The sequence below is a fragment of the Prochlorococcus marinus str. MIT 0917 genome (genome assembly GCF_027359575.1).
Classification (GTDB): Bacteria; Cyanobacteriota; Cyanobacteriia; order PCC-6307; family Cyanobiaceae; genus Prochlorococcus_B; species Prochlorococcus_B marinus_D.
In genome coordinates this window covers 1,238,308-1,353,650 of sequence record NZ_CP114784.1, presented here as the reverse complement: position 1 = coordinate 1,353,650, position 115,343 = coordinate 1,238,308, and the positions used below count along the sequence as shown (strand labels likewise).

The 115,343-nt window shown below is 34.5% G+C and carries 107 protein-coding genes and 1 tRNA gene (1 of these 108 running past the window's edge); 42 read left to right on the top strand and 66 right to left on the bottom strand.

Going from position 1 to position 115,343, the window contains the following annotated elements:
• Window positions 1-144 precede the first annotated feature (144 nt).
• The 4 genes from O5637_RS07635 (at window position 145) to pdxA (ending at window position 3,434) form a co-directional block, all read left to right on the top strand.
• Window positions 145-567 carry a DUF6554 family protein gene (locus O5637_RS07635; RefSeq protein WP_269603923.1) on the top strand — a complete coding sequence of 141 codons (423 nt, stop codon included), beginning with the start codon at window positions 145-147 and terminating at the stop codon, window positions 565-567.
• Between the two features lie 146 nt (window positions 568-713).
• Complete coding sequence (locus tag O5637_RS07630; RefSeq protein WP_269603921.1) at window positions 714-1,124, top strand: HNH endonuclease; 411 nt, start codon at window positions 714-716, stop codon at window positions 1,122-1,124.
• Between the two features lie 261 nt (window positions 1,125-1,385).
• Window positions 1,386-2,282: an SDR family NAD(P)-dependent oxidoreductase gene (locus tag O5637_RS07625; protein WP_269603919.1), complete on the top strand. Its 897-nt coding sequence runs from the start codon at window positions 1,386-1,388 to the stop codon at window positions 2,280-2,282.
• Between the two features lie 126 nt (window positions 2,283-2,408).
• On the top strand, window positions 2,409-3,434 hold the full coding sequence (gene pdxA, locus O5637_RS07620; protein WP_269603917.1) for a 4-hydroxythreonine-4-phosphate dehydrogenase PdxA: 1,026 nt from the start codon (window positions 2,409-2,411) through the stop codon (window positions 3,432-3,434).
• Between the two features lie 9 nt (window positions 3,435-3,443).
• Here pdxA and accB read toward each other — a convergent pair whose 3' ends face one another.
• Complete coding sequence (accB, locus tag O5637_RS07615) at window positions 3,444-3,953, bottom strand: acetyl-CoA carboxylase biotin carboxyl carrier protein (protein WP_269603915.1); 510 nt, start codon at window positions 3,951-3,953, stop codon at window positions 3,444-3,446.
• Window positions 3,950-4,513 carry an elongation factor P gene (gene efp / locus O5637_RS07610; RefSeq protein ID WP_269603913.1) on the bottom strand — a complete coding sequence of 188 codons (564 nt, stop codon included), beginning with the start codon at window positions 4,511-4,513 and terminating at the stop codon, window positions 3,950-3,952. Before efp ends, accB begins: the two co-directional genes overlap by 4 nt.
• Before the next feature lie 63 nt (window positions 4,514-4,576).
• On the opposite strand from efp, the gene O5637_RS07605 reads away from it, so the two are divergent.
• Together O5637_RS07605 and thiL are read left to right on the top strand one after the other, a co-directional pair.
• On the top strand, window positions 4,577-5,653 hold the full coding sequence (locus O5637_RS07605) for a peptidylprolyl isomerase (RefSeq protein WP_269603911.1): 1,077 nt from the start codon (window positions 4,577-4,579) through the stop codon (window positions 5,651-5,653).
• Window positions 5,654-5,665: 12 nt separating this feature from the next.
• Complete coding sequence (gene thiL / locus O5637_RS07600) at window positions 5,666-6,649, top strand: thiamine-phosphate kinase (RefSeq protein ID WP_269603909.1); 984 nt, start codon at window positions 5,666-5,668, stop codon at window positions 6,647-6,649.
• 15 nt (window positions 6,650-6,664) lie between these two features.
• Here thiL and gap read toward each other — a convergent pair whose 3' ends face one another.
• On the bottom strand, window positions 6,665-7,687 hold the full coding sequence (gene gap, locus O5637_RS07595) for a type I glyceraldehyde-3-phosphate dehydrogenase (RefSeq protein ID WP_269603907.1): 1,023 nt from the start codon (window positions 7,685-7,687) through the stop codon (window positions 6,665-6,667).
• 149 nt (window positions 7,688-7,836) lie between these two features.
• Here gap and murC point away from each other — a divergent pair, with 149 nt between their 5' ends.
• From murC to O5637_RS07580, 3 genes are read left to right on the top strand one after another with little or no spacing between them, the layout of a single operon-like run.
• Window positions 7,837-9,321 carry a UDP-N-acetylmuramate--L-alanine ligase gene (murC, locus tag O5637_RS07590; protein ID WP_269603905.1) on the top strand — a complete coding sequence of 495 codons (1,485 nt, stop codon included), beginning with the start codon at window positions 7,837-7,839 and terminating at the stop codon, window positions 9,319-9,321.
• A 4-nt stretch (window positions 9,322-9,325) separates the two neighbouring features.
• The gene (gene murB / locus O5637_RS07585; RefSeq protein WP_269603903.1) at window positions 9,326-10,201 is read left to right on the top strand and encodes a UDP-N-acetylmuramate dehydrogenase; all 876 of its coding nucleotides are present in this window, start codon (window positions 9,326-9,328) and stop codon (window positions 10,199-10,201) included.
• Between the two features lie 37 nt (window positions 10,202-10,238).
• Window positions 10,239-10,586 (top strand): YbaB/EbfC family nucleoid-associated protein, encoded by a 348-nt coding sequence (locus tag O5637_RS07580; protein WP_269603901.1) that lies wholly within the window; start codon window positions 10,239-10,241, stop codon window positions 10,584-10,586.
• On the opposite strand, the gene rsgA is transcribed toward O5637_RS07580, so the two are convergent.
• The 5 genes from rsgA to msrB all read right to left on the bottom strand — a co-directional run bounded on the left by rsgA (window position 10,555) and on the right by msrB (window position 14,233).
• A complete protein-coding gene (gene rsgA, locus O5637_RS07575) occupies window positions 10,555-11,484 on the bottom strand; it encodes a ribosome small subunit-dependent GTPase A (RefSeq protein WP_269603899.1) in 930 nt (309 codons plus the stop codon). The genes O5637_RS07580 and rsgA overlap by 32 nt on opposite strands.
• Window positions 11,477-11,716: a sulfurtransferase TusA family protein gene (locus O5637_RS07570; protein ID WP_269603897.1), complete on the bottom strand. Its 240-nt coding sequence runs from the start codon at window positions 11,714-11,716 to the stop codon at window positions 11,477-11,479. The genes rsgA and O5637_RS07570 overlap by 8 nt, the downstream gene beginning before the upstream one ends.
• Complete coding sequence (gene dnaJ / locus O5637_RS07565; RefSeq protein WP_269603895.1) at window positions 11,716-12,849, bottom strand: molecular chaperone DnaJ; 1,134 nt, start codon at window positions 12,847-12,849, stop codon at window positions 11,716-11,718. Before dnaJ ends, O5637_RS07570 begins: the two co-directional genes overlap by 1 nt.
• A gap of 44 nt (window positions 12,850-12,893) precedes the next feature.
• Window positions 12,894-13,673, bottom strand: coding sequence for a nucleotide exchange factor GrpE (gene grpE / locus O5637_RS07560; protein ID WP_269603893.1), 780 nt, complete (start codon window positions 13,671-13,673; stop codon window positions 12,894-12,896).
• A 92-nt stretch (window positions 13,674-13,765) separates the two neighbouring features.
• Entirely contained in the window at window positions 13,766-14,233 is a 468-nt protein-coding gene (gene msrB, locus O5637_RS07555) for a peptide-methionine (R)-S-oxide reductase MsrB (RefSeq protein WP_269606951.1), read from the bottom strand.
• A gap of 89 nt (window positions 14,234-14,322) precedes the next feature.
• Here msrB and dusA point away from each other — a divergent pair, with 89 nt between their 5' ends.
• Entirely contained in the window at window positions 14,323-15,330 is a 1,008-nt protein-coding gene (dusA, locus tag O5637_RS07550; RefSeq protein ID WP_269603891.1) for a tRNA dihydrouridine(20/20a) synthase DusA, read from the top strand.
• A gap of 18 nt (window positions 15,331-15,348) precedes the next feature.
• Here dusA and O5637_RS07545 read toward each other — a convergent pair whose 3' ends face one another.
• The 6 genes from O5637_RS07545 to O5637_RS07520 form a co-directional block, all read right to left on the bottom strand.
• On the bottom strand, window positions 15,349-16,086 hold the full coding sequence (locus O5637_RS07545) for an RNA recognition motif domain-containing protein (RefSeq protein ID WP_269603890.1): 738 nt from the start codon (window positions 16,084-16,086) through the stop codon (window positions 15,349-15,351).
• A 126-nt stretch (window positions 16,087-16,212) separates the two neighbouring features.
• The gene (gene argH, locus O5637_RS07540) at window positions 16,213-17,604 is read right to left on the bottom strand and encodes an argininosuccinate lyase (protein ID WP_269603888.1); all 1,392 of its coding nucleotides are present in this window, start codon (window positions 17,602-17,604) and stop codon (window positions 16,213-16,215) included.
• Window positions 17,605-17,661: 57 nt separating this feature from the next.
• On the bottom strand, window positions 17,662-19,053 hold the full coding sequence (locus tag O5637_RS07535; protein ID WP_269606949.1) for a PP2C family protein-serine/threonine phosphatase: 1,392 nt from the start codon (window positions 19,051-19,053) through the stop codon (window positions 17,662-17,664).
• Between the two features lie 58 nt (window positions 19,054-19,111).
• A complete protein-coding gene (ftsY, locus tag O5637_RS07530; protein WP_269603886.1) occupies window positions 19,112-20,413 on the bottom strand; it encodes a signal recognition particle-docking protein FtsY in 1,302 nt (433 codons plus the stop codon).
• Window positions 20,410-21,036 (bottom strand): transcription antitermination factor NusB, encoded by a 627-nt coding sequence (gene nusB / locus O5637_RS07525; RefSeq protein WP_269603884.1) that lies wholly within the window; start codon window positions 21,034-21,036, stop codon window positions 20,410-20,412. The genes ftsY and nusB overlap by 4 nt, the downstream gene beginning before the upstream one ends.
• Window positions 21,037-21,056: 20 nt before the next feature.
• Window positions 21,057-21,782, bottom strand: coding sequence for a DUF502 domain-containing protein (locus O5637_RS07520; RefSeq protein WP_036906069.1), 726 nt, complete (start codon window positions 21,780-21,782; stop codon window positions 21,057-21,059).
• A gap of 189 nt (window positions 21,783-21,971) precedes the next feature.
• Here O5637_RS07520 and queG point away from each other — a divergent pair, with 189 nt between their 5' ends.
• The 3 genes from queG (at window position 21,972) to O5637_RS07505 (ending at window position 26,343) form a co-directional block, all read left to right on the top strand.
• A complete protein-coding gene (gene queG, locus O5637_RS07515) occupies window positions 21,972-22,907 on the top strand; it encodes a tRNA epoxyqueuosine(34) reductase QueG (protein ID WP_269603882.1) in 936 nt (311 codons plus the stop codon).
• A gap of 5 nt (window positions 22,908-22,912) precedes the next feature.
• Entirely contained in the window at window positions 22,913-23,776 is an 864-nt protein-coding gene (locus O5637_RS07510; RefSeq protein WP_269603880.1) for a tetratricopeptide repeat protein, read from the top strand.
• An 83-nt stretch (window positions 23,777-23,859) separates the two neighbouring features.
• Window positions 23,860-26,343 carry a DNA gyrase/topoisomerase IV subunit A gene (locus tag O5637_RS07505; RefSeq protein WP_269603878.1) on the top strand — a complete coding sequence of 828 codons (2,484 nt, stop codon included), beginning with the start codon at window positions 23,860-23,862 and terminating at the stop codon, window positions 26,341-26,343.
• On the opposite strand, the gene purF is transcribed toward O5637_RS07505, so the two are convergent.
• The 7 genes from purF to O5637_RS07470 all read right to left on the bottom strand — a co-directional run bounded on the left by purF (window position 26,340) and on the right by O5637_RS07470 (window position 36,147).
• Complete coding sequence (gene purF / locus O5637_RS07500) at window positions 26,340-27,797, bottom strand: amidophosphoribosyltransferase (RefSeq protein WP_269603877.1); 1,458 nt, start codon at window positions 27,795-27,797, stop codon at window positions 26,340-26,342. The two genes, O5637_RS07505 and purF, sit on opposite strands and share 4 nt — an antisense overlap.
• A gap of 58 nt (window positions 27,798-27,855) precedes the next feature.
• Complete coding sequence (gene purL / locus O5637_RS07495) at window positions 27,856-30,267, bottom strand: phosphoribosylformylglycinamidine synthase subunit PurL (protein ID WP_269603874.1); 2,412 nt, start codon at window positions 30,265-30,267, stop codon at window positions 27,856-27,858.
• A gap of 3 nt (window positions 30,268-30,270) precedes the next feature.
• Window positions 30,271-31,053, bottom strand: coding sequence for a PRC-barrel domain-containing protein (locus O5637_RS07490; RefSeq protein ID WP_269603872.1), 783 nt, complete (start codon window positions 31,051-31,053; stop codon window positions 30,271-30,273).
• 2 nt (window positions 31,054-31,055) lie between these two features.
• Entirely contained in the window at window positions 31,056-32,216 is a 1,161-nt protein-coding gene (gene dnaN, locus O5637_RS07485; protein ID WP_269603870.1) for a DNA polymerase III subunit beta, read from the bottom strand.
• A gap of 376 nt (window positions 32,217-32,592) precedes the next feature.
• A complete protein-coding gene (gene thrC / locus O5637_RS07480) occupies window positions 32,593-33,699 on the bottom strand; it encodes a threonine synthase (protein ID WP_269603868.1) in 1,107 nt (368 codons plus the stop codon).
• Between the two features lie 27 nt (window positions 33,700-33,726).
• Window positions 33,727-34,287, bottom strand: coding sequence for an alpha/beta hydrolase (locus O5637_RS07475; RefSeq protein WP_269603866.1), 561 nt, complete (start codon window positions 34,285-34,287; stop codon window positions 33,727-33,729).
• On the bottom strand, window positions 34,288-36,147 hold the full coding sequence (locus O5637_RS07470) for an ABC1 kinase family protein (protein ID WP_269603865.1): 1,860 nt from the start codon (window positions 36,145-36,147) through the stop codon (window positions 34,288-34,290).
• A 75-nt stretch (window positions 36,148-36,222) separates the two neighbouring features.
• Here O5637_RS07470 and O5637_RS07465 point away from each other — a divergent pair, with 75 nt between their 5' ends.
• From O5637_RS07465 to O5637_RS07455, 3 genes are all read left to right on the top strand, one after another.
• The gene (locus O5637_RS07465) at window positions 36,223-37,908 is read left to right on the top strand and encodes a DNA repair protein RecN (protein WP_269603863.1); all 1,686 of its coding nucleotides are present in this window, start codon (window positions 36,223-36,225) and stop codon (window positions 37,906-37,908) included.
• A gap of 44 nt (window positions 37,909-37,952) precedes the next feature.
• Window positions 37,953-40,901, top strand: coding sequence for an excinuclease ABC subunit UvrA (gene uvrA, locus O5637_RS07460; RefSeq protein WP_269603862.1), 2,949 nt, complete (start codon window positions 37,953-37,955; stop codon window positions 40,899-40,901).
• A gap of 198 nt (window positions 40,902-41,099) precedes the next feature.
• Window positions 41,100-43,226 (top strand): HAD family hydrolase, encoded by a 2,127-nt coding sequence (locus tag O5637_RS07455; protein WP_269603860.1) that lies wholly within the window; start codon window positions 41,100-41,102, stop codon window positions 43,224-43,226.
• Window positions 43,227-43,278: 52 nt separating this feature from the next.
• Here O5637_RS07455 and O5637_RS07450 read toward each other — a convergent pair whose 3' ends face one another.
• The 3 genes from O5637_RS07450 to O5637_RS07440 are packed head-to-tail and all read right to left on the bottom strand — an operon-like array spanning window position 43,279 to window position 44,954.
• Window positions 43,279-43,530, bottom strand: a complete 252-nt coding sequence (locus O5637_RS07450) for a hypothetical protein (RefSeq protein WP_269603859.1) — start codon at window positions 43,528-43,530, stop codon at window positions 43,279-43,281.
• 4 nt (window positions 43,531-43,534) lie between these two features.
• The gene (mraY, locus tag O5637_RS07445; protein ID WP_269603857.1) at window positions 43,535-44,662 is read right to left on the bottom strand and encodes a phospho-N-acetylmuramoyl-pentapeptide-transferase; all 1,128 of its coding nucleotides are present in this window, start codon (window positions 44,660-44,662) and stop codon (window positions 43,535-43,537) included.
• Window positions 44,663-44,678: 16 nt separating this feature from the next.
• Entirely contained in the window at window positions 44,679-44,954 is a 276-nt protein-coding gene (locus O5637_RS07440; protein ID WP_269603855.1) for a DUF3134 domain-containing protein, read from the bottom strand.
• A 278-nt stretch (window positions 44,955-45,232) separates the two neighbouring features.
• On the opposite strand from O5637_RS07440, the gene O5637_RS07435 reads away from it, so the two are divergent.
• Together O5637_RS07435 and O5637_RS07430 are read left to right on the top strand one after the other, a co-directional pair.
• Window positions 45,233-45,442, top strand: a complete 210-nt coding sequence (locus O5637_RS07435; protein ID WP_269603853.1) for a cytochrome B6 — start codon at window positions 45,233-45,235, stop codon at window positions 45,440-45,442.
• 135 nt (window positions 45,443-45,577) lie between these two features.
• A complete protein-coding gene (locus O5637_RS07430) occupies window positions 45,578-46,780 on the top strand; it encodes an argininosuccinate synthase (RefSeq protein WP_269603851.1) in 1,203 nt (400 codons plus the stop codon).
• 38 nt (window positions 46,781-46,818) lie between these two features.
• Here the strand turns inward: O5637_RS07430 and rpsF are convergent, their stop codons facing one another.
• From rpsF to O5637_RS07415, 3 genes are all read right to left on the bottom strand, one after another.
• A complete protein-coding gene (rpsF, locus tag O5637_RS07425) occupies window positions 46,819-47,253 on the bottom strand; it encodes a 30S ribosomal protein S6 (RefSeq protein ID WP_269603849.1) in 435 nt (144 codons plus the stop codon).
• Between the two features lie 75 nt (window positions 47,254-47,328).
• Window positions 47,329-47,787, bottom strand: a complete 459-nt coding sequence (locus O5637_RS07420) for a Tic20 family protein (protein ID WP_269603848.1) — start codon at window positions 47,785-47,787, stop codon at window positions 47,329-47,331.
• 23 nt (window positions 47,788-47,810) lie between these two features.
• On the bottom strand, window positions 47,811-48,746 hold the full coding sequence (locus O5637_RS07415; protein WP_269603846.1) for a shikimate dehydrogenase: 936 nt from the start codon (window positions 48,744-48,746) through the stop codon (window positions 47,811-47,813).
• 70 nt (window positions 48,747-48,816) lie between these two features.
• On the opposite strand from O5637_RS07415, the gene dnaK reads away from it, so the two are divergent.
• A complete protein-coding gene (gene dnaK / locus O5637_RS07410; protein WP_269603844.1) occupies window positions 48,817-50,709 on the top strand; it encodes a molecular chaperone DnaK in 1,893 nt (630 codons plus the stop codon).
• 8 nt (window positions 50,710-50,717) lie between these two features.
• On the opposite strand, the gene O5637_RS07405 is transcribed toward dnaK, so the two are convergent.
• The gene (locus tag O5637_RS07405) at window positions 50,718-51,839 is read right to left on the bottom strand and encodes an NAD(P)/FAD-dependent oxidoreductase (protein ID WP_269603842.1); all 1,122 of its coding nucleotides are present in this window, start codon (window positions 51,837-51,839) and stop codon (window positions 50,718-50,720) included.
• 80 nt (window positions 51,840-51,919) lie between these two features.
• Between O5637_RS07405 and purU the strand changes: the two genes are divergently transcribed.
• A complete protein-coding gene (purU, locus tag O5637_RS07400) occupies window positions 51,920-52,774 on the top strand; it encodes a formyltetrahydrofolate deformylase (RefSeq protein ID WP_269603840.1) in 855 nt (284 codons plus the stop codon).
• A complete protein-coding gene (locus O5637_RS07395) occupies window positions 52,771-53,742 on the top strand; it encodes an O-antigen ligase family protein (RefSeq protein WP_332299744.1) in 972 nt (323 codons plus the stop codon). Before purU ends, O5637_RS07395 begins: the two co-directional genes overlap by 4 nt.
• Before the next feature lie 338 nt (window positions 53,743-54,080).
• Here the strand turns inward: O5637_RS07395 and O5637_RS07390 are convergent, their stop codons facing one another.
• Complete coding sequence (locus O5637_RS07390) at window positions 54,081-55,439, bottom strand: ClC family H(+)/Cl(-) exchange transporter (RefSeq protein ID WP_269603838.1); 1,359 nt, start codon at window positions 55,437-55,439, stop codon at window positions 54,081-54,083.
• A gap of 10 nt (window positions 55,440-55,449) precedes the next feature.
• Entirely contained in the window at window positions 55,450-58,050 is a 2,601-nt protein-coding gene (gene acnB, locus O5637_RS07385) for a bifunctional aconitate hydratase 2/2-methylisocitrate dehydratase (protein WP_269603836.1), read from the bottom strand.
• Between the two features lie 153 nt (window positions 58,051-58,203).
• Here acnB and O5637_RS07380 point away from each other — a divergent pair, with 153 nt between their 5' ends.
• Window positions 58,204-59,274, top strand: coding sequence for a 3-deoxy-7-phosphoheptulonate synthase (locus O5637_RS07380; protein WP_269603834.1), 1,071 nt, complete (start codon window positions 58,204-58,206; stop codon window positions 59,272-59,274).
• A gap of 14 nt (window positions 59,275-59,288) precedes the next feature.
• Here O5637_RS07380 and O5637_RS07375 read toward each other — a convergent pair whose 3' ends face one another.
• The 4 genes from O5637_RS07375 to O5637_RS07360 all read right to left on the bottom strand — a co-directional run bounded on the left by O5637_RS07375 (window position 59,289) and on the right by O5637_RS07360 (window position 64,561).
• On the bottom strand, window positions 59,289-59,942 hold the full coding sequence (locus O5637_RS07375; RefSeq protein WP_269603832.1) for a diacylglycerol/polyprenol kinase family protein: 654 nt from the start codon (window positions 59,940-59,942) through the stop codon (window positions 59,289-59,291).
• Between the two features lie 3 nt (window positions 59,943-59,945).
• On the bottom strand, window positions 59,946-60,968 hold the full coding sequence (locus O5637_RS07370; RefSeq protein ID WP_269603830.1) for an RpoD/SigA family RNA polymerase sigma factor: 1,023 nt from the start codon (window positions 60,966-60,968) through the stop codon (window positions 59,946-59,948).
• 155 nt (window positions 60,969-61,123) lie between these two features.
• Window positions 61,124-63,253, bottom strand: a complete 2,130-nt coding sequence (gene ppk1, locus O5637_RS07365) for a polyphosphate kinase 1 (RefSeq protein ID WP_269603828.1) — start codon at window positions 63,251-63,253, stop codon at window positions 61,124-61,126.
• 63 nt (window positions 63,254-63,316) lie between these two features.
• On the bottom strand, window positions 63,317-64,561 hold the full coding sequence (locus O5637_RS07360; RefSeq protein WP_269603826.1) for an MFS transporter: 1,245 nt from the start codon (window positions 64,559-64,561) through the stop codon (window positions 63,317-63,319).
• 109 nt (window positions 64,562-64,670) lie between these two features.
• Between O5637_RS07360 and O5637_RS07355 the strand changes: the two genes are divergently transcribed.
• Window positions 64,671-65,102, top strand: a complete 432-nt coding sequence (locus tag O5637_RS07355) for a GNAT family N-acetyltransferase (protein ID WP_420063732.1) — start codon at window positions 64,671-64,673, stop codon at window positions 65,100-65,102.
• A 19-nt stretch (window positions 65,103-65,121) separates the two neighbouring features.
• Here O5637_RS07355 and O5637_RS07350 read toward each other — a convergent pair whose 3' ends face one another.
• From O5637_RS07350 to O5637_RS07320, 7 genes are all read right to left on the bottom strand, one after another.
• A complete protein-coding gene (locus O5637_RS07350; protein ID WP_269603822.1) occupies window positions 65,122-66,180 on the bottom strand; it encodes an anthranilate phosphoribosyltransferase family protein in 1,059 nt (352 codons plus the stop codon).
• 40 nt (window positions 66,181-66,220) lie between these two features.
• Entirely contained in the window at window positions 66,221-68,446 is a 2,226-nt protein-coding gene (locus O5637_RS07345) for a molybdopterin oxidoreductase family protein (protein ID WP_269603820.1), read from the bottom strand.
• A gap of 77 nt (window positions 68,447-68,523) precedes the next feature.
• Window positions 68,524-70,065 carry a NarK family nitrate/nitrite MFS transporter gene (locus tag O5637_RS07340; RefSeq protein ID WP_269603819.1) on the bottom strand — a complete coding sequence of 514 codons (1,542 nt, stop codon included), beginning with the start codon at window positions 70,063-70,065 and terminating at the stop codon, window positions 68,524-68,526.
• 343 nt (window positions 70,066-70,408) lie between these two features.
• Complete coding sequence (locus O5637_RS07335) at window positions 70,409-70,723, bottom strand: hypothetical protein (RefSeq protein ID WP_269603817.1); 315 nt, start codon at window positions 70,721-70,723, stop codon at window positions 70,409-70,411.
• Window positions 70,724-71,597: 874 nt separating this feature from the next.
• Window positions 71,598-72,644 carry a GTP 3',8-cyclase MoaA gene (moaA, locus tag O5637_RS07330; RefSeq protein ID WP_269603815.1) on the bottom strand — a complete coding sequence of 349 codons (1,047 nt, stop codon included), beginning with the start codon at window positions 72,642-72,644 and terminating at the stop codon, window positions 71,598-71,600.
• A gap of 4 nt (window positions 72,645-72,648) precedes the next feature.
• Window positions 72,649-73,218: a molybdenum cofactor guanylyltransferase gene (locus tag O5637_RS07325; RefSeq protein ID WP_269606948.1), complete on the bottom strand. Its 570-nt coding sequence runs from the start codon at window positions 73,216-73,218 to the stop codon at window positions 72,649-72,651.
• 169 nt (window positions 73,219-73,387) lie between these two features.
• Entirely contained in the window at window positions 73,388-73,855 is a 468-nt protein-coding gene (locus O5637_RS07320) for a nitrate reductase associated protein (RefSeq protein WP_269603813.1), read from the bottom strand.
• A gap of 120 nt (window positions 73,856-73,975) precedes the next feature.
• Between O5637_RS07320 and moaC the strand changes: the two genes are divergently transcribed.
• Window positions 73,976-74,461, top strand: coding sequence for a cyclic pyranopterin monophosphate synthase MoaC (moaC, locus tag O5637_RS07315; RefSeq protein WP_269603811.1), 486 nt, complete (start codon window positions 73,976-73,978; stop codon window positions 74,459-74,461).
• Window positions 74,462-74,468: 7 nt separating this feature from the next.
• Window positions 74,469-75,746 carry a molybdopterin molybdotransferase MoeA gene (locus O5637_RS07310; protein WP_269603809.1) on the top strand — a complete coding sequence of 426 codons (1,278 nt, stop codon included), beginning with the start codon at window positions 74,469-74,471 and terminating at the stop codon, window positions 75,744-75,746.
• 1 nt (window position 75,747) lies between these two features.
• Here O5637_RS07310 and O5637_RS07305 read toward each other — a convergent pair whose 3' ends face one another.
• Together O5637_RS07305 and O5637_RS07300 are read right to left on the bottom strand one after the other, a co-directional pair.
• Entirely contained in the window at window positions 75,748-76,194 is a 447-nt protein-coding gene (locus O5637_RS07305; protein WP_269603808.1) for a molybdenum cofactor biosynthesis protein MoaE, read from the bottom strand.
• Window positions 76,187-76,438 carry a MoaD/ThiS family protein gene (locus tag O5637_RS07300; RefSeq protein ID WP_269603806.1) on the bottom strand — a complete coding sequence of 84 codons (252 nt, stop codon included), beginning with the start codon at window positions 76,436-76,438 and terminating at the stop codon, window positions 76,187-76,189. The genes O5637_RS07305 and O5637_RS07300 overlap by 8 nt, the downstream gene beginning before the upstream one ends.
• 38 nt (window positions 76,439-76,476) lie before the next feature.
• Between O5637_RS07300 and moaB the strand changes: the two genes are divergently transcribed.
• Both moaB and O5637_RS07290 read left to right on the top strand, forming a co-directional pair.
• The gene (moaB, locus tag O5637_RS07295; protein ID WP_269603804.1) at window positions 76,477-76,971 is read left to right on the top strand and encodes a molybdenum cofactor biosynthesis protein B; all 495 of its coding nucleotides are present in this window, start codon (window positions 76,477-76,479) and stop codon (window positions 76,969-76,971) included.
• Window positions 76,972-76,996: 25 nt separating this feature from the next.
• The gene (locus O5637_RS07290; RefSeq protein WP_269603802.1) at window positions 76,997-77,752 is read left to right on the top strand and encodes a sulfite exporter TauE/SafE family protein; all 756 of its coding nucleotides are present in this window, start codon (window positions 76,997-76,999) and stop codon (window positions 77,750-77,752) included.
• A 3-nt stretch (window positions 77,753-77,755) separates the two neighbouring features.
• On the opposite strand, the gene O5637_RS07285 is transcribed toward O5637_RS07290, so the two are convergent.
• On the bottom strand, window positions 77,756-78,490 hold the full coding sequence (locus tag O5637_RS07285) for a HEAT repeat domain-containing protein (protein WP_269603800.1): 735 nt from the start codon (window positions 78,488-78,490) through the stop codon (window positions 77,756-77,758).
• A gap of 1 nt (window position 78,491) precedes the next feature.
• Window positions 78,492-80,036 carry a ferredoxin--nitrite reductase gene (locus O5637_RS07280; RefSeq protein WP_420063731.1) on the bottom strand — a complete coding sequence of 515 codons (1,545 nt, stop codon included), beginning with the start codon at window positions 80,034-80,036 and terminating at the stop codon, window positions 78,492-78,494.
• Between the two features lie 285 nt (window positions 80,037-80,321).
• Between O5637_RS07280 and O5637_RS07275 the strand changes: the two genes are divergently transcribed.
• Both O5637_RS07275 and cobA read left to right on the top strand, forming a co-directional pair.
• Entirely contained in the window at window positions 80,322-81,011 is a 690-nt protein-coding gene (locus O5637_RS07275) for a CbiX/SirB N-terminal domain-containing protein (protein WP_269603796.1), read from the top strand.
• A gap of 190 nt (window positions 81,012-81,201) precedes the next feature.
• On the top strand, window positions 81,202-81,987 hold the full coding sequence (gene cobA, locus O5637_RS07270; RefSeq protein WP_269603794.1) for a uroporphyrinogen-III C-methyltransferase: 786 nt from the start codon (window positions 81,202-81,204) through the stop codon (window positions 81,985-81,987).
• Between the two features lie 22 nt (window positions 81,988-82,009).
• Here the strand turns inward: cobA and O5637_RS07265 are convergent, their stop codons facing one another.
• The 7 genes from O5637_RS07265 to gcvT form a co-directional block, all read right to left on the bottom strand.
• A complete protein-coding gene (locus O5637_RS07265; protein ID WP_269603792.1) occupies window positions 82,010-82,837 on the bottom strand; it encodes an aminotransferase class IV in 828 nt (275 codons plus the stop codon).
• A complete protein-coding gene (locus tag O5637_RS07260; RefSeq protein WP_269603791.1) occupies window positions 82,834-84,174 on the bottom strand; it encodes an anthranilate synthase component I family protein in 1,341 nt (446 codons plus the stop codon). Before O5637_RS07260 ends, O5637_RS07265 begins: the two co-directional genes overlap by 4 nt.
• Window positions 84,174-84,851 carry a 7-cyano-7-deazaguanine synthase QueC gene (gene queC / locus O5637_RS07255; RefSeq protein WP_269603789.1) on the bottom strand — a complete coding sequence of 226 codons (678 nt, stop codon included), beginning with the start codon at window positions 84,849-84,851 and terminating at the stop codon, window positions 84,174-84,176. The genes O5637_RS07260 and queC overlap by 1 nt, the downstream gene beginning before the upstream one ends.
• A 46-nt stretch (window positions 84,852-84,897) precedes the next feature.
• A complete protein-coding gene (locus O5637_RS07250; protein ID WP_269603787.1) occupies window positions 84,898-85,539 on the bottom strand; it encodes a 7-carboxy-7-deazaguanine synthase QueE in 642 nt (213 codons plus the stop codon).
• On the bottom strand, window positions 85,540-87,207 hold the full coding sequence (locus tag O5637_RS07245) for a CTP synthase (RefSeq protein ID WP_269603785.1): 1,668 nt from the start codon (window positions 87,205-87,207) through the stop codon (window positions 85,540-85,542).
• A 103-nt stretch (window positions 87,208-87,310) separates the two neighbouring features.
• The gene (gene aspS, locus O5637_RS07240) at window positions 87,311-89,131 is read right to left on the bottom strand and encodes an aspartate--tRNA ligase (RefSeq protein WP_269603784.1); all 1,821 of its coding nucleotides are present in this window, start codon (window positions 89,129-89,131) and stop codon (window positions 87,311-87,313) included.
• Window positions 89,132-89,205: 74 nt separating this feature from the next.
• Window positions 89,206-90,324 carry a glycine cleavage system aminomethyltransferase GcvT gene (gene gcvT / locus O5637_RS07235; RefSeq protein WP_269603783.1) on the bottom strand — a complete coding sequence of 373 codons (1,119 nt, stop codon included), beginning with the start codon at window positions 90,322-90,324 and terminating at the stop codon, window positions 89,206-89,208.
• A 151-nt stretch (window positions 90,325-90,475) separates the two neighbouring features.
• On the opposite strand from gcvT, the gene O5637_RS07230 reads away from it, so the two are divergent.
• Window positions 90,476-90,679: a metal-binding protein gene (locus O5637_RS07230; RefSeq protein WP_269603782.1), complete on the top strand. Its 204-nt coding sequence runs from the start codon at window positions 90,476-90,478 to the stop codon at window positions 90,677-90,679.
• An 18-nt stretch (window positions 90,680-90,697) separates the two neighbouring features.
• Here the strand turns inward: O5637_RS07230 and speB are convergent, their stop codons facing one another.
• From speB to mazG, 3 genes are read right to left on the bottom strand one after another with little or no spacing between them, the layout of a single operon-like run.
• Window positions 90,698-91,591 carry an agmatinase gene (gene speB / locus O5637_RS07225; protein WP_269603781.1) on the bottom strand — a complete coding sequence of 298 codons (894 nt, stop codon included), beginning with the start codon at window positions 91,589-91,591 and terminating at the stop codon, window positions 90,698-90,700.
• Window positions 91,588-92,454 (bottom strand): polyamine aminopropyltransferase, encoded by an 867-nt coding sequence (gene speE, locus O5637_RS07220; protein WP_269603779.1) that lies wholly within the window; start codon window positions 92,452-92,454, stop codon window positions 91,588-91,590. Before speE ends, speB begins: the two co-directional genes overlap by 4 nt.
• A gap of 10 nt (window positions 92,455-92,464) precedes the next feature.
• Window positions 92,465-93,277: a nucleoside triphosphate pyrophosphohydrolase gene (gene mazG, locus O5637_RS07215; protein ID WP_269603777.1), complete on the bottom strand. Its 813-nt coding sequence runs from the start codon at window positions 93,275-93,277 to the stop codon at window positions 92,465-92,467.
• A 141-nt stretch (window positions 93,278-93,418) separates the two neighbouring features.
• Here mazG and O5637_RS07210 point away from each other — a divergent pair.
• A tRNA-Val gene (locus tag O5637_RS07210) sits at window positions 93,419-93,490 on the top strand.
• Between the two features lie 20 nt (window positions 93,491-93,510).
• A complete protein-coding gene (locus O5637_RS07205; RefSeq protein WP_269603776.1) occupies window positions 93,511-93,861 on the top strand; it encodes an AIR synthase in 351 nt (116 codons plus the stop codon).
• Window positions 93,862-93,888: 27 nt separating this feature from the next.
• Here O5637_RS07205 and O5637_RS07200 read toward each other — a convergent pair whose 3' ends face one another.
• Window positions 93,889-94,140, bottom strand: a complete 252-nt coding sequence (locus tag O5637_RS07200; protein ID WP_269603774.1) for a hypothetical protein — start codon at window positions 94,138-94,140, stop codon at window positions 93,889-93,891.
• Between the two features lie 63 nt (window positions 94,141-94,203).
• Here O5637_RS07200 and O5637_RS07195 point away from each other — a divergent pair, with 63 nt between their 5' ends.
• The 3 genes from O5637_RS07195 (at window position 94,204) to O5637_RS07185 (ending at window position 98,165) form a co-directional block, all read left to right on the top strand.
• Entirely contained in the window at window positions 94,204-94,659 is a 456-nt protein-coding gene (locus O5637_RS07195; protein ID WP_269603772.1) for a protein phosphatase, read from the top strand.
• Between the two features lie 73 nt (window positions 94,660-94,732).
• Window positions 94,733-97,534 (top strand): valine--tRNA ligase, encoded by a 2,802-nt coding sequence (locus O5637_RS07190; protein ID WP_269603770.1) that lies wholly within the window; start codon window positions 94,733-94,735, stop codon window positions 97,532-97,534.
• A gap of 16 nt (window positions 97,535-97,550) precedes the next feature.
• Window positions 97,551-98,165, top strand: coding sequence for a TVP38/TMEM64 family protein (locus O5637_RS07185; RefSeq protein ID WP_269603769.1), 615 nt, complete (start codon window positions 97,551-97,553; stop codon window positions 98,163-98,165).
• Between the two features lie 5 nt (window positions 98,166-98,170).
• Here the strand turns inward: O5637_RS07185 and O5637_RS07180 are convergent, their stop codons facing one another.
• Genes O5637_RS07180 through O5637_RS07170 form a run of 3 tightly spaced genes read right to left on the bottom strand, consistent with a single transcriptional unit; the run spans window position 98,171 to window position 100,862 of the window.
• On the bottom strand, window positions 98,171-98,329 hold the full coding sequence (locus O5637_RS07180; protein WP_269603767.1) for a hypothetical protein: 159 nt from the start codon (window positions 98,327-98,329) through the stop codon (window positions 98,171-98,173).
• 19 nt (window positions 98,330-98,348) lie between these two features.
• On the bottom strand, window positions 98,349-100,421 hold the full coding sequence (gene ligA / locus O5637_RS07175; protein ID WP_269603765.1) for an NAD-dependent DNA ligase LigA: 2,073 nt from the start codon (window positions 100,419-100,421) through the stop codon (window positions 98,349-98,351).
• A gap of 18 nt (window positions 100,422-100,439) precedes the next feature.
• Window positions 100,440-100,862, bottom strand: a complete 423-nt coding sequence (locus O5637_RS07170; RefSeq protein WP_269603763.1) for a hypothetical protein — start codon at window positions 100,860-100,862, stop codon at window positions 100,440-100,442.
• Between the two features lie 118 nt (window positions 100,863-100,980).
• Between O5637_RS07170 and O5637_RS07165 the strand changes: the two genes are divergently transcribed.
• The gene (locus O5637_RS07165; RefSeq protein WP_269603761.1) at window positions 100,981-101,532 is read left to right on the top strand and encodes a SprT family zinc-dependent metalloprotease; all 552 of its coding nucleotides are present in this window, start codon (window positions 100,981-100,983) and stop codon (window positions 101,530-101,532) included.
• A gap of 64 nt (window positions 101,533-101,596) precedes the next feature.
• Window positions 101,597-102,130: an RNA helicase gene (locus tag O5637_RS07160; protein ID WP_269603760.1), complete on the top strand. Its 534-nt coding sequence runs from the start codon at window positions 101,597-101,599 to the stop codon at window positions 102,128-102,130.
• A 6-nt stretch (window positions 102,131-102,136) separates the two neighbouring features.
• On the opposite strand, the gene O5637_RS07155 is transcribed toward O5637_RS07160, so the two are convergent.
• Genes O5637_RS07155 through O5637_RS07135 form a run of 5 tightly spaced genes read right to left on the bottom strand, consistent with a single transcriptional unit; the run spans window position 102,137 to window position 107,642 of the window.
• Window positions 102,137-102,724, bottom strand: a complete 588-nt coding sequence (locus O5637_RS07155; RefSeq protein WP_269603758.1) for a chorismate lyase — start codon at window positions 102,722-102,724, stop codon at window positions 102,137-102,139.
• A gap of 5 nt (window positions 102,725-102,729) precedes the next feature.
• On the bottom strand, window positions 102,730-104,700 hold the full coding sequence (mnmG, locus tag O5637_RS07150) for a tRNA uridine-5-carboxymethylaminomethyl(34) synthesis enzyme MnmG (protein ID WP_269603756.1): 1,971 nt from the start codon (window positions 104,698-104,700) through the stop codon (window positions 102,730-102,732).
• A gap of 34 nt (window positions 104,701-104,734) precedes the next feature.
• Window positions 104,735-106,153 carry a replicative DNA helicase gene (gene dnaB, locus O5637_RS07145; RefSeq protein ID WP_269603754.1) on the bottom strand — a complete coding sequence of 473 codons (1,419 nt, stop codon included), beginning with the start codon at window positions 106,151-106,153 and terminating at the stop codon, window positions 104,735-104,737.
• A 57-nt stretch (window positions 106,154-106,210) separates the two neighbouring features.
• The gene (gene rplI, locus O5637_RS07140) at window positions 106,211-106,669 is read right to left on the bottom strand and encodes a 50S ribosomal protein L9 (RefSeq protein ID WP_269603752.1); all 459 of its coding nucleotides are present in this window, start codon (window positions 106,667-106,669) and stop codon (window positions 106,211-106,213) included.
• A 43-nt stretch (window positions 106,670-106,712) separates the two neighbouring features.
• On the bottom strand, window positions 106,713-107,642 hold the full coding sequence (locus O5637_RS07135; RefSeq protein ID WP_269603750.1) for an acyl-CoA desaturase: 930 nt from the start codon (window positions 107,640-107,642) through the stop codon (window positions 106,713-106,715).
• 79 nt (window positions 107,643-107,721) lie between these two features.
• On the opposite strand from O5637_RS07135, the gene O5637_RS07130 reads away from it, so the two are divergent.
• From O5637_RS07130 to O5637_RS07110, 5 genes are all read left to right on the top strand, one after another.
• Window positions 107,722-108,456 (top strand): hypothetical protein, encoded by a 735-nt coding sequence (locus tag O5637_RS07130; protein ID WP_269603748.1) that lies wholly within the window; start codon window positions 107,722-107,724, stop codon window positions 108,454-108,456.
• 36 nt (window positions 108,457-108,492) lie between these two features.
• Window positions 108,493-109,758 (top strand): aminotransferase class I/II-fold pyridoxal phosphate-dependent enzyme, encoded by a 1,266-nt coding sequence (locus O5637_RS07125; RefSeq protein WP_269603747.1) that lies wholly within the window; start codon window positions 108,493-108,495, stop codon window positions 109,756-109,758.
• A 20-nt stretch (window positions 109,759-109,778) separates the two neighbouring features.
• On the top strand, window positions 109,779-110,165 hold the full coding sequence (gcvH, locus tag O5637_RS07120) for a glycine cleavage system protein GcvH (protein ID WP_269603746.1): 387 nt from the start codon (window positions 109,779-109,781) through the stop codon (window positions 110,163-110,165).
• Between the two features lie 101 nt (window positions 110,166-110,266).
• Window positions 110,267-113,173 carry an aminomethyl-transferring glycine dehydrogenase gene (gene gcvP / locus O5637_RS07115; protein ID WP_269603745.1) on the top strand — a complete coding sequence of 969 codons (2,907 nt, stop codon included), beginning with the start codon at window positions 110,267-110,269 and terminating at the stop codon, window positions 113,171-113,173.
• A gap of 123 nt (window positions 113,174-113,296) precedes the next feature.
• A complete protein-coding gene (locus tag O5637_RS07110; protein WP_269603743.1) occupies window positions 113,297-113,557 on the top strand; it encodes a hypothetical protein in 261 nt (86 codons plus the stop codon).
• Between the two features lie 3 nt (window positions 113,558-113,560).
• On the opposite strand, the gene O5637_RS07105 is transcribed toward O5637_RS07110, so the two are convergent.
• Entirely contained in the window at window positions 113,561-114,709 is a 1,149-nt protein-coding gene (locus tag O5637_RS07105; RefSeq protein ID WP_269603741.1) for a glycosyltransferase family 4 protein, read from the bottom strand.
• Window positions 114,710-114,745: 36 nt separating this feature from the next.
• Window positions 114,746-115,343 carry the 3' portion of an NAD-dependent epimerase/dehydratase family protein gene (locus O5637_RS07100; protein ID WP_269603739.1) on the bottom strand. 596 nt of this gene lie beyond the right edge of the window, so 598 of the gene's 1,194 nt are visible here — the last part of the coding sequence; its start codon lies beyond the right edge, outside the window — the gene reads right to left on this strand; the stop codon is at window positions 114,746-114,748.

Below are 115,343 nucleotides of genomic sequence, written 5' to 3'. Positions count from 1 at the left end.
ATTTAATTAGCGAGTATTTAAATGCGATCTTTTTCAAATCAAGATCATAAAAGTTAGGTAATAAAATGGAAACGCTAATACAAGCTAAAGCTAGACAGAAGAAAGAAAAATAGATAATTTAAGATTGATAATTCTCTTAAAATCATGCCAATTGGGATAAAGCGAAACTTCTTACCAATTTCAATAATTTGTTTAGTCTGCAGCTCAACTTTAGGCTTAAAAATTAATGCAGCTGTGACAAACGGAGCAGATATATATTGCTTTATGAGAAATGGGGGCAACTCTCATGAACCCAGTTGGGAAGCAGCCTATCAATTTATAAAAAATAAAAAACAAGGTTTATTTAAAACATCTCCGAAACAAGCTGCTTCTTTCATTGTTGAAGAAGTGGTTCAAGATCCTACTAAATATGAAGATTGCATCAATTATTTAGGTGATCTATATACGGGTGACTCAAGCTCAATAGGATCTAGTAGTGATAAAGAATTGGAAAATGAAGTAAATACATTAAACGAGAATACAGAAAAAAGTCCTAAAGGCAAATACATTGATCGTTATGATTATTGATTAAATAAAATTTATGTAAATACAAGCAGTTGCGAGCTTTTTCTAAGTCAATTTAAAAAATAATCTTATAAAATCTAAAAATGCAATTTTCGATACATTGACTTATGGTCCTATCAAGGCAGAATTCATTTAATTAATTAATACGTATGCACAATAGGGACGCGGTTTTCTTAGAGGATCTCTGCCCAAAGCTACGTGACCGAAGATGGCGCAGATCATTACATGAATACACCGGTAAAAGCTGTATATATTGTGGGAAAAGCTCAGAATCAATTGATCATGTCTTACCACGAAGCAAAGGTGGATTAAGCATCACTGAAAATTGTGTGCCTGCCTGCCTCTCATGCAATGGAAGAAAAACAGACAATGATGCTTTTGAATGGTATAGAAAACAACGTTTTTACGACCCAAGACGTTCTATGGCTATTAAAGCCTGGACGGAAGGAGACATTCGTTTAGCTCTAAGACTTCTAAAATGGGCTCAACCTAAAAATAGCGAAAGTTGTAAGAGCTCAAAATCTCAATTGAATGAAGATTATTCTTGGCAAGCAGCTTAAAATACTACCAAACTTGACAAGCAACAGAAGAATTATATTTTTCACATATGGAAGCTAAATTAGAAGGCTTTTCGGGCACAATACTGATACACAGAAGAAAGATAATTGAAGCAAAAAAAGGTTTTATTAAGTTTTGATTTTTCTTTTGGAGAGGTAATCTTTTATGGTTAGTAAATTTACTAACACTATTAATGGAATTCAGGCTAGGCTTTAAATAAGAAGCAATCATGGCTAAATAATCAACATAATACATTTGTACTAATGATTGAAGATATTGTCAAGCGATTAGATCCTCTACCGCCAAAATCAAAATTCATCATTTTTGGCGGGGGATTTAGTGGGCAAAGAATAGCAAGTGTAGGAAGAAGTTTAGGAACAAAAGTTTTGTGCAGCAGAAGAAAAGAAAATAGCAAAGGAGCTGATTTCATATTTAACACCGATAAAGAAATCTCTAATGAAATTTTCGACGGGACAACTCATGTTTTAAGTTGTATACCTCCTTTATCAAACGGAGAAGACCCAGTACTAAATAAACTCAAAGCTAAATTACTGAATTCAAAAAAATTAAAGTGGGTGGGTTACTTATCTACTACTGGTGTCTATGGAGATACAAAAGGAGATTGGGTAAATGAAAATACATCTCCAAACCCTAAACAAGAAAGAAGTATTCGCAGATTTTCCTGCGAAAAAAAATGGTTAGAAACAAAGCTTCCTGTCCAAATAATTAGATTGCCAGGTATTTATGGACCTGGCAGATCTGCATTTGAAAGCCTGCTGAAAGGAACAACAAAAATGGTCGATAAGCCTGGTCAAGTGTTTTCAAGAGTGCATGTCGATGATATTGCTGGGGCTGTCTTATTTTTAATTAATCTCTATGCAGCAGGAAAGAATCCCTCTGTAGTAAACGTAGCTGATAACTTACCAACAAATAATCTTGAAGTTATTGCATTCGCAGCAAAAATAGCTAAAAAATCTATACCATCAAAGGTACCTTTTGAAATTGCAAAAGAAACAATGAGCCCAATGGCGCTATCTTTTTGGGAAGAAAATCGAAAAGTTGATAACAAGTTATTATGCAAAATACTTGGTTATCCTCTAATTTATCCTAGTTTTAAATCTGGATTAAAAAATTGTTTCTCACAATTAAAAATGAATTAATATTCTTTATTTTTAATATTATCTTTATTCACTATTTTTTACAAAACTTCCTCAAATTTATTAGTTTAAACCTTACTAAAAGCTTTTCTTAAGCTAAAAAATTTCAATCAAAAAAACTTATTGCAAATGAAAGATTTTAAAAAATTAACAAAAAATAAAAACAAACTTATTATTTCATTAGGAGATCCTGCAGGAATAGGAACTGAAATAACATTAAAAGCTCTTGGATCTAAGAACTTAAATAAAAATATAGAGCCTTTACTTGTAGGTTGCAAAAATAATATTTTTAAAACTTGTTCAAAGTTAATTAAACATGGATTCAATAATATCCCTGATCCACATAAGCTTGATATTATTGATATTCCATTAACAAAGAAAGTTATTCCAGGAATAGTCGATGCATATTCTGGGTCAGCTAGCTTTCAATGGCTTTGTAATGCAACTAATATACTTTTAGAAGGGAAAGCTAATGCTCTAGTTACAGCTCCTATTTCAAAAATTGCCTGGTATAAAGCTGGTCATGACTTTGCAGGGCAAACTGAATTATTAGGTAAGTTAACTAATAAAAGAACTTCTATGCTTTTTACAGCAAGATCACCAAACAATGGGTGGAGATTTAATACTTTATTGGCTACAACACATATACCTCTTAACAAAATCAATGATAGTTTAACAAAAGAATTAATTAGATTTAAGTTAGATGCCTTATTGCATTTCTGTCTTAAGTTCAAAGAAAAACCATTAATACATATAGCGGGCTTAAATCCACATGCTGGAGAAGACGGAAAAATTGGAACCGAAGAAAAAAACTTAATTATTCCTACTATAAATGAATGGAAATTAGATAATCCAGCTATCAAAATTAGTGGGCCTATCCCTCCAGATAGCTGCTGGATTTCATCAGCAAAAGCATGGCATGACACCTCCTTTGAAAATAATGCACCTGACGGAATACTCGCTTTCTATCACGATCAAGCTCTTATACCGGTCAAGCTGATCGCCTTTGATGAGGCTGTTAACACAACGCTTGGGCTTCCTTTTGTAAGAACATCACCTGATCACGGAACTGCACTTGATATCGCAGGTAAGTTCAAGGCAAGAGAAAAAAGTATGCTTGCTGCAATAAATAACGCTTGGCTTCTTTCTCAATAAGTAAAACTTTTAGACAGGTTTTAATCTCATTAAAACTTGACCAAACTCCACTGGAGTTCCATTCTCAACAAGAATTTCAATTACTTCACCACTTACTTCTGACTCTAATTCATTCATTAATTTCATTGCCTCAAGAATACAAACTGCTTGACCCACACTGATTCTCGATCCAATATCCACGAAAGGGGGCTCTTCTGGGCCTGGTGCGCGATAGAAGGTACCAACCATAGGAGCAGTTACTTCGACCAAATCAGAGCGTGACCCTGGCACTGAAGGAGGAGGTGTGCTTGGTGCTGGAGAAGCCTCTATTTTACGTTGAGATGGTGGATCAATCTCTTCTGAAATAATCTCTTCTGAAATAATTTTCTTTTGAGAAGCAATTGAATCCGAGGAAGTCCCTAGATTACGTTTAACTTCCAAGGAAAAGTCCTCTCCCTCAAGTCGAAACTCTTGAATATCGCTCTCAGCTAAAGTTGCCAACAAGCGATGAAGCTCTTCATGATCAAGATTCATAGTCATTGTGTTTCTCGGCCTAGATAACTGTCATTTCGAGTATCTACTCGGATTTTCTCACCAATTGAAATAAATAATGGGACCATTACTTGAGCTCCTGTTTCCAAGATTGCAGGCTTTGTCCCTCCCGAAGCTGTGTCACCTTTGACGCCAGGATCAGTTTCTTTTATTTCTAAAACAACTGAGTTGGGCAATTCAACTTCAAGAGGTTTTTCATTCCAAGACAATACATTAACCTCCATACCTTCCTTTAGATATTTCCTACTTTCACCAATTTGTTTAGCTGTTAGGCGTGTTTCTTCATAAGAAGTCATATCCATAAATACAAAATCATCTCCTTCCATGTATGTATGTTGCAACTTTGATTTCTCCAAAAGAGCTTGTGGAACCATTTCCCCAGCTCTAAAAGTCTTTTCGACAACACTACCGCTCACTACCGCCTTTAATTTAGTCCTGACAAATGCAGAACCCTTGCCAGGCTTGACATGTAGAAATTCAATAACACGCCAAACTGCACCGTCTAACTCGATCGTAGTGCCAGTGCGAAAGTCGTTACTTGAAATCATTCACACAAAAGATACCAATCGATCATAAGTCTGTGCCAAAGTCATGCAAAACATAGATTCAATATGGCAAAAAAGATTTGCATTCTTGCCCTGCTAACAATCCTATTTTCGTTGAGCTCTCCATGGATTGACCCTGCTGTTGCAAGCCTTCCAAATGGTAATCGACTAAAAGATCCATATGCAATATTAAGAAATTCTTTACCGATTGAGCAAAAAGAATTACGTGAATTACAAAACAAACTTGAAGATACTAGCGACGATCTTCGAGGAAGTAGATGGTCAGCTGTTAGCAAAGCCACCTCAAGAAGTCAATTCTTAGCAAGCAATAGAAAAAATCAAATTCTTGACTCCATACCAGAGGAAAATAAAGAAAAAGCAGTTAATCTTCTTTATGATTTAAATGAAGAACTTGATGAATTAAGACAAATAGCAAACGAAAAAAATAAAGTATCATTTCTTGACATCAGACGTAAAAGTTTAAAAACAATTGATGATCTAGAGTCTCTTTTAATCACTAATGATTTTCCATATAAAATACCCAGTGAATATGACAATTTACCAAGACTTTTAGGTAGAGCAAATGTAGAAATAAAAACATCCCAAGGAAATATGAGCGCAATTATTGATGGTTATAATGCTCCTCTAACGGCTGGTGCATTTATCGATCTTTCATTAAAAGGTTTTTACGATGGTTTACCAATTAATAGAGCTGAAGAATTTTTTATTCTTCAAACTGGGGATCCTAAAGGAGAAGCAAATGGATATGTAGACACTGAGAATAATGAGTTGAGAAAAGTTCCATTAGAAATAAGAACTCCTAATTTAGAAGATACGCTTTATGGAGAAACCTTTGAGGAAGTTGGTCTTTACACAGAAACACCAACCCTTCCTTTTGCAACTCTAGGAACACTTGGCTGGGCTCACTCTGAAGAAGATTTAAATGATGGTTCATCTCAATTTTTCTTCTTCTTATATGAAGCTGAATTAAATCCAGCTGGACGTAATCTTATTGATGGAAGAAACGCAGCTTTTGGATATGTAATAGAAGGTTCTGAAATATTAAATAAACTTGGAGTAGATGATAAAATTATCTCAATTAAAGTATTAAATGGTTCAGAAAATCTTAAACTTCAAGCTTAAATTTCAAATAAAGTGACAACTACAATTAAAGATTTAGGTGAAATAGAATTACTGAATCGTTTAAAAAAATTTATGCGATATGGACAGATAGATGATGATCTGGCAGAAATAAATACAACCAATAAAACCTTATTGATTAATACTGATTTACTAGTAGAAAAAATTCATTTTTCTGAAAAAATATCTAATGCAAAAGATATAGGCTGGAAATGTATTACCACAAATATTTCTGATCTTATTTGCAGCGGCTCAGAAAATATAATTTCTTTTACTGTTGGACTTGTTTTACCACCAAACACACATTGGAAATGGGTAGAAAACCTATATGAAGGGATGTGGGAAGCGATGCAAGAATTTGGAGGAGAAATAATTGGTGGAGATTGCTCTTGTGGAGAAACAAAGATGATTTCAATTACAGCAATTGGAGAAATGAAACGACCCAGACTCCATAGAGGAAACGCTTTACCAGGAGATTATATTGTTAGCACTGGATTCCATGGATTAAGTAGATTAGGTTTAGCGCTATTAACATCCGAGCAACTACCAAGTGAAGTCCAAATAAGTCGTGAACTTACTAATAGAGCTATAAGCGCACATAAACGTCCCTATCCAGCCATAAAGGCACTGAAGGCATTAAGAAAGTGCAAGCCTGAATCAACAAGTTGGAGAGCCGCAGGAACTGATAGCAGTGATGGAATGCTTGAATCAATTAGAGGAATTTGCCAAAGCAGTAACTGCCAAGCAGTTTTGTCAAAAACTTCTATTCTTAAAGACCCTGAATGGCCAGAAGATTCAATTTTGGATAATTGGATCCTAAATGGTGGAGAGGACTATAAATTGATACTTACTCTTCCTAAAAAATGGGCAGAGGCTTTCTCAAAAGAATTTAAACCCGCAAACATTATTGGGTTTATAAAAGAAGGTAAACCCAATATTTTTTGGGATAGCTCAGAACCAATTAATCTTGAACAATCAAGTCTATTTCAACATTTTTAAGGATAAATTTAAAATTTATTTCCATTTTTGAGCAACAATTTCAGCCAAGTCAACAACCCTTTGGCTATAGCCCCACTCATTGTCATACCAGGCTAAAACTTTCACCATATTGTCATCTATACACATTGTTAAAGCTTCATCAACAATAGTTGATTCATTAGTTCCTGCATAATCAGTAGAGACTAGAGGCAGGTCACCATATTTGATGATTCCTTTCATTTCTCCCTGTGAAGCAGTTTTCAATAATGAATTCACCTCTTCAGCACTAGTTTTACGACTTGATTCAAAAACTAAATCAACTGCAGAAACATTAGGAGTAGGGACTCGCATCGCAATACCAGTTAATTTGCCTTTCATTGCTGGATAAACAAGAGCAACTGCTTTAGCCGCTCCAGTTGAAGTAGGGACCAAATTCATTGCAGCCGCTCTTGCACGACGTAAATCACGATGAGCATTATCTAAGATTCTTTGATCTCCCGTATAACTATGAATCGTGGTCATTAGACCTTTATTAATGCCTAACTGTTGATCTAAAACTTTTACTATTGGAGCTAAACAATTAGTGGTGCAACTTGCATTGCTGAGGATATCAAAATCTTCATGAGAATAAGTATCGGCATTAACGCCAACGACATAAGTACCTACACCATCACCCTTACCAGGTGCAGTGAGAATTACCTTCTTAGCTCCAACTTGTAAATGCTTACTAGCACCAACATCAGTATTAAATACACCTGTAGACTCAATTACTAAATCAATTCCCCACTCTTTCCAAGGGAGATTTAATGGATTTCTATCTGAATAACATTTTATAGTTTTGCCATTAATTTGAAATGTATCGTCTGTGTGTGAAATTTCGGCATCTTTTATAGCACCCAGAATAGAGTCATACTTAAGCAAATGGGCACAAGTTTTTGGGTCAGAAGTGACGTTAATACCGACCACCTCAATATTTGTATTTGTACCTCTACTGAGCCAACAACGCATAAAATTGCGTCCAATTCTTCCGAATCCATTAATCGCTACACGCAAAGTCATTTAAATAACGGTAAAACCGCACAAGCTACTGGCCGCTGATCATACAGAACGATGATCATTTTCTGTGCATTTTGAAAAATAATTGAAGTGTTAAGGACATAAAAAGTACAAAAACTGTCTAATTCTTTAAAAAATGTGCCTTTAGATGGATGAAGAGTTATGTTTCACTCGACACTGAAGCGAAATTGAAGAATACACAAGAGCAATCACCTCATATTCACTTTATTGGAATCGGAGGTATTGGCATGTCTGCTCTAGCAGTGATTCTAGCCAAAAAAGGATATTCAATATCTGGCTCTGACCAAAAAAAAAGCCTAACTCTAAAAGAATTAGCTGAAAATCAAATCCATATCTTTCCTACTCAAGCAGAATCAAATATTGACAAAATTTTTAAAGTTCATGGAAAAAATATATTAATTGTTAGAAGCTCAGCAATACATGAAGATAATTTAGAATTATGTAAAGCGAAAAAATATAATTTAAGAATCACTCATCGTTCTGAAATATTAGCCTTTTTAATTGAACAAAAGCAATCAATAATTGTCTCGGGATCTCATGGCAAAACAACAACAAGTACTTACATTACAACATTATTTTCTTATGCAAATAAGAATCCAACAGCTATCATAGGAGGAATTGTGCCTCTCTACAAAAGAAACCACAATTTTAGTGATGGTGAGTTTCTAATCGCAGAAGCAGACGAATCAGATGGATCATTAGTACAATTTAATCCAAATATTGGAGTAATAACTAATTTAGAGCTTGAACACGTTGATCATTATAAAAATCTAGAAGATCTAATCAAAACCATGCAACAGTTTGCTCAAAAATGTGAATACTTGATTACCAATTTTGACTGTGAGAATCTTAAAGATAATATACAAAATACTAAATGGTTTTCTATTCAAAAAATAAGTAATATAGATTTTGCATTAATTCCAAAAGAGTCTAATGGATGTGAAATTATTGCTGATTATTATGAACAAGAAAAATTTATTGACACCATAAAAATACCTATTCCTGGAATACATAATTTAAGCAATACTATCGCTGCTATCGCTGCGTGTAGATTATCTGGAATTCTTTTTAAAGATATAAAAAAAGGAATTGATAATTTACAGCTCCCTCTAAGAAGATTTGAATATAAAGGATTATGGAAAAAAAGATTAATAGTTGAAGATTATGCTCATCATCCCAGCGAAATTGATGCTGCAATATCAATTGCCTCATCGATAATTAAAACAAAACAAAACCTTTCAAAAATATCACCTAAGAGATTAGTTACGATATTTCAACCGCATCGCTATAGCAGAACTAATACATTTCAAAAAGAATTTGCAAAAAGTCTAAGTAAATCTGATTTAGTATTCATAACTCCTATTTACTCTGCTGGAGAAGCGGAAATCAAAGGAATAAATCATAAGACTATTGGATATGAATTGAAAAAATTAAAACCTAAATTAGAAATATATACTCCAGATAACAATAAAAATTTAATAAAGCTAATCAAAGAACATACTATTGAAAAGGACTTGATTTTAATTATGGGCGCAGGTGATATTAATATCATATGTGCAAATCTATTTTTAAAATTAATTAATAACAAATCGATAAGAAATAATTTGGCGGCTTAATTTAATGCATTCAATTCAATTAGAAAAAAATATTTCCTTATCAAATTTTACTACTTGGAGAATAGGTGGTCCTGCAGAATGGATTGCTCAACCGACAAATATTGAAGAAATTAAATATTTAGTTAATTGGTCAAATAAAGAAAAAATCCCCTGCAATATTATTGGTGCCGGATCAAATCTTTTAATCAATGACAAAGGAATTAAAGGTTTAATACTATGTATGCGTAATTTCAAGGGAATTCAAATTGATACAAGTAGTGGAATAATCGAAGTCCTTAGCGGTGAAATGCTTCCGACTTTAGCTAGAAAAGCTGCTGCAAGTGGACTTCAAGGACTCGAATGGGCTGTAGGAATACCAGGAACAATTGGAGGAGCAGTGGCCATGAATGCAGGAGCACAAGAACATTGCATATCTAGCTATCTCGAAAGTATTACAACACTATCTTTGACAGGTGAATACAAAATGATCAAAGGGAAAGATCTCAATTTTGGATACCGATACAGTCTTCTTCAGAATGAGAATTTAATTGTCTTATCTGCTCGACTCAAGCTGGTATCAGGTCATGCAGAAAAAATTAGACAGGTCACAAACCAAAACCTAAATCATCGATTAAAAACTCAACCTTATCAAGCCCAAACCTGCGGTAGTGTTTTTCGTAATCCTGAACCTTTGAAAGCTGCAAAATTAATTGAAGAGCTTGGTTTAAAAGGATTTCGTTTTGGCGGAGCTGAAATATCCAAAATACATTCAAATTTTATAATTAACGCAAACAAAGCATCCTCTTATGACGTTAGAGAGTTGATTAAATATATCCAAAAAAAAGTTTTTAATTCTTATGGAATCTTGTTAGAAACAGAAGTCAAACAATGTGGCTTTTAAAATTAACCCCTAAGATCAACAACAATAGGAAATTCTCATGGCTGGATTCGGACTACCAAATTTCGGACAACTCACTGAAGCTTTTAAAAAAGCACAACAAATTCAGCAGAATGCTCAAAAACTACAAGAAGAGCTTGAGGTTATGGAGATAGAGGGAACAAGTAATGACAATCGTGCAAAAATATGGATGTCAGGAAATCAAAAGCCTTTACGAGTAGAAATTGATCCATCACTTCTATCCGAAGAAAAAGCAATAATTGAAGACGCAATACTAGATGCTATGAAATCTGCCCACGAAGTTTCAACTTCGACGATGAAAGAGAGAATGGAAGATTTAACAGGTGGGTTCAAGCTTAACCTGCCTGGTATGGGAGAGGAGAATTAATCATTTCCTCAAGGTTCTCACGATAAAAAGGATATCTTTCAAAATCTTTATTAATTACACAACCAGGCTCATCTTTATGCAAGCAATTACGGAACTTGCATTGTGAATTAGTTAATTGCGTTCGAAACTCTGGGAACAAAGAAGCAAAAGAAGATGGCTTACATACTATTTCTGGACGATTAAAACCTGGTGTATCAGCAAGAAGCGAACCTTCTCCAATTGCAAAAAGTTCGACGTGTCTGGTCGTGTGTGTACCTCTCTTTAATTTTTTTGAAACAGATGAAGTAGCAAGGGAAACGGTTGGGATTAAGCTATTAATTAAACTTGTCTTTCCTACTCCAGAAGGACCAGCAAGTACAGTTAATTTTGTTTTTCTAAATCGTTCTATTAATGAATCAATACCTTTAGAATTCTTTATAGATACTGGTATACAATCATAACCCCAACATTTTAATTTATTTACGTATAAGTTCAAATCATTCTTTGTAATTAAATCTATTTTAGTTAAAACTATCAACGGTTTTATGTTTGAACATTCTGCTGTTAATAAAAAACGACTAGCTTGTGCTAGATCAAATAAAGGCTCATCAACTGATATACAAATAGAAACTAATGTAACATTTGCCACCGCTGGACGTTTTAAAAAACTTATTCGAGGCTCAACTTCACAAATTACAGCTCGTTTATTTTTATAATCTATCGACTCAACACAAACTATATCACCTACATCTATAAATAAACCTTGATAGTCTAACTTTCTTCTCCGTGTGCAAAGCAATCTAATTTTCTGAAAAAATTGATTCAATGACTCATTTGTATAATCAATCTCAACAATTAAAAAATTCGCCTTAAGTGCAACAACTATACCTTTTAAATTCTTAGATTTATTTTTATTCACTCGATATTATCAAAGTTACTTTTTTAGAATCTTTATTTATTATTTTTACTGTATAGCCCTTCTCTTGCAAGCCATCAATAAGGCTTGTTTCGGCTTCTCCTGCATCCAAATCTACTTTTAAAATATCTTTTAAGGATAAGCCTTCCAAAGCCAAACAACACTTAACAAAATTAATTGGGCAAGTCAAACCGCACAAATCTAAATAATGATCAGTTAATGTATTTTTCTTCACTATTTATTTCCAAACAACTGACTAAATAAGCCACTTTTATGGTAATGATGTTGAGGTCCGCGTGCAGAATAATGTCCTGCTAATTCTTCTAATAAATTTCTTTCAGAGTCTGATAATTTTGTAGGTAATTTGACCTTTACTGAGACTTGATGATTTCCTCTGGCAACAGGATTACCTAATTTCGGAACTCCTTTATTTTCTAAATTCAAAATAGAATTAGGTTGTGTACCTACTGGAATTTGTAATTTAGTAGGACCATCTACAGTATCTATTTCAATAGTATCTCCCAATATTGCCTGAAGATAGCTGATATTTACCTCAGATAAAATAGTCAATCCATCTCTCTTTAAATTAGAATGATTTTTAACTTTTAAGAAAACATACAAATCTCCAGAGGGACCACCCTTTAATCCAGCATTACCCTCTCCTGAAACTCTTAATCGTGTCCCGCTATCAACTCCAGCAGGAATATTAATTTTTAATTTTTTTCTTACTTGTTTAACACCTTTTCCCCCACACGAATTACAAGGATCCTTAATAGTTTGTCCAGTACCGCCACAAGTTGGACATTCAGCTACTTGAGTAAAACTTCCGAAAGGTGTACGCGTAGCTCTTCTCACTTGACCTGCCCCGCCACATGTAGGGCAAGTAACAGGACCAGTACCTTTCTTAGCACCACTCCCTCTACAAACATCACAAGTTTCTAAATGAGGAACCGTAATCTCTTTTTCTTGTCCAAAAATTGCTTTATCAAAATCAATTGTAAGGTCGTAACGTAAATCATCACCTTGCTGAGGTCCTCGCCTTTGAGGACGAGAACCTCCAGATGAATTAGAGCCACCAAAGCCATTAAAAAAAGTATCAAACAAATCTGCAAAACCGCCCATATCTCCCATGTCTGGCATTCCAGCTGCCCCGCCTAATCCGGCTTCTCCAAATTGATCGTAACGAGATCGCTTTTGAGAATCACTTAACACTTCATATGCCTTACCTATTTCTTTAAACTTGTCTTCTGCACCTGGTTCCTTATTGACGTCAGGATGATATTTCCGAGCTTGCTGTCTATAAGCTCTTTTTAAAGCGTCAGCATCAGCATCTCTGCTGACACCCAATAGTTCGTAAAAATCAGCCATTAGTCCATTTAAACAAATTCATCTCCGTTTCGTTCACTATTTCGTTAATTCTCATCTTTATTTGAACTATCTGAAGACTCACTTTGTTCTTGATTAGAAGTATTCTGATCAGAAATATCATCATTAGCAGCTTTTGGTCCTGGTCCCATAGAAACTTTGACCAAAGCATGCCTTAAAACACGACCATTTAAGTGATAACCCCGTTGTAATTCTTCAATCACAATATCCTCGGCCTTTTCATCACTAGGCTCTCTCATAACCGCTTCATGCAAAGAGGGATCAAAGGCTTGATCAACTACTCGCATTGGAGCGACGCCTAAATTCTTAAGAACTTCAACTAATTGCTTATAAAGTCCTTGGTAGCTTCGATGTAAGGCTTGAGCTTCTTCGCCCTCAGGATTTAATTGCTGTCTTGCTCTTTCAAAATTATCTACAACCGGAAGTATTTCACTAAGCGTTGTGCAAGTCAGTTGAATTTTTAGATCATCCTGATCACGCGTCTGACGCTTACGGAAATTATCAAAGTCAGCAGCTATTCTCATATATTGGCTGTTTAGAGTTTCATGCTCTTTTTCTAATTGCTGTAACCTTGCTTCAGTATCTGGTACTTTAATATTTGGCTCAGAGCTAGTTGATGATTGATCGTTGGCTTTATCTACAGAATCATCGATTGGTTGGGGCGCTACTTCGGGAGTATCAGAAATCTGAGCGTGATTGGATGATTCATCATTTTTATGAGAACTTACAGAGTTTTCATCGGAATCATTTTGTGATGAACCATCCTGAGATAATTCATGTTCTGAGGAGGGAACGTCTGAATTCATATAGTTAAATTGGCTATTAGTACATGTTGATAGCAAAGGGTTTTTTATACAAGCTACGGAAGCCCACACCTACTTAAATAGTAAAAAAACATTTACGCATCAGCTGCGAAAACAAGAGCGACACCATTATTGCAATACCTTTTACCAGTTGGCCTTGGTCCATCATTAAAAACATGCCCCTGATGCCCGCCACAACGCCGGCAATGATATTCAGTTCTAGGAACAATTAACTTAAAATCTGTTTTTGTCTCGATTGCATCAGGCAAATGATCGAAAAAACTTGGCCAGCCTGTTCCACTGTCAAACTTGGTTTTTGAGGAAAATAGTGCAAGCCCGCATCCTGCACAGCTAAAAATGCCTTTCCTTTTTTCATTATTCAAGGCACTTGAAAAAGGCCTCTCTGTTCCTTCCTTTCTTAAAACGTAAAAAGCATCTTTAGGTAAGCGATTTTCCCATTCTGCATCAGTTAAAGCTTTATAGTTATCCATAGTTTTTGATACAGCAAAAGTACTTTTTGGTTTGATAATAAAACCAAAAAGAGTATTCAAGAATCCAATCATTAAAAATCTACGGTTCAAAGGTGTTTTTCAATTGGATTAATATTAATAAAATTTATTCCTTAAAAGTCGAAAAAATTAATTGATAAAAAATGATTTCCAACTCTTTAAAAACAGATGAATTAGCTGATTACCGATTAAGTATTGCTCCAATGATGGATTGCACAGACAGACATTTTCGTGTCCTTATGCGCCAAATCACAAAAAGGTCAATGCTTTACACAGAAATGATTGTGGCCCAAGCACTTCATTACAGCCAAAACAGGAATAAATTATTAGATTTTGATGAGATTGAACATCCGATTTCCATACAACTCGGAGGAGATAATCCAAATCTTTTAGCTGAAGCAGCTCAAATGGCTGAAGATTGGGGATATGACGAAATTAATTTAAATATTGGCTGCCCTAGTCCAAAAGTAAAATCTGGCAACTTTGGAGCTTGTCTGATGGGAAAGCCAAAAATAGTGGCCAGTTGTATAGAGAAAATGAAAAAATCATGCAATATCCCAATAACAGTCAAACAGAGACTTGGTATTGATAATCTCGATAGCGATGATTACCTTTTGCAATTTGTTGATCATTGTTCAATTGCAGGAGCAGACAGATTTATAATTCACGCAAGAAAAGCCTGGTTAAATGGATTAAACCCAAAAGAAAATCGATCCATTCCACCCCTTCAATATGAAAGAGTTGAAAAATTAAAAAACAAAAGATCGGAATTAATTATCGAACTTAATGGTGGAATAAATACAATAAATGATTGTATTAGAGCTCTCAAAGTCTTTGATGGAGCAATGGTAGGAAGAGCGGCATACTCACATCCTTTTAGCTGGACAAAAATAGATTCAATGATTTACGGACAAAAAGAAGAATATCTTTCTAGATCAAAAATAATAAAAAAAATGATTCCTTTTGCTCAAAAGCACATAGAAAATAATGGACGTCTTTGGCAAATTTCTAGACACATTATAAATCTGATAGAAAATATTCCTAATGCAAAAATATTGAGAAAAGAATTAAGTGAAAAATGTCAAAAGCCGAAAGCTGACGTTTCAATTTTAAAAAAAATTGCCCAACAACTCGAAGATGCTGGGCAATAAAAATAAGAAGCAAAATCTTTAAGATTCTGCGCCGCCATAATCTGCAGTAGAGTCGTCTCCCCCTTCAGGCGAAGCACCTCTTCTTCTTCTACTACGACCTTGATCAAAGCCATTTGAATCTTGAGAAGCATTGCCATGACTACGGTCTTCCCAGCCTTTAGCTCCAGAAGGTCTATCTTGAGCTGATTGATCACCTTGACCGCCACCGCCGTAACCGCCTTGGCCACCACCGCCATAGCCGCCACCGCCATAGCCGCCTTGGCCACCACCGCCATAGCTGCCTTGGCCGCCACCGCCGTAACCGCCTTGGCCACCACCGCCATAGCCGCCTTGGCCGCCACCGCCGTAACCGCCTTGGCCACCACCGCCATAGCCGCCTTGGCCGCCACCGCCGTAACCGCCTTGGCCACCACCGCCGTAACCGCCTTGGCCACCACCGCCATAGCCGCCACCGCCGTAACCGCCTTGGCCGCCACCGCCATAGCCGCCACCGCCACCTCGTCTGGGAGCACTCCCTCTAGGTTCAGCTTTATTGATTCTTAATGGACGACCCATAAGCTCAGCACCTTGAAGAGATTCAATTGCTGAAGCTTCAACTGCTTCATCAGCCATCTCAACAAAAGCAAAACCTCTTTTGCGTCCTGTATCTCGTTCTAAAGGTAAAGAACAATTTGACACCTCCCCAAAGGGAGTAAACAATTCCATGACATCTTCCTGCTCAGCGCGGAAGGGCAAGTTGCCGACAAAAATACTCACTTGAAAATTGACTTAAAATGAAATGTAACTAATCGGCTATAAATAGCCAAAATTAATAACTCTAAATTGAGTTATCACTAAACACTTTAATACCGAAAGCCCTAAAATTGATTGAAAACAATTTTTTTAATTAAATAATTTTTCGCGCCAAGAATCAAGCTGTTCTTGGACTCTCTCAAAGCCAGTTCCACCAGCACTCAAACGAGACTTAACAACACTGGATGGTAAAAGCTTATGATAAATATCTTTTTCAAAAAATTTATGAAATGTTTTCCATCTTTCTAAAGGAATATCTTTTAATAAAATCCCCTCCTCCAAAGAAGATTTTACAATTCGCCCAACTAATTGATAAGCCTCTCGGAATGGAATGTCCTTAGCCACTAAATAATCAGCAACGTCAGTGGCATTTGAAAAATCCGATGAAACAGAATTATTAAGTCTTTCTTTTCTAAAAATTAAACCTTCTTCAAACAATATTGATATAGCAATCAAGGAATTCTTAACTGTTTTTACACTATCAAATATGGCTTCTTTATCTTCTTGAAAATCTTTATTGTAAGCTAAAGGTAATCCTTTAATCATAGTAAGCATAGCTTGTAAATGTCCAAAGACTCTCCCAGATTTACCTCGAACAAGCTCTGGTACATCAGGATTCTTTTTTTGAGGCATAAGACTACTTCCGGTAGCACAACGGTCGGTTAATTGAATAAACGCAAATTCTTCCGATGCCCACAAAATAACTTCTTCAGATAATCTACTTAAATGAGCCATAATCAAGGAAGAAGCTCCTAAAAATTCTACGACAAAGTCTCTATCACTTACAGCATCTAAACTATTAGAATAAATATCTTGAAAGTCCAATTCTGAAGAAGTAATTTTTCTACTTATAGAAATAGATGTTCCAGCTAAAGCAGCTGCTCCTAGTGGGGAAATATTCACTCTTTTTCTTACATCTTTTAATCTATTTCTATCCCTTTGTGCCATCTCAACATATGCCAATAAATGATGAGCTAAGGACAAAGGTTGTGCTCTTTGTAAATGCGTATAACCAGGAATAAGCGTATAAAGATTTTCTTCTGCTAATAAAAAAAGAGATTTCTGAAGACGCTCCAAATCCATATCAATTTCATCAATACGCTTTCTTAGCCATAATCTAAGATCTGTTCCAACTTGATCATTACGACTACGACCAGTATGTAGCTTTTTCCCTAACGGCCCTATCAAATCTATTAATTTTTTTTCTACTGCAAAATGCACGTCTTCATCTGCAATGACAGGCTGGAATAAGCCATCTGAGGCCTCTTTCCTAATCTGTTGAAGACCATTTTCTAATCTAATAGCCTCTTCCTTAGTAATAATCCCTTGAATTCCAAGCATACGTGCATGAGCAATTGATCCATCCAAATCTTCTTCTAATAAACAAATATCAAACTCGATTGAAGCATTAAATTTTTCTATAAAGGGATTAAGTCCTTTATCAAATCTCTCGCTCCAAGTTGTGCTCAATGCTTTTTCCAAGTTACTAATACAAATAAAGCAAGAGTATTAACAATTGTCAGGCGATTAATAAGTTAATTAAGGAACCATTGATTCTTCATTAACTTTTAAAACCACCATTGATGCATCATCTTCAAGATGATGGTCACTAACACCAACAAAACCATCTAATCTTTCAAAAAGTTTATTTAGTATTTGTTTAGCCCCCAAGCCTTCCCTAGCAAATTTATTTAAATAAGTTATTAAACGATTCTCATCAAAACGTTCGCCTGATACACCAGGTGCCTCAGTAACTCCATCGGTATAGTAGAGAAGGACATCACCCGGCTGCAGAAATATCTCCCCACATCCATATTCAGCTTCAGGTTGAAGACCTATCAATAAACCGGGAGCATCTAATCTTTTAATTGATTTTGACTTAGCGCTCCACAGCAACGGAGGATTATGAGCGGCATTAGCAAAACGTAATTTTCTTGATTGCGGATCAAAGTCCGAATAAAACAAAGTTACAAACCGATGTGACTGAGTCAAATCTTCCAGAGCTAATTGATTTAAGTCATGCAAAATAGAATCAGGGGATAATCCTGTTAAAACTTCCGCTCTAAGCATTCCTCGTAACATAGTCATCAACAATCCAGCAGGAACACCTTTACCCATAACATCACCAATCACAAAAGCCCAACGGCCAGTTGCTTTGGCTGTTTCATTCAAATCTGAGCGAGTGGGCATAAAATCGTAATAATCACCACCTACTTGAAAAGCCGGCCTACAGCAAGCAGCTAATTCAACCCCTTCAATTACTGGACATTGATCAGGTAATAATTGTGATTGGATTTCAGCGCCAATACTTATTTGTCTATCAACTTTCTCATGATTACGAATGACCTGAAATATGGCATCGTTTTCTATAGCTACTCCTGTCAGATCAGCAACTATTTGAATATGTTTTCGATGAACATTACTACCAAAAACAATCTCTTTTTTATCAAATGCATATAACCTACCCCGCGGTCTTCCTCGAGAAACTATCGATGTGGCAATTACATTAGAAGAATCAAAATGTCTTTGAACTAAACGATCTAACATTGCAATATTATTTTCCTGCATCCCAAAACCCGTTTTCTTACCTTCTTCTAAAAGAAATAATTTTCTAAAAAGTTCCTGATCTTCATCGATAGGAACCATTCGTAATTGTTCGCGCCAAAGACTTCCATCATCTTGAAATGGAATTAACAATGATCCTCTAACACCAACTAATTGCGTTACAAGAAGTGGAATAAGTTCAAAAAAACGCTGTAAATTAGTAAAGCTTCGCAGAGCAAAGCTTAATGAAAGCAATAAATCTTGATTAACAATTTGCTCTTGAGAAAGACTATGAACCAAATCGCTTAGAGACTTGGAAGCAGCACTTGATAAGAGGTTAGTTGGAGGTTGACTTTGTTGTTCTGAAATTGGAGAATTTTCTTTCACCATTCTCCAGCAATAAAGAAATTAAAACCTAGCAACATATACAAAAAATATCTAAAGATCATCTCACAGTTAAAAGTGCCTCAATAAATTCAAAACTATTAAATGGTCGCAAGTCCCTAATTTTCTCACCAGCCCCGATAAATCTGACAGGAAGTTTTGCTTCTGATGCAACAGCCATCGCAACACCTCCTCTAGAAGATCCATCAAGTTTGGTGAGTATTACCCCTGTCAATTCTGCTGAATCAGCAAATGCTAAAGCCTGCCTTAGACCATTTTGACCTTGACTAGAATCAAGCACTAGTAAAGATTCAACGTTTGCATTAGGAGCAAGTTTATCGATAATTTTTCTAATTTTTTTTAATTCCTCCATCAAATTATTTTTCGTTTGTAATCTTCCAGCAGTATCTACTAATAATAAATCTATATTTTTTGATTTACTTGCACCAATAGCATCAAAAACTATCGATGCTGGATCGGCATTCTTAGATTCATTTGCAATAACTTCAACACCTGTTCTGTCTCCCCATACCTTTACTTGTTGAACTGCTGCTGCTCTAAAAGTATCTGCAGCAGCAATCATTGCTGAAAAACCACTTCTTTTTGCAACACTTGCCAATTTACCTAGAGTTGTCGTTTTTCCAACTCCATTAACACCTACTAACATCCAAATATTTAAACAACCTTTTTGTGGAGAAAGTAAATCAATGCCACTATCTTTTATTGGCTTTTCTAAAATATTCACTAATTGTTCTTTTAAAAAACGCAAACCCTCAGAAGATTCAACAACTTCCTCATTGAGCTTCGTTCTTAGCGATTCTAGAATTTGATCAGTGGCAGAAACTCCAGCATCTGCTCTAAGTAAAAGGGTCTCTAGATCATCAAGAACTTCAGGAGTAAGTGGATCGTCACCTAATTTATCTAATAAATCAGTAACAAATCCTTTACGAGTTTTTTCTAATCCTTGCTTTAGCCTGCTTAACCAATCGATTTCATCTAATGAAAATTGATCAATTTTTTTACCTTGGGCAGCTAAAACTTCTGCTGACCATGTAAAAGTATCATCAAAATCCCCAAGTTGAGGCTGATCTTCTCCTTCTGAATCTTGACTAATTTGTTGTGTATTTTCAACTTCAATATTTGATTTGAAATCTTCGTTGACATTAATTTTAGTTTTAGTTTTAAATATCTCTTTTTCTTCAATTTCTTTTTGACGTAACTCTTTTTGCTCTTTTTGCTTATATTTTAATTGCAAATAAGCTTGTTTTGCCCAGTCTAAAGATTCGTCTTTAACAGATGAGGAATTCTCACTTTGCTTCATATTAGAAGCATTCTTTTCCTCCTGAGAAAAATCGTCTTTCATTTCAAATTTAGTATTAAAGCAGAATTTTGAAGTTTCCTTAAAACTCCATTAATCATTCTCCGTCCTTGTTCATCGCTATAACGATTAGCCAGGTTTACGGCTTCATTACAAGTAACAGCAATAGGAGTATTAAAATCGATCAAATCAATCCATGCCAATCTCAAAATGTCTCTATCAATTCTGGGTAATCTTTTTAAACGCCAACCTTCCATAACGCTATCAAGCTTATGATCAATCTCATCTTGCTTGTCAATGATTAAGTGAACTCTCTTAATAGCTAGCTCACGTATTTCATTTTGATCAACTAACGCTAGTAATCTTGGTAATTCGATACTTTCAGACAAACAGTTAAGTATGTTCTCTGAGTCGATTAAACAAGTTTCTAAATGATTTCGAGATTTAATTAACAATCCAGCATCTGCTTTAAATTCACTATCCAATAATGCCTGATTTGCTTTTTCTAATTGTGATGCACATGAATCTAATTGATCGCGCCAATGTTGGGTTAAAGATTCAATTGCTCTACTAAGTAAACTTTCAATATTTAATTTATTAATATCTTTTTTTTTAATTTGTCCTAAAAGTAAAAGAGCTAACTCTCTGGAAATTGATTTTAATTGCATAACTATGACTAAAAATTACTTTACGAAGATGATGCTCTTAACTGAGAAAACAAACTAGAAAAAGACGTATTTGTAGAGTTACTCCTATCATCAGGATTTACAATTCCAGCAGAAATAATGGTTCTAAAAGCATCTTCAACAGATATATCTAAATCTTTAACAGAGTCTTCTGGCACTAATGTGTACCAACCAGTTGTAGGGTTTGGTGCAGTAGGTATAAAAACACTTAATAAAGGTTGATTTGGTTCAGTTTGTAGAGATGGTCCAACAATACCAGTCACAAAACCAACGCTGAATAAACCTTCTCGGGGATATTCAACTAACACAACTCTTCTAAATCTAGTTGAATTATCTCTCAAAAAAGTTTCTAAAAGTTGTTTAAGGGTTTTATACACTGAACCCGCAAGTGGTATTCGAGACAGAGTTCCTTCCCCAAATTCGAGCAACCATCTCCCCACAAAATTTCTGGCCATGAGACCTATCAACAAAATCCCGAGTAGTGGGACGGTTAAACCCAAAGCAAGATTGATAAGGTCTTGCAATAAAGGATTGAGAGTAATGAAGGGATTTAATTGTTTTGGTATTGAAGTTAATATTGCCAGAACAAAGCGGCTGACAATTGTAGACAACCAAATAGTGGTAGCTAACGGAATAACCACCAATAGACCAGCTATTAGGTCATTTTTAAGATCCTGCTGAAGCCTTGAGCCAAGAGTCAGATCTTCCTTAGGAGAGGACTGCACCAAATAAAGAGAGTCCGAAAAATATATATATACACAATCTAACCAAATTAAGTGCATTAATTAAATAATTTAAGCTATTAATAGAAATAAAACATCAAAAAAAGTATTTGAAGCTCCTAATAAAGTGCGAATTGACTGAAGAACCTTTTAATTAAAGGCAAAAACATTATTAATGAAAAGCTAACTCCGATCTTGAAAAATTCTATTGCTCTCACAAAAAAAATTAAAGAAAAAGCTTTTGAAGAAGGCTTTGATGCAGTAGGTATTGCAAAGGTTCCAGGATCTTCAAGAATCAAACTTCGAACTGCTTCCTTAGAGAGATGGCTCCAAGCTGGACATCAAGCAAAAATGGAATGGATGAAAAGCGCAAGAAGAAAAAATATAGAAAACTTGCTTCAAGGCGTTCAAAGTGTTCTTGCCGTTGGACTTAATTACTATGTAGATATGGAAAAAACGCCTAAAGATATATCAATTGCCAGATATGGGTGGGGAAAAGATTATCACAAGATTATTGAAAAAAAATTAAACAAAATTGCTAAATTTTTAGAAAAAGAAAGACCAAACTCACAATGGAAAATATGTGTTGATACAAGCGCATTATTAGACAAAGCCTGGGCCGAAGAAGCTGGAATTGGATGGATAGGAAAACATAGCAATATAATTAACCCTACAATAGGCTCATGGATGTTTTTAGGCCATCTTTTATCTACTGAGGCTTTAGAAGCTGACGAACCTTCAAAACCTATATGTGGTGAATGTGAGCAATGTATTGAAGCATGCCCAACGAAGGCAATAGAAGAGCCATTTATTATTAATTCAAACAAATGTTTGGCCTATCACACATTAGAGAACAGAGATCAACAACTACCAAAAGATATTATTAATAAAATGGGTAATTGGGTTGCTGGTTGTGATATTTGCCAAGAAGTATGTCCGTGGAATCATAAAAACATCCCAAACACTTCTGAACCTGATCTTCAACCATCTCAATGGATATTAAATATAACTAAAAAAGATGCCTTATCATGGAGTGATTCAAAATGGAAAGAAACTTTAAGCAAGTCAGCATTAAAAAGAATTAAACCATGGATGTGGCGCAGAAATATAAATTCAATATCAAATGATTAATAAAAATGAAAAAAATATCAGGGATTTATAAGTTTATACTTTATCTAAGTCTATTTGAATCTTGTCTTATAAATCAATCATCAGCTTTTTTTCCTAAAATAAACGAGCCTAATCAACAAGAATTAGAATCTACTGCCATACAAATTGAAAAAACAGCTATACAATTAATTCAATTTGGCCAAAATGAAGAGGCAATCAGACTTTTAAAACTGGCTATTAAATTACATCCTAATGAAATAGCACTTTGGACAAGCCTTGCAGAAGCTCAGGTTAGATCAAATAAGAATTATGAAGCATTATCATCTTTAAACCAAGCAATAAAATTAAGACCAAATGAGGAAAGTATATATCTGAGAAAAGCCTATATATACATGAACCTGAATGATCCAAAAAACGCCAAAACTTCTATAAAAAAAGGATTATCAATTAATAAAAATAATGCAAGAGGCTATTTTCAGCTAGGTAACGCTGAAATAATGTTAAACAACTATAGATTAGCACTAATTGCTTTTAAAAAATCTTCAAAAATTAATTCCAATTTCTGGCAATCGATTAATAATGAAGGTCTCGTTTTATATGAATTAAATAATTTCAAAGAAGCTATCTCAAAGTTTAGATCTGCACTTGAAATCAGCAATGATGCTGAACCAATGCTAGCTCTAGCAATAGTATTATATTCCTTTAATAATAAATCTGTTGAATCATTGAACTTAGCAAAAATTGCTTTGAAATCTAATCCTAATTATGTTTCAAACGAATATCAAAGAAAACAATTATGGGGAAAGAAATTACAAAAATCTGCACAACTTTTATTTAAAAACAAAGAAATGAAAAAAGTAGTTAGAGAAGCCAAAGAAAAAAGTCAATGAATTAATGTATAACAAAAAACTGGTTTTTAGTAAATTAGTTAGTAGCCTAAATAAAGAAATTTAGGCCTCTTACAAACTCAAAGATGGCCAAAGAACGCCTGAAACCCATATCGTTGCATCAAGAAATGCAGCGTTCTTATCTCGAGTACGCAATGAGCGTAATCGTTGGAAGAGCATTGCCAGACGCAAGAGATGGTTTGAAACCAGTGCAAAGAAGAATTCTTTTTGCGATGCACGAATTAGGACTTACACCCGATAGGCCTTATAGAAAATGTGCTCGTGTTGTAGGCGATGTTCTTGGCAAATATCATCCGCATGGAGATCAAGCTGTTTACGATGCACTTGTAAGACAAGTTCAGCTTTTTAATTCAAGATACCCAATTCTTGATGGCCATGGAAACTTTGGATCAATTGATGATGATCCTCCAGCTGCAATGAGATATACAGAAACTCGACTAGCACCGATATCTAACGATGCAATTTTAAGCGAAATAGATCAAGAAACTGTAGATTTCTCACCAAATTTTGATGGCTCACAGCAGGAACCAGATGTCTTACCAGCTCAACTACCTTTCCTAATCTTAAATGGAAGTGCAGGAATTGCCGTTGGGATGGCAACAAGTATTCCACCACATAATTTAAATGAAGTAGTCGAGGCTTTAATAGCAATAATAAAGAAACCCTCATTAAATGAAGAAAAATTATTAGAACTCATACCTGGACCAGACTTTCCAACGGGAGGTGAAATCTTAATAAGTCATGGAATCAAAGAAACATATACAAAAGGGAGAGGAAGTATAACTATGAGAGGAATAGCTCACATTGAAGAAATTAATCCTGGTAAAGGTAAACACAAAAGAAGTGTAATTATTATTTCCGAACTACCGTATCAATTAAACAAAGCTGGTTGGATTGAAAAATTAGCTGATCTTGTAAATAATGGTAAAGTTTCGGGAATAGCAGACATTAGAGATGAAAGTGATCGAGATGGAATGCGAATTCTTGTTGAAGTTAAAAGAGATTCTGATCCAAAAAGAATTCTAGATTTTTTGTATCAAAAAACTGCATTACAAAATAATTTTGGTGCCATTTTACTTGCATTGGTCAATGGCCAACCAGTACAACTTACACTAAGAAAATTATTAGATAATTTCTTAGAGTTTAGAGAAAATACTATTTTACTAAGAAGTAATTATTTGCTAAAAAATATTAAAAATAGACAAGAGATAGTTGAAGCTCTGATCCAAGCCACAAATAATCTCCGAGAAATAATTGATTTAATAGAAAAATCTAAAGATACAGCTGAAGCAAGAAATAATTTAATTATTAACTTAAAGATAAATGAAAGACAAGCTGATGGGATACTAGGTATGCCTTTAAAAAAAATTACGAGTCTGGAAAAAGATTCACTAAAAAATGAAATAAAAGATTTAAAAAGTAAGAGAATAGAGCTCGAGTTAATTATTAACGATAAAAAAGAATTAATGAAAGTGATGATTAAAGAGATGAAAGAACTTAAAAAAAGATTTGGTAGTCCAAGAAGAACCAAATTAATAGAAGGTGGAGATGCTCTTATTGCTGAAAGAATGGCAAATCAGAGACCAAATAAAGAACTTCAAAGAATAAATGCTTTAAAAGAATTATCAACAGATTCTGAAATTATTATTCAATCAAATAATGAAATAAAAATAATCCCTTCAATAACAATAAAAAAATTAAAATTAAAAGATAGTGATCAAAATAGAAAAGATATTCTACCTACGAAGCTAATTTGGCCCATTAAAGATGAACCAAAAATATTAGCTGTCAGTCAAGAAGGTAAGGTTGGCCTTCTTAAGTGGGAATTTGCTGGACAAAAACCTGGCCCTATAGAACAATTTTTACCTGCAGGTTTAGAAAATGATAAAATAATAAATCTTATTCCATTAATAGAAGTAAAAGATATAAGTTTAGGATTAATAAGTAGTGATGGGAAGTTTAAAAGAATTTCCATAAATGAGATTAAAGATATTTCTAATAGATCAACAACAATTTTAAAATTAAAAGACAGTATAAAACTTAAAACTTGTATTCTTTGTAAAGAGAATAACTATTTGTATATAGTTAGTGATATAGGTAGAATCATTAAAATTAAAATAACAGAAAATAACTTCCCATTTATGGGCAAATTAGCTCAAGGAACAAATATAATAAAATTATTCCCAGGTGAAAATATAATTGAAGCTTTAAGTTTTGAAGAAAAACATGATAAAGATTTAATTTTAGTAACTAATAAAGGTTCTTTCATAAAACATTCTACGAAAGAAATAAAAGAATCTAAACGTGGAGAATTAGGAACTATGGGAATACATTTTAAAGAAAATAAAAAAATCAAAGACAGAGTAATTAATTGTTTTATAAATAATAAATATGTTTATATTAAAACGGATAAAGAGAGATATGAAAAATTAAAAACCGATCAAATTGATAGTAGTCCATATAAAAAAGAAAAAAAATTAAATATAGAGTTAAACGATAATGAATTTATAACTTCTATATTTTCAATGATAATCCCAGAAAAAAATTAAGATATAGACGTTTGTTCAACCCAATTTAGATATTCATCTGTGACTGTTCCAGTAACATATTTTCCTGTGAAACAAGATAAATCTAACTCATTAATTTTAGAACCTTGAATAATAGCCTTAGTAAGATCACATACTTCTTGGTAAATCATTTTATCAATAAATAAATTATTTTCTATTTCGTTGATATTTCTATTATAAGCGATCAATTCATTTCTACTTGGCATGTTAATTCCATAAACATGTGGATATCTAATTGGTGGAGCAGCAGATGTAAACGTAACTTTATTAGCCCCAGCATTTCTTGCCATTTGAACTATTTGCTGAGATGTCGTTCCTCGAACAACTGAATCATCAACTATCAATACATTTTTATTTTTAAATTCAGTACTCAATGCATTTAACTTCTGACGCACTGAACGTTTTCTTAAAGATTGACCAGGCATTATAAATGTTCTACCAACATAACGATTCTTGAAAAATCCCTCTCTATATTCAATCCCTAACTGCCTTGCGACTTGCATAGCAGCAGGTCTAGAAGAATCAGGAATTGGCATTACAACATCTATATCACCAAGAGAAATTTGCTTTTTTATAGTTTCTGCTAATAAATCTCCCATTCTTAATCTTGACTCATAAACAGAAATACCATTCATTATTGAGTCGGGCCTAGCTAAATAAACATATTCAAATGAACAAGGGAATAATTGAGGATTATTTGAACATTGTTTAGAAAAAAACTCACCTTCTGAAGTTATAAAAATAGCCTCGCCTGGTTCAACATCTCTAACAATTTCATAATCATTATTTTCGATAACTAATGATTCACTGGCGATTACCCACTCAGGTTTATTGTTGTCTAATACCCTTTTACCAATAACCAAAGGGCGAATTCCAAAAGGGTCTCTAAAAGCTAAAAGGCCATGACCTGCTATTAAAGCAATTGAAGCGTAAGATCCCTCTACTCTTGCGTGAAGTGCTTTAACGGCATTAAAAAGATCATCAGGATTGATATCTTTTTCTTTTATTGCACTATTTAATTCTGTTGCTAAAACATTTAATAACATTTCAGTATCGCTTGAAGTATTTGTATGTCTTTTATCAACTTTAAAAAGTTCTTTTTCTAACTCTCGTGTATTAGTTAAATTTCCATTGTGAACAAGAATAATACCGTAAGGAGCATTTACATAAAAAGGTTGTGCTTCTTCTTCTCGATGAGCAGCTCCTTTAGTGGCATATCGTACATGTCCCAATCCTATTTTTCCAATCAAAGCTCTCATATCTCTAGTTCTATAAGCTTCTCTGACTTGACCTTTAGATTTATTAATATGAAAAACACTGCCATCCATTGTTGCGATACCAGTAGAATCTTGACCTCTATGCTGGAGTAATAACAAACTATCGTAAATTTGTTGATTACATTGATCTGTTGAAACAACACCTACAATTCCACACATAATTATATTCCGAAATAAAATAGATTTAATTTTTTAAAATTATAAATCATAGATGATTTTATTTAGATATTTTTTTATAGATACATTCTTTATATGTATCTTTCAAATCTAAAATGTCAACATCTATAATGGAATTATTAGCTTGAGAAACTAATAGTTTTTTTTGATTATTTACAGTTCCTAAATGAGATATTGAAAAAACATTAGGTTCTTCTATAGAAATAATTTCATAGTATTTTTTTAATTCTAAGCTTTGATTGCTTGAGCAACTAACTAAAACTCTTGGCCCGCCTTCAGCAAACAGAAGCCTATCTAATCTTGATTTGCTTGGAGGTAGCACAATATTTGCTCCATATCCAGAAGAAATACAACAATCAGCTAAAGCTACTGCTAAACCACCATCACCTAAATCATGAGCTGAGTTGATAATACCTTTGTTTATTATTTTTCTTAAAAATGACTGAACTTCTTTTTCTAAATATAAATCTATTTCGGGCGGTCTTCCCGTTTTTAGTCCATGAATATACTCTAAAAAAGATGAAGCGGCTAATGATATTCTTTTATCTTTTTTTATATTAGCTTCTAAAGGTAATCCAATCATCCATATTTGATCTCCATCTTTAACCCAAGATTTTTTACAAATTTTATTAATATCTTCTATTAATCCAACCATCCCAATTACAGGCGTTGGATGTATTGGAATAACTGTATTATTAGGCAATTTAGTATCATTATATAAAGACACATTGCCTCCTGTGACTGGAGTATTCAATATTGTACAAGCATTAGTTATACCTTGACATGACATTGATAATTGCCAAAAACCTACTGGTTCATCTGGAGAAGAAAAATTTAAATTATTTGTAATTGCTATAGGTTCAGCTCCAACACAACTTAAATTCCTTGCCGCTTCTGCAACGGCTGACATACTTCCTCGTTGAGGATCTAAATAAACCCATCTATCGTTGCAATCAACAACTGACGCTATTCCTCTATCTTGATTTGATGAAGTTATAAAATCATTTTGAGAACGAATCCTTATAACAGCTGCATCAGCTTCTCCAGGAGCAACAACTGTATTAGATTGTATTTGATAATCATATTGTTTATATATCCAATTTTTTGAGGCTATTGATGGCGTATTTAATAAATTTAATAAAACATTATTCCAACTAATAAATAGATTATTTTTTATATTAATAATTCCATTATTTAAATTTTCAGGTAATAAATCTTCTGTCCATTTCCAATGTTCTTGTAAATATTCAGGCGTTGACTTATTTAATAGATGCTCTTCTATAGGTGTATCATCAGCAAGTGCAGATGCTGGTAAGTTTGCTACAACTTGTCCTTTATGGATGACTTTAACAACTTTTTGTTTTAAAACCTTTCCTACAACTTCAACATATAATCCCCATCTCATAAATAATTGTCTCAATTCTTCTTCTGAACCAGGTTTCACAACGAATAACATTCTTTCTTGTGATTCTGACAACAAGAATTCATATGCAGTCATTTCCTTTTCTCTCGCTGGAACTAAATCAAGATTCAATTCAATGCCTACCTCACCTTTTGAAGCCATTTCAGAACAACTACAAGTTAAACCTGCTGCTCCCATATCCTGTGCAGCAATTACATGACCTGTTTTAAAAGCCTCTAAACAAGCTTCTATTAATCCTTTTTCAAGAAAAGGATCACCGACTTGTACTGCGGGTCGATCATCTATTGAAGTTTTAGAAAGTTCAGAACTTGCAAAACTTGCTCCTCCCATGCCATCTCTACCAGTTGTATTTCCTACATAAAGAACTGGAAAATCGATTCCACTAGCACCTGAACAAACTATTTCCTCCGTTTCCATCAAACCCAATGCCATTGCATTAACTAAAGGATTACCTGAATAACTACTATCGAAGCCAACTTCACCTCCAACAGTGGGAACACCTACACAATTTCCATAATGTGAAATACCTGCAACAACACCTTCTAATAAACTAATATTTTTTTCATCCTCCAAAGGACCAAATCTTAAAGCATTTAATAATGCTATTGGTCTAGCTCCCATGGTAAAAATATCTCTCAGTATTCCACCTACTCCTGTTGCTGCCCCTTGAAAAGGCTCCACTGCTGACGGATGATTATGACTCTCAATTTTAAAAACTAATTTTTGACCTAAACCAATATCTACAACGCCTGCATTTTCTCCTGGTCCTACAAGAATTCGATTACCTGTTGTAGGAAAATTTTTAAGTAAAGGGCGAGAATTTCGATAGCAGCAATGTTCAGACCACATAACACCAAACATTCCTAATTCATTTCTATTTGGCGCCCGATCTAGTCTTCGACAAATTTCTACATAATCGGATTTTTTTAATCCTTCTTGTTTAAGAGAAGATAGAACATCATATTCAACAGAAAATTTTGGTGAATCAATGATTTGATTAAAATCATTGTTTTTGGAAGTAGATGACATTAATTAAATCCAGGGATCAAGATCTCTTTCATTGTTTGAACTTTTATTTCTCTTGCTTTTATTCATTGTATTAAATTCATCAAAAGTATCTATATCTAAATTATCTATCCAATCATCATATGAATCATAATCATTGGATGCTTCAGAAGAAACATCTTCACCTTCGTTCTTGCTTTCACTAATTTGATCATCAAACCACCCCTCAAGCTTATCAGAAGCGTTATTAGTCAAATCTTCAAATTGAATTTTCCATTTTCTACTCTTACTAAGAAATTCTTCTTTTAAACTTGCTTTCTGTATTGGTAAATCTTCAAATGTATCAATATCACAAGAAATAGAACCGGGTTGTTTATCAATAATTTGTGATATGGATAAACGCCATCGACTTGTTCCTGGAATTAAGGGATTTGAACGACTAACTAAATAGTATTGTATGTTTCCTTTATTAAGCTCAAAAACAAAATCAGCTACTAGACCTAGCTTTTGTCCACTTCTATTAAAAATATTTGCATTCATTAACGTTGGAAAACGTTGTAGGGTTTGCTCATCTGAAAGTGAATAAGATCCTTTCACATAAATTTCTTGTTGATTTATTCCTTTTAATTGATCAAGCCTCCATACCTTTCTTTCAAGTTTTAAACTAGAGGGACGACTTACCCAACCTAATATTCGATGAACAGGAGGATGCATCCATGGACTAATAACTAAACCATGATCAATTCCATTTTCACAACGAACGTTATGTTTTAATAAATTACTAAATAATAGTTTAGTCGGAATAGCCAAAATTAATTGCGTATCTGTATAGGCATAACTAAATAAGTAAAATTAACATCACTATTAACAGGTGAGAACACTGCAGGTGTAGTAGGAGAATTACAACTTAATTTAATAAAATTTGAATCTATAACTTTAAGTCCATCTAATAAATACCTCACATTAAATGCTATTTGAAATGGTTCACCTATAAATGAAACAGGAAGAGATTCGTTACCTGTGCCGATATCTTGAGCATCAGTACTAATTTTAATTAAATTTGCTGAGTTATCAGTAGTTACTTTAATAACGTTATTATGTTGATCAGCTAAAACAGCTATTCTTTCTAATGAAGCAATAAATTCTTTTCTATCGAATTCTAATATGTTTTCAAATGTATCAGGCAATAATTGAGAATAATTTGGATAAGAGCCTTCTAAAGCTCTTATAGTTATAATTTCATCAGCTGAGATAAAAACTACTTGTCCTTTATCAATAAAAAAATTAATTGGCTGACTAATATCACAAGTACTTAAAAATTTTTCAACTTCTCTTAAAGATTTTGAAGGTAAAGTAATTGAAAACTTATCAATCTTATCAGAAACGTCTAGATCTTTAGAATCAGATAAAATATTGTTTAAATTCAGAACAGCTAATCTATGTCCATCAGTAGCTGCAGATTCAATTCCATAACCATTAAATGTAAGATTAACACCTGTTAATAATTGTTTAGCATCATCCGTACTACTTGCAAATAAAGTCGATTTAATTGCATTAGATAATAAGAATGGATTTAACTTAAGTGAAGTACCACTTTGTACTAAAGGTAAATCTGGAAAATCATCAGCAAGCATTCCTCTTACTTGATATGTACCACTTTTACTAGTTAATTCAACTTGTTGACTACTTTCATCAGAAGTCAAAGTTAAGGGAGAATCATTAGACAATTTTGCAACTATTTCACCAAACAACTTAGCAGGAAGAGTTATTGCACCACTACTTTCTATAGAAGCTGATATTGAAGTTTGTATACCTAAACTCAAATCAAAACCAGTCAAACGAAGTTTTCCAGTTACTTCATCAGCTGCTAGTAAAACATTAGCTAAGACAGGGTGTGTCGGTCGGTGAGAAACTGCTCTGCTTACTAACTGAAGAGCAGTATTTAATTCAGATTGAGAGCAATTTAATTTCATTCTGTTATTTCAAATAAAAATCCATTCATATAAGAATTTCATAGCTATTTCCAAAAAGCAATACCGTTAAAAAAAACAAAATTTTTTATTTCTATTCTAATTCTTTATTCTTGATATGAAATTGAATTAGTAGTAGTAGTTATTGTGGTTTTTGTGGTTAATTCAAAAAACATAGTAGAGAACAGCTATATCAGATTTTTCAGGTGTGGAAAAGTTTTTCTTATCGTGGATAAAAATAGTCTTATCCACGAATACAACGGTCTGTGGAAAAAAGATATTTAATATAAGAAGACTTTTCATCTTTTTTCCACAATAAACTCAAAGATAAAAAATCGAAATTAACAGACAGTTTTTTTTTTGGATATTTTTTATGTCTTTAAAACCCCATTACTTTTGTTATTGAAGTTAATTCTGGATCTATACCTGTATGAAAAACTGATTCGTTATTTTTAATTGCGCAATCAGGATCTTTTAAACCATTTCCAGTTAGGACACAAACAATAGTGGAATTTTTTGGTACCTCATTTTTAATCTTTAATAAACCAGCAACGGAAGCTGCGCTAGCAGGTTCACAAAAAATACCTTCTTCTCTACCAAGAACTTTATATGCTTCGATTATTTCGGAATCTGTTACGGAAGAAAACTTACCATTACTCGATTCTTTTGCTAAGAGAGCTTTTTCTTTATTAACAGGATTACCAATTCTTATCGCAGTAGCAATTGTTTCTGGATTGCTAATGCTTTTCCCCTCGACTAAGGGAGCAGAACCACTTGCTTGAAAACCCATCATTCGAGGAAGTTTTTTTGATTTTTTAGCTTGAAAAAATTCTTGAAATCCCATCCAGTAAGCACTTATATTTCCTGCATTTCCCATTGGAATGCATAGCCAGTCAGGAGCATTTCCAAGATTTTCTATTATCTCAAAAGCCGCTGTTTTTTGTCCTTGTAATCTATAAGGGTTAACTGAGTTAACTAATGTTATTGGATATTTATTAGACAATTCTCTAACAATGTCTAATGCTTTATCAAAGTTTCCTTTTATAGCTAACACTTCTGCTCCATAGACTAAAGCCTGAGCTAATTTACCTTGAGCTACATATCCATCAGGAATAATAACAAATGATTTCATCCCTCCTTTGCTTGCATAAGCAGCAGCTGAGGCTGAGGTATTACCTGTGCTTGCGCAAATTACCGCTTCGCAACCAGCTTCTTTAGCTTTGCTGATTGCCATTGTCATTCCTCTATCTTTGAATGATCCTGTTGGATTTAGACCGTCATATTTAACATATACTTTTACTCCTTTTCCAATTCGATTACTTATTGATTTGACTTCTATAAGAGGAGTTGCACCTTCTTTTAAAGTAATGATTGGTGTTTTTTTTGTAATTGGTAACCAAGGTTTGTATGCTTCTATTAGTCCATCCCAGTTATTTTTTTGGGGGGCAGAAGAAAAAAGTTGTTTTAATTTTTTAGAGAGAGCCACTTCTTAACTAATTAATTTTTAAACAATCTAAGTGCTAGACCTTCCATCTTTAAGTTTTTTAAAAGGTGAATCTGAATAGAATTCAATTAATTCTTTTAATGATTCTATTTTTTTAAGGGCTTTACTCAATGCATTTAGATCAATCGCAATATCTTTATTGGGATATGCTCTCAAAAAATCTATTAGATTAATTTTCTGATCGTTCTTATAAGAACTTAATAAAATACCAGACCTAATTGCTTTAGTAGTTAATTTTTTATTTAATATTTTATTGGTATATACAATTTTAGATAATCTGCTTAAAAAAACCTCACCTATTTTACTATTCATCAATTTACTACTTGTCTTTAGTGGAACTTCTATTTTTAAAGATAGGATTTTGTGTAGATCTTTTTCATTTTGATTTGTAATTTTTATTAGATTTTTTAATTTACTACTTGGCTTTTTTGTTGACTTGAATTTATTTAATTCTTCTATCTTTATGTTTCTGCTAAATGTTCCTTTATAAAGAAATAGATTTTCTGCTCCTTTGACATTTGGACTTAAAAAAAATATTAATAATAAGATAAAGCTGTAATTTAAATTCATTTATTGTCTTACACCAGCGGCAACTTTGACTAATCTAATTAGTCCTTTTTCAGATGTTTTTTTCACTAAACCAAAACCCATTTTGTAAGTATCTTTAGTTATTAAAATTTTTGGTATTTTTTTAAGAAATATTTTTCTTTTAAATCCAGGTTTTATTTTTGATGTATTAAACATTTTATTTATTGAAGATATGTTCAAAATTTGCTTAGTGTTGATTAATGAAGATTTTTCAATTGTTTTTGATCTAATTTTTGATGGGAGTTTATTATTTAATTTTATTACTGTCCTCCATCCAATAGCATCTATCTTTTCAGCTAAAATATTAACTAATTCATTTCTAAGAATTATACCTTTTTCTGAAAATAAAAAATCAATTGTTTGATCTAATATTTTTTCGCTATCTAATTTTTTTTCTTTAGTAGCGCTTGTAAGAAGATCATCCAATCTTTCCAATTTAAGACTGTTTTCATCAAAGAGCATTTCTTTTAAACTATTTCTTAGTTCTGGATTTTCATCTTCCATAAGTCTTCTTGCAAAATAAGGATATGCAGCTCCTAATATTTTAAAATTGGGATCAACACTAAGTGCTATTCCTTCTAAAGTAATTAAAGATCTAATTATTAGTGCGTAATAAGGTGGTAATTTAAATGGAAATTTATACATAATTCCGGACATATCATCAGTTACAGCTTTAAAATCCATTTTATTAACTCCTATTTCTAAGGCGCTTGTAAAAACACTTTCAAAAGCAGGAGCAATAGGTGCTAAATCTACTTCTTCAGAAAGAAACCCTAATTGGACAAAATCATTGGAAAGCTTATCGAATCTTTTATTTACAAGGTGAACAACAGCTCTGATTAATCCAATTCTTGATTGCTGCGTAATATCGCTCATCATTCCAAAATCCAAATAACAAAGTCGTCCATCCTTCATTGCTAAAATGTTTCCTGGATGTGGGTCGGCGTGAAAAAAACCATGCTCAATTAATTGCTGTAGACTACAACTTACGCCAATTTCTATCATTTCATTTGGATCAATTCCTAATTTTCTGACAGCTTCTATATTTGTTAATTTTATTCCATCTATCCATTCCATTGTAAGCACCCTTCTACTAGTAGCTTCTCTGTAGATTTTTGGTACCGCAATTTTATTATTTTCACTATGAAGGTTTTTAAATCTTTCAGCATTCGTGGCTTCATTAATATAATCCATTTCTTCAAAAATTCTTTTACCTAGCTCATCTATTAATGCGACTAGATCACTTCTAATAATCCCAATATTGTTTTTAAACCAAATAGATATATTTCTGACTATGTATAAATCTAAAGTGATTTGCTCTCTTAAACCTGGTCTCTGAATTTTAACAGCAACTTTTTCTCCACTTTTGAGTATAGCTTTATGAACTTGACCTAAAGATGCTGCAGAAATTGGTTCTTTATCTATTTCTTGAAAAATGTTTTCAATTTTATCTTCTAAATCTTGTTCAATACATGCCATAGCCAGTTTACTTTCAAACCCTGGTAGTTGATCTTGAAGCTGTGCTAATTCTTCTAAAACTATTGGTGGAACAATATCTGGTCTCGTAGATAGCGCTTGACCAGCTTTTATGAAGGCTGGTCCCAAATCAACAAGGAGTTGTGTAAATTCTTTTGCTCTAAATGCTTTTCTCTCATTTTTCTCTAACGAACCAATTAATTTTTCCCATCCAACTCCCAACAAAAACAATCCAATTGGCAAAAGGGTTTGCCAAAGTCTGCGAAGTAGACGAATTGGATTTCTTTTGTAGATTGAGTCTATAGCCACAGGGTCATACTCAAGTAGACCTGAGGCTTCAATAAAATCGCTTAATTCTTCGGCCATGTGAGTATGGCAGTGATCTACATCCCTTCTAATCGATTTTACGCCTAGTTTGTGTCTTTTTGATTTCTTTGAGTTATGCTTACCAGCCTTCGTTTTCTAAATATAGCTTTATTTGGGAATTTAGAGATCGACTTTGATAAAGGATTTACTGTTTTTACAGGGCAAACTGGTTCAGGTAAATCAATATTTATTGATACGTTGAATGCTTTATTGGCGAATAAAAAAAGTTTTCATGATGATCGATTGGTATCTAAAGGATCTGATTTTTCATCAATCGAGGGTGTTTTTTCTGTGTCGCAAAATACGAAAAATTGGCTAATTAATAACGAATTTGATATTGAGGAAGAATTAATTGTGACTAGGGAATGGCGTTTAAAAGAAAATAAATATAAATCTAGATTTAGAATTAATGGTGTATTAGTTAATAGAGATCAAATATCAGAATTGAGATCCAATTTATTTGATTTCACACTACAAGGAGATACTTATCTTTTAAATGATTCATTGTATCAATTAAACTTATTAGATTCATTAGGTTTAAAAAAAATTCAATCATCTATATCTAAAGTTAAGGAAGATTGGAAGATATGGCATGAATCTAATATTAAATTAGAGAAAGCTCGACATAGAATCTTAGATTCTAAAAAAGAGTTTGAGGAAATGGAATATACATACCAAGATTTGAATAAATTAGAATTAGAAGACCCAGACGAGCAAATTAAGCTAGAAACTGCTCAAAATCGTTTATCAAATGTTTTAAGATTAAAAGAAGGAGTTAAATCTTTATTAATTCGTTTAAATGAAAGTTTAGATGAGTATCCAACAGTGCTAGACCATTTTAATTTTTGTATGAATGAATTAAAAATATTGTCACAAATGGACTCTTCTTTGGAACCGACTTATGATAATTTTTATAAAATAATTAATAATCTTAATGACTTAATTTATCAGATAAATGATTATGAAAAAACATTAGATATAGATCCATCTTTTTTAAATGATTTACAAGTTAGATTATCTAATTTGAAATTTTATCAAAAAAAATATCAAAGAAATTTACAAGATCTGATTAATTATAAAAATGAATTAATGAATTGTTTATCTTCTCAAAATTCTTTTAATAATATAAATGAAATGGCTTTATTTGAAGATAAAAAAAGACGCATAAGAGATAACTCTAATAAAGATTTATCGAAAATAAGAAAAAATATTGCTTTAGAATTTGAAGATAAATTGATTATGAGTTTAAAAAATTTAGGTATTCCCAATGCTCGTTTTAAAGTTGTTTTTGAAGAATCTGAACCAACAATGAATGGGTTTGATAAAGTTAATTTTATGTTTTCAGCGAATCCAGGTCTGCCTTTAGCACCTCTTGCAGAAAGAGCCTCTGGGGGAGAGAAATCTAGAGTTCTTTTGGCAATAAAGTCAATTTTTTCTACATTTAATCAATCTAATCTGTTGATTTTTGACGAAATCGACTTAGGTGTTAGCGGATCAGTCAGTAGTTACGTAGCTAATTTACTTCACGAATTGTCAATTCATCAGCAAGTTTTTTGCGTTACGCATCAACCTTTAATTGCAGCATTTGCTGATAATCATTTTGTTTTAAAAAAGAGTGTTATCGCTGGTGCTACAAAGTCTATTGTTATTAATTTAAAGGAAATCGCAGACCGGAAAAGGGAATTGGCTCTATTGGCTGGTGGTGAAATCGTAGAAGCTAATGCTTATGCGGAGAGTTTGCTGGAACATAAAGCTGCATGATGAGCATATTTTTTTATACAATTAGCTATTAACAATTTTCCCTAATGGGAAGCCAAGAATCTAATTCAAAAAAAAAGACATTAAAGATTGGTTCTTCAACTGAAGAAGTCATAACTATTCGTGGTGCAAGGCAGCACAATTTAAAAAACGTTGATTTATCTATCCCAAGAAATAAGTTGGTTGTTTTTACAGGTGTTAGCGGAAGTGGTAAAAGTTCTTTAGCTTTTGATACTATTTTTGCTGAAGGACAAAGGCGATATGTTGAGAGTTTATCTGCTTATGCAAGACAATTTTTAGGTCAGGTTGATAAACCAGATGTCGATTCAATTGAAGGTTTGTCTCCAGCAATTTCTATTGATCAAAAATCAACAAGTCATAATCCTCGCTCAACAGTTGGAACGGTTACGGAAATACAAGACTATTTTCGTTTGCTTTTTGGAAGAGCGGGAGAACCTCATTGTCCTGAGTGCTCTAGGCCAATTAAGCCTCAAAGTATTGATGAGATGGTTGATCAAATTAAGACTCTTCCTGAAGGAACTAGATATCAATTACTTGCACCAGTTGTTAGAGGTAAAAAAGGAACACACTCAAAACTTTTGTCTGGACTTGCTGCAGAGGGATTTGTTCGTGTAAGAATTAACAAAGAAGTGAGAGAATTGTCAGATAATATTGAATTAGACAAAAATCAAGTTCATTCTATTGAGGTAGTTGTTGATAGATTGATTGCGAGAGAGGGAATTGAAGAGAGATTAACTGATTCTTTAAGTACTACTTTGAAAAGGGGAGATGGTTTAGCAATAGTTGAAGCAGTACCTAAAAAGAATGAAGAACTTCCTAAAGGTATTGATAGAGAAAGATTATTTTCTGAAAATTTCGCTTGCCCTGTTCATGGAGCAGTTATTGAAGAATTATCTCCACGATTATTTTCATTCAATAGTCCATATGGCGCATGTCCTGATTGCCATGGTCTTGGTCACTTGAAAAAATTTACCTGTGAAAGAGTTGTACCTGATCCATCGTTACCGGTTTATGCAGCTATTGCACCATGGAGTGACAAAGATAATTCGTATTATTTTTCACTATTATTCTCAGTTGGTGAGGCATTCGGTTTTGAGATAAAAACTCCTTGGAAAGATTTAAAAGAAGAGCAAAAAAATATTTTGTTAAATGGTAGTAAAGAGCCTATTTTAATAAAAGTAGATAGTAGATATAAGCAAGATTCTGGATTTAAAAGACCTTTTGAAGGTATTTTACCTATTTTAGAAAGACAGTTACAGGATGCAAATGGTGAAGCCGTTCGACAAAAATTAGAAAAATACCTTGAATTAGTCCCTTGCGCAAGCTGTCATGGCAAGAGGTTACGTCCTGAAGCTCTTGCTGTAAAACTTGGACCTTTTGCAATAACTGATCTCACTTCATCTAGTGTTTCTACCACACTAGAGAATGTTGAGGCATTAATGGGTCTCGAGACAACTAAAAATTCTCAGCAATTACTTTCTAATAAACAAAAAAAGATTGGGGAATTAGTTTTAAAAGAAATTCGATTACGTCTTCAATTTTTGTTGGATGTAGGGCTTGATTATTTAACTCTAGATAGGCCAGCAATGACTTTGTCCGGTGGGGAAGCTCAAAGAATACGACTTGCTACTCAAATAGGTGCAGGCTTAACAGGAGTTCTTTATGTGTTAGATGAACCTAGTATTGGACTCCATCAAAGAGATAATGATAGATTATTGTCTACTTTAAAAAAATTACGTGATCTAGGCAACACTTTGGTTGTTGTTGAACATGATGAAGATACGATAAGAGCTGCTGACCATTTAGTAGACATAGGTCCTGGTGCTGGTGTGCATGGAGGTGAAATTATCGCTGAAGGTTCTTTAGATAGTTTGTTGACCGCAAAAGGATCATTGACTGGTGCTTATCTTAGCGGGCGCTCATCTATTCCTACCCCTGCTAGTAGAAGAGACTCAGTACAAAGAAAATTACGTTTGATTGATTGTGAAAAAAATAATTTAAAAAATCTTTCAGTTGATTTTCCATTAGGCAGATTAGTTGCAGTTACTGGAGTTAGTGGAAGTGGGAAAAGTACTCTAATAAATGAATTACTTCATCCTGCTTTAAACCACTCTCTAGGGTTGAAAGTTCCTTTTCCAAAAGGATTAAAAGAACTGAAAGGTATTAAATCTATTGATAAAGTTATTGTTATTGATCAATCTCCAATTGGTAGAACCCCAAGATCTAATACGGCCACTTATACAGGTGCATTTGATCCTATAAGACAACTTTTTGCTACTTCTGTTGAAGCAAAAGCGAGAGGATATCAAGCAGGGCAATTCAGTTTTAATGTCAAAGGTGGAAGATGTGAGGCTTGTCGTGGCCAAGGGGTAAATGTAATTGAAATGAATTTTTTACCTGATGTCTATGTTCAATGTGATGTATGTAAAGGAGCTCGATTTAATCGAGAGACATTGCAAGTGAAATATAAAAATTATTCTATTTCCGATGTATTAGAAATGACTGTTGAGCAAGCAGTTGATGTTTTTTCTGCAATACCTCAAGCTGCAGATCGATTAAGGACACTTTTAGACGTTGGTCTTGGTTACATTAAGCTTGGTCAACCTGCTCCAACATTATCTGGTGGAGAAGCTCAGAGAGTAAAACTTGCTACTGAGTTATCTAGAAGAGCTACTGGTAAAACTTTATATTTAATTGATGAACCCACTACTGGTTTAAGTTTTTATGATGTTCATAAATTGATGGATGTCATACAAAGATTGGTAGATAAAGGAAATTCAATTATTGTTATTGAGCATAATTTGGATGTTATTAGATGTTCAGATTGGATTATTGATATGGGTCCGGAAGGAGGTAATCGTGGAGGTGAAATTATTGCTATTGGAACTCCTGAAGAAATTGCAAAGGATTCAAATAGTTATACAGGTAATTATTTAAAAAAAGTTTTGGAATTACATCCTCCTAATAAGGTTTGAAAATCTTTTATGATTTCGTTCATATTCCTTAATCTTTAAGATCAATTTTTTCTGACCCTTATTCGTCCATACCTTAAAATTCAGTCATAGCAAGCGTCTTGATGGTTTAATTTTTATTAAAAATAAATTATTATTCTTTCTTTAGGTTTAATCGTCAAAAAATCAGTTAAGAAACATCATTCTTGATAAGGGTTTTTATTGGGCTTAAGACTTTTACATTTAAATTTGCATGGTTTAATCCGTTCACATGATCTTGAGCTGGGCAGAGATTCAGATACTGGAGGTCAAACTTTATACGTTTTAGAATTAGTAAAAGGACTTGCAGCAAGGCCAGAAGTTGAAAAAGTTGAACTTATTACAAGATTAATTATTGATAGGAAAGTATCTTCTGACTATTCAAAGCCTGTGGAAAAGATATCAAGTTGTGCTGAAATTATTCGACTACCTTTTGGCCCTAAGCGTTATGTCAGGAAAGAATTGTTGTGGCCTTATTTAGATGATTTGGCTGATCAAATAGTTCAAAGATTACAGAACGAAAATAATTTGCCAGATTGGATTCATGCTCATTACGCAGATGCTGGTTATGTTGGGTCTTTAGTTAGTAGAAGATTAGGCTTGCCATTGGTTTTTACTGGCCATTCCTTAGGCCGTGAAAAACTTAGAAGATTATTGGCTGCTGGAATAGATCATGACCAAATAGAGCAAAATTATTCAATTAGCAAAAGAATTGATGCAGAAGAATTAGCTTTAGCACATTCAAACTTACTCATAACAAGCACTAAGCAGGAATCTGATGAACAGTATGCTCGTTATGGACGGTTTAGCGCAGATAATGTAGAAATAATTCCTCCTGGTGTTGATTTAAATCGTTTTCATGCAATAAATTTTAATTTAAAGGAAGAAGAAAAAACATTAAACAAACTTTTCAAACCTTTTTTAAGAGATTTAAATCTTCCTCCATTACTAGCTATATCAAGAGCAGTAAGGAGAAAAAATATTCCTGCATTGGTTGAGACTTACGGACGGTCATCAATTTTGCAGCAAAGACATAATCTGATTTTAATTTTAGGTTGTCGAGATGATTCACGTCAGCTTGATAAACAGCAAAGAGAAGTTTTTCAGCAAGTTTTTGAATTGGTAGACAAATATAATTTATACGGCAAAGTTGCTTATCCAAAACAACATAAAAGAGATCAAATCCCCTCAATTTATCGTTGGGCTGCAACTAGAAAAGGACTATTTGTTAATCCTGCCTTGACTGAGCCATTTGGCTTGACATTGTTGGAGGCTGCTGCGTGTGGATTGCCTATGGTTACTACTGACGATGGTGGTCCAAGGGATATTCTTGCTCGTTGTGACAATGGTCTACTTGTAGATGTAACTGATTTAGAAGCGTTGAGAGATGGTTTAGAGACTGCTGGATCCAACCCTTCTGTATGGAATAGTTGGAGTAAAAATGGAGTTGAGGGAGTAAGCAGGCATTTCAGTTGGGATGCTCATATTTGTAATTACATTGCATTGATGCAGAAGCGTCTCAAATTTCTTGCACCTCGAAACTGGACATTTGGAAATATTAAACAAGAGAGTCCTTTCGCTAAAAAGCTAATATTTCTTGATTTAGACAACTACCTTGAGCAATCAAATGGCTTATCAAAATTAAGGAACAAGTTAAAAGATCATTTTTTTAATTACAAAATTCAATTGGGAATTTTAACTGGCAGATCAATTCAAGCTGCTCGTTATCGATACGCAGAAATAGGTCTACCTAAACCTGCAGTTTGGATATGTCAAGCTGGAACTGAAATTTATTATGGTGATGAAAATAAATCAGATATTTTTTGGCAAGATGCAATAAGTGTTGATTGGAATCGTAAAGGCGTAGAAAAGGTTTTGTTCGATTTAAAAGATTATTTAGTCCTTCAATCAACTGAAAATCAAGGTTTGTATAAGGTTAGTTATTTATTAAAAGAACCAAGTGATGCAATTTTACCTTTAGTACGAAAAAGACTTAGGCAGTCTGGACTTGCTGCTTTGCCACATCTGAAATGTCATTGGTATTTAGACGTTGTTCCTTTGCGAGCATCACGAGCAGAAGCCATTAGATTTTTGACTTTACGCTGGGGGTTGTCTCTAGAAAATATTCTTGTTATAGCAAGTCAACAAGGTGATGCTGAGCTGATAAGAGGATTGACCACTAGTGTTATTCCATTGGATCATGATTTATCATTAGACACTTTGAGATCTCAACAAAGAGCTTTCTTTTCTGATGCTCAAGATGGTGTTTTAGATGGTTTAAAACATTTTCGATTTTTTAAAAGTCATTAACCTTTTCTGTTCTTGTAGTTTTAAGAATTATCTTTGAAAAAATAGATAAGTTTTATTCTTTTTCTTCTTCAAGTATTAATGTAAGTTGTTGGTATGGAGGTTCTTCACTAACAAAGCCCCAATCATTAAAAATTTTTGAATCCATATGAGTTATTATTTGTTGTTTATTTCTTTTTTCGACTTTAAAACCTTCTTCTGACATCTTTCTCATAAGTCTTGCAGACTCTTCAAATCTAGCGGCCATAGAATCTAGAGTTTCACAGTCTTTAGTTAGCCCTTCTTCTCTCCAGGTAAAATAGGTCATCTGTTTAATTGAAAGAGCTAGTATTTATTAAAAAAATTAGATTTATCATTACTAACAATAATGTAACTAACCAAAAGCTACCTACAATAAGAATTTCATTGTTACCTTTAAGTTCAAAATGGTGATGTAATGGAGTCATTAAAAATAATCTATGACCTTTTCCTTTTAATCGCTTAGAAATTTTAAAAATACTTACTTGAATTATTACTGATATAGACTCTGCGACAAGTATGCCTCCCATGATCAAAAGAGACCAAAGATTATTTGATATTAAAGCTATACCACCCAGAGATGCTCCAATAGCTAGAGAACCTGAATCTCCCATAAATAATTTTGCAGGATATTTATTTAGAAAAAGAAATCCCATACAAGCTCCAGCCATTGCAATACAAACAGGAGCTAGTGTTGAATTATTACTTGTATTATTTAATAAAATATTAATAGCTAGTCCTGTGAAAATTAATACGCTACATCCACTCAATAAACCATCTAGACCATCAGTTAAATTGGTTGAATTACTTTCAGCTAATAATACAAATATTCCTAAAGGATAAATTAGATTTCCTATATAAATAATATTGCCTGCTATTTGAATATCGTATGGTATTAAATTATTATATGCACAAATAATAATAAAAACAAAACTAAAAAAAAATTGTAAAATTATTTTTTCGTAAGATTTGAGACCAGTATTGAATTGTTTTTTTAAACTAATAAAATCATCTATGAAGCCAATAAACATAAAAGATATAATAACAAAGGTTAAAGTCAAAATAATTTTGTAATCGTCTTTATTAAAATATAAAATATTGCTTATTATTATTCCAATAGGAATAAAAAAAATTCCACCCATTGTTGGAGTTCCTTGCTTAATAAGATGGTTTCTTGGACCTTCTTCTCTAATGATTTGTTGAACCTTAATTTTTTTTAATTTACGTATTCCTATAAAAGTAACAATTGATGATACTAGCGTTGTAATTATAAAAGTAATAGTTAAATTATTAATTTTAAACCAATAATCAGAAAATATACAAGTAATTAATATTAATCCAAATAAAATGAATATTTGATTATTAACACTATAAAAAAATGATATTTTTTTATTATTTAAAAGCTTTATGGATTTTGCCAAAACTTAAGCTAGTAATTTAATCTTCCCATTCTTCATCGGTTGATTCTTCTTCGGCTTTATAGTCTTCTTTTTCTCCCATTAAAGCTGAAAGCTCTTCTTCTTCAACTGTACTTATTTCTTGATCATTTGAATCTTCATCAGCCACTAATCTTCCACTTGTTTCTAGCCAAGATAATAAATCGGGTTCTTCTCTAAGTGGGAGTACAGGAGCAGGCTCTTGTCTGCCATAGCGAGTTAATGCGGGGTTAATGCCGTCTAAATCAGATAAATTGATTTTTTCTAGATCGCTCATATAAATATTATGGTCGATGAATTAACATAGTGCATTATGGATTAATTTTCTAATCTTTATGCTGAGTTCAAAGTTGATATTGATGATTTATACATGGGTTATAGCTTTCTTAGTAAGTATTTCTCTACGCGCAGCAGGTATTCTTCATCCTCACTCCTTTCACATAAACCATTGGTTAGTAGGATGCTTGGTGTTTGGACCTTCCCTTTTTCTTTTAATTTATTTTTTGGTCAAGAGATCTTTCTTCTTAAATCCTTCAATTTAATTTTGATTATCAAGTGACTTCTAAATTTTTATATCTTTATTTTATTTTCACTACTAATGGTGATCTTCAAGATTTATTGATTTTTGGTCATAACATTGATGCTTGGTTAATTTATGTACTTATTTTTTTTGGATTAACTTCATTTGCTTTTATTTCGGTATGGCTCATAGGTTTCTTAGCTGAAAGCCAATCAGGAAAATCTATTAAGCAGCCATGGGAATGATATTGAATCATTTTTACAGTTTTTTAGCCCTTCAAAATATTTAATCAGCATTGATGATCTAAATCAGAAATACTGTCCAATAGTTCTATATATTTAATAAGGAGCATTGAATTTCCTTATCAAGGAGAGAACCATATGGGAAAGGCTAAAAAGGTTGTTTTGGCTTATTCAGGGGGAGTCGATACTAGCGTTTGTATTCCTTACTTGAAGAAGGAGTATGGAGTGGAGCATGTAATTGCTTTTGCAGCAGATCTTGGTCAAGGAGACGAGCTTGATGAAATTAAAAAAAAGGCTATTTCAGCAGGAGCCTCACAATCATTAATTGGTAATTTAGTAAAGCCTTTTATTGAAGATTTTGCTTTTCCTGCAATTAGGTCCAATGCTTTGTATCAAGGTAGATATCCACTTTCAACGGCATTAGCTAGACCATTAATTGCAAAAAAACTTGTTGAAATTGCAAGGGAATTTAATGCTGATGGAGTTGCTCACGGATGCACGGGTAAAGGCAATGATCAAGTTCGTTTTGATGTGACAATAGGAGCTTTAGCTCCCGATTTGCAATTGCTTACACCAGCACGTGAATGGGGCATGAGTCGTGAAGAAACTATTGCTTATGGCGAAAAATATGGAATAGTGCCTCCTGTAAGTAAAAAAAATCCTTATTCGATTGATTTGAATCTTTTGGGGAGAAGTATTGAAGCTGGTCCTCTTGAAGATCCATTTGAGATGCCATCAGATGAAGTTTTTGGCATCACTTCTTCTATTGCTGATTCGCCTAACGAGCCTGAAATTGTAGATATTCTTTTTGAAAATGGTTTTCCAGTTGCAATTGATGGAGAACTAATGGATCCAGTATCGCTGATTAAAAATGCGAATAGTCTTTCAGCAAAGCATGGCTTTGGACGTTTGGATATTATTGAAGACAGAGTAGTGGGAATTAAAAGTCGAGAAATTTATGAAACACCAGGTTTGCTTTTATTAATTAAAGCTCATCAAGAAATGGAAAGTTTAACCTTACCAGCTGATTTATTAGATACTAAATCTAGGCTGGAAAGGCAATGGGCTGACTTGGTTTATAAAGGGTTCTGGTTTAGCCCTTTAAAAGAAGCTTTGGATGAATTTATTAATTATTCGCAAAAGCAAGTTAATGGAACAGTAAGGGTTAGGCTTTTCAAGGGCAATGCTGATGTTATTGGTCGCAAGTCGAAAGAAAATAGTTTGTATATCTCTGACATGTCTACTTATGGAAGTGAGGATAAGTTCAACCATAAATCCGCAGAAGGATTTATTTATGTTTGGGGATTGCCTAGTAGAATTTGGTCTTGGATAAACAAGTAAAATAAAGAATTTTTTTGAATTTTATTTAGCTCTTACTTTTATTCCTTAGCTTCTTCGTTTTTTTCATCTTTGTCAGGTGTTTCAGTCTTCTTATCCTCAGTAGGTTTTATTTCTTCTTTTTCTGTTTCAGATTTTTCTGTTTCATCCTCTTTAGAAGTGGATTTTGGAGTTGGTAAAGGACCATCTTGTTTCACTGTGAGGTAGCGAATAACGTCCTCACTTAACCTCATGGCTCTCTCTAGGATTGCAACTTGTTGTCCATTGCCTGTGTGACTCAATTGCACATATATTCCCTCTTTATGTTTTGCAATGGGGTAGGCAAGTCTTCTTTTGCCTCTCATTTGACTATCTAATACTTCAGTTCCAGATTTCTCAAGAATTTCACTATATTTTTTTAGATGGCTATCTACTTCTTCTTCCGGTATGTCCGGACGAAGAATGTACATGGTTTCGTAATAAGGTTTTTCAGACATGGATGAGATTTCCGACTAGGACTTCTGGCTCATTAAGAGCGACGGAGCCTCAATATTATACCCAGGTGGTAACTTTCACAATTGCATTTTTGTTGCTTGGCTGATTCCTGGCAGATTAGGTTCATTGCCTTGTGTGCAAGACCAAACACAATAAAGAATCACTAAAAACAGACTGATTAATAAAGTACTCGAGAAGGTTCTTATAATTAGTGTGTTTGAAAAAGTACTAGATATAATTTCGAAAGTAAAACTTACTATTATTATTCCAATATTGATTAATAATGATTGGAGTGCATTAAAACGCATAAAGTAAGATACTTTAGTATTTCTTACTAATCCAATAAAGATAGCTAAAAATAATAATAAACTGCCAAAGGGTATTGATCTTTCAATTAAGATTATTGGGATCGCAGGTATTTGAATTATTTGTGTAAAAGGATACTTTATAAATAAATGATTACCAAAGATTAGAGATTCAGACCATGGAATCATATATAGAATAATCCCTAGTATTTTTTCACCTAGTGAAGGCATAATTTATTGTATTTATGCTTAGATTAAACCATTAAATGTTTTTCTGCAGATGATTTCATTGTTTTAACAGGTACGTTATTAAAACCACTCCAAAGTCTTATTGCAATAGCTCCTTGTTCGACAAGCATATCTAGACCATCAATTGTAATACAATTTTTTTGTTGTCCAAGTATTAACCAGTTTGTTGGTCTTGGAGTATAAATCAAATCATACAAGATAGTTTTATTAGATAGACAGTCCCATATTTCATAACCAAGAGGAACATTATCTTGCTTTGCATTTCTGCTATTCATCCCTATTGGAGTTGTGTTAATAATTAAATCGGCTTCTTGTATATATGGTAAAATATTTAATTTTTTGTTATTAATACCTTCAATTAATATCTTTTTATTTGATAATAAATTACTCATATTTTTTACAAAAATATCTAAAGAACTTTCGTTCCTACCAATGATTGTTACTTTTTTAATATTTAATCTACTTAATCCCATTACTACTGCTCTAGCACTGCCTCCGCAACCTATTACAACCACACTTTTATTGCCTAAATTATGATCTTTTAATGGTGTCAAGAATCCTTCTACATCTGTATTAGCACCTATCCATTGATTATTTTTTTCAGGTATAAGTGTATTAACTGCTTGGATGTCATTTGCAATTTCGGTTAACTTATTACAGGCCTTTAATACTTCTTGTTTATGAGGAATAGTTATATTCAATCCCTTGCAGTCTAAGTACCTTAATGCTTTTGTTACTTTTGTTAGATTTTTACTTTCGCAAGGCATTGCTACATAACACCAGTCAAGTCCCATTTCTTCATATGCGGCATTGTGCATAATCGGGGAAAGGGAATGATTTACTGGTTGTCCAAGAAGTCCTACCAGATTAGTTTTTCCAGTGATAGTACTCATTTTTGATAATGCTGATTCAAAATTGCTAAGAGACTGTTCGGGAACCACGCCTCGCCTCAAATAGGTTTCACTGACGAGGATGATATTTAAAGAATGAAATCAAAGGAGCGAATCACTCATGGGGAAGGTTGTCGGAATCGATCTAGGAACTACAAATAGTTGTGTTGCTGTTATGGAAGGCGGTAAGCCTACAGTAATAGCAAATGCTGAAGGATTCAGAACAACTCCATCTGTCGTTGCTTATACAAAAAATCAAGATCAATTGGTTGGGCAAATTGCTAAGCGCCAAGCAGTGATGAATCCTGAAAATACTTTTTACTCCTCAAAGAGATTTGTTGGTCGCAGAGTTGATGAAGTTAATGATGAATCAAAGGAAGTTAGTTATGGAGTTGAAAAAGCAGGCTCCAACGTTAAATTAAAATGCCCCATACTGGATAAGCAGTTTTCTCCTGAAGAAGTAAGTGCTCAAGTTTTAAGAAAACTGTCTGATGATGCTGGTAAATATTTAGGTGAAACAGTTACTCAAGCTGTAATTACAGTCCCTGCTTACTTCAATGACTCCCAGAGACAAGCGACTAAGGATGCAGGAAAGATTGCTGGCTTAGAAGTTCTTAGAATTATAAATGAGCCAACTGCTGCTGCTCTTGCATATGGATTGGATAAAAAGAGTAACGAAAGAATTTTAGTTTTCGATTTGGGTGGAGGAACTTTTGATGTATCTGTTTTAGAAGTAGGAGATGGAGTTTTTGAAGTTCTCTCTACTTCCGGAGATACTCATTTAGGTGGCGACGACTTCGATAGAGTAATTGTTGATCATTTGGCTTCCACATTTAAAGGTAATGAAGGTATTGATTTACGCCAGGATAAGCAAGCACTTCAACGTTTAACTGAAGCAGCTGAAAAAGCTAAAATAGAATTATCAAATGCTACTCAAAGCGAAATAAATCTTCCATTTATTACTGCTACGCCTGAGGGTCCTAAGCATCTTGATTTGACCCTAACAAGAGGAAAATTTGAGGAATTGGCTTCAAACCTTATTGATCGTTGCAGAGTTCCTGTAGAGCAAGCTTTGAAAGATGCAAAATTATCTACTGGAGAAATTGATGAGATTGTTATGGTTGGAGGCTCTACACGAATGCCAGCGGTTAAAGAGTTAGTAAAAAGAGTAACTACTAAGGATCCAAATCAAACAGTTAACCCAGATGAAGTAGTAGCTGTTGGAGCAGCTATTCAAGGTGGAGTTCTTGCTGGAGAAGTTAAAGATATTTTGCTACTTGATGTCACTCCATTATCACTTGGCGTTGAAACATTGGGTGGAGTGATGACAAAAATGATTTCAAGAAATACTACGGTTCCCACTAAAAAAGCTGAAACATACTCAACTGCAGTTGATGGTCAAACAAATGTAGAAATTCACGTCTTACAAGGTGAACGTGAGATGGCTTCAGATAATAAAAGTTTAGGAACCTTCCGTTTAGATGGAATTCCTCCTGCTCCTCGGGGTGTACCGCAAATTGAAGTAACTTTTGATATCGATGCAAATGGAATTCTAAGTGTTAACGCAAAAGATAAAGGAAGCGGCAAAGAGCAAAGTATCTCTATTACTGGAGCATCTACTTTGTCGGATAACGAAGTTGATAAAATGGTTAAAGATGCAGAAATGAATGCTTCTGCTGATAAAGAAAAACGTGAAAGAATTGATATTAAAAATCAAGCTGAAACACTTGTTTATCAAGCAGAAAAACAAATAGGAGAGCTTGGCGATAAAGTAGATGAAGCAGCGAAAGCGAAAGTTGAAGAGAAACGCGTCAAGTTAAAAGAGGCCACAGAAAAAGATGATTATGAAAGCATGAAGACTTTAGTTGAGGAGCTTCAACAAGAATTGTATTCCTTAGGAGCTTCTGTATATCAACAAGCAAATGCTGCTTCTCAAGCTGCCGAAGATTCTAATACTGAAGGTGGCACTGGTGGAGATGAAGTTATTGATGCTGACTTCACCGAGACAAAATAAATATATATTTACTCATTAATATTTATTTGACCCTCTATTTGATTTCCAATCCACTCAGCGCATGCAGGAGCTAACAAAACACCGTTTCTATAGTGACCAGTATTAATTAATAAACCGGGTTCTAGTTGTTTCAATAAGGGAGCAGGTTCGTTAACTGGCTTAGCTCTGATTCCATTCCATTCATGGCAAACTCTTGCGCTAGCCATCCATTTTGGAGCAGTATTGTTCATATTTAACATTTCTTGTTTATTTATAAAGCTTGGTTTCGTGCTTTGTTCGATAGTTGCTCCTATAATCATATGATTTGGATGATGGTGTATAAAGTTTATAGCTTGATAATTTAATATTGCAGGCCATTCTTTCCAATTCGAACTCCTTTTTTTTAACTCTAATTCAATAACTTGTCCTAATATTGGTTCTAAAAGTATTTCATGGCCTAATGGCTTTAATAATTTGTGAGTATTTAATGCAGAACAAATGACAATATAATCTTGAGTAATAGATTGATTATTTTCTAAATCTATATTCCAGTTTTTATCGTATGAACTACTATTTTTACTTATTTTACTAACGTTTTTGTCGATTTTATTTATCTTTATCTGGTCAAGACTTTTCATTAATGACTTTATTAATTGTATCGGATTTAATCGTCCATCTTCATGAGATATTAATCCCCCGATTAATTTTGTTTCAAATATTGAATTCCAAAAAGATAAAGAATTTTTATCTAATAGTTCAATTCCAAAATTTTTTTTATTATTTCTTAATTCAATCATTGATTGATATTCTTTTTCAGAATTTGTTAGTTTAATTAATGGTTTTTCAAATATAAAGCCTGACTCAGAATAGTTTATTTGAGTAAGCCAATCTTTCCATAATTTCATACTTTTATTTCTTAGTGAAAAAGCTCTTCCTTTTGATCTTTTGTAGACATTACCCATGAGAACACCCAAACTAGCTTGTGTTCCATTTTTTGGACATAAATTATTTATTTCTGAGTTTACTGTTGGGTCGATTAAATTTACTTTATAACCTTTTGTCCCTAGATGAAAGGCAGTTGTAATTCCTGCTATACCGCAACCAATAACTGAGATTTCAGTTTGCTTTTTTTCTGATTTTTGGCTATTCATTTGCACAGAATCTATGAAATTTGCTTGTTAATTTTCAATGGGTGGTCTAAAAAAGAGAATAGTTTAAGGATATAGCTTTAGTGAGCATCAAAACAGTTATTTTGCAGTTCATTTGTCCTGATAAACCAGGACTTGTAAGTGATTTGGCAAGTTGGATAGCAAGTAAAAATGGTAATATTAGACATGCTGATCACCATACAGATGCAGATGCAAAATTGTTTCTCAGTCGGATTGAGTGGGATTTAGATGGATTTCTGCTTGATAAAAATGAAATCAAATCTGAAGTAATTTTACTTGAGCAGCGATTTAATGGAAAAGCTGTTTTGAGCTTCTCTGATGACTTTCCTAATGTTGCCATCTTTGTTAGTAAGCAGAGTCATTGTTTGGTTGATCTTTTATGGAGAGTTAAGGCAGGTGAATTATGTATGAATGTACCTTTAGTGATCTCAAATCATTCAGATTTAGAGGAAATTTGCTCAGGATTTTCTATTCCTTTTAAGCTGATAGAAGTAGATAAAAATAACAAAGCAAATTCTGAAAGTAAAATTTTTGATTTGTTAAATGAGTATCAAATCGATTTAGGGGTTTTAGCTAAATATATGCAAATTTTAAGTAGTTCATTTTTAGAAAAGTTTCCTCATCTCATCAATATTCATCATTCTTTTCTTCCTGCGTTTAAAGGTGCTCAACCATATCATCAAGCTTGGGAAAGAGGGGTAAAATTAATTGGTGCAACAGCGCATTACGTTACTAAGGATCTTGATGCTGGTCCAATAATTGAGCAGACTATATCTAATGTGAGTCATCGTGATGAAGTATCAGATTTAATAAGGAAGGGTAGAGATTTGGAACGAGTCGCTTTGGCAAGAGCTTTAAGATTGCATTTAAGACGACAAGTCATGGTTTATAGAGGTAGAACGGCAGTATTTGCATGATAAATAATGCTTATTTCCTAAATTTAAAAAATAATTTTTCAGACAATGTTGGCTGGAGTTGTTTTCAGTTAGGCGTATTTTGTTTGCCGTCAAGCGCATTAATTTCTTATGTATTTTTGCTTGTAGCTCTCTTTGACGGAAGTTTTAAAAGAAGGGATCTCTATTTGAGGGAATATTGGAATTATCCGCTAGTAGTTGTAACTTTTTTGATGGTAATTGGTTGTATTCGTTCTCAAACTGGTTGGTTAGCTTGGCTTGGCCTGTTTAATTGGTTGCCATTCTTTTGGTGTTTTTGGGGCTTGCAACCATATTTGTCAACTCCTGAAAGAAGAAAAAAATGTGCTTCTACGCTTGTTTTAGGAAGTCTTCCTGTTTTAATAACAGGATTTGGTCAGTTATGGCTTGGATGGGAGGGACCTTGGCAGATTTTTGATGGTTTAATAATTTGGTTTATTTCTCCAGGAGGTGAGCCTCTAGGCAGATTGTCTGGGTTGTTCGATTATGCAAATATTACTGCTGCATGGTTATCAGGCGTATGGCCATTCTGTTTGGCGTCAGTTCTGCATCCTTTTATTGTTGGAAGAAACCGAGTTATTCCCTTCGCTCTTTTAATTGCTTTTGTTTCAGCAATGATTTTGACTGATTCTCGAAACGCATGGGGTGCAATCTTTTTAGGTTTACCATTAGTTTTTGGTTCATCATCGTGGATTTGGTTAATACCTTTAATGCTTATTTGCTTTCTTCCGGTGATTATTGCCGTTTTACCATTTTTTGATTTTGGAATTCAACAATTTGCAAGGAGTATTGTTCCTGAATCTATTTGGATGAGATTAAATGATATGCAATTCGTTGATAGTAGACCTTTTGAAGCAACACGTATTGGTCAATGGAAAATAGGATTTAATTTAATTTTTGAAAAACCATGGTTTGGTTGGGGGCTGCAGCTTTTTCAATTCTTTATCCTTTAAGGACAGGTTTATCTCATGGCCATTCTCATAATTTACCTTTAGAATTGGCAATTAGCCATGGTGTTATAGTTTCTTTATTGATAAATATATTTGTGTTTAGCTTATTATTCATTTCTTTTTTTTATAGAATATTTAATAATTTAAATCTTCAAAAAAATATAATAGTTGACCGAGCTTGGTGGACCTCTACTTTAATTCTCATTTGTTTTCATGCGACAGATATTCCATTATTTGATAGCAGAATAAATCTCTTAGGCTGGATCTTGTTGATAGGTCTTAGATGCATGATTTATAATTCTAAAACTATAATTTTTCATTAAAAAATTTTTTAGAAAGCTTTATATTAATTCCTCTTCTTCAATTGTAATTTGTCTTTCATAAATTGAATGTTCATTAAATATTCTGGCAGTTAAAAAGCTAGCTATACATGTAATCAAGAGTGGTTTAAGTATTAAAAGATTTTTAGTTAACGCGAAGGCTAAAAACATCGCAGTTAATGGGGTTCTTGAGCATCCAGCCACGAATCCACCCATTCCTGCAAAAATATATGTTGTTGGCACATGGCCCGTTAATATTTCTACTCCTATACCGCTAGCTAATCCTATCGCTCCTCCTAAGGTGAGCATTGGGTAAAATAAACCACCTGGAGCTCCAGAGGCTGCTGCTAAACCAGACGCAAAAAATAAAACCAAAAATATACTTATTGCGAGGATAAAACTACTACTTTCATTAACAATAATATTTTGTAATCCTTCAATATTATGAAAACTTTCTGGAATTATTGAATACATTGAACCAAGTAATAATCCGGACAAACTCATTCTTTGAATAGTTTTATTTTTAAACCATTTGTTTCCTAGGACTTGCATCTTTAAAACGTATTGGCAATATATTTCTGCTAAGGATCCAAGTAAGATTCCTAAAACTATTAGGTATAAAAAGTCTATCGGAAAGAATTCTATTACTGGCGTATATGCTCTCTCTAATTGAAAACCTAAATTATCAACAAATCTACCAGCTTTTTCATCAAGTCCAATCGCTTGCAAAATATCAGCGCAACTATCAGCCCAGAATGTTGTTATTACTACTAGTAAGAGAACTACTGGTCTCGCTGAATTTAGAAGTTCCTCAATTGCATAAATAAAGCCACCAATTGGAGCACTAAAAATTGCAGCAATTCCAGCACCTCCTCCTGCTGCAACTATGACTCTACGAAATGAAATGGGTGCTTTTAGCCATTTTGCCATTTTCCAAGCAACAGATCCTCCCATTTGTACTGCTGGTCCCTCTGGTCCTAGGGGGAATCCACTGCCAATAGCAATAATTCCAGCAAAAAGTTTGACGATTCCAACTCTTAATCCCATAGGGACAGGCTTATGACGAAGGAAAGCAATGATGTGACTTACACCTGCTCCTTTTGCTGCAGGGGCAAAATTTTGAATGAGAGATCCAGAAATCAAGCCTCCTAATGCGCCTAATATTGGCAAAATTATCCATCTAGGTATATATGCAAGAAGCTTTGATCGATAATCTTCTAATGCATGAATTCCAGTTTTAAATAATATTCCTGTTAATGCTGCTCCTAAACCTGTAAGTATGAGAGCAAGAATTACATTTAGCCATTTCCTCTGAAGAAGTTTTTTTATGCTTTGACTTGATTTTTTTTTAATGGGATTTTGACTTTGACTTGTTATCATTTAGTTCAATTTAGGTTTGTAAAATAGAGGCCTCTTCTTCTTTTGTTATTACACGGCCATCTTCGATAAAGTTTGGTATTTCATCAAAGTTTAAGTATCTATATATTTCGTTAGTTAAAGGGGAAACTTTTTTGGAAGCTATTGCAAGATATTCATCAGTTGTAGGTATGTGACCCAACAAAGCACAAACAGCGGCCAGTTCTGCACTTCCTAAGAACACCTGAGCTCCTTTCCCTAATCTGTTGTTGAAATTTCTTGTACTGGTTGAGAAAACAGTTGAATTATCTTCTACACGAGCTTGATTGCCCATGCATAGAGAACAACCAGGCATTTCCATTCGGCTACCAGCTTTTTCAAAGATCTCGTAATATCCTTCTTTTTTCAAAATTTCCTCGTCCATTCGTGTTGGCGGACATACCCATAATCGTGCTGCTATCTTCCCTTCTCCTTCAAGAATTTTTGCAGCGGCTCGATAATGACCAATATTAGTCATACACGAACCAATAAAAACTTCTTGAATGGTAGTGCCTGCGACTTCGCTTAAAAGTTTGACGTTATCAGGATCATTAGGACAAGCTAAAACAGGTTCTTTAAGTTCATTCAAGTTTATTTCGATGATTTCTGAGTATTGAGAATTTGAGTCGGCTGTTAGTAAATCTGGTTTTTTTAACCAATCTTCCATTTCTTTAATCCTTCTACTTATTGTTCTTGGGTCTTTATATCCCCTCGCAATCATATTTTTAAGTAAAACAATATTACTTTTTAAATATTCACTGATTGTTGATTCAGAGAGTTGAATAGTGCATCCAGCACAAGATCTTTCTGCACTTGCATCAGTTAACTCAAAGGCTTGCTCTAATTTTAGGTTTGGTAGACCTTCAATTTCTAATATTTTTCCATTAAACACATTAACTTTGTTTGCTTTCGCTACGGTCAGAAGACCTTGTTGTATAGCCATCCATGGAATGGCATTAACTACATCCCTTAAAGTGACGCCAGTTTGTAAAGACCCTTTAAAACGAACAAGAACTGATTCCGGCATATCTAAAGGCATGGAACCAATGGCTGCAGCAAATGCTACAACTCCCGAACCTCCTGGAAATGAGATGCCCAATGGGAATCGAGTATGACTATCACCACCTGTCCCGACTGTGTCGGGTAAAAGCATCCTATTTAGCCAACTATGAATAATTCCATCACCGGGTTTTAATGCTATACCTCCCCTTTCAGCAAAAAAATCAGGGAGTTCTTTTTGGGTTTTGATATCAACGGGCTTGGGATATGCTGCCGTATGACAGAAACTCTGCATAACTAAATCAGCAGAAAAACCTAAACAGGCTAATTCTTTCATTTCATCTCTAGTCATTGGACCAGTGGTATCTTGACTACCTACTGTTGTCATTATTGGTTCACAACTTGCGCCAGGGAGCACTCCTTCTAAACCGCAAGCTTTTCCAACTATTTTTTGAGCTTGCGTAAACCCGTGCTTTGATGCAGGTGGCTGACCAGGACGAATAAAAAGAGTAGAGGGAGGAAGTTTTAATTTTGTTCTCACTTTGTCTGTCAAAGCTCTTCCAATCATTAAAGGAATTCGCCCACCTGCTCTTACTTCATCAGTAATAGTTTGTGGTTTTAAGTCAAATTTTGATAGAAGTTCTCCACTGTTTGCCTGATTTTTACTTCTTCTAACTTCTCCTTTGTAAGGGAAAATAGTGATGACATCTCCTGTTTTGAGATTGCTTACATCACATTCAATTGGAAGTGCACCTGAATCTTCAGCAGTATTAAAGAAAATAGGAGCAATTTTGCCTCCTATTACAACCCCACTCCCTCTTTTATTTGGTACGTAAGGTATGTCTTGTCCTGTATGCCAAAGGACAGAGTTTATTGCTGATTTTCTAGAGCTTCCTGTCCCAACGACATCGCCAACATATGCGATTGGATATCCTTTCTTTTTTAATTCTTCAATAGTGGCTAAACCATTTGGGTCTCGAGTCTCTAGCATCGCTAGAGCATGTAAAGGAATATCTGGTCTTGTGGTGGCATGAGTTGCTGGAGAGAGGTCGTCTGTATTTGTTTCTCCTTCAACTTTGAATATTGTTAATGTTATTTCTTCAGCTAAGGGTTGTTTATTAGTAAACCATTCTCCATTGGACCAGCTATTTATAACTTTTTCTGCATAAATATTTTTTTTCGCTAATTCAAAAATGTCGTTTAAAGCATCATAAACTAAAAGAGTATTACTCAATGCGGTACAAGCTGAAGATGCTAATTCTTTATTATTAGATTTTAGTATTTCAATTAATGCTGCCACATTATATCCGCCAATCATTGTACCTAAAAGCTCAGTTGCTTTTAACGGACTTACTAACGGACTTTGTGATTCTTCTTGAGCAATTGAACTAAGCCAAGTCGCTTTGACATAAGAGGCTTGATCAACTCCAGGAGGAATTCGATTGACCAGAAGATCCAGTAAGAAGTTTTGGTCGGATTCTTTCTCTGGTTTTTCTAATAACTCTGTTAAATCTTTAGTCTGTTTTGCATCTAAAGGAAGCGGAGGGATTCCTAAAGCTTCTCTTTCTGCAACATGTGATAAGTAATTTTTTAGCATTTTTAAATCTCAACAGAGGATGTATTTGAGTGAGGGCCTTGTGTTTTCATTGTTTACAACTGCATGTTTCTTGAACAAACATTCAGATAATGCAACTTATTACCCCCCTATGACTGATACTTCTCTAATCTTATATCTATGATCACGCTTTAAATGTCCACCTCATCATATTTTTCAATGGTGGATAGCACCTCAGACCTTCATGTGGTCGAGACGCGTCCATTAATGTCACCAGCATTAATTCATAGAGATTTGCCTTTAGATAAGGAAGCCTCTGGAGTTGTCTCTACTACTCGAAATAAGATTCAATCAATTCTTCATGGCAATGATCCGAGAATTTTGGTGATTGTTGGACCATGTTCCGTTCATGATGTTGATGCTGCTATTGAATATTCAAATCGTTTAGCTCCACTAAGGGAGAAATATAGTCAAAAGCTAGAGATTGTTATGCGTGTTTATTTTGAGAAACCACGTACAACTGTTGGATGGAAAGGGCTTATTAATGACCCTCATCTTGATAATTCTTACGATATAAATACTGGTTTAAGAAAGGCAAGAGGTCTATTACTTGATTTAGCCAAAAGAGGAATGCCGGCAGCAACTGAATTACTGGATCCAGTTGTTCCTCAATATATTGCTGATTTAATTAGTTGGACTGCTATTGGAGCAAGAACTACAGAGAGCCAGACTCATCGTGAAATGGCGTCTGGATTATCAATGCCGGTTGGTTACAAGAATGGTACTGATGGGACAGCAACCATAGCTATTAATGCAATGCAAGCGGCTTCAAAACCTCATCATTTTTTAGGAATTAATAGCGATGGTCACGCTTCGATAGTGAGTACTACAGGCAATCCAGATGGTCATCTCGTTCTAAGAGGTGGTAAGAATGGAACTAATTATCATCTTGATGCAATTAATTTAATTGCAGATGAATTAGCAAAATTTAAGATGCCTGGAAGAGTCATGGTTGATTGTAGCCATGGCAACTCAAATAAAGATTTTCGTAGACAATCAGAAGTTTTACGGGATGTTGCATCACAATTAAAAGGTGGATCAAAGAATGTAATGGGCGTAATGATTGAAAGTCATCTTGTTGAGGGTAATCAGAAATTAAATTCAGATTTATCAAAACTTACTTATGGGCAAAGTGTTACGGATGCATGCATAAACTTTTCTACAACTGAAATTTTATTAGAGGAACTAGCTGAATCAGTCAGATAAATTTAGTTGTTCTTTTATACTCCTATTAACCATATCCCTATACAAGTTACTCCAATAGGTACAGTTAAATTGTCGATACCCCAGGGACTTATTTGCTCTAAAAAAGTTGCGATTAGCGAGAAGACTAAAATTTCTAGAGGCTGTATCCCTAAATTATTAGTTGAAGAGATAATTGAAGTCGTTATAGCTACTACTGACCCCATTGTTAATGTTCCAACGATCGATTTCGTTTGACCTAGTATTGACCATTTTGGAGAGTTAATAGACCTTCCGAGTAAACCTGCTAATCCATCACCAAAAGCCATTGATAGAACTCCTATGGAAATTGATGATGCATAGCGAGGCCAAAATAGTAAAAGTAAAAGTGTGATACTGATACCATATGCAATTGTTCCAAAACTTTTTCGCTCGACATCTTCAATGGCAGGTAATAAACGATATTGATAATTAACACCTAAAGATATGGTGATCAATAATGCAGTTGAGAAAGCTATATTTTTTGGAATATCAAATAACCAGGCTAAAAGAATTACAGGCCCTGTTCCTATATGAATAATTTTTCTACTTAACTCTTCTTTTTTAGGAAAATATCTTTTACATAAAACTGCAATTAATAAAATTATAATTATCCATAACGCAATAATAAAAATAGCTATTTGAATAGGCAATGATTAAGCAGCGTTTTGATGGGTAGTCATTACTCTCAATTTTAAAATTGCTTTTGCTTCAAGTTGTCTTACACGTTCTCTCGAAACATTTATTTGTCTTCCAATTTCAGCAAGAGTAAGTGGTTCTTCTCCATCGAGGCCAAAGCGAAGTCTCATGATTTTTTGCTCTCTCTCATTTAATTGAGATAACCATCCTCCAAGGTGTTCTTTTTGAATACTTCTATCCATCCCTTCCATGGGCTCATCGGAATTAGGGTCTGGAATTAGTTCTCCAAGAGTACTTCGATCTTCTTCGCCTCTTGCATGAGCATCAAGAGATGCACATGGCGCGCTTTGAGACACTAAATCTTCCAGATCTTGAGGTTCAATTCCCATTGCGTTTGCTAACTCTAGTCGATTTGGTTGCCTACCAAATCGATGAGATAATTCACGCGATATCCGGCGCATTTTTGAAAGTTTTTCGCTGATATGTATTGGCAGTCGAATAGTTCTAGCACTGTTATCAATGGCACGAGTCATACCTTGTCTTATCCACCAGTAGGCATAGGTTGAGAATTTATAACCCATTGCAGGATCAAATTTATCAACTGCTCTCTCTAATCCAATGGCACCTTCTTGAACTAAATCGAGTAATTCGAGACCTTGGTTTTGATATTTTTTTGCAACACTTACAACAAGTCTCAGGTTTGCAGCCATCATGCGATCTCTTGCCCGTTTACCCATTTTTATTTTGTGTTTCTGACGGGTAGATCGCTGTTCAAGAGGTAGGCTCAGCAAATCTTTCATTTGTTGGACATGATGAGCAAGCTCAATTTCTTCTGCAGGAGTCAGAAGTGGGACTCTTCCAATACTTGTGAGATAGAAACCTATAGCATCAGTAGCTAGACGATTACTTTGTCTTCTTGAACTTCGAGATTTTTGACTACTTACAGTTGATGCAGATAGTTTTTGACTTGTGCTTGCCGAATTGGACTTCTCTGATGAAACATCAGAAATTGCCTTGGCAGATTCCAGCGGGATCCCCATCACCCTGGCCTCTTGAAATTAGATTTATTAAGAAGTTAGCACTTATAAGGAGAAGTTGACTAATTGAAACGAAAAATTTATGACTTTTTGCCTAATTAGGTATAAAGCGCATCAAAAAAACAGATTAAATGTTTTGACAAAAGCTTTGAAATTTTTTAATTTTCTTCTTTCTTGTATAGTTTAATAATTTTTTCTTGAATATATTTTTTCTTATCATTCAAAATTGGATTTTTGGCGAAGCTACCATCACTTTGCATCTTCCAAGAGTCTTTATTTTCTTCTAAATAACAATCTAATAAATGTTTAATTTCTTTTTTAATTTTATTGTCTTGAATAGGTGTAACTGCTTCAACTCTTCGATCTAAATTACGCCTCATCCAATCTGCACTACCAATAAATACTTCTGCATCTCCATCGTTGGAAAACCAAAAGATTCTTGAATGTTCTAAAAACCTACCAATAATGCTTGTTACTTTTATATTTTCGCTTAAGCCTTTTTTCTGAGGATATAGGCAGCACATTCCTCTAATGATAAGTTCAATTTCTACTCCTTCCTGTGATGCTATATAAAGTAGCTTTATAATTTCTGGATCTACTAGGGAATTCATTTTGGCTATTATCTTTGCCGGCAAGCCATTTTTTGCATAATTGATTTCTCTTTTGATTAGATTTTCTATTCCACTTCTAAGAGTTACCGGTGCAACTAATAATTTTCTGTAGGACTGTTGTTTAGCAAACCCAGTCAGATAATTAAATAGTTCAATAAGATCTTGACCAAGCTCAGGCTGGCAAGATAGTAAGCCAAAATCTGTATATGTTCTAGACGTTTTTGAATTATAATTACCAGTACCAATATGAAAGTATGTTCTTAATCTGTTTTTTTCTTTTCTTATGATCAAAGCAATTTTTGTATGAGTTTTTAGTCCAATGACTCCATAAACAACATGAACTCCAGCTTGTTCTAATTGTTTTGCCCATTGGATATTATTATCTTCATCAAATCTTGCTTTTAGTTCAACGAGCGCCATTACTTGTTTTCCTTTCTCAGCAGCTCTTATTAGTGCATCAATAATTAAAGAGTCCTTGGAAATTCTATACAAGGTCATTTTGATTCCCATGACTTGCTTATCTTCCGCAGCTTGATTAATAAACTCTTCGACTGAGGTTGAGAAAAGATTGTATGGGTGATGGACTAGTAAATCATTACGGCGAATAATCGAGAATATACTTTTAAAATTGCTTTTATTTCTAGTATCTAATTCTTCTTGTTCTCGCAATTGACTATTTTTGAGTGAACTATGAGTAATGCCTTGATGCTCTTTAAATTTTAATTTCGGTAGATTGAAAGTTGTTAATTCTATTAATTCATCTAATGCTAGTAACCCCTCAATTTGATATAAATTTTCTTTGTCAATATTCATCCCTTCTTGTAAAAGATCAAGAATTACCTTTGGCGTATTTATAGAGACTTCTAGCCTCACTACTTCACCTCCTTTGCGACGCTTGCGTAAACCTTCTTCTAATGCACTCATTAAATCATCAGCTTCAATGTCACGAAGCTCTAGATCAGCATCTCTTGTAACGCGAAAGAATGAATATTCTTTAACATCCATCCCAGGGAAAAGCATGGATAGATTATTTGCAATGATTTGTTCAATGGCAATTCCTGTGTATTTTGTTGATTCTTTATTATTTAGTTCAACTGGAATACTTATAAATCTAGAAATACTTTCACCAGGAATTTTTATGCGGGTAAATTGTTCTTTATCTGATTCATTATCGACGATAATTGCAGCTAAATTTAAACTTAGATTACTTATAAAAGGGAATGGATGAGAAGGGTCAACTGCTAAGGGGGTTAGGATCGGAAAAATTGCAGTTGTAAAATAATTATCTATCCAAACCTTTTGTCTTTCATTTAACTCTTTATATTCAAGTATAAATATATTATTTTTTTTAAAGTCCTCTTCTATATATTTTCTTGTTTTATATTGCTGCGTCTTTAAAATAGGGTCTAAATAATTTCGAATTTCAATAAGTTGTTCTTCAGGAGATTTTCCATCTTGGCTTCTTTTTGAGATTCCACCTTCTACTTGTGATTTTAATGAGGCAACTCTAACCATAAAAAATTCGTCTAAATTATTGCTAAAGATTGAACTGAATTTAATTTTTTCTAGTAATGGTGTTTCTTCTTCTATAGCAAGTTCTAAAACACGTTTATTAAAATCTATCCAACTCAGTTCACGATTAATATAAGTTTCATTATTGATTTTTGGACTAGTCATATCTATCACTTATTTATTCAATTTTAAATTATTATTATTTTAATGGCTGGATGATCTATCAGTCTAGGAGATAGCTTTTTGCTTGTTAAGACTTTTCCCTGAAATTAAAAACATAACTAATAGTAGAAGCAATATTGTGCCAAAGAATGGACTTCTTGGACCCAAAAGATCATATGAGCGTCCCGCTGCTATTGCTCCAAGAAAAGTTCCCAGACTTTGTAAACCCTGCAGATTTCCTAATACTGCTCCTTGACCTATAGAACTTAGTCTTCTTGAAATTAATGCTCTTAAACTAGGAGTTACTAGTCCAGTTCCCATTGCAAGTATTGCGACGCCAGAAAATACAAGTGGAATTGACGTGTCTATATTTGCGAGCGTTAAAAGAATGCATCCTGTCATTACAAAGCCAATACCAGCAAAAGTTAATCTCGACTCCCCAAATCTTTTTACAAGAGGACCAATTAGACCTCCTTGAACAATCATCGCAATAACTCCAACGACAATAAAAGCAGCACTACATAATTCAGGACTCCATCCAAATTTTTCTTTTAAATAAAGGACTAAAACAGCTGTAAAGCCATTAAATGCCATAAAGAAAACAAAAAATGATAAGCAAAGTCTTCTCGCTAACGGGTTTTTAAATACAATTAGTAGCTGACTAATTGGATTCAAATCTCTTTTTCTTGGTAGTAAATTTCTTTTGTTTTTTGGCAGTGTTTCAGGTAGAAACCAAATGACAAAAACAAGATTAAATATTGCAAATCCGCTTGCGACCCATACCGGTAAAGTAACGCTAAATTTAGCTAGGGCTGTTCCTAATCCTGGTCCGAGAATAAAACCCAAACCAAACGCTACTCCAATTAAACCAAAGGTTTTTGCGCGATTTTCGGGGGTTGAGATATCTGCAAGTATCGTAGTAGCAGTAGCTGCTGTACCGCCACTTATACCATCAATTATTCTGGCTAAAAATAGTAAAGATAAAGGTACAGTTGAGGCCCATAAAGGTAAAAAATTATCCCAATTTAGGCTTACAGTTAATGCAAATAAGGATATACCTATTACTGAACCTAATACACATGTGATCATTATCGGCTTGCGACCGAAACGATCACTCATCGCTCCTATTAATGGGGCTGCAGCAAACTGCGATATTGCATACGTTCCAGTTAGAAAACCGAGAGTGGTCGCGCTTGTGGTGAATTGTTCTAATAAAAAAGGTAATAAAGGTAAAACAATAGTTTCACCTAACCGATCATCTAGAAGTGTTATGAAAGCTCCTAAAAGTGTTGGAATTTTTAGCCTTCTCAAAGCAAATAGCTCATAATTTATTCACCCTCTCATACTGTCAGAGAACTTGGCTTCAAATAATAAAATCAGTCTAAATCGATATTTGCGACCTTGTGAGAGTTCTGACGAAATTGCTCTCAGAGAAGTTTATGAAGATGCTATTCGAACTTGCGATAAATCCTTGTATAGCCCAGAACAGATTGAAGCATGGTCAGCATTAGCATATCTGCCTGGGATTTTAGATAAACCTTTGAAGCAAGGCGTGGGCTGGGTGAGTTGTGTTAATAAAACGATTGAAGCATTTGCTTTGAAATATCCCCATAATCGCTTGGCATTACTTTATTGCCGAGGACGTTCGTCTCGTCAGGGGCATGCTACAGCTCTATTACATCAAATTGAGGAAGATACTCTCAAAGATAGACCTATTAATTTAAAAACAGAGGCAAGTTTATGTAGTTATCAACTTCTTTTACGTCATGGATGGACAATTATTGCTCCCGAGGAAATACAAATAGGTGGTGTTCATTTTTCTCGTTATTTAATGGAAAAAACTTTGTATTAAATGTATTGTTAAAAAGCTTTTAGGAATCAATATTTTCGTCTCTCCAATGAATTAATTTTTCTAATTTCTTTAAAGCAAACCCTGAATTGATTACTTCTTTTGCTTTATTAATTCCCTCTTTAATATCAGAGCTTAAGCCTGCATAAAAAAAGTAAATACCAGCATTCCACTCTAACGCTTTAGTTAAAGGGCCTTCGCCATTAAGAGCTTGTAAGGCAAATTTCTTCCATTCTGTGATGTCGCTCCATTCAATATCTTTTCCAGAACATGCGTAGTCTTTGGGATGAAAAACAGTTCTAGTTCCATGTTGATTTTTGTACTGTCCAATTGTTGATGAACGACTTATTGAAAGATCTATTCCACCTTCCAGTCCTTTGATAGTAATCACATTTTGTTCTCCCATAAGTTCTAAGGTTGTCCAATGTCTTTCTTCAGTAGGAGAATGAACATAGCCACTTATATGTAGATGACTTCCTTGATGACATGTCCAGATTAATTCCATACTTGCTAGAGGTGGGCGTTTACCTATTTGATCTCTATAAGGAATTAAATTTTCAGCTAGTGGAAAATGATCTGGCTGATGTATTAAGGCAAGGTCGTTCTGATTGAAAAAATTTTGCAGTTGTTCGATTGATAGACCGGTTAAATTTAATCCTAGCGCTTGAAAGAGTTCGTTATGAGTAACGCCGTATTTCACAGGCATACGAGAACCACCATGTAAAATAACAGGCTTTTTCTGCGTTAGTAATAGTAAAGTTGTTAGAGGATATATAGGTGCAGTTTTTTTTCGACCATCAAAAGGCATCCCAAAAAATATAGGTTGACGTTGATTACTAGGTGATTGAATTTTTGGTCCTAGTTCTCTATAGGCGTCAATCATCCCGGCTAATTCTTCAGGGATAGGACGTCTAATTCTATGTGCAATCATGAAACCACCAATTTGTGCTGCAGTTGCTTCTTCTTTCAGCATCAGTGTGATAGCTGCTTTAGTTTCTTCGCGAGTAAGACTTTTGCCTGTAAACTCACCACTACCTATTTTTTTTAAATAGGTTTTAAATTCTTCGTAGTTTTTCGGCATAGAAATTTTTTTCTCAAAAGGAAGTGTTGTCCCCAATTTTTTATTGAATATTGACGATTTCTTTTACGTATTTAACAAATCCTTTTTTATCATTTTCAATTGGTTGATTGACAGGATTCACTGGAGCCACAATTACAGCACTTGCTTTTAGTTCAGGCTGTTTAGATACGGGACATGATTGTTCATGCATCAAGTTATTTGTTTCACAGTGATTTGTTTGAGTGAAGCCCCAGTGCATTGGGAGAAAAACTGTGCCTCGACGTATACGATCGGTTTCTTTTACACGTACCGTAAGATATCCTCTACGAGAATTAAGAGCAGATAACTCACCATCTTTGATATTCATATCTTTTGCATCCATAGGATGAATTTCAAGTAATGGTTCAGGGTGCATTTTATTGAGCCGATTTACTTTCCCAGTACGAGTCATGGTATGCCATTGTCCTAGGTAACGCCCAACAGTTAAAACTAACGGGTACATATCGCATGGAGGTTCAGCGATTCCCATAGGTTGCTTAGTGTAAAATTGGGCTCGACCATTAGGTGTTGCAAATCTTTTATCTTCATAAAGTCGCTTAGCTTCTTTTGTCGGATTACCCCCTTTTGGAAATGGCCACTGTTGGGGACCAATACTTTTTAGTAATTCATGATTAAGTCCCGAACTATCACAAAGACGACCGTGTGTCAGAGCTGTGAATTCTGAATATACCTCAGAAGAAGAACCGTAAGTAAACTGATCAATAAATCCAAGTTTTTGGCCTACTTCAGCAAAGATCTCCCAATCTGGACGACTTTGACCAAAGCAAGGACGAAAAGCTGGACAATAAGTAATTCGCCTTTCTGAGTTAGTCATTACACCGGCTTTCTCACTCCACTGTGCAGCGGGTAATAATAGGTGGGCGTAATGAGAGGTTTCAGTATTTACATATGCTTCAGATAAAACAACCAGTGAACAATTTTTTATTGCTGCTTTCACTCGATTTAGATCAGGCATGCTTACAAGTGGGTTTGTTGCAGCCACCCACCAAAGATCTATTTCTCCTTTTTCCATTGCTTCAATTTGTTGCCAGGCATTTAGACCTGGTTCTTCAGAGATACTTCCAGCCGGAAAATCCCAGTGATTTTCGACTACTTGTCTATGTTTTGTACTAGCAACATGTCTATAACCAGGTAGTAGATGAGATAGGCCTCCTGCTTCACGTCCTCCCATAGCATTTGGCTGGCCTGTAAGTGAGAAAGGTCCTGCTCCTTCTTTCCCAATTTGTCCTGTAAGAAGATGTAGATTGATAAGTCCTCCAACAACTGCAGTACCTTCTCTACGTTGATTTACACCCATTGACCAAAGACTGAGCACCCTTTCGTGATGATTAAACATATTAGCTACTTCTTCTAATTTTTTTTCTGGGATACCACAAAAGCGAGCAACTTTTCGTGGCGTCCAATTTTTGACAATCTCTAAGAATTCTGAATATTGATCTGTATGATTTTCAATAAATTCTGTATTTTGCCCATTCTTTTTCAGAACTAAATTGGCAATACCATATAACAGAGCTAAGTCGCTACCGGGAGCAATAGGTAAATAAATGTCTGCAGCTTTTGCAGTGTCGGTTAATCTTGGATCTATAACAATAATTTTTACTTTATCAGGATGTCGTTTTTTCCTTTTGAGTAGACGTTGAAAAAGTACTGGATGGCATTCTGCAGTATTAGTGCCAATAAGGAATGCAACGGTGTAGTGATCAAGATCTTCATAACAACAAGGAGGACCATCTGATCCAAGACTTAAATTATATCCAGCCACAGCTGAGCTCATGCATAGTCTTGAATTTGCATCAAAATTATTTGTACCTAAAGCTCCTTTGAGTAATTTTTGAGCAATATAGTAGTCTTCAGTATGAAATTGTCCAGAACCATACATCGCTATAGAGTTTGGACCTTTTTTGATTAAACTTTTTTTGATCTGTGAAACTATTTTATCTGTAGCTTCATTCCAGCTAATCGGTCGATATTTATCATTGAAATTATCTCGATACAGAGGTTGATTTAATCTCCCTGGAGACAAGGTTTCTCCTACGGTTGCACCTTTAATACATATTTGTCCAAGGTTGGATGGATGATTGCGATCTCCTCTAGATCTCCACATTGGATAACCATCTGCATCTCTACGGACTGCCTTTCCGATTTCAGCTGGTGGTTGCATTTCTAGACCACATCCAACTCCACAATATGGACATTGAGTAGTTAAATTTTTAATTTTTTCTGTCATCTTAATTTAATGAGATAAGAAAATAAAACCTTGGGTAGTTAGTTACCCAAGGTTTTGATTGAAAATTGAATAATATTTTATGCAATTTCCCCTTCATGTAATTCATCGAAGGATCCTTTTGGTTCTTTAAGAAAGAAAAAGCACATGAATGCAACTATCAGCCCTGCTATTCCTAAGATTTGGAAAAAGGCACTATTGGAATTAGCAATTATCTCTGCTGTAGTTTCTCCACCTCCACTCATCCACATAGGTAGAAGACTAAAAATAGTTAGATAAGTAACTGCTCCTACGTTGCCATAGGCACCAACAAGACCAGCGACCTGTCCAGTAACTCTTCTTTTGACAAGTGGGACTAGAGCAAAAGTAGCGCCTTCACCTGCCTGAACAAAGAAGGAAGCAAGCATTGTTATGAACAATGCGACGATAATTCCACTTACACCTGAAAAAGTACCGGGTTTGATCCAACTCATGACAAGGTATCCAATTCCTAAGCCTCCGGTTAGAAAACTCATAGTATTTTTTCTACTTCCGAGCTTGTCAGAAATTAGACCTCCAGCTGGACGTGCAACAAGGTTAACGAAAGCAAAGGAGGAGGCTAGAATACCTGCTGTTGCTTTTGGTAAATCAAATGTTGTCTCAAAAAAAGTAGGTAACATTGAAACAACTGCCAGCTCAGAACCAAAATTAACAATATATGTGAGTTCAAGAATTGCTACTTGTTTGAATTCATAACGGTCTTCTTTTGGATAAATTTTAGTTCCTGCAATTAACTCTGAGTTTGTACGAATAATCCCCCAAGTCTGAAAAGCGAACCAAATTAAAACAGCGAAAAGAGCTAATGGATATGTTCCTGCATCAAGGAAACCAACTTTCTTTAACCTCCAACATAAAACAGCAAGTATGGCTGCAAACGGCACATTCATACCCAAAAGCCCCCAAAAATCTCGCATAGAAGTGACTTCTAGACCAGCTGTTTTAGTTGGGCGCTGATAAATTTTTCCAGGAGGAGTATCTCTGACATTAAAGAAATAAAAGATGCCATACAATGCTGAAATCACACCACTGCCAGCGATAGCACCTCGCCAGTTAAGAACGGCACCTGTTGGTAATTCAAATCCACCTGAAAAAGAAAGTAACCCAGCAATGGCAACCATTGTCAGAGCCGAGAAAGCCGAGCCAAAATTACCCCAACCTCCATATATTCCTTCTGCTAAACCGATTTCTTTAGGTGGGAACCATTCAGCCACCATCCGAATACCAATTACAAATCCTGCACCTACAATTGAAAGTAATAAGCGAGCGATAACTAATTGATTAAAAGTTTCTGCTGAGGCGAACAGTAAGCATGGAACTACCGAAAAGATGAGAAGACTTGAGTATGTTTTACGTGGTCCAAATTTATCTAAAAGCATTCCGATCAGGACTCTCGCTGGAATTGTTAACGCAACATTACAGATAGCTACAGTTCGAATTTGACCCAAAGTGAGCCCCAAGTCTGCCTTAACAGTCGTAGCGAGGGGAGCCAAATTGAACCAAACAACAAAAGTTAGAAAGAACGCAAACCAAGTGAGATGAAGTGTTCGATATCTCCCTTGAAATGTCCAAAGATTTCCAAGCATTGAAATTAAAAAGTAAGAAAGAAGGCTTAAAAAATTTGCCTATTGAAAACGGTAAAAAATCAAACCGTTTTGAAGAATTAAATCAGCCGGTATATTCCCACTAAGTAGTAGTCGATACAAAAAATAAGAGTTTTATACTTATTTGATTGATTAAGTAGTTATTGCTACTAAAACGAATTAGTCGTCTGAGGATTTCAAGATCTTTAATATTATGCGGTAAAAAATACAAAAATTTAGATATCGGATGGATTGATTTCCTTGAACTAAGTTTAAATTATTTACTGATAATCGAAATTCTGATTAATCATATTTGAATCAATTAATGAATTGAAGATTAGTAAAATCAATCAATAAAAAGAGGAGACCACAAAGTTGCCTCAGAGGCTATTACAGGTTGAATATTGATAGAAGTTGAACTATTTGTATTTAATTTTGTATTTGATTGTTTAGTAATAATGTTATCTCGTGTTCCCAGTTCAGACCAAAGAGTGGCAGGACTAGCAATTACTGGGTCAACAGTAGTTAATTTATTTTGAACAGTAGGGGAGTAGCTTCTAAAAAGCTGAACAGCTAAAGAACTAACAATGAAAGCTCCCAAAAATCCTGCTGAAACAGTAATGGCACTTCTTTCAGTGCTTCGTGCGGAACTCGTAGACATGATTAATTTGGATCGTTTTAGCTTAAGCTCCCCGTTCCTTGGCTTAAGGCGATTTGCGGCTCGCTGGAGCGAGTTGAACGTTTTTGTAGTCTTCACTACATATTTATTATGATCCCTTTTCCAGAGCAGTGTTGTTCAGTGTAATACAAAAGTATTTAAAAATTCTTCCAAAAACAGTTGACTGTTATATCTTTTGGCTTTGATTTTTTATAATTTATGCCTCTATAAGAAAATAGAGTCTCATTGATAGTCATTTTGGCTTTGATTTGCCTATCAAGATAACTCGTGTTTGAGTAATGAAGATTTTTAATGTCTTCAGGTAGATATTTTTGACCTCTGTATGTAAGGAGATCCATGAGAATAGAGTGATGAACTATGCAAAAGTTCTTAAAGAAGACCCGAGCTGATCTAAAAAGAAGAATTTTGTATTAGTTAATACATAATAATGCTTTAAGCTCCTAAAAGTGGTTCAGATTGATACAAAAAAAATCAATGAACAGAAAAGTAAATCGTATTGAATGTAGTTACTTTTATGAATTTTACTTATTATAATTCTAAATTAAATCAATTAAAACTCAATCCTGTATTTTTAGATTTCAAAAAAGAGTAGGTGGGAAGTTGGTTAATCTCAGACTGAAAATAAGTATCATTATATTGGTATGTAGATGCATAACCTTTACTTACATACCAACCATGAGTCATACCCATTAACATTCCTAAACTAATAGCAAAGCGCACTTTTTTGAAACGACTATTGCGAATTTCATAGATTTTTAGTACTTCAGTTGTCTTTATTTATACGAAAATTAATTTTCAAAAGAACATTTTTTAATTTATGTATGAGTTAATACCATTTTCTTTATGTACATGGATTTTAACCTCCTAAATACGACATTGAAGGATGAGGTTTTTGTAGTTTCGAGTTTTCAGATTGATCAAATCTATTTTCACTATATTTATCATCTCTTATTAGCCATATTGTCTCAAGAAATTCTTCTAAGCCTTTTTCATTAATTGAAGGATTGAGCCATTTTTTTAAATCAGAACCATTGTTTGAAAAAAGACAAGTATGTGCGAAACCATCACTAGTAATCCTTAATCTATTGCAGTCAGAACAAAAAGGATTAGATATCGAAGATATTGTGCTTATATAACTATTACTATCTTTCATATACCATTTATGGGCTGTATTTCCTATTAATCTTCCAGCTTCATTGATTTTAAAATGCTCTTTTATTATACTGATCAATTCGTGAGATTTTAGAACTTCATTAGCTTGCCAATTATTCTTATTTCCTACATCCATATATTCTATGAATCTAATTTCAATAGATTTAGCTTTAGCAAAGTGAACAAGATTTAAGATCTGATTATCATTTATGTTCTTTTTTATGACACAATTTATTTTTAGCCGACCCTCTAATGGATCAAAGCCAGCTTGGATGGCATTATCAATGCCTTGGAGAACATGATTTAGCTTATTTTTAGCTGAAATCATATTATTATCTCCTGTCATTATTGAAAATATTTTTGGATCTAGAGCATCTAGACTAACTGTGATTCTGTTGAGTCCATAATCAAATAAATTTTTACATCTATCTTTTGTTAATAATGATCCATTTGTAGTTATAGCAATGTCTTTTAAATTATTTATAGGATGATTTCTTGTTTTCTTTAATGTATTAATTGCTTCCATCAGCTTATTCAACTGGCTGCTTATTAATGGCTCTCCACCAGTTAATCTGAGTGAGTTTACTCCTAATTTGCAAGCAACCTTAATTATTGATAGAAATTGCTTATTAGTTAATGTAGTCAAACAGCTATTATTTTCTGGCATACAATATGGACATGAAAAATTACATGTATTAGTTAATGAAAGCCTTAAAACTTTTAACTCTCTATCATGAATATCTTTAATCATACCTTTAATAATAATTTAGTGATTTTAGTTCTTGTAATGAGTTGACATTTAAGAATTCTTTGTCTTTGGCAAAATAATAATGAAAAGGAATTGATTTTGTCCATCCCTGAAAATTTATTTTACCTAATTGAAGTCTTTCATTTAACTTATTTAAGTTATTTTGATTTAGAGGATAAATGCCAAGTAGTGGTTGAGCCATTTTATTACTATGTGCGATAAGTGCTATATCTCTATTTTTTTTCCAACACTTGATAAAAGCTTCAATATGATTGCTATTAATGAAAGGCATATCTACTGGCATTAAGAGTATATAGTTATATTTTCCTAAAAATTTTGAATATAAAAACTCCATACAATTTAGTGGTCCATGGAAAGGTTTTTTATCAAATAATATATTTACTTTATGAAATTCACTAATTTCATTTATATGAGATTGATGATTAGTTAAGAGGATAGTTTCTAAGTCCAGTTTTTTCAGGATATTTAATTTATGTGATAACCAGCTATCGCCTTCATGATGTTTTAATAGTGCCTTATCTTTACCCATTCTGGTACTTTGCCCCCCAGAGAGAATACAAGCTTTGAGTTCTTTCTTAGTAGAACTATCTAAAATGATAATTTATTTTCTCTAAATTAAAAACTAGCATAAAACTTGAATAAATATTTATTTTGTTATCATGAAAACATAAATTATATATTAATTTAATCGATCTAATCTTCATTATTCGAAATCTCTATAATTTCTAAGAATCATTATTGATTAATATTTCTTTAAAAGCTTTAATAAGATTTCGGTGTTCATGTCCAGGTCTTGCAAGTTTACATAGAGCGAACCTTTCAAGTTCGCTCAAATTAGACCATATTTTCTGAGATATCTGAAATGTATATTTGTTTGCTTCAACATCAATAAATTTTGGGACTGTACCCGATAACAACCATGGCTCATCTTTTGAAATTAAAATTTCTTTTGCTTGACCTATACGACTACGCCTAGTTTTACTAATCAAATAGGATTTCAATCCATCTAAGTCGTCAATCGAATCTGACCAATAAACTATTTTTCTTTTATCATCGTGATTTAACTCCTGCCAATGTTGAAGTTTTAGTTTTAAACCGATAAGATCAAGTTTCCTACGAACGCATAAAGGTATACATCTTAGATCACTAATAAATTCATCTTCAAATTCAAAACAGTGGCTTGATTGTTCCAAGTCAAAACCTACGGATTTAATTTAACCATAATAACTTATTTGTGAATTTTACTATTCTCTAACATATAATAATTAATCATTATTTTTTATTTATCATTATAACTAATCATAAATAAGAAAATGGATTCAAACCTAACTCATTTAAATGAGAAGGGCGATATGTTTATAGTTGATATTTCTGAGAAAATAAGCACTCCGAGAGAAGCTCTCGCTGAAGGATATATTGATTTAAGTGTGGAAGCATTTGATAATGTTAAAGACGGCAATATAAAAAAAGGAGATTTATTTGCTGCTGCAAGATTTGCTGCAATTAATGCATCTAAAAAAACTTCGGAATTAATCCCACTTTGTCACTTATTAAGTTTAAGTAATATCAGGATTGATATAGATCTATGTAATAAAAAAAGAGCGATAAAAATCACTGCATTATGTAAAACGAATGCTCAAACTGGTGTAGAGATGGAAGCACTTACTGCGGTTTCTATAGGATTACTAACTATTTACGATATGCTTAAAGCTATCGATCCTTTTTTAACAATAAATTCAATTCGACTTTTAGAAAAAAAAGGAGGCAAAAAAGGTATCCTGAGGAGAGAAACTAATTAATTTTTTGATGACTCAAGAGCCTTTTTTAAGGGAGGGATTAAAAGTAGAAGAAGCTAGAAAAGAAGTTTTAAAGGAAATCAAGAACGTTTTAGATAATTTTACTATTCCTTTCGAAAGTATTCCTTTAGAAGATTCCTTAGAAAAAATTTCTTCAACAGATATTTTTGTAAAACAGAATATTCCCGGCTTTAGAGCCTCCATAATGGATGGTTTCGCGGTTAGTCATTCTGCCAAACCTCAGAAAGGACAATATTGGAAAGTTGTTGGAGATTCATCCGCTGGGAAACCTTACACTAAAAATCTTTCTGAAGGTGAAGCCATTGCTATAAGCACTGGTTCATTAGTTCCTGATGAATGCTCTTGGGTTATTCCTTTAGAACAGATAAAGACAGAAATGATAAAAGATAGCTCTTTTGAGAAAATACATCTCATAGACGACTTAACGGATAGTAATTGGATTAGACCTGTTAATGATCAATTATCGGAAGGAGATATCGTATTAGCGAAGGGTCAAAAAATTACTCCTAGTATTATTGGATTACTTGCTAGTTGTGGAAAAAGTTATATTAGTGTGTTTAAATCTTTCAAAATAGGATTACTTATTTCAGGCGATGAATTAATCAAACCTGGTATAGATAAATCAACTGGATTAATCTGGGAAAGTAATAGTTTTTTAATTAAAAGTATTATAAAAAATCTTGGATATGATATCAATGAAATATCAATTCAAGCAGATGATAAATTCAAATTAAAGAATTCTCTTATTGAACTTGCAAAAAATAATCAAATTGTAATTTCCATAGGTGGAATTTCCGTTGGGAAAAAAGACTATATTAAAAATATTATTAATGAAATTGGAGAAATAAAGTTCTGGAAGCTTTTTTTAAAGCCTGGTAGACCCTTTGCCTTTGGTTTTATTGGTCAAGATATTCCATTTTTTGGTTTACCTGGTAATCCTGTGTCTGCAGTAGTAATTTGTTTGCAAATTTTGTGGCCCGTATTTCAAGTTTTTAGTGGAGTGAAGAATATAGAAACACCCTTGAGATTTAAGATCAGAATTAACTCTGATCTTAAAAGAAGAAAAGGTAGACCTGAATTGATTAGATCTAAACTTAAAGTAGATCAGCAAGGTGAATTATACGCGGATATTCCTCCTGCACAATCATCCTCACAAATTTCTTCTTTAATTGATTCTGATCTGTTAATTGAGATCCCACCCGATAAGGATTTACTTAAGAAAGGAACATATCTTTGGGCACAGCTTTTCAGAAAAACAATTTTATAGTTTAGGTTGAAAGTGCAGTATTATTTTTGACCCAGGAAGAACCTTTGTCAGTCCATTCCTTTTTCCAGAAAGGTACTTTGAATTTTGTTACCTCTAAAATTTCAGAGCAGTATTGATTAGCTATTCCTCTTTTATCAGCACGAACTGCTATGAGCACTATTGGCTCTAGTGGATCAATGAAGCCTACTCGATGGATAACTAACGCAGAAAAAGATTCGATTTTTTTAGTAATTTCTGATAAGTGCTTTTCGATTAACTTTTCAGTTAAACCACTGTAGTGATGGATTTCTAATTTTTTTAATTGACTTCCAAATTGATCTATCTCTCTAACTCGTCCAATAAAAATTGACATTGCAGCCATTTGATTATTAATTTCCCATTTTTCAATTTCTCGATATGGATCAAAAGGATCAGTTGCTATTTTGAATTTGTACTTAATTTTATCCACCTGTAAAAATCGGCATGAATGCTACCTCATCATTATCTTTAACAGTTGCTTCTAGACTAGAAATTTCTTTATTAATAGCCACAATTATTGATTGGTGATCTACATTGATATTAATATGTTTTAGTATAGATTTTGCTTTTTTATCTTCTATTAGGTCTAAAGAAAGATATTGTTCATCCCATCCATATTTTTCACTTAATTCAGCAAACAATAATACTTTGATTTGGCTAGCATTATTTTTCATGTATAGTTAATTCATATATTTTAATTGTTTTATACTAAGTGGTTTCTATTGCATTGTTAACTGTATCTGATACTCGAGACATAAAAAATGATGATAGTGGTCAATTTTTAGTTGATTCACTAAAAATAGATAAACATAATATAAGTAATAGAATAATATGCAAGGATAATGTTTATATTATTAGAAAGTATATAAGTGATTGGATAGCTGATGATGATATTGATGTTATTATCACTACTGGAGGAACAGGGCTTACTTTTACTGATGTTACGCCGGAGGCAATAAAACCCTTATTAGATAAAGAAATAGAAGGTTTTGCGGAAATCTTTAGATATACATCATTTAAGAAAATTGGCACGAGCACCTTGCAAAGTAGATGTATTGCAGGTGTGGCAAATGGAACTTTTATCTTTAGTTTGCCAGGATCTTTAGATGCAGTAAATACTGCATGGAATCAAATAATAAAATATCAACTAAACAGTGATACTAAACCATGTAATTTGATAAATTTAATTAATAGATTAAAAAAATAGTTGGAAAAAGATATGGATTAAAAGAGTGCTTTATTTCATTGGGATAGCATTAATTGCTTTTCTTTATTCGATTGTTGGTCATGCTGGTGCATCAGGTTATATAGCCTGTATGGTTATATTTGATAAGCCAGTTTCACTTATCAAGCCAATAGCTTTAATTTTGAATCTGGCAGCATCAACATTAAATTCAATAAGATTTTGTGGTGATGGTCATTTAAAAAAATATTCATTAGTTAATTTTTTAATACCAATTCTATTAGTTTCAATTCCCTCTACAATTGTTGGAGGCAACTTGAATATCACTGATACCTTACTTAGATATTTTTTATCTCTTATACTGTTTCTTTCCGGAATTAGATTTTTAATTACATCGTTACTAATAAAAAATAATACTATAAATGATTATAAGCTGCCCTCAAAAATTGTTGTTTTTTTTACTGGTTCAATACTTGGCTTACTATCTGGAATTACTGGGACAGGAGGTGGTATATTTTTAACTCCTCTATCTATTTTACTTAAGTGGATGCCACTTAAAACTACAGCTGCAGCTTCATCAGTTTTTATTTTTTTTAATTCTTTAGTTGGAATAATTACATGGCAAACAATAAATAATTCTTCAAAAATTCATTTCACATCTAATATTTTTCTTCATTTAATAATTGTATTATTTTTTGCTTTTTGTGGAAGTTCTCTTGGTAGCAGAACATTTGATGATAATTTTATAAAAAAAATTATTTCTTTCATCTTATTTTTAGCAAGTTTTAAATTAGCGTTTGCATGAAATTTAATTATTTATTCGATCCAGAAATATATCTTGAACAGATAGTTGCTTTTTGGCTTTTTGTTGTAATTCCTTGATATCTAGTTGAGTAATAAGCTCTGAAATTTGGCGTGAACTATATTTTGTGCCGATTGAACCTAGTGCTATTAATGCTTGTTCTGCAATGGGATAGCTACCATTTAAAGCGAGTTGTTTAAGACGATCGATAACAGCATCTTCATTACGCCTTTGAAGAATTTTGATTCCTTTAATGACTACTTCATCTCTAAAGTCTTTTAGTGGTTCATTAACTAATTCTAAAAGCTCAGTTTCATGCAGTAAATGAGATTTAAAACTTAGGAGTTCTAACCCAGCTATTCTAATCGCTTGGGATTTACTCTTCAAAATTAATTCTAATTGGCTGTTATTTACTACAGCTCCCCAGCAAGCAAGTGCTTTTAATATATTTATATCTAGATCTTTTTGTTCATCAAGTTGATTAAGTAAGAAATCTCTTGCCTCAATTTGATGGCAGATACCAACTGCATAGATCAATTCAGGTTGTCCACCATGTTTTTTTATTAATGATTTGATTGATGTCCAACCTTTCTCAGCTAAAAAACCTAGACGTTCGCACAATAAATGTCTTATCTCATAAGGGAGAGATTTCGAATAAGCTTGTTCAATCCATAATGGATCTTTAGGTATATTTTTTTGATTAAATCTATCCCGAATTTCTTTCTCACTTAAAGTAGCCATCTTAATCAACTTTTTTCTTCGCTGAAAAATTTTCAATAAGTATCTGTTTCAGAGTATTTTTTATTTCATATTTAGGAACTTTTTTAAGATGAATTTTGCCAATTTTATTTGATGGTCCTTGTTCACCTCCAATACAAATATCATAAGCATCAACTATTTTCCCCTCAGAATCTCTTCCTTTTTTGCCTGTCAACCCAATTGCACCCATATATGCTTGACCACAACTATTTGGACATCCAGTCCAATGAATTTTGATTTCATCATCTAGATCCAGTTCCTGATCGAGTAGTTGAGAAACTTCTAATGCAGTATCTTTGGTATTTGTTAGAGCAAAATTACAATAGGTATTACCAGTGCATGAAACAGTTCCTGCTGATAAATGTCCAGGATTCAAAGGGAATTTATCTAATAGGTTTTCTTTTTTGAACTCTTCTAATTTGTCCTTAGGAATATTCGTAATTATTATATTCTGATCTTCTGTTAGGCGTATATCCCCTGATCCATAATTTTCACTCAGCAAGGCAATGTCTTGAAGATCCTCTGAGCTTAATCTTCCTACAGGGATGTGTAATCCAGCAAAAAATATATCTTTTTGTTTTTGCTGGTTAATACCAAGAAAGGACCTAGGGATTTTGCAAAAGTCACTACCAGGATCAGTCTTAAGTTTTCCGAACCGTTCTTCAACTAAATCTCTAAAGTTTTCAATTCCAATTTTGTTCAAATACAATCTAAATCTTCCTTTAGGTCGAGCAGAGCGTTCTCCATGATCTCTCCAGAGACTTAAAACAGCATTTGTAAACTCACAAATTTTGTTATCCTCAATCCAAACGTTTAGTGGAATGGCATAGTCGTTTAATACTGATGAAAGTATTCCACCCACCCAAACACTAAAGCCTAAAATATTATTCACTTTTACAGGTAAAAAGACTAAATCGTTATGTAAAAGAAAATTATCTTTTGAACCTGCGATTGCAGTATTCCATTTCCTAGGTAAATTTGAAAAATCTTCATTTCCTTTACCATTATTTGTAAGATAATCATTTAATTGTTTTACATAATCTCTAGTGTCAATAATTTCTTCAGGATCAATACCCGCTATTGGGTTCCCAGTTATATTTCTCGGATTATCGAAACCAGATTGAATACTATAGATTCCAGCTTTATTTAATCGTCTAAGAATTTCAGGTAAATCACTTATTAAAATCCCCCTAAGTTGAAGACTTTGTCTTGTTGTTACATCACAGCTTCCACTGTCTCCGTATCTTGCAACAATTGAGGAAACAATTTTTAATTGATGTGCATTTATAACACCATTTGGGACTCTCAGCCTAAGCATGAATTTACCTGGTGTTTTTGGTCTCCAAAACATCCCATACCATTTAAGCCTTAGCTCTAGGTCAGTTTTATCCATCTCTTCCCAGCCTATTTTTGCGAAATTTTCAATTTCTTTACCAATTAATAATCCATCTTTATTTGCTTTATTTTGTTCAATTTTATTTAATTTTTTCTCTTGTAAATAAGATTTCATAACTTGGTTGCTACTCATCATTTTAAAATTAATCTTTTCAAAGCAAAATGGTGTCCATCAGATTCATGATTGCTTTGAGTTTTTGAAGATTGGATATTATGAACCTATTAATCCCTAAAACTGGGACTTACTATGTAGCAAAACATACAAAATCTCGAACTTAGAATTTAAAAAGAAAAATGTAGTTTTTGATACAATTAATGCTCGTATTTTGTTGTTTTTTGGTTAAATAATCCCCATCAATTCCATGAAGGGTTTTATCAGGAGATTTTTATTTATTCTCCTTACTAAGAAATTAGTTCAATGAACAAATCTTCTAATAATTTATTATTTTTAAAAAATTCTGAATTTTTTGAAGGCATACAAAAGAAAAAGAATAAAGTATTTTCTAAAAGAGATATTAGATTAATAATCCATGGTTCAAAAAATGGTTTTGTTCATCCTATTATGGATATTATCATCAATCAAGTGCAAAAAAGAAGAGGTAAATTAGTAGAATTAGAAGTCTTGACTGAAAATTCTTATCAAACTTCTTCTTCAAAGTTTATTTGGCTCGTACCCTTATTCTTATTACCAGGTAATCATGTCAGGATAGATGTTCCTTTGATAAGAAATAGATTGAAAAATGAACTTATCAATTCTAAATTAACTCCTTATATTGGATCGTGGAAGAATTGGATTAATATTCTTGTTGAAATGATAAAAGTCGAGAAAAAATCAGTGACACCAGTTTTTTTGCATCATCCTCTGCGATCAAAGGTTGCATCTGATCATATGCTATTCTTAGGCAATAGGCTAGGAATACAAACTGCATCTTGGACAGAATGGGATAAATTTTTAGAGAAGCCCAGTATGAATTATTCTCCAATACCTTACACATTATTGCCTACAGAAAAAACAAAATCTTTAAATAGAAAAGATTCTATTTCTTCTTTACTTGAAATCAAATCTTTTAGAAATGGTTTAATTAATTTATTAAGTGAGCTGCCATAATGTTTGTGAAGTCGTTTAATTCTGCTTCTTTCTTCCAGAAAGATAGTTCTAATCAGAATAAAGATTATCTTCTAATACCTTATCTTTTAACTCCAAATAAGAATATAAAAATTGATAGTAATGAAGAACAGCTAATATGCTTTACTGAAATCATTAATCGTGGCTTTGTATATATATTTGGGCAATTGCTATGAGTAAAAAGGAATTTGGTACTGTTTATCTTGTGGGAGCAGGTCCTGGTGACCCTGATTTGTTAACAGTTAAAGCACAAAGATTAATTAGCCAATGTGATGCTCTTGTATACGATTCTTTAGTTCCAGTTGAGTTGGTCAACTTAGTATCGTCTACTTGTCAACTCCATTCAGTCGGGAAGAGACGTGGACATCATTCAGTTCCTCAGAGGAAAACGAATGATATTTTGTTTGATTTGGCAAAGACTTATTCTTCTATAGTCCGATTAAAAGGTGGTGATCCATTCTTGTTCGGTAGAGGAGCGGAAGAGGCATCCTATCTTCATAAAAAAGGTGTCCCGGTCCAGGTTGTACCCGGAGTCACCTCTGGTATTGCTGCCCCAGCTTATGTAGGTATACCTATTACTCATAGGCTTGCTGGATCTTCAGTGACTTTTGTGACTGGACACGAAGGGATTGATAAAAAGCGTCCATCAGTCAATTGGCGCTCTCTGGCAAAATCTAGTGACGGATTAGTCATATACATGGGTGTTCATAATTTAAAGTTCATCTCTACTGAATTAATTGCTGGGGGGATGAATCCATCTACCCCTGCAGCAGTGATTCAGCAGGGAACTGTTGTTGGACAACGTTTTATTAAGTCTCAATTAGTGAATCTTTTTGATCGAGTAGAAACTGAAAATTTAGTCTCTCCCTCTATCGTTGTAATAGGTTCTGTTGTTGATTTTCAAATAGAGGCTTGTTCTCCTCCACCAGCTGAAGTGACATTTCCAATTCCTATCTAGATAGTCTGTCAGATATTATTTTTTAGATTTTTAACAAACTCAGCCAAAATTCTTTGGGGTTAGTTGATATTTTAAATTCTTTTTTGTTTATTTTTTGAATTGGACGACAACTTAAACTATTTATTAAAAACCATTCATCATTATCTTTTGGTGTCGCTTCAATGAGAGCTTCTTTTATTATATTCAAATCAATTCCTCGTTGACGCATTATGCCAGGTAGACAACCACTATTAGATGGTGGAGTCAACCAATTATTTTCCCTTTTTACTAATATATTTGCTGTAGTGGCACAACATATTTCACCTCGATTATTTAATAACAGTGCATCATTAAAGCCTGCATTCTTTGCTTCTATGCGCGCTTGAATCCCTTGATTATAGGCAAATGTTTTACAATAACTCAATCGGCTAAAAGAATTTCTTCTTTCAGTTTGACTAATTATTGTAGATATAGATTCAAAATTTGGTTGATAAGAATCTATCTCCAACCAAAAGCTATGATGGCTTGTATTGCTGATATCAATTCCACGTTGTTTTGATGCTCCTCGAGTCCAATTAATACGAATTACTCCATTGACATTATTTAATTGTGATCGGTTAATGCCATCTTCAATGAGTGAAATCAACCATTCTTTTGATGGTGGAGGATTCATTTCTAAGATACTTGCACTTTTTTGCCATCTATTTAAATGCTCATTAAGAAGCTGCGGAACTCCATTCAAAATGAAAATCGTTTCAAAGATTCCATCTGCAAAGTTGAGACCTCGATCATTAATTGGCACTTTTAAATCTTTGAAGATTCCCCAGTGACCATTAATCCAGCCTAATTTTTCGTTCTTATTTTCAGTCATGTTAATGCTTTTAAAAGTGGCATTAATTTCCAATTCATTTCCTCAGCTTCCTTTTGACTATCTGAATCTGCAACAATTCCACATCCAGCATTAGCAGTAACAGAGGATTCTTTAATCATTAAAGATCGGATTAGAATATTGCTATCAAGGACCCCATCCCAATTTATATTTAATATTGATCCACAATATGGACCTCTCGCTGTTGGTTCAAGCTCATACAATCTTTTACAAGCCCTAAGCTTGGGTGCTCCTGTTACGGAACCACCTGGCCAACAGGCCTCAAGCAAGTCAACCCAAGTTTTATTTGTATTGAGTCTACCTTTAACTACTGAAGTGAGATGATGAACTTGTGAATAGCTTTCTAAAACTAGTAGATGAGGCACTTTGATTGAACCCGGTTGGCATACTCTTCCAAGATCATTTCTTAGTAGATCGACAATCATGACATTCTCAGCATGATCTTTTGGACTACAAATAAGCTCTGCTGCCCAATCAGCATCTTTTTCTGGATCTCTATCTCTGGGTCTAGTTCCTTTGATTGGTCTCGTTTCCACCTCACCACTGGGTAAAGCTTTTAAGAATCTTTCTGGTGAAGTTGATATAATAGCTTCTCCTTTTGCCATCTGATCGCCGATAATTACTCCAGCAAATGGAGCAGGGGAGCATTTTTTAAGTTTTGAATATACGTCTATTGGACGCATGAATTCTGGTAATTGGGCTTGGCATGAGGTAGTTAGATTAGCCTGAAAAATATCACCTTTCGCAATCCATTCTTTGATCTCATCAACTCTTTTAGAATATTCTTGACTTGTTAACTTCCATTCCCAAGATTCTAGGGGAATATTATGTTTGCGTTCTGCTTGTTTTGCTGTTTCACTGTCTGGTTTGGAAAGCTTTTGATGAAAAGTACTTTTTAGAAAATTTTCCATAATTGAGATGCGCTTTTCATCTGTGCCTTCTAGCCATAGCTCTTTATTTTGAAGATCAAATTTCAATATAGGGTCATGAGAGGCTATCCATAAAGTTGCCATAGAACTTGTTTGCCATGGATTTTGTGGCTCTGTCCAAGATGCAGCTTCATAACTCAACCAACCAGTCCAGTGCCCTGGCGGTAATTCGCGTAAAATTTTAAAAGGATTAGAACCTTTTTTTGACATTTCTAATCCTCTAGAACAAAACTGTTCTAGAGGATTAATTCCTAAGGTGACCCATCGACCTAAATCACTCCCATCGCCATCAAGCCATATAAATCCTGCCTCTCCCCATTCTTGAATCAATTTATAAGCTACTAGCTCAGGTGATTTCCACTGACATAGTAGTCGCTTAATGTTATTCACTAGATATTTAGGCTACATAGATCTTCTCGACCTATTTCTTTTAATGCTTTATCTCTAATACGACAACTATCACATTTACCACACGGTTTACTTTCACCTTGATAGCAACTCCATGTTTTTTCTATAGGAATTTTTAAGCGTAATGCCTCTTTAAAGATTTTTGTTTTTTCCCAATCTAGTAGTGGAGCCCACAGTTTTATACCTTTCCCCTCGCGTCCTACTCTACTGGATAAGTTGGCTAATTCTTGATATGCCTCTAAATAATCCGGTCTACAGTCTGGATATCCAGAATAATCCATTGCATTGATGCCTAATGCTATTCGATTGGCTCCACGAGCTTCTGCAAGACTTAACCCAATAGCAACAAAGATAGTGTTTCTACCTGGAACGTAAGTGTTAGGAATAGTATTTTTTTGTATGCCTTGAGTGGGAATTATTTGTGACGTGTCGGTCAAGGAGGACCCACCCCAAGAAGATAAATCAATCTTGATTGTTATGTGATCCTCAAGATTTAGATCTTTTGCTAAATCTGCGGCTGCTTGTAACTCCTTAAGATGGCGTTGGCCATAATCAAAGGATAATCCAATCACTTTTTGCCCAGCTTCCATAGCTATACAAGCAGCTGTAGCTGAATCAATTCCTCCGGAAAGTAATGCAATTGTTGTCTGTTCAATCATTATTTTTTTTTAATCTAATGAAGCAAAATCTCATTAATCTAGTTGGTTAGAGTACACCTAGCCATTTGTGAGTTTGCATACTTAATCTCCAATCAGGATTGTTTTTTACATACTTGATTGCGAGTGTTTGCCCTTCTTCATTTTCCCATCCTGCTTGCAAAAATAATTGAGGTTTAATCTTTCCATTGTTTTTTATTAAATCAGCCATTTTTTTAGCAAAAAGTAAATCTTCAGCGTTCTGGATGACAACTTTTAATTCTTGGCAAGATAACAGATTATCAAGGCGTGGAGGAGAATGCCGTTTAGGAGATAATGTTATCCAATCTGGGTTGCCACTTAGTGCATCTACGCCACTTGTTTCGAGATGAATTGGAATAGATTTCTTCTCTAGATTGAGTGTAGATTTTCTAATTTCTCTGCATAGATGATTTAAATTATGATGCAATGGCTCGCCTCCAGTGATTACAACAAACGCTGCACCTTCTTTTTGTGCTTTGGCTGTGCTAATTGATAAATCTATCAAAGTTTGTTGTGGATGAAGTTCGGAATTCCATGAATTTTTCGTATCACACCAAGGACATCCAACTTTACAACTAGCTAATCTGATGAAGTAAGCGCTTCTACCAGCATGTTCTCCTTCTCCTTGTAAAGAATGAAAACATTCCACTACTGGTAGACATGGTTCCATTTATTGCTGTTCTAGAGATTTTTTTTCAATAATTTTTGATTGTGGATTGAATGCTTCACTTGGTGAGGATGGGACGCGTAATTGTGCAGCTTGAATCAAGCCACTAAATAAAGGGTGTGGTTTCCCTGGCCTAGAGAGAAATTCTGGATGATATTGACATGCAATAAAAAATGGATGATTTTTTAATTCTATTAGCTCTACCAATCGACCATCAGGTGAAGTACCACTAATTACATAACCAGATTCCATTAGGAGAGTCCTATATGAATTATTGAACTCATAACGATGTCTATGCCTTTCGTAAACAACTTCTTCGTTGTATAAACTTTGCCCGGTTGTGTTGGTTTGAAGTCTACAAGGATATACTCCTAATCTCATGGTTCCTCCTAGATCAACTACGTCTTGTTGTTCTGGCAGTAAGTGAATTACAGGGTGTTTTGAATTTGGATCTAGTTCGGCACTAGATGCATCTACTAAACCAGCTAAATTGCGAGCCCATTCAATGACAGCACATTGCATCCCTAAGCAAAGTCCCAGGAAAGGAACCCTTTGCTCCCTTGCCCATCTGATAGCTGCTATTTTCCCATTTACGCCACGATTACCAAAACCTCCTGGAACGACAATTGCATCCATTCCTTGAAGTAGTTTTTCTGCTCCCTCTGATTCAATGTTCTCCGCATTGATCCAATGAAGATCTAAGGATGCATCTTGGGAAATGCATGCATGACGTAATGCTTCGACTACTGATAAGTAGGCATCATTTAATTGTACATATTTGCCAACTAATGCAACTTTTACAGGAGGGCCTGGATTGTGCAATTTATGGACTAATCTTTCCCAGTCTTTTAAATCACTTTCATGATCATTTAGATCCAAGCAATCTAATACCTCCTTGCAAAGTCCTTCATCTTTGAGTGCCAAAGGTACTGAGTAAATACTGTCAGCATCAAGAGATGCTATGACCGCATCAGAGTTAACTCCACAAAAACCCCCTATTTTATTTTTTAAATCATCATTAATTGGCCTATCACTGCGACAAACTAAAATATCTGGCTGAATCCCGATAGAACGTAATTCTTTTACTGAGTGCTGTGTTGGCTTGGTTTTAATTTCACCAGATGTCCCTATGTAAGGCAATAATGTGACGTGAACATAAACAACATCGTTTCTCTTTACATCACCTTTAAATTCTCTTATTGCTTCAAGAAAAGGTAGAGATTCAATATCTCCAACTGTCCCTCCAATTTCTGATATCACTACATCTGCACCACTATTGTCTGCTACACGTTTAATTCTTTCGCGAATTTCACGAGTGATGTGGGGGATAACTTGAACTGTTCTTCCGTCATAGTCACCTCTCCTTTCTTTATTAATAACAGCTTGATAAATGGAACCCGTCGTGACACTGTTAAGTCTTGACATTGCAGTATCTGTAAAGCGCTCATAATGCCCAAGGTCTAAATCAGTTTCAGCCCCGTCTTCAGTTACAAAAACCTCTCCATGTTGAAAAGGACTCATCGTCCCTGGATCAACATTTAGATATGGGTCAAGCTTCAAAATAGAAACACTGTACCCTTTTGATTTAAGTAGTCTGCCAAGACTTGCGGCAACAATTCCTTTGCCAATGCTTGAAACTACACCACCAGTGACGAAAACAAATTTTGCCATTTACTTTTCAATCATTCTTTAAGCTACCTTGATCCAGGTAAACACCAAGAAATTTACATATTTTCTCTTTAGGATAATGTTTTTACCGTTAATTTCTATCAATTCAATCAGGATTTATCCAAGTAGAAGCTATATGGAGGTCTTCTAATTGCTTGTTTTCCACGTTTGCAGGGGCTTGAGCCATGGAACAACGAGCTTGTTGTGTTTTTGGAAAAGCAATAGTATCTCTAATTGAATCTTCATTGGATAAGAGCATAACTATTCTGTCCAGTCCAAAAGCAATCCCACCATGTGGAGGAGCACCCATTGAGAGCGCATCAATTAAAAAACCAAATTGCTCTTCTGCTTCATTTTTAGATAGACCAATTACTTCTAGCACGGTTTTTTGAAGTTCTGAGTTGTGAATTCTTAAAGATCCTCCACCAATTTCTAATCCATTTAGAACTAGATCATACGCTTGAGCATTTGAATTGGGTAATTTGTCTTTCCATAAGCTTTCTGATTCACCAATATCTTCAGGCTTAGGAGCGCAGAAAGGATGATGAATTGCTTCAAGACGATTTTCATCAGAATTGAATTCAAACATAGGAAAATCAGTGACCCAAAGAAAATTCCATTGAGTTTTTAATTCGTTGTCTGAGATTATCTTTAGATCTTTCGCAATAAATTGACGAACCCTATCTAAGGTCCTATTAACAATGTTTGTGGGCCCTGCACCAAAAAGGATTAGATCACCAGCTTTTGCTTGGGTTTTGGATAGGAGTTCTTTTATTTGTGAGGTAGTTAAATTATCTTTTATGGCTCCAATAGTATCGACTTCTTCATTATCTCTAACTCTAATAAATGCTAGCCCGCCAGCGCCAGCCTTTTGGGCTTCGCTGAAAATGTCTCCACCTGGTTTTATTCTTACATTACTAATCAAATTATTTCCATCCTCAATGGTGATGCATTTGACGCATCCACCAGAAGAAATAGCATTTGAAAAAACTTTAAATCCACTTGTAGAAAATAAATCACTTGTGTTAACAAGTTCCATTCCATATCGAGTATCAGGTCTGTCAGTTCCAAACCGATCCATAGCCTCTTGCCAAGTCATCCTTGGAAATGGGCTTGGGAGGTCAATCTCTTTAATTTTTTTCCAAATGTTAATAATTAACTTCTCATTTAACTCAATTATTTCTTTTTCTTCCATAAAACTCATTTCAATATCTAATTGAGTAAATTCTGGCTGCCTGTCTGCGCGTAAATCTTCATCACGGAAACAGCGTGCAACTTGGTAGTAACGTTCAATGCCACCAACCATTAATAATTGTTTGAATAATTGTGGTGATTGGGGCAATGCAAAAAATTCCCCACCGCATAAGCGTGAGGGGACTAAGTAATCTCTTGCTCCTTCAGGAGTTGATCGAGTCAAAATAGGTGTTTCAACTTCTATAAATCCTTCTCCTTCAAGAAAACTTCTAGCCGCTTTGACTGTGTTATGTCTTAATCGAAGATTTTTATTCATTCTCGCTCTTCTTAGATCCAAATATCTATGTCTCAGCCTGATTTCTTCTTTAACACTCTCTTCATCATGAATTGAAACTGAGAAGGGGAGTGTACTAGTAACAGCATTCAGAATTTTTATATTTTCAGCTAAGACTTCTACTTCACCGGTTGGGATTTTTGTATTAATAGCTTCTTCAGGTCTTGCTCTTACTAAGCCATTGATTTGAAGAACAGTCTCATTTCTAAGACTTTCAGCGATGTTAAAAAGATCTTGACCTTGATCTGGATCAACTGTGATTTGAATTGTTCCAGAGCCGTCTCTTACATCAATAAAGATTACTCCGCCATGATCCCTTCTGCGATCAACCCAACCACATAGTTGAACATTTGCGCCAATTGCGGAAGCTCGTAGTTCTCCACAAGTTTTATTGCGCATGAAATTTTCAATCATCATGAATACTGAGTTTCCCACAAAGACGGGCTTGTATGCACAACACAGTTTCTACTTGCTCAAAAACCTTTTCGATAGAAAGGTCTTTTTACGATGATTGCAGGATGTTTTTTTCCTCTAATTTCTACTTCTAATTGAGTATTTACTTTTGCAATTTCGCTAGGTACATAAGCAAGAGCTATAGGTTCTTTCAATGTTGGAGACCAAGTTCCGCTAGTTACTTCTCCAACAGTTTTGCAGTTGAATAAAACTGGATATCCTTTTCTTGCGATTCCTTTATTCATCACTTTAATACCAACAAGTTTTTTTTGCGTTCCATCTTCGGCCTGTTTTTCTAAAGCTTTCCTACCAATAAAATCATGAGGCATTTCTAAATGAACTAACCAACCCAAGCCAGCTTCAAAGGGAGTGGTATCTAAGTTGATATCGTTGCCATATAAATGCATAGAAGCCTCTAGTCGCAGTGTATCTCTGGCTCCAAGCCCGCATGGAGTAACTCCCGATGCAATTAGATTCTTCCAGATGGACTTTGCTGTTTCTGGTGATGATAAAAATTCGAAACCTTCCTCTCCGGTATACCCAGTTCGTGCAATAAAAATTGATTCTTCTGAGTTGATTAGATTGGGATTAGAAGTAATAGTTCTATGGCCAAAACGTGGCAAATCGGATAAAGGCTCTTGAAGAATTTTCTCAAATGTACGAATCGATTCTGGACCTTGGATGGCAATTAATGCACCTTCAGGCATGAATTCGGATATAGTAATTGCCTTTTTTGAAAGATTTAATCTCAACCATTCAATGTCTGATTCTTTTCTTGAGGCATTAATGACTAGAACTATACTTTCATCTTTTGTATCTAAAATTCCCTGGTCATAAATGATTAGATCGTCTTGAATCCCTCCATTTTCTTTTAAAAAAACTGTATAACACGCTTCACCAGGTCCTATTCGAAACACGTCTGAAGGAACTAATTTTTGTAATGAGCTCTTGATATTTTTACCTTTTAATTGGACAACACCCATATGAGATATGTCGAACATTCCAACATTTTTTCTTACTGCATTGTGTTCTTCTATTAACCCAGAAAAACTAACAGGCATTTCCCAATTTGCAAAAGGGACCATTTTACCCCCTAATTTTTGGCATTCTTCGTAAAGAGGAGTTTGCAGTAATTTCATTTTTTGCTGAACGTTAAAAGAAATTCACTAGTAAAAACGTGAACCGATAAGAATTTCTAGAACTAAATTTAATGCTTTGTGGCTCGATCCGGAAAGTTTTACTACTCTATGAGTCTTGGGTTAAGACTTGATGATTCTAAAAAGATCTTGTATGAGCTGCAATCAGTGTGTTGCAAGTCATTTTGATTCATTCTCATGGTGCAAACTTAGAAAGATAAAAATACATTCTGAGATATCTGCATCTGTTTCTTGTGGTCATTGGATAAAAAAAGAACCTTATTTCCCAAGAATTTCTGAAAGATCTGTTGATCAACAACTCGATTTTGGAAAAGTATTAGTTACGGATAAGAATTAAAGTCAAATTTTTTTGGGATTATTGGTCCAATAACATAATTAATGAACGTATAACTTTTGCAGCCAGGTTACTACTAATACCAGATTTATCTAAATCAGGAGATAATTCAACTACATCTGCACCAATTAAGTTATGCGACTTGATAACATCTATTATTGCTGCAAAATCTCCCCAAAAATAACCTCCGGGTTCAGGAGTGCCTGTACCTGGCATTATAGATGGATCAAACCAGTCTAAATCAAAAGTTAAATAGATTGGTTTTCCTTTGAATTTTTTTAGAGCTTCTTCTAAATATTTTGCATTCTCTCCACAATTATGTTGAATTATTCTTTTAGTATGATTCATTTCAAGAAATTCTGATTTTGTTCCACTTCTTATTCCTATTTGAAAGATCTTTTTGCTAGGTAGTATTTCTAAACATCTTTTCATAGTACAAGCATGACTAAACTTACTACCTAACCATTCATCTCTAAGGTCTGCGTGAGCATCTAATTGAATCATAATTAATTCAGGATAATTATTAATTATTGATGTAATAATTCCAGTTGTTATTGAATGTTCTCCACCTATAATAAGAGGCTTTAAATTATTTTTAAGTAAAATATCTATTGCGTCTTTTACATAATCAATTGTTAATTTTGCATCTCCAAGGGGCACATCTAATGAACCTATGTCAGCAAATTTTATATCTTCTAAATCTAAATTTAATTGCGGACAATATGATTCAATTCCATAGCTATTTTCTCTAACAGCAGAGGGACCGAATCTCGCGCCAGGTCTAAAGCAACAAGTTCCATCGTAAGGGACGCCTAACAGCGACACTTTGCATTGATCAATGTTTCTTTGTCCTCCCATGAATATTGCACCATCGTTATTAAATAGTGATAGATCTTTGAGGTTGGCTTTGCTCATGTTTTTGCTAGCTCTCTTTCTATAAATGCAGGAATAGCGTTAAACGCACCTTGTTGCCATCTCTCACTCCAAATCTGACAATTTTCAGAGATCTCATTTACGCGATTTTTTTGGGGATACATGTATTTGGGCTTCTCCATAGATGCAAATGTCCAGCTCCATAAACCGCTTGGGTAAATGGATACAGATCCATACATTGGATCTGCGTAGTCAAAAATTTCACGCAGAACTTTGACAATATTTATATGAATTTGCCGGAAAGATTCTGGCGATTCACTTTGAGTTGCTAAAACTCCTCCTGGCTTCATTATTCGTTTACAATCTGTCAGGAAAGAATTGCTGAATAATTCTTTAGACGGTCCAATAGGATCTGCACCATCAATAATAATCACATCATATGAATTTTCTTCTTTATGTTTTACCCAATCAATTCCATTCTTGATTTGTAAATGCAATCTTGAGTCAGACCATGCATTTCCTCCGATAGTAGGTAAATACTTTTTACTTAATTCAATAACTCTTAGATCGATTTCAACTAAATCGATAGACCTAACCTCTTTATATTTTAAACATTCTCTTGCGCTACCCCCATCACCTCCTCCAATAATTAAAATATTATCTATTTGCGTAGAACAAGATAAGGCAGGATGAATAAGACATTCGTGATAACACTTTTCAGACTTTTCTGCTGTCATCCAACAATCATCAAGTAATAGTGCTTTTCCATATCTTTTGCTTTCAAAGATAGTAATTTTTTGAAAAGTACTAGACTCTTCTAGTATTAACTTTCCAAGTAGTCCATATCTAACTCCTTGATGATACTCGTCAAGCCAATCTGATCTTTTCTTAAGTTTGTTATTCATAATTATAATATTAATGCTTGAGATTGATCTTTGCTAATTCCCATAATTTATCTAAATTTTTTTTTGATTGGGAATGTAATTCGCCCTCTATATTTTCTTCTATGTACTTTAATCGCTCTAGGAATCTTTTATTAGTTTTTGCTAATCCTTCTTCTATAGATATTTTGTGCCATCTTGCAATATTGATCAATGTAAATAATACATCTCCTATTTCAGCCTCTGCCTCGGAAGGCTGATCCGCTTTTAATGCATCTTTTAATTCTTTTAATTCTTCAAACAATTTATCCCAAATCTGATCACTTTTTTCCCATTCGAATCCGTTTTTTGAAGCTTTGTTAGATATAATGAGTGCTGCTTTTGTTGAAGGTTGAGGTCGTATCTTTAATTTTAATCGGTCACTAATTGGAGTTTTTGAGTTATTTAATGGTCTCTCTTTATTCTTGATTTTTTCCCATGAGTATTCCACTTCTTTTATACTTACTGTTGCTTTTTTTTGAAATACATGTGGATGTCTGCGAATTAGCTTTTCAGTGATTATGTCAATTATATCGCTCATATCAAATAAGTTTTTTTCTTTTGCTATTTGAGCATGCAAAATTATTTGTAATAAAAGATCTCCAAGCTCTTCTTTTAATTCGTCAGGATTGTCTTCTCGTATTGCGTGAGTAACTTCATAGGCTTCCTCTAAAACATATGGGATCAACGAAAGATGAGTTTGCTTGATATCCCAAGGACAACCATTGATTGGATCTCGTAGGTCTGAAACTACTTGAAGGAGTTTATTGATTTTTTTGTCTAAATTGATTTGGTTTGTGTTTGTCATTTTTAGCTGTCCTGAGAGAGCTGTAATGAAGCTCATAAAACGATTTTTTTTGAATCGTTGATCTAATTATGATTAATTCTCAACAACAGAGCAGCTTGAGGTATAAAGTACATGAATTAGTCTAAGGACTAAGAATTGTATGGGCGATTAGCTCAGCGGTAGAGCGCCTGCCTTACAAGCAGGATGTCCCTGGTTCGAACCCTGGATCGCCCATCTAGATTATTTTTTAATTTATGCAATATGGTCCTGGATTAAAAATTTCAGCAACAGCAGTAGCAGAGTTAAATAGGCAAGCTGCTTTTACTGGAACACCAGGAGTTATGCATATTGATTTATTGGATGATAAGTGTGGAGAGGGATGGAAATTTATAAGAATTAGGCCAGGGAAAAATGATGGTGTTCCCCTGGCTAGAGCTGATGGGATTACTTTGTATGCTCGCCAAGATCAAGTCCTATTTTTTCAAGGTTTAAAGCTGAATTATTTCGGTGATTTAAGTGGAGGTGGATTTCTTATTAGCACGCCAAAAGGGGCAGAAGCTTCTCCATGTGGCTCAGGCTTTAGAAAACTTTCAAAAGCTCAATAATTTCTTAAAACAATTAGAGAATTGACTCTATTCTTCTGGAAACAAGATCGAAGATAGTTCATCAGAATCAACTTCATAGACGCGAGCTAAACTTGTTTCAATTGCGCTAGTTACGTCACCAGGTAAGAATCTCATAGCATTTAAAGCATCATCCGATATGTCTTCTGTAAGCAACTTTTCTTTACTATTTAATTTTTCATCGTTGATTACAGCAATTACCCAGCTTTGATATGCGTAGACAAGATCGGAGAACTCAAGTTCAGGGTCGTTCAGATCCATGACAAATAAACAGATAATGAACAATAAACACTAGTTTGGCTGTAGTTGGAGAAAATGTCTTCTATGGAACAAATATCTCGCACATCTATTCAAGCAAAAGCATTTGAGTTCGCATTGATGGAATTAATTTATAGTAAGCGAGATAGCTTTCAGCCACTATGGAGCGTGGATAGCTGGGTTAAATTTTTAATCTGGTTAAGTTTAAATTGTGGGCTTTCTGGAGACAAAGAAAGCCTGGAATTGTTTGCGAAAGCCATGGGTTCTCCTTTAACAAGTCGAATGAGAAAAATATTTTTTGAAAGAGCTTTAGAAGATTTATCATTACATGTGATGGCCGATCCTGCAGAAGCCCAAGTTTTGATAATGCCCATAGCTGTAGATAAGGAGATTAATGATATAGAAATAGTTCAAGCATTAAAAACGATTGGTTTAAGTGAAAAGGTTTCTTCATCTTCGGCTGCATGGGAAAGGCATGACGCAATAGTTTCGATTCCTTGGAACGTGAAAAGTGACATTTGAATTTAGGAAAAGCAAGAATGATGTAAAACTTTTGTCGGGAATGAGTAAATTAAATTAAACACATTTTTTTTCTGTGATAGAGCGGGCAAAAACTACAAAATTCTCTGAAGCCTCAGGTCTTCCTAAAACATATGATCCAGTTGGTACTGAAAAACGCTGGCAGAAAGCTTGGGAAGAAAAAGGAGCTTTTAAGCCTGATCCATCAGCCCCTGGAGACCCATTCTCCGTAGTTATTCCTCCCCCTAATGTCACAGGTAGTCTGCATATGGGGCATGCTTTTAATACTGCCTTAATCGATACAATTGTCAGGTATAAGAGATTAAAAGGAAATAATGTTCTTTGTCTTCCAGGGACAGACCATGCTTCAATTGCGGTTCAAACTATTCTCGAGAGACAACTGAAGGAAGAAGGCAAAAACCGTCATGATCTTGGTAGAGCTTCTTTTTTGGAACAAGCTTGGAAGTGGAAAGAAAAAAGTGGTGGAAGAATTGTTGATCAATTAAAGCGTTTGGGATATTCCGTAGACTGGAGTAGAGAGAGATTTACCTTGGATGAGGGTCTAAGTAAAGCTGTTTCCGAGGCATTTATTCGTTTATATGAAAAAGGATTGATATACAGAGGAGAATATTTAGTGAATTGGTGCCCTGCCTCTGGTTCGGCTGTGAGTGATTTAGAAGTTGAAATGAAAGAAGTAGATGGACATTTATGGCATTTTCGATATCCGTTAGTCACATCATCGGTATCAAGTGGGAAACAAATTAGTTACTTAGAAGTAGCGACTACACGTCCTGAGACGATGCTTGGTGATGTCGCTGTTGCTGTGAATCCATCAGATGAAAGGTATAAAGATCTCATAGGGGAGAAACTTACTTTGCCTCTAGTTGGTAGAACTATTCCCATTATTGGAGACCCTCATGTAGATAAAGATTTTGGAACTGGATGTGTCAAAGTTACTCCAGCGCATGATCCTAATGATTTTGAGATAGGTCAGAGACATGACTTACCTCAAATAACAGTCATGACTAAAAAAGGAACAATGAATCACAATGCAGGTCAATTTGAAGGCTTGGATCGTTTTGAAGCTCGTGAAGCTGTTATTGATTCTTTAAAGGAGATTGGTCTTTTAACCAAAATAGAAGCTTATAAACATAGTGTCCCTTTCTCTGACAGAGGGAAAGTACCAGTAGAGCCATTGCTGTCAACTCAGTGGTTTGTCAAAATGGATCCTTTAGCAAAAAGTTGTTCTGAATTTTTTGAGAAAGGACAACCTAAATTTATTCCTAATAGATGGTCAAAAGTTTATCGAGATTGGTTAACTGATATCAGAGATTGGTGTATTAGTAGACAATTATGGTGGGGACATCGTATTCCGGCTTGGTTTGTAATTAGTCAAACAGATAATAAAGTTGTTAATGAAACACCGTATATTGTCGCTAGAACAGAAGATGAAGCTAAGAAATTAGCACGTGAACAATATGGAGATTCAGTCAAAATTGAGCAAGATGAAGATGTTCTAGATACATGGTTCTCTAGCGGATTATGGCCTTTTTCCACATTAGGTTGGCCTGATGAAACTCATCCTGATTTTCAACGCTGGTATCCCACGCATACCCTAGTAACTGGCTTTGACATTATTTTCTTTTGGGTAGCAAGAATGACAATGATGGCGGGAGCCTTTACTGAGAAGATGCCATTTGCAGACGTCTATATTCATGGACTTGTTAGAGATGAGCAAAATAGAAAGATGAGTAAAAGTGCAGGAAATGGTATTGATCCTTTATTACTAATAGAAAGTTATGGAACTGATGCTTTGAGGTTTGCTCTTGTTCGTGAAGTTGCCGGCGCTGGACAAGATATACGTCTTGACTTTGATCGTAAAAATCAAACATCTGCAACGGTTGAGGCCTCTAGAAATTTTGCAAACAAGCTTTGGAATGCAACTAGATTTGCTCTTATCAATCTTGAGGATCAAGATTATGAAACTTTGGACAAATATGATTTATCGAAGTTGCAATTATCAGATAAATGGATTTTATCAAGACTTGCTCGAGTTAATCGTGAGACTGCTCAACGATATGAAAATTATGCTTTAGGAGAGGCAGCTAAGGGATTGTATGAATTTGCTTGGAATGATTTTTGTGATTGGTATTTAGAACTAATTAAACGACGATTGAATAGTGCAGCAAATCTTTCTCCTAATGAATTATTAGATCAAAAAATAGCGAAAAGCATCTTATACAAAGTTTTAAGTGATCTTTTGATTATGCTTCATCCTCTTATGCCTCATTTGACAGAGGAGCTTTGGCATGGATTAACAGGTTTAACTGAAGATCAATTTCTCGCTTTGCAGCCTTGGCCAAAATCAAATGAACAAGACTTGAATATTGATTTAGAGAGTTCTTTCTCTGATTTATTTGCATCTATCAGATTGATTCGCAATTTACGAGCAGTTGCTGGGTTGAAACCCTCTCAAAAAGTTCCTGTCATGTTGGTCTCTGGTAAGGAAGTTTTGCAAAATACTCTCAAAACATCAATCAATGATATTACTGTTTTGACTAAGGCTAAGGAAGTCCAAATATTATCTCCAGAGCAAGCAAAATCATTACCTTCGATGAAAGCTTTAGCAGGCGTAAGTGGAGAGCTAGAGGTGGTTCTTCCTATTGAAGGATTGATAGATATAGCTTCTTTACGATCAAGGCTTGAAAAAGATTTAAATAAAGCACAAAAGGAAATAGAAAGTCTCTCTGGACGTCTAGCCAATAAGAATTTTGTTGATAAAGCACCCAAAGAGGTTGTTGAGGAATGCAGAGCAAACTTACAGGAGTCAGAAGCGCAAGTACGCCTAGTCAAAGAGCGTCTAATGGGATTGGATTGAACTCTCTAAACTATCCATGTCTTACAACTTAGAAAATCTGATTAATAATTTCATTCCTTTTTTAAGTAGCCCTTTTGGAATTTTGGTTTTTGCTTTGGTGTATGTTTTTTGGGTGTCTTTTTTGTTGCCAGGCTCATGGCTTTCCATGTTGTCTGGCTTTCTTTATGGAACCTGGCTTGGAAGTTCGGTTGTTTTTGTAGGTGCTTTTATTGGAGCTCATCTAACTTTTTATTTAGGCAGAACTTTTTTAAAAGAATGGGCTCAAAAAAAGGTCTCAAATTTTCCAAAAGTTCAAATAATGGAGAAAGCTGTTCAACGCGAGGGTCTAAAAGTCATTCTTCTCACAAGACTTTCTCCTCTTTTCCCATTTGGCTTACTTAATTTTACATATGGTTTGAGTGAGGTAAAAGTCCGTGATTTTACTCTTGGAATGATTGGTATATTGCCTGGCACAATTTTATATTGCAGCTTAGGCTCATTAGCACTCAAAGTTTCAAATTTTGGAGAAGTACTATCAGGAAGATCTGATACTAGTTCATTTATTTGGAGCTTAATTAGTATTTTGTCGACTATTTTAGTTGTTATTTTAGTTTTACGTTCAACAAGAAAACTAAATCAGGATTCTCAATGACTAGATTAAGCATCAGCTTTTAAATTCCAATCTTCAATCGCTGCAAATACGATAAACCAATAAAGTCTTATGCGATTAAATATACCTTTTTTAGAAGCAAGCATTTCATATTTTGCGCGTCCACATTCTGTTTTGATTAAAGAAAAGATTGGATTTTTATCCATTTTTAAATTCTAATCATTTTTATAATAATAGCTTAAATTCAGTTTCGTTAATTATTTTTACTCCAAGCTCTTCTGCTTTTTTTAATTTACTCCCCGCTTTTTCTCCTGATAATAAGAAATCAGTTTTTTTACTAATTGAAGAACTGACCTTTCCTCCAGCACTTTCTATCAATTCTTTTGCTTCATCTCTTGTAAGCGAATCTAAAGTTCCTGTTAAGACAAAAACTTTGCCATTAAAAATATTTGATTCGTTTGAATTGTAGTTTGAATCTAAATTCTCTTTTAGAGAAAATCCAATTGCTTTTAATTCTTTAATTAAGGTTTGATTATTAGAATCATCAAACCACTTAATTATTGCATCTTTCATCTCATTTCCGAATCCATAAATATTGGATATATTTTCAGGTGCCTCCTTCGCAATAGTATTGAGTTCTTCGATGCTATGAAAGTTTTTTGAGAGAGATTTAGCATTCGCTTCTCCTATATGAGGTATCCCTAAACCGTAGAGCTGTTTGTGCCAATTTTTGTTTTTAGATTCGTTAATTTCTATTAGTAAATTCTTTGCAGACTTTTCTCCAAATCTTTCAAGTTTTAAAAGGGAATCAATTTCAAGTTTGTATAAATCTGGGATTGACTGCACATATCCTTCATTTACTAATTGATTAATAATCTTTTCACCTAATCCTTCTATCTTCATTGATCCTTTACTGACCCAATGACGCAAAAGACCTTTTAATTTTGCTGGGCATCTAGAATTAACACATTTAGTTATTGCTTCATTCTCTTCTTGAATTAACTTGGAATTACATGCTGGGCAGTTTTGAGGAAATTTTACTAATTTTGCATCAACTGTTCTAAATTCTTTTATAACTCTAATAACTTCAGGAATAATTTCTCCAGCTTTTCGCACAATTATTGTGTCTTCATAATGAAGATCTAAAGAGGCAAGTCTGTTTGCATTATGAAGAGTTGCACGATTCACAGATGTTCCTGCAAGCTCAATAGATTCAAACTCTGCTACTGGTGTAACAGCACCAGAGCGACCTACTTGGAAAATTAATTTTCTTAACTTAGTCGCTTTCTCTTCTGCTGGATATTTGACAGCTATGGCCCATCTTGGAGCTTTATGTGTAGATCCTAGGATGTTTTGCATGTCAAATTTATCTATTTTTACTACTATTCCATCCGTGGCATAAGCTAAAGAATCTTTTTCGATTTCCCAATACTTGTAATAGCTATTTGCTTCATTTAAGTTTTTTTTTGTTTCATATGTAGTATTAACTTTAAAACCAATACTTTTTAAAAATTCAAGTGATTCAGATTGAGAATTTGGTTTTTTCAATTCTTTATCATTTGGCTCCCAATTTTCTGGTAAATAAATACTATATGCGAAGAAGTCAAGTTTTCTAGATGCAACTATTTTTGGATCTAATTGTCTTAATGTTCCTGCACAGGAGTTTCTAGGATTTGCAAAGGGTGGTTGATCAGTATTTTTTCTCTCAATATTGAGTTTATTAAAGATATTATTTGGCATGAAAGCTTCTCCTCTGATTTCAATCCAAGAGGGTGGATTTTTTAATAATAAACTTAAAGGAATTGTAGAAATTGTTCTGATATTAGTAGTGATATCTTCTCCAGTTTTTCCATCTCCACGAGTTGCTGCTTTAGTTAAAATCCCATCTTCATATCTTAGCGAAATAGCATTTCCATCAATTTTTAATTCACAAATTAGTTCTGGATTCTCATCTTCCTTGAGATCTTTATTTCCTGAACTTATTAATTTTCTGATCCTTGTGTACCATGCTTTTAATTCATTTATATTAAACGCATTATCTAGGCTTAAAAGTGGAATATTATGATCAACATTTTTGAATCCTGTAGAAGGGACACCACCTAATCTTTGGGAAGGGCTATCATCAGTAATCAAAGATGGGTGAATATTTTCAATTTCAATTAATTCTCTATATAGTTGATCATAAACAGCATCGTCTATCTCGGGTGCATCTAATACATAGTAGGAGTAATTTGCTTTATTGAGTAAAGCTCTAAGCTCTTTTGCACGTTCATAATGTTGATTCAAGTTTGAATTCACTTCTCACATTTAGCTTCATTATGTATTGGCTTTCGCAATACGATCTATTTGCCAATTTTCGTTTATTTTAATAAAAGTGAAGTCCAGTGGCATTTCATTTTTCTTATCTTCTGATTTCAAGCTTAGTGTGAGCATTATTTGATTATCTTCTATTCTTGGTCGCCCCGACTTCAAGTTTCTATATCGATTTAATTGCAAGCTACCCAAAAATTTGATGAATTCTTGTCTATTGACATGTGTTTTATAAGCTTTTGTCGTAAGTCTATAAGCCCCATCTATTCGGCCAGCTGCAATCTGATCAAAAAACTTTTTCACAAGAGGGTTAATGCCTCTAGCACTGATGACTAGCTTGATTGCGTTAAAAGTCCAAAAAAGGAGAAGTGCGCCAACTCCAACCAAGAGAGCTTTTAATCCAATTGCTTTGATAAGAGCACTATCCATTTTTTTAATTCCGTTTAGTTATAGATTCTGACTTATTAGCCATGAGATTAGCTTGTTTGTTATTGATAGTTAGACAGAATGTTATCGGAATAATAATGCTAACGAGTTCTCGGTATCAATGTCTTTAATACCTGTTCTACCATTATTTCTTGAATTAAACAGACAACATTTTCAGAACTCTTTGTTCGAGAATGGAGTTCCCAGAGTCTCTCTTCGTTGGAGTGATGGCCGCATGCGTACTACGGCTGGGATCTATAGAAGTAAAACGAATTTCTTCGGAGTGAAAGCTAGTGAAATAATTTTGTCTAGACCAGTATTGGAACATCTTCCCCGCAAAGCATTGATGAGCACCTTATGCCACGAAATGATTCATGCCTGGATTGACCTTGTTCTGAAAGTTGAAGAGGCACATGGACCTAATTTTCATAAACGTATGGCAGAGATAAATTCCGCTCAAACTGATTTCCAAGTAACAGTTCGTCACTCGTTCCCAATATCAAAAAGACTCCCAAAATGGGTGGCAACTTGCCCTTCATGTGAAAGAAGTTTTAGTTATCGACGTATTGTTAATGGCGCTGCCTGCCGCAGTTGTTGTAATAATTATTTTGGCGGTAGATGGGATCCAAAATTCGTACTTGAATTTCAACCTTTTTCTAGAAGTAACAATTAATTTTTTGAATAATTTCAACTTTACGGTGATTCACTTGTTGGTTTGAAAGCGTTAAATTTAAAAGATGAGCTCACATAACAATCGTAATCAAATTCGTCAGCGATCTAGAGCACCCCTTGATCGCAGAATGGATAAATGGATACAAACTGGAAAACAGGTTGTAGATGGTGTTTCGGGTAATCGCCCTGGTAAAAGAAGGGGAGGGTGGCAAGATAAAGAGACTTCAGCAAATTTCGAAAAAGTTGGTCGTTGGATGGAAGAGAAAATTGATTGGTTTTTTGAGGATGATGACGAGTGGTTGGAGAATGAAGACTTTGAGAATGAACCGCTTAAGGAAAGCACAAACAATACAAAAAGACCCTTAAGTGCTATTTCCTTAAGAGCTCCTAAAGCTTTACCACCTCAGATGGAAGTAAGGAGAAACAATTCAGACGAACTGGATGAATGGCCAGATGATCAATCTTTTAAATTAAATAAGTGGAAAAGGAAAGATAATTTAATTAAGCAAAATGAACTCGATTTAAACGATTCTTTCCTAGATGAACGAACTCCTCAAAGAAGAAAAAACATACCAAGATCTAGTCGAAGAAAATATTAGCTGTTGTTAAAAAGCCTTTCTTGGTATTGGTCCTAACCATTTTTCTAGTTTTGGGCTGAAAACTTCTCTAATTACAGTTAATTCTTTTTGTTGACGAAAAAATCGATAATGCCTACTCCAAAAAGGACCATCTTCATTAAATTCTGCTTTCAGCCAATTTGCATGAACTAATCCCAATCCGTCAACTTCTCTAAAAAGCTCTGAGCGTCCTTGGGTCAAGCTTTTCCAGATTGGTTGATCCTTATTTTGCAGATTTTTTTCTGCTTCTTCATAATTCCACCAGCTTTCAGCCCATGCCAGGGTTAAGTCTCCACACGTAAGCCAAACTTGTCTTCTTATCAAAGGTGGCTCTAGCTCATGCACTTCTTCTGGGACTCCATTTTGATTATTATTTTCCATTGCCATAGATATCACCTTTATGGCAACTTCATGCCCTGTTAAAAGCTTGAGATGCCTGGTTGGGCTGCCATCACCCAATAGCATTAATTGCCATGCTCCAGAGAGTTTATAATTCCCTTTGCCTGAAAGAACACTTTCTTTCGATGCTTTCCAAATAACTTCAGGAGAAGGTAATTGAGATTGATGTGAATTCACTTTTATCAGCTTGTTTTTTGCATTGGATCTTTGCTTGCAGATTTTTTCATTTGTTCTATTTTTAACCATACAAGAAGTGCAGTGAGGTCTGCTTTGCTTACACCAGGAAGTTGAGCAGCATGTCCAAAACTTTTTGGCTGAGAAATTGTTAATTTTTCTCTCGCTTCTTTAGAAAGAGTTTTGATATTATTATAGTTTAAATTTTTTGGTAATAACTTTTTACTTTGCTGTTTTAATTGATTTATTTGAGCTTTTTGTCTTTCTAAATAACCGGTATATTTAATATCTATTTCAACTCCTTCTTCAACATCTAAGGGAATACTCTTAGTTGCTAAATTATAATTAATTAGGTCTTTATAGTGAATATTTGTTCTTCTTAGGAAATTGGCTAGTGTTATTGAACCTTTAATAGCAGTTCCAGTTGAAGAATATATTTCTTTTGCACATTTATCGCTTTCTTTAATGCGATCTTTTTCTAATCTTATTTTCTCTTGATCGATTAATTGTTGCTTAGTATTAAAGATTTTCCACCTTCTTTCATCAATCAACCCTAATTTGTAACCGAGTGGAGTCAATCTCCTATCTGCATTATCACCCCTTAAAATTAATCGATATTCACTTCTACTAGTTAATACTCTATATGGCTCCTTTAAATCTTTTGTAACTAAATCATCAATCATAGTTCCTATATAACTACTCTCCCTTTCGAAAATAATGCCTTCTTTATCGTTGACTAATCTTGCAGCATTTAAACCTGCTACTAAACCTTGTGCAGCTGCTTCTTCGTATCCTGTTGTTCCATTTAGTTGCCCTGCACTAAATAAACCACTTATTCTTTTTGTTTCGAGTGTTGCTTCCAATTGTGTGGCTGGTATGTAGTCATATTCAACTGCATAAGCGGGTCTCAGCATTACACATCTTTCTAAGCCTGGTAGAGTCCTTAAAAGTTCTAATTGTAAGTTTTCGGGCAGTCCAGTTGAGAAACCTTGTACATACATTTCTGGAGTATCTCTACCTTCGGGCTCCAAGAAAATCTGGTGTGAATCTTTGTCAGCAAAACGTACAATTTTATCTTCAATGGATGGGCAATATCTTGGACCTTTACTATTAATAAAACCTCCGTAAATAGGAGTTAAATGAAGATTTTTTTTAATAAGTTGGTGAGTTGCTTTTGTTGTTCGAGTGATATGACAACTCATTTGTTCTCCACTTTTCCAAGAAAGAGGATCAAAAGAAAAGAATTTATCTGAAGCATCGCTCAATTGCTCTTCTAGGGAGTCAAGATCAATAGTTCGTCTATCGATGCGAGCAGGGGTTCCTGTTTTTAAACGATCAGTAGTAAAGCCTAAAGTTTGTAATTCTTCAGTTAACCCTTGAGAGGCCTGCTCTCCTGCTCGACCTGCACTCATAGATTGATTGCCAATCCAAATTCTGCCTCCTAAAAAAGTTCCTGTTGTAAGTACAACTGCTTTTGCATGAAAAATAGTTCCAAAATAGGTTTTAACTCCCTTTATAAATCCAATTCTCTCTTGAATTTCTGATGTGTTTTTTTCAATCTGATTGGGATAATGTTCAATTTCTAGCCCAGTAACCATTGCCTCTCTAATCTTTAAATTTGGCGTATTTTGAAGGATTTTTAGCATTTCATGTGCATATATTCGCTTATCTGTTTGTGCTCTTAATGCTCGAACTGCAGGTCCTCTGCTTGCGTTAAGGATCCTTTTTTGAAGAGCTGTTAGATCGGCTAATTTCCCGATAATCCCTCCCAGCGCATCAACTTCATGAACCAATTGACTTTTAGCTGGTCCACCTACTGCGGGGTTACATGGTTGCCATGCGATTCGATCTAAATTGAGAGTAAATAAAACTGTATTCAATCCTAATCTTGCTGAAGTCAATGCAGCTTCGCAGCCTGCGTGACCACCTCCTACAACAATTACGTCAAAACTTTCATCTGAAGATTGTTTAGTAATCATCAATTAAGCATTTAGGAATTTAATTTTCGAACAATTAAGCAGCAAGATTTCTAAATCTAGTGAATTGGGGTTCAAAAAGTAATTTAACTGTTCCAACCGGTCCATTTCGGTGTTTTGTCACGATAACTTCTGTAATTCCTCTATCAGTAGTTTCTGGATTGTAATACTCATCCCTATAAATCATTAGAACCAAGTCCGCATCCTGTTCTATTGAGCCAGATTCACGTAGATCGCTAAGCATTGGTCTTTTATTGGTTCTTGATTCAACTCCTCTACTTAATTGAGATAAAGCGATTACAGGGACTTTAAGTTCTCTTGCCATACCCTTAAGACCTCGAGTAATTCTTGATATTTCTTGAACTCGATTATCTGGCGAAGTACCTTCCATGAGTTGTAGATAATCAATAACAATTAGTCCCAGCTCTTTACCTTGTTCAGCAATTAGGCGACGACATAAAGACCTCATTTCAAGAACACTTGAATTTGGTTTGTCATCAATGAAGATTGGTAATTGCCCAAGTGTATTAATACCTTGACCAAGTAATGGCCATTCATCTTGTTGCAGTCGTCCTGTTCTTAATCGACTGCTTTCAATTCCTACCTCGCTTGATAGCAATCTGTAAGTTAGTTGCTCTTTACTCATTTCAAGACTGAATACACAAACAGGTAGGTCATGAAGTTGCGCTACGTTTTTAGCGAGATTAAGAACAATTGAAGTTTTTCCCATTGCTGGTCTTCCTGCAACAATGATTAGATCGCTCCTCTGAAGTCCTTGTGTCATTGCATCCAGATCGTAAAAATTAACTGGTATGCCTGCCACTGATGTACCAAGTGATCTACTTTCTATTTCATTGAAAGTCTTTGTCAGAATTTCTGCAGTAGGCGTTAAACCTTTGGATGGTTGCTCTTGGCTAATAGCAAAGATCTTTTGTTCAGCTTGATCAATGGCTTCTTCCATTGGAAGGCTTTGATCAAAGCCTAATTTGATCACATCATTTCCAGATTTAATTAATTGCCTGCGCAAAAATTTATCGCTAATTAATTTAGCAACTTGTTCGATTGAAGCTGTAGATGTAACCCTCTCAACCAGTTCAACTAATCGGTTGTTTCCTCCCACTTTTTCTAAAGAATTTGTATCGGCAAGCCAAGCGCTCATTGCTGTTAAATCTGTAGGTTTGCCTTGGCTATGAAGCATTAATGCTGTTCTATATATTTCTCGATGAGCAGAAATGTAAAAAGCTTCAACTTGTAGCAAATCAGCTATTCGTCCTATCGCATCAGGATCCAATAAAATTCCACCCAGAACAGATTCTTCTGCTTCCAAATTTTGTGGTGGTATTTGGTCAGGTTGAGCTTCAAAACGAGGCTTTTCAATTTTGGAATTATTAAAAGCTCCAAAATCTCTACCTTGTTTTGAAAAATCCCCGTTATTTGAAGAGGGGGTGATTATCATTTATTGCTTGTTGGACAAGGACACCTACTTTGGCTTGTTCGGGCCAAGATGCAACTATTAGTAACTTGTAACTTCAAGGTTTATCTCAGCATTTACTTCGTTGTGAAGTTTGATTTGCACTTTATATTTCCCCACACCATGTATCTCAGGAACCGATATGTCTCTACGATCTATGTCCTTTTTAGTAGCTTCTTTTATCACTTCTGCTACATCTCCATTAGTTACTGTTCCAAATAAGACTCCGTCTTCTCCTACTTGTTTTTTGACCGTAAATCTTCCAATTGTTGTTAGAGCTGTTTGGAAATCAATAGCTTCTTGTTTTTTAGCTGCCTCTTTTTCTGCTTGTTTTGCTCTTCTGTGTTCAACTTGTTTTAAAACAGTTGGAGTAACCGGTAATGCTTTTTTGTTGGGTAATAAAAAGTTTCTGGCAAAGCCAGGAGCAACCTCAACAAGGTCACCATCATTGCCAAGACTTTTTATGTCTTCGTTTAGAACAACTTGAACTCGCTTAGGCATGGATCGAAAATGAATTAATGCTATTTAATTGTTGTTAGTAATATTACGACGCGATAGGGAGTCTAATTTTTTTCGCTAACCCAATTGCTTTCAAAAATCGTATGTGTTGCCAGGTTAGATCTATTTGATTTCTTTGAAGGCCGTGCTTCGCTGAATTAGGAAAAGCATGATGATTATTGTGCCACCCTTCTCCAAATGTAAGCGCTGCCACCCATTTATTATTTTTGGAATTATCTCCACTCTCATATGCAATAGAACCCCAACAATGAGTTGCTGAATTAACTAGCCAAGTTATGTGATAAACAAAAACCAGTCTTAGAGGAATTCCCCATAAGACCATTGCCCATCCTCCAATACCAGCTGATTGGCCAATTAAATAAAGCGTCGCGCCTAAGGGTAGTTGCAAAAGTAAAAAATTTTTATTTAAGAAGCGATAGTAAGGATCTTTGATTAAATCTCCAGAAAGTCTTGGAACGGCTTTCATGGCAGGTACATCTTCAAACATCCATCCCATGTGACTCCACCAAAATCCTTTATTACTGTCATGATGATCAGCTTCAGTATCGGAAAAAGTATGATGATGCCTGTGAAGACCAACCCAATCGATTGGTCCATGTTGGCAACTTAATGCTCCACAAGTTGCGAAAAATCTTTCAAGCCATTTTGGAACTTGAAAAGATCGGTGTGAGAGAAGGCGATGATATCCTGTGGTTACTCCTAAGCAAGCAGTTACCCAATATAAGAAAATAAATCCAGAAAATGCTAACCAACTCCAAAATTTAGCTTGCAAAGTAAATATTGTTAGAGCGTGTATTGTCAGCATGAATATGACTGTTCCCCATCTTCTTCTGGCCCTTTGGTTATGAATCCTTCTTGGTACATGTCCTTGGAGCTTCTTCGATGCAGCCATGGCTTTATCGGCAGCAACTGGTTTTTTTAATGGAGCCGAAGCCTCGATTAAACTTGAAACCATTAGTGATCCGTCTACTTGGTGTATATAATATACGATAAGGATCCTAACCAGGCCTATCTATCAATCTTGAATGTGATTTGTGACCTCTAGTTTTCGGGACCAATTGACTGCAGGTAGAAGGGCTATGGCTCACCTAGTGCATGTATGGCATGAGCGCAATGGCTGGTCTCATAAAGTTCTTCCTGCTTTGGCTGAATGTTTGGATCTAGGAAGAGTTCATAGTTCTCAAATTTCAAATCTAAGAAATGGAAAACTTGTATCTCCCAGCCCTGAAGTATTTTTTGCTTTGGGGAAGGTAAATCAAGTACTTTCTCGTGGGTTAGAAAATATAGAAAGTCATATATTGAGCGTTCATCCTGAGTTGCATAGATCGCTTCAAGAGTCAGCTATCGCTGTTGAAGGAAATGACAATAATCCTCTTTCTGCAGGTGATTTTTTTGAGATTTTTGTTGGTTTAGCGTCTTTGCCTTCCTCTTTTGATTGGTTTATTGAGGATGCAGAAGCCCCTGTGCTTAGCGCCGCTTTGGCTGACTATTTATGTAAAGGAAGGTCGTGGAGAATGTGTAGAGAACAAGTTATGTCTGCATATCCAGTCAGTAAAAAGCAACGTAGAGACAGGTTTGAAGCAGTTATGGCGGGTTTAAAAGATTACACAGCCGAAGAACTTGATGGTGAATTGCTAGATTTACATGCAACTAATAAATTGTTAAATACAAATCATTTGCAAGGTGCAGATGACTTTTTGGAGAATCTTCGCCAAAGAGGCTTATTACTTAAAGATCAAGAAAAACTAGAAATTATTTTTTCTGATTAATTTGATAAAACTTATATATTCTCAAGTAAAATGTATATGTTACAAAAATACGCTAAAAATTTTGTTGATAATATAGAAAAAAAATTATACTTATCAATTCAAGAAAAGACCGACAGTATATCATTTAAATTAGAAAAAGTGTTAAAAGCTTTTTCTGACTCTCATCTAAATGTGCAACATTTTGCATCGTTAACTGGATATGGACATGGAGATTTAGGGAGAGATATAATTGATAAAATTTTTGCGGATGTTTTAGAAGCGGAAAAAGCAGCGGTAAGACTTCAGCTTGTGAGCGGTACTCATGCTATTACAACATCTTTGTTTGGCGTTTTAAGACCAGGAGATTATTTGCTATCTGTTACTGGAAGGCCCTACGAATCACTTGAAGAAGTCATTGGATTGAGGGGGATTGGTCAAGGATCCTTGATTGAGTTTGGCATTAATTATGAAGAGATATCTTTAAATAAAAATGGAAATATAGATTTCTTAGCTTTAGAAAAAGCTTTACACACCCCTAGAAAATTAATTTTTATACAACGTAGTTGTGGTTATACATGGCGTCCATCTTTGAGTATTGAGGTTATTAAAGAGATTTGTAATTTTTGCCATAAGATTCAACCTAATTGTATTTGTTTTGTTGATAATTGCTATGGAGAATTTGTCGAAACGAAGGAACCAACGTCAGTCGGGGCAGATTTAATTGCAGGCTCTTTAATAAAAAATTTAGGGGGAACGATCGTTCCTACTGGTGGATATATTGCGGGGAAAGCTGATTTAGTGGATAAAGCATGTTGCCGCTTGACTGCTCCAGGTATTGGATCTGAGGGTGGTATTACTTTTGATTTAAATAGAACTATTTTACAAGGACTTTTTCTTGCGCCTCAAATGGTTGCAGAGGCTCTAATAGGTGCTGAGATTATTTCTACTACTTTTAGCGAATTGGGCTTTCAAGTTTTGCCAAAACCAGGTTCTCACAGAACTGATTTGATCCAAGTAGTAAGGATCGGCGATCCAGAAATTTTACAAATTATTTGTAGGTCTTTTCAGGAAAAATCACCTATTGGATCTTTTCTCGATCCAATACCTGCTCCTATGCCAGGTTATGAAAATAACTTAGTCATGGCTGGAGGAACTTTCGTAGATGGTAGTACGAGTGAATTTTCTGCGGATGCTCCTATGAAACCTCCTTTTGATTTATTTATTCAAGGAGGATCCCATCGCTCTCATATCAAAATTGCTTTGATTCATGCATTATCCAATTTATTTCAGGCAGGATTGATCAAATTGCCCCAGAATGACTAAGCGTTTTTCGTTTTGACGCAATGGCTTTTTCCTTCCCAGATCATTTTCGTTTTGCTGACAGTCATGAATATGCTTTTGCTGATGATGGATTAGTTCGAATTGGCATCAGTGAATTTGCGGTTGATCAGTTAGGAGATATCGTTTTTGTTGATCTACCAGATGAAGGGACTTCAATAGCTAAAGGAGAAAGTTTTGGCTCAGTGGAATCAGTAAAGGCTGTAGAAGATATGTATGCACCAGTTAGTGGAGAAATTGTCCATAGAAACAATTCTGTTTTAGCTAGCCCAGAGGAACTTCAAAATGATCCGCATGGTGAAGGATGGTTATTAATAATTCGTCCTGATAATCCTGATCAATTACAAGATCTTATGGATTCTGGGACTTATGCAAAGAAAATTGTTTCATAAAATTTTACTTAATAATTTTTTCTTACAACAAATCAGGAAATTTTTCTCTACAGTGGCCTTCCTTCCAATAACTTAACTTGCTTGTGCTTGAGAACAAGCTCATGTCAAAAGCAGAATTAAAGGATTTCACTTTTAAGTCTCGCCATGTAGGTCCAACCAACGAAGAGGAAGCTTTTATGCTTCAACATCTTGGTTTTGACAATTTGGAAGATTTCATTTCTTCTGTCATTCCTAATGAAATCTTTGATGCAGAAAATAATGGTGTTTCTATTTCATGTGGGTGTGATCAAAATGAAGCGTTAAAAGAAATCAATATTATTTCCAAGAAAAATATTGAACATCGATCGTTGATTGGCCTTGGTTATCATTCGACAGTCATACCTCCAGTCGTACAAAGAAATGTTCTAGAAAATCCCAATTGGTATACGGCTTATACTCCTTATCAAGCAGAAATATCCCAAGGCAGATTAGAAGCCTTATTTAATTTTCAAACTTTAATAAGTGAATTAACAGCTTTACCTATCGCAAATGCATCTTTACTTGATGAAGCAACTGCGGTAGCTGAGGCAATAAGTTTGAGTTTGGCTGTTAGAAAAAATAAAAATGCTAATAAATTTTTAGTAGATCAAGAAACTCTGCCTCAAACATTTGACGTCTTAAAAACTCGATGTGAGCCACTGGGGATTGTACTTGAGTTCTTTGATAATAAGAATTTTGAAATTGATAATAATGTCTTCGGAATACTTATTCAGTTACCTGGAAAAAATGGTCGTATTTGGGACCCAACTTCAGTAATTAATAAAGTACATAAATGTGATGCAATTGTAACGATATCAATTGATCCCTTGGCTCAAGTTTTGATTAAACCAATGGGAGAATTTGGTGCGGATATTGTTGTTGGAAGTGCGCAAAGATTTGGAGTGCCTATTGCATTTGGTGGACCACATGCAGCTTTTTTTGCAACTAAAGAAATATATAAAAGACAAATACCAGGAAGGATTGTTGGCCAATCAGTTGATGTAGAGGGAAATCAAGCTTTGAGACTTGCCCTTCAAACAAGAGAGCAACATATTCGAAGGGATAAAGCAACAAGTAATATATGCACTGCTCAAGTTTTATTAGCTGTTCTTTCTTCTTTTTATGCAGTTCATCATGGTCCAAATGGGCTTAAGAAAATTGCAAACAAGATCCTTAAATATAGATCTGATTTTGAATATATTTTAAGTGACTTAGAATATACCATAGATAGATATTCCGGGTTTGATAGTATTGACATATATTGTGCAGAAGCATCAAAAGTTATTCTGTCAGCTTCAGAAGAAGGATATAACCTTAGAGTTCTTCCTATTGGATCTGATATTAATAATGCTAAGGGTTTTGGAGTGACTTTTGATGAATTAACTTGTGATCAAGAAATTTATAAATTGCATCAAATACTTGCAAATGTTAAAGGAAAAAATGTTAATGATATTTCTAAGATTATTAAGGAGAATGATCCACTAATAGATATTCCACTTCGTGAAAAACCTTGGCTTGAACAACCGGTATTTAATCAATATCAAAGTGAGACTGATTTAATGAGATACATACATTTTTTAGTTTCGAAAGATTTTTCTCTAGTGCAAGGAATGATTCCTCTGGGGAGTTGCACAATGAAATTGAATGCAGCTGCGGAACTTTTACCCATTGAATGGAGCGAGTTTGCTTCTATTCATCCTTTTGCTCCTACTACTCAATTAGCTGGATACAAGGAAATCATTAATGACCTTGAAAGTTGGCTTTCTGCTTTAACTGGCTTTCAGGGTGTTTCTCTGCAGCCAAATGCAGGTTCTCAAGGAGAATTTGCTGGTTTGCTTGTAATACGTTCTTGGCATCAGTCTCTTGGTGAGGGGCATAGAAATATTTGCTTGATTCCCACTAGTGCACACGGTACAAATCCAGCTAGTGCAGTCATGTCTGGTTTTAAAGTTGTCTCTGTTAAATGTGATGAATATGGCAATGTTGATTTGGAAGACTTAAGAAATAAAGCAAAGATTCATTCAAAGAATTTGGCTTCATTGATGGTTACCTATCCTTCAACACATGGTGTATTTGAGCCGAATATTCGTGAAATTTGCCAAGTCATTCATCAAGAGGGTGGTCAGGTCTATTTGGATGGGGCAAATCTGAATGCTCAAGTAGGTATTTGCAGGCCTGGAACTTATGGCATAGATGTCTGTCATTTAAATCTTCATAAAACTTTTTCAATTCCTCATGGAGGAGGAGGTCCAGGCGTAGGCCCCATAGCTGTTGCAGGCCATTTGGTTCCTTATCTTCCTGGACATTCAATAGTTAAGTGTGGAGGCAAAAAGGCTATTTCGGCAGTCTCTTCAGCTCCATTTGGCAGCGCTGGAATATTGCCGATTAGTTGGATGTACATTCGAATGATGGGTAAAGATGGGTTACGCAAAGCAAGTTCAATTGCAATCCTTTCTGCTAATTATTTAGCCAAACGTCTTGATGCTTATTATCCAGTTTTATTTAAAGATCCCAATGGCTTGGTAGCTCATGAATGCATATTAGACTTACGACCTTTAAAGAGTCAGTTAGGTATAGAAGTTGAGGATATTGCAAAGAGATTGATGGATTATGGATTTCATGCTCCAACAATCAGTTGGCCAGTTGCTGGAACTTTGATGGTTGAACCAACAGAAAGTGAAAGTTTGTCTGAATTAAATCGTTTTTGTGAGGCGATGATTGGAATACGAGAAGAAATTGAACAAATTAAATTAGGAAAGATTGATCCTATTAATAATCCTTTAAAACAATCTCCTCATACTTTAAAAACAGTTACATCCGATGATTGGGATAGACCTTATTCTCGTAAAGAAGCAGCTTTCCCTTTGAGCAGCCAGGAAAAATATAAATTTTGGCCATCAGTTTCACGTATTAATAATGCTTATGGAGACAGAAATTTGATATGTAGTTGTCCTTCCGTTCAAGACTTAGAAGATACTAATTCTATTTGAAGACTGGTTAAAACTTGTTTTATTGGTTAAATTTCAAGCGAAAACCAAATTTGTGGTTTTTTCGGGTTGTTTTGCAAGTTTTCTATTAATCTTTGCCGCAGCCTTAAATTATATGGGGACCAAATGAACAAAAAGACATCTTTTGATCTTATAGATCAAATGAATAAAAAGAATGATTTGTCTTTGCCTTCTTTTTCTAATTGCTTTGAATCTGTTTTAAATAAAGGAGAACTTTTAAAAGTTTCTGGAACTAATGTCGTTAGAGTCCCATTTGGGGTTCGTCAGCCTAAGAAACAAAGGCCACCAAAACTTTCTCCATGGGCAACTTTGGTATTACCTCTGCAATCATTTGATTCCCCCACTCCACCCCCTCATGCTGCGTAAAAACTAAGCAGCGACATTTGATTGTTTTTTGTCTAGTACGTCTTCGTAATAATTTCTCAATTGTTTTGTAGCTCCTGCCCATCCCCATCTCTCAGCCTCTGAACGAGCTGCTTTTCTCATTGCTGAGCGTTCTATTTCATTGCCCAACAATTTTTTTGTAGCCTCAATTAAACTTGAAGCCCCATCATTTTCTCCATCAGGATTGTACAGGCATCCATTTTCTCCATCTGAAATGATATCTGGTATTCCACCTTTATTTGCTCCTACAACTGGGCATCCAGCAGCCATTGCTTCCAAAAGAACTAATCCCAGGGTTTCTGTGCTTGAGGGGAATAAGAAAGCATCACCTGATGCATAAGCACTTGCTAGTTCATTCCCACTTAAATATCCCACAAAGGTAGTAGAGGTGCCCTGGAAAATTTTTTCTAATTGTTGTCTATATGGACCATCCCCAACAAGTGCTAGACGAGTGCTAGGTAGTGCTTCAAGCACAGGTTTAATTCTTTCTATTTGTTTTTCTGCAGAGAGTCTTCCTACATAAATCAATAGCGATCCTTCATCGCTAAAGTTGCCTAAAAGACGTTTTCTCATTTGCTCATCTCTTAGCTCTGGTTTGAAAATATCCGTATCAACTCCTCTTTGCCATAAGTCTGTATTTTGAATTCCTTTTTCTGAGAGTTCCTGCACCATTGCCGTGGAAGTACATAAATTTAAAGTTGCTTGATTATGAGCAGCTTTTAACAATTCCCATAAAAGCGGCTCTAACATACCCATCCCATAGTGTTCTAAATACTTTGGTAAATGAGTATGGTAGCTCGCTACAAGGGGGATATTGTTTGTTTTAGCTAGCCAGATCCCTCCCAATCCAAGTACAGCAGGGTTAACAACATGTATCAAGTCAGGTTTAAAGTTTTCTAATTCATCTGAAACACCTGGTCCAGGAAGCCCTAATTTGAGTTCAGGATATAAGGGTAATGGCATCGCGGGGACACCGACAACTTTTGCACCCATATAGCTTGATGGACAGCCTTCTGGACAAAAAACGGTTACTTCATCACCAGATTCAACTAAATTTTGGATTGTTTTAGTTAAACGAGTGACTATCCCATCTACTTTGGGTAGGAAAGTTTCTGTAAAAAAAGCTATTTTCACTGCGCGTGTCTTTTCAAGATTTTGTATTAGTTAGGTTTAGGATTTTTTGATTGCTTTCGCTTGGGTTGATGTCCATGCAGATACACAAGGTATTCGTTTTAAATCGCACCTATTGGAGAATTTTTTCGCGACATTAACAACTTCTTCTAAAAGTCCATTATCAAGAGTTGTGGGATCTAATCCAAGCTCAATAAAACATCTATTATCAACTATTAAATCATTTTCGACCGCTTCGTTTCTTGGGTTTGGAAGATAATTAATTTTTGCTCCAGTCAGAGAGGCTACTTTTTTTGCTAATTCCCCGACTTGATGACTTTCCGTCATTTGGTTGAAAATTTTCACCCTTTCTCCTTTTTCAGGAGGGTTCTCCAGTGCCAGCTGAACACATTTTACTGAATCTTGAATATGGATAAAAGCTCTTGTTTGCCCACCAGTGCCATGGACTGTTAATGGATATCCAATGGCCGCTTGCATTAAAAATCGATTTAAAACTGTTCCATAATCACCGTCATAGTCAAAACGATTAGTCAGTCTTGGGTCACGGCTTGTGACATCAGTATTTGTTCCCCACACAATTCCTTGATGAAGATCAGTGATTCTGATCTGGTCATTTTTGTTGTAGTAAAGGAATAGC

What these genes read in the sequence shown, in the direction of transcription:
- O5637_RS07635 (WP_269603923.1), top strand. Translation starts at nt 145, where the DNA reads ATGCCAATTGGGATAAAGCGAAACTTCTTACCAATTTCAATAATTTGT.
- O5637_RS07630 (WP_269603921.1), top strand. Translation starts at nt 714, where the DNA reads ATGCACAATAGGGACGCGGTTTTCTTAGAGGATCTCTGCCCAAAGCTA.
- O5637_RS07625 (WP_269603919.1), top strand. Translation starts at nt 1,386, where the DNA reads ATGATTGAAGATATTGTCAAGCGATTAGATCCTCTACCGCCAAAATCA.
- pdxA (WP_269603917.1), top strand. Translation starts at nt 2,409, where the DNA reads ATGAAAGATTTTAAAAAATTAACAAAAAATAAAAACAAACTTATTATT.
- accB (WP_269603915.1), bottom strand. Translation starts at nt 3,953, where the DNA reads ATGACTATGAATCTTGATCATGAAGAGCTTCATCGCTTGTTGGCAACT.
- efp (WP_269603913.1), bottom strand. Translation starts at nt 4,513, where the DNA reads ATGATTTCAAGTAACGACTTTCGCACTGGCACTACGATCGAGTTAGAC.
- O5637_RS07605 (WP_269603911.1), top strand. Translation starts at nt 4,577, where the DNA reads ATGGCAAAAAAGATTTGCATTCTTGCCCTGCTAACAATCCTATTTTCG.
- gap (WP_269603907.1), bottom strand. Translation starts at nt 7,687, where the DNA reads ATGACTTTGCGTGTAGCGATTAATGGATTCGGAAGAATTGGACGCAAT.
- murC (WP_269603905.1), top strand. Translation starts at nt 7,837, where the DNA reads ATGAAGAGTTATGTTTCACTCGACACTGAAGCGAAATTGAAGAATACA.
- murB (WP_269603903.1), top strand. Translation starts at nt 9,326, where the DNA reads ATGCATTCAATTCAATTAGAAAAAAATATTTCCTTATCAAATTTTACT.
- O5637_RS07580 (WP_269603901.1), top strand. Translation starts at nt 10,239, where the DNA reads ATGGCTGGATTCGGACTACCAAATTTCGGACAACTCACTGAAGCTTTT.
- dnaJ (WP_269603895.1), bottom strand. Translation starts at nt 12,849, where the DNA reads ATGGCTGATTTTTACGAACTATTGGGTGTCAGCAGAGATGCTGATGCT.
- grpE (WP_269603893.1), bottom strand. Translation starts at nt 13,673, where the DNA reads ATGAATTCAGACGTTCCCTCCTCAGAACATGAATTATCTCAGGATGGT.
- msrB (WP_269606951.1), bottom strand. Translation starts at nt 14,233, where the DNA reads ATGATTGGATTCTTGAATACTCTTTTTGGTTTTATTATCAAACCAAAA.
- dusA (WP_269603891.1), top strand. Translation starts at nt 14,323, where the DNA reads ATGATTTCCAACTCTTTAAAAACAGATGAATTAGCTGATTACCGATTA.
- ftsY (WP_269603886.1), bottom strand. Translation starts at nt 20,413, where the DNA reads ATGAAAGACGATTTTTCTCAGGAGGAAAAGAATGCTTCTAATATGAAG.
- nusB (WP_269603884.1), bottom strand. Translation starts at nt 21,036, where the DNA reads ATGCAATTAAAATCAATTTCCAGAGAGTTAGCTCTTTTACTTTTAGGA.
- O5637_RS07510 (WP_269603880.1), top strand. Translation starts at nt 22,913, where the DNA reads ATGAAAAAAATATCAGGGATTTATAAGTTTATACTTTATCTAAGTCTA.
- O5637_RS07505 (WP_269603878.1), top strand. Translation starts at nt 23,860, where the DNA reads ATGGCCAAAGAACGCCTGAAACCCATATCGTTGCATCAAGAAATGCAG.
- purF (WP_269603877.1), bottom strand. Translation starts at nt 27,797, where the DNA reads ATGTGTGGAATTGTAGGTGTTGTTTCAACAGATCAATGTAATCAACAA.
- purL (WP_269603874.1), bottom strand. Translation starts at nt 30,267, where the DNA reads ATGTCATCTACTTCCAAAAACAATGATTTTAATCAAATCATTGATTCA.
- dnaN (WP_269603870.1), bottom strand. Translation starts at nt 32,216, where the DNA reads ATGAAATTAAATTGCTCTCAATCTGAATTAAATACTGCTCTTCAGTTA.
- O5637_RS07475 (WP_269603866.1), bottom strand. Translation starts at nt 34,287, where the DNA reads ATGAATTTAAATTACAGCTTTATCTTATTATTAATATTTTTTTTAAGT.
- O5637_RS07470 (WP_269603865.1), bottom strand. Translation starts at nt 36,147, where the DNA reads ATGGCCGAAGAATTAAGCGATTTTATTGAAGCCTCAGGTCTACTTGAG.
- O5637_RS07465 (WP_269603863.1), top strand. Translation starts at nt 36,223, where the DNA reads ATGCTTACCAGCCTTCGTTTTCTAAATATAGCTTTATTTGGGAATTTA.
- uvrA (WP_269603862.1), top strand. Translation starts at nt 37,953, where the DNA reads ATGGGAAGCCAAGAATCTAATTCAAAAAAAAAGACATTAAAGATTGGT.
- O5637_RS07450 (WP_269603859.1), bottom strand. Translation starts at nt 43,530, where the DNA reads ATGACCTATTTTACCTGGAGAGAAGAAGGGCTAACTAAAGACTGTGAA.
- O5637_RS07440 (WP_269603855.1), bottom strand. Translation starts at nt 44,954, where the DNA reads ATGAGCGATCTAGAAAAAATCAATTTATCTGATTTAGACGGCATTAAC.
- O5637_RS07430 (WP_269603851.1), top strand. Translation starts at nt 45,578, where the DNA reads ATGGGAAAGGCTAAAAAGGTTGTTTTGGCTTATTCAGGGGGAGTCGAT.
- rpsF (WP_269603849.1), bottom strand. Translation starts at nt 47,253, where the DNA reads ATGTCTGAAAAACCTTATTACGAAACCATGTACATTCTTCGTCCGGAC.
- O5637_RS07420 (WP_269603848.1), bottom strand. Translation starts at nt 47,787, where the DNA reads ATGCCTTCACTAGGTGAAAAAATACTAGGGATTATTCTATATATGATT.
- dnaK (WP_269603844.1), top strand. Translation starts at nt 48,817, where the DNA reads ATGGGGAAGGTTGTCGGAATCGATCTAGGAACTACAAATAGTTGTGTT.
- O5637_RS07405 (WP_269603842.1), bottom strand. Translation starts at nt 51,839, where the DNA reads ATGAATAGCCAAAAATCAGAAAAAAAGCAAACTGAAATCTCAGTTATT.
- O5637_RS07395 (WP_332299744.1), top strand. Translation starts at nt 52,771, where the DNA reads ATGATAAATAATGCTTATTTCCTAAATTTAAAAAATAATTTTTCAGAC.
- O5637_RS07390 (WP_269603838.1), bottom strand. Translation starts at nt 55,439, where the DNA reads ATGATAACAAGTCAAAGTCAAAATCCCATTAAAAAAAAATCAAGTCAA.
- acnB (WP_269603836.1), bottom strand. Translation starts at nt 58,050, where the DNA reads ATGCTAAAAAATTACTTATCACATGTTGCAGAAAGAGAAGCTTTAGGA.
- O5637_RS07380 (WP_269603834.1), top strand. Translation starts at nt 58,204, where the DNA reads ATGTCCACCTCATCATATTTTTCAATGGTGGATAGCACCTCAGACCTT.
- O5637_RS07370 (WP_269603830.1), bottom strand. Translation starts at nt 60,968, where the DNA reads ATGGGGATCCCGCTGGAATCTGCCAAGGCAATTTCTGATGTTTCATCA.
- ppk1 (WP_269603828.1), bottom strand. Translation starts at nt 63,253, where the DNA reads ATGACTAGTCCAAAAATCAATAATGAAACTTATATTAATCGTGAACTG.
- O5637_RS07350 (WP_269603822.1), bottom strand. Translation starts at nt 66,180, where the DNA reads ATGCCGAAAAACTACGAAGAATTTAAAACCTATTTAAAAAAAATAGGT.
- O5637_RS07345 (WP_269603820.1), bottom strand. Translation starts at nt 68,446, where the DNA reads ATGACAGAAAAAATTAAAAATTTAACTACTCAATGTCCATATTGTGGA.
- O5637_RS07340 (WP_269603819.1), bottom strand. Translation starts at nt 70,065, where the DNA reads ATGCTTGGAAATCTTTGGACATTTCAAGGGAGATATCGAACACTTCAT.
- O5637_RS07335 (WP_269603817.1), bottom strand. Translation starts at nt 70,723, where the DNA reads ATGTCTACGAGTTCCGCACGAAGCACTGAAAGAAGTGCCATTACTGTT.
- moaA (WP_269603815.1), bottom strand. Translation starts at nt 72,644, where the DNA reads ATGATTAAAGATATTCATGATAGAGAGTTAAAAGTTTTAAGGCTTTCA.
- moaC (WP_269603811.1), top strand. Translation starts at nt 73,976, where the DNA reads ATGGATTCAAACCTAACTCATTTAAATGAGAAGGGCGATATGTTTATA.
- O5637_RS07310 (WP_269603809.1), top strand. Translation starts at nt 74,469, where the DNA reads ATGACTCAAGAGCCTTTTTTAAGGGAGGGATTAAAAGTAGAAGAAGCT.
- O5637_RS07300 (WP_269603806.1), bottom strand. Translation starts at nt 76,438, where the DNA reads ATGAAAAATAATGCTAGCCAAATCAAAGTATTATTGTTTGCTGAATTA.
- O5637_RS07285 (WP_269603800.1), bottom strand. Translation starts at nt 78,490, where the DNA reads ATGGCTACTTTAAGTGAGAAAGAAATTCGGGATAGATTTAATCAAAAA.
- O5637_RS07280 (WP_420063731.1), bottom strand. Translation starts at nt 80,036, where the DNA reads ATGAGTAGCAACCAAGTTATGAAATCTTATTTACAAGAGAAAAAATTA.
- O5637_RS07275 (WP_269603796.1), top strand. Translation starts at nt 80,322, where the DNA reads ATGAACAAATCTTCTAATAATTTATTATTTTTAAAAAATTCTGAATTT.
- cobA (WP_269603794.1), top strand. Translation starts at nt 81,202, where the DNA reads ATGAGTAAAAAGGAATTTGGTACTGTTTATCTTGTGGGAGCAGGTCCT.
- O5637_RS07265 (WP_269603792.1), bottom strand. Translation starts at nt 82,837, where the DNA reads ATGACTGAAAATAAGAACGAAAAATTAGGCTGGATTAATGGTCACTGG.
- queC (WP_269603789.1), bottom strand. Translation starts at nt 84,851, where the DNA reads ATGATTGAACAGACAACAATTGCATTACTTTCCGGAGGAATTGATTCA.
- O5637_RS07250 (WP_269603787.1), bottom strand. Translation starts at nt 85,539, where the DNA reads ATGGAACCATGTCTACCAGTAGTGGAATGTTTTCATTCTTTACAAGGA.
- O5637_RS07245 (WP_269603785.1), bottom strand. Translation starts at nt 87,207, where the DNA reads ATGGCAAAATTTGTTTTCGTCACTGGTGGTGTAGTTTCAAGCATTGGC.
- aspS (WP_269603784.1), bottom strand. Translation starts at nt 89,131, where the DNA reads ATGCGCAATAAAACTTGTGGAGAACTACGAGCTTCCGCAATTGGCGCA.
- gcvT (WP_269603783.1), bottom strand. Translation starts at nt 90,324, where the DNA reads ATGAAATTACTGCAAACTCCTCTTTACGAAGAATGCCAAAAATTAGGG.
- O5637_RS07230 (WP_269603782.1), top strand. Translation starts at nt 90,476, where the DNA reads ATGAGCTGCAATCAGTGTGTTGCAAGTCATTTTGATTCATTCTCATGG.
- speB (WP_269603781.1), bottom strand. Translation starts at nt 91,591, where the DNA reads ATGAGCAAAGCCAACCTCAAAGATCTATCACTATTTAATAACGATGGT.
- speE (WP_269603779.1), bottom strand. Translation starts at nt 92,454, where the DNA reads ATGAATAACAAACTTAAGAAAAGATCAGATTGGCTTGACGAGTATCAT.
- mazG (WP_269603777.1), bottom strand. Translation starts at nt 93,277, where the DNA reads ATGACAAACACAAACCAAATCAATTTAGACAAAAAAATCAATAAACTC.
- O5637_RS07205 (WP_269603776.1), top strand. Translation starts at nt 93,511, where the DNA reads ATGCAATATGGTCCTGGATTAAAAATTTCAGCAACAGCAGTAGCAGAG.
- O5637_RS07200 (WP_269603774.1), bottom strand. Translation starts at nt 94,140, where the DNA reads ATGGATCTGAACGACCCTGAACTTGAGTTCTCCGATCTTGTCTACGCA.
- O5637_RS07195 (WP_269603772.1), top strand. Translation starts at nt 94,204, where the DNA reads ATGGAACAAATATCTCGCACATCTATTCAAGCAAAAGCATTTGAGTTC.
- O5637_RS07185 (WP_269603769.1), top strand. Translation starts at nt 97,551, where the DNA reads ATGTCTTACAACTTAGAAAATCTGATTAATAATTTCATTCCTTTTTTA.
- O5637_RS07180 (WP_269603767.1), bottom strand. Translation starts at nt 98,329, where the DNA reads ATGGATAAAAATCCAATCTTTTCTTTAATCAAAACAGAATGTGGACGC.
- O5637_RS07170 (WP_269603763.1), bottom strand. Translation starts at nt 100,862, where the DNA reads ATGGATAGTGCTCTTATCAAAGCAATTGGATTAAAAGCTCTCTTGGTT.
- O5637_RS07165 (WP_269603761.1), top strand. Translation starts at nt 100,981, where the DNA reads ATGTCTTTAATACCTGTTCTACCATTATTTCTTGAATTAAACAGACAA.
- O5637_RS07160 (WP_269603760.1), top strand. Translation starts at nt 101,597, where the DNA reads ATGAGCTCACATAACAATCGTAATCAAATTCGTCAGCGATCTAGAGCA.
- mnmG (WP_269603756.1), bottom strand. Translation starts at nt 104,700, where the DNA reads ATGATTACTAAACAATCTTCAGATGAAAGTTTTGACGTAATTGTTGTA.
- dnaB (WP_269603754.1), bottom strand. Translation starts at nt 106,153, where the DNA reads ATGATAATCACCCCCTCTTCAAATAACGGGGATTTTTCAAAACAAGGT.
- rplI (WP_269603752.1), bottom strand. Translation starts at nt 106,669, where the DNA reads ATGCCTAAGCGAGTTCAAGTTGTTCTAAACGAAGACATAAAAAGTCTT.
- O5637_RS07135 (WP_269603750.1), bottom strand. Translation starts at nt 107,642, where the DNA reads ATGGTTTCAAGTTTAATCGAGGCTTCGGCTCCATTAAAAAAACCAGTT.
- O5637_RS07125 (WP_269603747.1), top strand. Translation starts at nt 108,493, where the DNA reads ATGTTACAAAAATACGCTAAAAATTTTGTTGATAATATAGAAAAAAAA.
- gcvH (WP_269603746.1), top strand. Translation starts at nt 109,779, where the DNA reads ATGGCTTTTTCCTTCCCAGATCATTTTCGTTTTGCTGACAGTCATGAA.
- gcvP (WP_269603745.1), top strand. Translation starts at nt 110,267, where the DNA reads ATGTCAAAAGCAGAATTAAAGGATTTCACTTTTAAGTCTCGCCATGTA.
- O5637_RS07110 (WP_269603743.1), top strand. Translation starts at nt 113,297, where the DNA reads ATGAACAAAAAGACATCTTTTGATCTTATAGATCAAATGAATAAAAAG.